This window comes from Shewanella sp. HL-SH4, assembly GCF_051164845.1.
GTDB classification, from domain to species: Bacteria; Pseudomonadota; Gammaproteobacteria; order Enterobacterales; family Shewanellaceae; genus Shewanella; species Shewanella glacialimarina.
Map to the genome: position 1 here is coordinate 3,707,375 of NZ_CP195037.1, position 115,343 is coordinate 3,822,717.

The 115,343-nt window shown below is 39.9% G+C and carries 83 protein-coding genes and 6 pseudogenes (2 of these 89 running past the window's edge); 58 read left to right on the top strand and 31 right to left on the bottom strand.

The features are described from left to right. The 4 genes from ACRWQL_RS17285 to ACRWQL_RS17300 all read left to right on the top strand — a co-directional run. Positions 1 to 3,310: the 3' portion of a hybrid sensor histidine kinase/response regulator gene (locus ACRWQL_RS17285; protein WP_434951297.1), read on the top strand. 122 nt of this gene lie to the left of the window's left edge; 3,310 of the gene's 3,432 nt are visible here — the last part of the coding sequence; the start codon falls outside the window, past its left edge; the stop codon is at positions 3,308 to 3,310. A gap of 32 nt (positions 3,311 to 3,342) precedes the next feature. Beyond that, positions 3,343 to 3,945, top strand: a complete 603-nt coding sequence (locus tag ACRWQL_RS17290) for a glutathione S-transferase family protein (protein ID WP_434951299.1) — start codon at positions 3,343 to 3,345, stop codon at positions 3,943 to 3,945. 241 nt (positions 3,946 to 4,186) lie between these two features. Then, a complete protein-coding gene (locus ACRWQL_RS17295) occupies positions 4,187 to 6,265 on the top strand; it encodes an amidohydrolase family protein (protein WP_434951301.1) in 2,079 nt (692 codons plus the stop codon). A gap of 77 nt (positions 6,266 to 6,342) precedes the next feature. Continuing rightward, on the top strand, positions 6,343 to 7,299 hold the full coding sequence (locus ACRWQL_RS17300) for a 4'-phosphopantetheinyl transferase family protein (RefSeq protein ID WP_434951303.1): 957 nt from the start codon (positions 6,343 to 6,345) through the stop codon (positions 7,297 to 7,299). A 43-nt stretch (positions 7,300 to 7,342) separates the two neighbouring features. On the opposite strand, the gene ACRWQL_RS17305 is transcribed toward ACRWQL_RS17300, so the two are convergent. Next, complete coding sequence (locus ACRWQL_RS17305) at positions 7,343 to 8,926, bottom strand: S10 family peptidase (RefSeq protein ID WP_434951305.1); 1,584 nt, start codon at positions 8,924 to 8,926, stop codon at positions 7,343 to 7,345. A gap of 334 nt (positions 8,927 to 9,260) precedes the next feature. After that, the gene (gene queF, locus ACRWQL_RS17310) at positions 9,261 to 10,118 is read right to left on the bottom strand and encodes an NADPH-dependent 7-cyano-7-deazaguanine reductase QueF (protein ID WP_434926516.1); all 858 of its coding nucleotides are present in this window, start codon (positions 10,116 to 10,118) and stop codon (positions 9,261 to 9,263) included. A gap of 54 nt (positions 10,119 to 10,172) precedes the next feature. Here queF and syd point away from each other — a divergent pair. After that, positions 10,173 to 10,822: pseudogene (gene syd, locus ACRWQL_RS17315) on the top strand (SecY-interacting protein). Positions 10,823 to 10,827: 5 nt separating this feature from the next. On the opposite strand, the gene ACRWQL_RS17320 reads toward syd, so the two are convergent. Both ACRWQL_RS17320 and ACRWQL_RS17325 read right to left on the bottom strand, forming a co-directional pair. Next, on the bottom strand, positions 10,828 to 11,601 hold the full coding sequence (locus ACRWQL_RS17320) for a Zn-ribbon-containing protein (RefSeq protein WP_434951307.1): 774 nt from the start codon (positions 11,599 to 11,601) through the stop codon (positions 10,828 to 10,830). Further along, positions 11,601 to 11,963 carry a hypothetical protein gene (locus tag ACRWQL_RS17325; protein ID WP_434951309.1) on the bottom strand — a complete coding sequence of 121 codons (363 nt, stop codon included), beginning with the start codon at positions 11,961 to 11,963 and terminating at the stop codon, positions 11,601 to 11,603. The genes ACRWQL_RS17320 and ACRWQL_RS17325 overlap by 1 nt, the downstream gene beginning before the upstream one ends. A gap of 178 nt (positions 11,964 to 12,141) precedes the next feature. Between ACRWQL_RS17325 and ACRWQL_RS17330 the strand changes: the two genes are divergently transcribed. Continuing rightward, positions 12,142 to 12,516: a DUF3192 domain-containing protein gene (locus tag ACRWQL_RS17330; protein WP_434938250.1), complete on the top strand. Its 375-nt coding sequence runs from the start codon at positions 12,142 to 12,144 to the stop codon at positions 12,514 to 12,516. A gap of 26 nt (positions 12,517 to 12,542) precedes the next feature. Here the strand turns inward: ACRWQL_RS17330 and ACRWQL_RS17335 are convergent, their stop codons facing one another. Then, a complete protein-coding gene (locus ACRWQL_RS17335; protein WP_434938248.1) occupies positions 12,543 to 12,785 on the bottom strand; it encodes a DUF2789 domain-containing protein in 243 nt (80 codons plus the stop codon). A gap of 154 nt (positions 12,786 to 12,939) precedes the next feature. Between ACRWQL_RS17335 and ACRWQL_RS17340 the strand changes: the two genes are divergently transcribed. Together ACRWQL_RS17340 and ACRWQL_RS17345 are read left to right on the top strand one after the other, a co-directional pair. Continuing rightward, the gene (locus ACRWQL_RS17340) at positions 12,940 to 13,566 is read left to right on the top strand and encodes a GNAT family N-acetyltransferase (protein ID WP_434938247.1); all 627 of its coding nucleotides are present in this window, start codon (positions 12,940 to 12,942) and stop codon (positions 13,564 to 13,566) included. A gap of 13 nt (positions 13,567 to 13,579) precedes the next feature. Next, complete coding sequence (locus tag ACRWQL_RS17345) at positions 13,580 to 13,900, top strand: Mpo1-like protein (RefSeq protein WP_434951311.1); 321 nt, start codon at positions 13,580 to 13,582, stop codon at positions 13,898 to 13,900. A 1,304-nt stretch (positions 13,901 to 15,204) separates the two neighbouring features. Here ACRWQL_RS17345 and ACRWQL_RS17350 read toward each other — a convergent pair. Continuing rightward, positions 15,205 to 15,480 carry an HU family DNA-binding protein gene (locus ACRWQL_RS17350; RefSeq protein ID WP_434926510.1) on the bottom strand — a complete coding sequence of 92 codons (276 nt, stop codon included), beginning with the start codon at positions 15,478 to 15,480 and terminating at the stop codon, positions 15,205 to 15,207. 388 nt (positions 15,481 to 15,868) lie between these two features. Here ACRWQL_RS17350 and rplY point away from each other — a divergent pair, with 388 nt between their 5' ends. Continuing rightward, complete coding sequence (rplY, locus tag ACRWQL_RS17355; protein WP_434926509.1) at positions 15,869 to 16,153, top strand: 50S ribosomal protein L25; 285 nt, start codon at positions 15,869 to 15,871, stop codon at positions 16,151 to 16,153. A 145-nt stretch (positions 16,154 to 16,298) separates the two neighbouring features. Here rplY and tamB read toward each other — a convergent pair whose 3' ends face one another. Beyond that, positions 16,299 to 20,252, bottom strand: coding sequence for an autotransporter assembly complex protein TamB (tamB, locus tag ACRWQL_RS17360; RefSeq protein ID WP_434951313.1), 3,954 nt, complete (start codon positions 20,250 to 20,252; stop codon positions 16,299 to 16,301). Next, positions 20,252 to 22,027, bottom strand: a complete 1,776-nt coding sequence (locus ACRWQL_RS17365; RefSeq protein WP_434951315.1) for an autotransporter assembly complex protein TamA — start codon at positions 22,025 to 22,027, stop codon at positions 20,252 to 20,254. Before ACRWQL_RS17365 ends, tamB begins: the two co-directional genes overlap by 1 nt. Before the next feature lie 217 nt (positions 22,028 to 22,244). On the opposite strand from ACRWQL_RS17365, the gene ACRWQL_RS17370 reads away from it, so the two are divergent. The 3 genes from ACRWQL_RS17370 (at position 22,245) to hrpA (ending at position 27,909) form a co-directional block, all read left to right on the top strand. Next, complete coding sequence (locus ACRWQL_RS17370; RefSeq protein ID WP_434929079.1) at positions 22,245 to 23,261, top strand: isoaspartyl peptidase/L-asparaginase family protein; 1,017 nt, start codon at positions 22,245 to 22,247, stop codon at positions 23,259 to 23,261. 217 nt (positions 23,262 to 23,478) lie between these two features. Beyond that, positions 23,479 to 23,895 carry a CBS domain-containing protein gene (locus ACRWQL_RS17375; RefSeq protein ID WP_434951317.1) on the top strand — a complete coding sequence of 139 codons (417 nt, stop codon included), beginning with the start codon at positions 23,479 to 23,481 and terminating at the stop codon, positions 23,893 to 23,895. Between the two features lie 102 nt (positions 23,896 to 23,997). Beyond that, positions 23,998 to 27,909 (top strand): ATP-dependent RNA helicase HrpA, encoded by a 3,912-nt coding sequence (gene hrpA, locus ACRWQL_RS17380; protein WP_434951318.1) that lies wholly within the window; start codon positions 23,998 to 24,000, stop codon positions 27,907 to 27,909. A gap of 103 nt (positions 27,910 to 28,012) precedes the next feature. On the opposite strand, the gene ACRWQL_RS17385 is transcribed toward hrpA, so the two are convergent. The 4 genes from ACRWQL_RS17385 to ackA form a co-directional block, all read right to left on the bottom strand. After that, entirely contained in the window at positions 28,013 to 28,237 is a 225-nt protein-coding gene (locus ACRWQL_RS17385; RefSeq protein ID WP_434951320.1) for a hypothetical protein, read from the bottom strand. A gap of 685 nt (positions 28,238 to 28,922) precedes the next feature. Further along, on the bottom strand, positions 28,923 to 29,360 hold the full coding sequence (locus tag ACRWQL_RS17390; RefSeq protein ID WP_434926504.1) for a hypothetical protein: 438 nt from the start codon (positions 29,358 to 29,360) through the stop codon (positions 28,923 to 28,925). A 460-nt stretch (positions 29,361 to 29,820) separates the two neighbouring features. Then, the gene (pta, locus tag ACRWQL_RS17395) at positions 29,821 to 31,977 is read right to left on the bottom strand and encodes a phosphate acetyltransferase (RefSeq protein WP_434951322.1); all 2,157 of its coding nucleotides are present in this window, start codon (positions 31,975 to 31,977) and stop codon (positions 29,821 to 29,823) included. Positions 31,978 to 32,068: 91 nt separating this feature from the next. After that, entirely contained in the window at positions 32,069 to 33,271 is a 1,203-nt protein-coding gene (gene ackA, locus ACRWQL_RS17400; protein ID WP_434953414.1) for an acetate kinase, read from the bottom strand. Positions 33,272 to 33,458: 187 nt separating this feature from the next. Here ackA and yfbV point away from each other — a divergent pair, with 187 nt between their 5' ends. Next, the gene (gene yfbV, locus ACRWQL_RS17405) at positions 33,459 to 33,902 is read left to right on the top strand and encodes a terminus macrodomain insulation protein YfbV (protein ID WP_434951324.1); all 444 of its coding nucleotides are present in this window, start codon (positions 33,459 to 33,461) and stop codon (positions 33,900 to 33,902) included. 39 nt (positions 33,903 to 33,941) lie between these two features. Here yfbV and pflA read toward each other — a convergent pair whose 3' ends face one another. The 3 genes from pflA to ACRWQL_RS17420 form a co-directional block, all read right to left on the bottom strand. Continuing rightward, entirely contained in the window at positions 33,942 to 34,679 is a 738-nt protein-coding gene (gene pflA / locus ACRWQL_RS17410) for a pyruvate formate lyase 1-activating protein (RefSeq protein WP_434951325.1), read from the bottom strand. A gap of 87 nt (positions 34,680 to 34,766) precedes the next feature. Further along, complete coding sequence (pflB, locus tag ACRWQL_RS17415; protein ID WP_434938231.1) at positions 34,767 to 37,049, bottom strand: formate C-acetyltransferase; 2,283 nt, start codon at positions 37,047 to 37,049, stop codon at positions 34,767 to 34,769. Positions 37,050 to 37,595: 546 nt separating this feature from the next. Continuing rightward, the gene (locus ACRWQL_RS17420) at positions 37,596 to 39,128 is read right to left on the bottom strand and encodes a DUF3360 family protein (RefSeq protein ID WP_434951327.1); all 1,533 of its coding nucleotides are present in this window, start codon (positions 39,126 to 39,128) and stop codon (positions 37,596 to 37,598) included. 706 nt (positions 39,129 to 39,834) lie between these two features. On the opposite strand from ACRWQL_RS17420, the pseudogene focA reads away from it, so the two are divergent. After that, positions 39,835 to 41,369, top strand: a pseudogene (gene focA / locus ACRWQL_RS17425) (formate transporter FocA). Positions 41,370 to 41,486: 117 nt separating this feature from the next. On the opposite strand, the gene ACRWQL_RS17430 reads toward focA, so the two are convergent. Together ACRWQL_RS17430 and cysK are read right to left on the bottom strand one after the other, a co-directional pair. Beyond that, the gene (locus ACRWQL_RS17430; RefSeq protein ID WP_434951329.1) at positions 41,487 to 42,401 is read right to left on the bottom strand and encodes a LysR substrate-binding domain-containing protein; all 915 of its coding nucleotides are present in this window, start codon (positions 42,399 to 42,401) and stop codon (positions 41,487 to 41,489) included. A 321-nt stretch (positions 42,402 to 42,722) separates the two neighbouring features. Further along, the gene (gene cysK / locus ACRWQL_RS17435; protein ID WP_434926496.1) at positions 42,723 to 43,688 is read right to left on the bottom strand and encodes a cysteine synthase A; all 966 of its coding nucleotides are present in this window, start codon (positions 43,686 to 43,688) and stop codon (positions 42,723 to 42,725) included. A 378-nt stretch (positions 43,689 to 44,066) separates the two neighbouring features. On the opposite strand from cysK, the gene ACRWQL_RS17440 reads away from it, so the two are divergent. Next, a complete protein-coding gene (locus ACRWQL_RS17440; protein ID WP_434938224.1) occupies positions 44,067 to 45,188 on the top strand; it encodes a beta-ketoacyl-ACP synthase III in 1,122 nt (373 codons plus the stop codon). Between the two features lie 186 nt (positions 45,189 to 45,374). On the opposite strand, the gene ACRWQL_RS17445 is transcribed toward ACRWQL_RS17440, so the two are convergent. Together ACRWQL_RS17445 and cysZ are read right to left on the bottom strand one after the other, a co-directional pair. Beyond that, on the bottom strand, positions 45,375 to 47,711 hold the full coding sequence (locus tag ACRWQL_RS17445; protein ID WP_434951331.1) for a DUF5916 domain-containing protein: 2,337 nt from the start codon (positions 47,709 to 47,711) through the stop codon (positions 45,375 to 45,377). 269 nt (positions 47,712 to 47,980) lie between these two features. Continuing rightward, positions 47,981 to 48,754, bottom strand: coding sequence for a sulfate transporter CysZ (cysZ, locus tag ACRWQL_RS17450; protein ID WP_434951334.1), 774 nt, complete (start codon positions 48,752 to 48,754; stop codon positions 47,981 to 47,983). A 170-nt stretch (positions 48,755 to 48,924) separates the two neighbouring features. Between cysZ and smc the strand changes: the two genes are divergently transcribed. The 4 genes and pseudogenes from smc (at position 48,925) to ACRWQL_RS17470 (ending at position 56,645) form a co-directional block, all read left to right on the top strand. Beyond that, positions 48,925 to 52,359, top strand: a complete 3,435-nt coding sequence (smc, locus tag ACRWQL_RS17455; protein ID WP_434953415.1) for a chromosome segregation protein SMC — start codon at positions 48,925 to 48,927, stop codon at positions 52,357 to 52,359. Positions 52,360 to 52,377: 18 nt separating this feature from the next. After that, positions 52,378 to 53,400: a cell division protein ZipA gene (gene zipA, locus ACRWQL_RS17460; RefSeq protein WP_434951336.1), complete on the top strand. Its 1,023-nt coding sequence runs from the start codon at positions 52,378 to 52,380 to the stop codon at positions 53,398 to 53,400. 75 nt (positions 53,401 to 53,475) lie between these two features. Further along, positions 53,476 to 54,687: pseudogene (ligA, locus tag ACRWQL_RS17465) on the top strand (NAD-dependent DNA ligase LigA); the annotation flags it as partial. A gap of 21 nt (positions 54,688 to 54,708) precedes the next feature. Then, positions 54,709 to 56,645: pseudogene (locus ACRWQL_RS17470) on the top strand (BRCT domain-containing protein). A 204-nt stretch (positions 56,646 to 56,849) separates the two neighbouring features. Here ACRWQL_RS17470 and ACRWQL_RS17475 read toward each other — a convergent pair. Both ACRWQL_RS17475 and ACRWQL_RS17480 read right to left on the bottom strand, forming a co-directional pair. Further along, entirely contained in the window at positions 56,850 to 57,083 is a 234-nt protein-coding gene (locus ACRWQL_RS17475; RefSeq protein ID WP_434951338.1) for an MbcA/ParS/Xre antitoxin family protein, read from the bottom strand. 74 nt (positions 57,084 to 57,157) lie between these two features. Then, positions 57,158 to 57,394 (bottom strand): helix-turn-helix domain-containing protein, encoded by a 237-nt coding sequence (locus ACRWQL_RS17480; protein ID WP_123882985.1) that lies wholly within the window; start codon positions 57,392 to 57,394, stop codon positions 57,158 to 57,160. Between the two features lie 101 nt (positions 57,395 to 57,495). Here ACRWQL_RS17480 and ACRWQL_RS17485 point away from each other — a divergent pair, with 101 nt between their 5' ends. Both ACRWQL_RS17485 and ACRWQL_RS17490 read left to right on the top strand, forming a co-directional pair. Next, positions 57,496 to 58,002 (top strand): hypothetical protein, encoded by a 507-nt coding sequence (locus ACRWQL_RS17485; RefSeq protein WP_102037347.1) that lies wholly within the window; start codon positions 57,496 to 57,498, stop codon positions 58,000 to 58,002. Continuing rightward, a complete protein-coding gene (locus tag ACRWQL_RS17490) occupies positions 57,999 to 59,459 on the top strand; it encodes a DEAD/DEAH box helicase (RefSeq protein ID WP_434951340.1) in 1,461 nt (486 codons plus the stop codon). The genes ACRWQL_RS17485 and ACRWQL_RS17490 overlap by 4 nt, the downstream gene beginning before the upstream one ends. Before the next feature lie 365 nt (positions 59,460 to 59,824). On the opposite strand, the gene ACRWQL_RS17495 is transcribed toward ACRWQL_RS17490, so the two are convergent. From ACRWQL_RS17495 to ACRWQL_RS17510, 4 genes are all read right to left on the bottom strand, one after another. Further along, entirely contained in the window at positions 59,825 to 60,358 is a 534-nt protein-coding gene (locus tag ACRWQL_RS17495; RefSeq protein WP_434953416.1) for an SAVED domain-containing protein, read from the bottom strand. Further along, positions 60,349 to 61,419, bottom strand: coding sequence for an HNH endonuclease (locus tag ACRWQL_RS17500; protein ID WP_434951342.1), 1,071 nt, complete (start codon positions 61,417 to 61,419; stop codon positions 60,349 to 60,351). The genes ACRWQL_RS17495 and ACRWQL_RS17500 overlap by 10 nt, the downstream gene beginning before the upstream one ends. A 125-nt stretch (positions 61,420 to 61,544) precedes the next feature. Continuing rightward, positions 61,545 to 63,749 (bottom strand): ThiF family adenylyltransferase, encoded by a 2,205-nt coding sequence (locus tag ACRWQL_RS17505; RefSeq protein WP_434951344.1) that lies wholly within the window; start codon positions 63,747 to 63,749, stop codon positions 61,545 to 61,547. Between the two features lies 1 nt (position 63,750). Beyond that, positions 63,751 to 64,857: a nucleotidyltransferase domain-containing protein gene (locus ACRWQL_RS17510; protein ID WP_434951346.1), complete on the bottom strand. Its 1,107-nt coding sequence runs from the start codon at positions 64,855 to 64,857 to the stop codon at positions 63,751 to 63,753. A 369-nt stretch (positions 64,858 to 65,226) separates the two neighbouring features. On the opposite strand from ACRWQL_RS17510, the gene ACRWQL_RS17515 reads away from it, so the two are divergent. Continuing rightward, entirely contained in the window at positions 65,227 to 65,502 is a 276-nt protein-coding gene (locus ACRWQL_RS17515; protein WP_123884656.1) for a transcriptional regulator, read from the top strand. A 412-nt stretch (positions 65,503 to 65,914) separates the two neighbouring features. Here the strand turns inward: ACRWQL_RS17515 and ACRWQL_RS17520 are convergent, their stop codons facing one another. Continuing rightward, complete coding sequence (locus ACRWQL_RS17520) at positions 65,915 to 66,952, bottom strand: DUF4382 domain-containing protein (protein ID WP_434951349.1); 1,038 nt, start codon at positions 66,950 to 66,952, stop codon at positions 65,915 to 65,917. Positions 66,953 to 67,447: 495 nt separating this feature from the next. Between ACRWQL_RS17520 and ACRWQL_RS17525 the strand changes: the two genes are divergently transcribed. The 17 genes and pseudogenes from ACRWQL_RS17525 (at position 67,448) to ACRWQL_RS17605 (ending at position 84,766) form a co-directional block, all read left to right on the top strand. Continuing rightward, positions 67,448 to 67,789, top strand: coding sequence for a hypothetical protein (locus ACRWQL_RS17525; protein WP_434951351.1), 342 nt, complete (start codon positions 67,448 to 67,450; stop codon positions 67,787 to 67,789). 91 nt (positions 67,790 to 67,880) lie between these two features. Beyond that, the gene (locus tag ACRWQL_RS17530) at positions 67,881 to 68,315 is read left to right on the top strand and encodes a DUF2057 family protein (protein WP_434951354.1); all 435 of its coding nucleotides are present in this window, start codon (positions 67,881 to 67,883) and stop codon (positions 68,313 to 68,315) included. A 120-nt stretch (positions 68,316 to 68,435) separates the two neighbouring features. Further along, complete coding sequence (locus ACRWQL_RS17535) at positions 68,436 to 68,906, top strand: MerR family transcriptional regulator (protein WP_037425976.1); 471 nt, start codon at positions 68,436 to 68,438, stop codon at positions 68,904 to 68,906. Then, positions 68,906 to 71,152: a heavy metal translocating P-type ATPase gene (locus tag ACRWQL_RS17540; RefSeq protein WP_434951356.1), complete on the top strand. Its 2,247-nt coding sequence runs from the start codon at positions 68,906 to 68,908 to the stop codon at positions 71,150 to 71,152. The genes ACRWQL_RS17535 and ACRWQL_RS17540 overlap by 1 nt, the downstream gene beginning before the upstream one ends. 10 nt (positions 71,153 to 71,162) lie before the next feature. Further along, on the top strand, positions 71,163 to 71,513 hold the full coding sequence (locus tag ACRWQL_RS17545) for a cupredoxin domain-containing protein (RefSeq protein ID WP_037425971.1): 351 nt from the start codon (positions 71,163 to 71,165) through the stop codon (positions 71,511 to 71,513). 212 nt (positions 71,514 to 71,725) lie between these two features. After that, complete coding sequence (locus tag ACRWQL_RS17550) at positions 71,726 to 72,091, top strand: cation transporter (protein WP_123884662.1); 366 nt, start codon at positions 71,726 to 71,728, stop codon at positions 72,089 to 72,091. Positions 72,092 to 72,271: 180 nt separating this feature from the next. Continuing rightward, positions 72,272 to 72,649: a hypothetical protein gene (locus tag ACRWQL_RS17555; RefSeq protein WP_434951359.1), complete on the top strand. Its 378-nt coding sequence runs from the start codon at positions 72,272 to 72,274 to the stop codon at positions 72,647 to 72,649. Positions 72,650 to 72,772: 123 nt separating this feature from the next. Continuing rightward, positions 72,773 to 74,206 (top strand): TolC family protein, encoded by a 1,434-nt coding sequence (locus ACRWQL_RS17560; protein ID WP_434951361.1) that lies wholly within the window; start codon positions 72,773 to 72,775, stop codon positions 74,204 to 74,206. Next, a complete protein-coding gene (locus ACRWQL_RS17565) occupies positions 74,203 to 75,741 on the top strand; it encodes an efflux RND transporter periplasmic adaptor subunit (protein WP_182698292.1) in 1,539 nt (512 codons plus the stop codon). Before ACRWQL_RS17560 ends, ACRWQL_RS17565 begins: the two co-directional genes overlap by 4 nt. A 2-nt stretch (positions 75,742 to 75,743) precedes the next feature. Further along, positions 75,744 to 78,875, top strand: coding sequence for an efflux RND transporter permease subunit (locus ACRWQL_RS17570; protein ID WP_434951364.1), 3,132 nt, complete (start codon positions 75,744 to 75,746; stop codon positions 78,873 to 78,875). 161 nt (positions 78,876 to 79,036) lie between these two features. Next, positions 79,037 to 79,405 carry a hypothetical protein gene (locus tag ACRWQL_RS17575; protein WP_235781911.1) on the top strand — a complete coding sequence of 123 codons (369 nt, stop codon included), beginning with the start codon at positions 79,037 to 79,039 and terminating at the stop codon, positions 79,403 to 79,405. 399 nt (positions 79,406 to 79,804) lie between these two features. Further along, positions 79,805 to 80,058, top strand: a pseudogene (locus ACRWQL_RS17580) (DUF411 domain-containing protein). Further along, entirely contained in the window at positions 80,055 to 82,073 is a 2,019-nt protein-coding gene (locus ACRWQL_RS17585) for a copper resistance system multicopper oxidase (RefSeq protein WP_182698293.1), read from the top strand. The pseudogene ACRWQL_RS17580 and the gene ACRWQL_RS17585 overlap by 4 nt, the downstream one beginning before the upstream one ends. An 11-nt stretch (positions 82,074 to 82,084) precedes the next feature. Continuing rightward, on the top strand, positions 82,085 to 82,798 hold the full coding sequence (locus ACRWQL_RS17590; protein ID WP_182680749.1) for a copper resistance protein B: 714 nt from the start codon (positions 82,085 to 82,087) through the stop codon (positions 82,796 to 82,798). Positions 82,799 to 82,913: 115 nt separating this feature from the next. Continuing rightward, a complete protein-coding gene (locus ACRWQL_RS17595; RefSeq protein WP_182680750.1) occupies positions 82,914 to 83,336 on the top strand; it encodes a copper resistance CopC family protein in 423 nt (140 codons plus the stop codon). A gap of 14 nt (positions 83,337 to 83,350) precedes the next feature. Continuing rightward, positions 83,351 to 84,247 (top strand): copper resistance D family protein, encoded by an 897-nt coding sequence (locus ACRWQL_RS17600; RefSeq protein ID WP_182680751.1) that lies wholly within the window; start codon positions 83,351 to 83,353, stop codon positions 84,245 to 84,247. A gap of 75 nt (positions 84,248 to 84,322) precedes the next feature. Then, positions 84,323 to 84,766 carry a YybH family protein gene (locus ACRWQL_RS17605; RefSeq protein ID WP_182698305.1) on the top strand — a complete coding sequence of 148 codons (444 nt, stop codon included), beginning with the start codon at positions 84,323 to 84,325 and terminating at the stop codon, positions 84,764 to 84,766. Between the two features lie 180 nt (positions 84,767 to 84,946). Here the strand turns inward: ACRWQL_RS17605 and ACRWQL_RS17610 are convergent, their stop codons facing one another. After that, positions 84,947 to 85,498: a CueP family metal-binding protein gene (locus tag ACRWQL_RS17610; RefSeq protein WP_182698294.1), complete on the bottom strand. Its 552-nt coding sequence runs from the start codon at positions 85,496 to 85,498 to the stop codon at positions 84,947 to 84,949. Positions 85,499 to 85,925: 427 nt separating this feature from the next. Here ACRWQL_RS17610 and ACRWQL_RS17615 point away from each other — a divergent pair, with 427 nt between their 5' ends. The 3 genes from ACRWQL_RS17615 to ACRWQL_RS17625 all read left to right on the top strand — a co-directional run bounded on the left by ACRWQL_RS17615 (position 85,926) and on the right by ACRWQL_RS17625 (position 89,656). Continuing rightward, positions 85,926 to 87,107 carry an OprD family porin gene (locus ACRWQL_RS17615; RefSeq protein WP_259395711.1) on the top strand — a complete coding sequence of 394 codons (1,182 nt, stop codon included), beginning with the start codon at positions 85,926 to 85,928 and terminating at the stop codon, positions 87,105 to 87,107. 604 nt (positions 87,108 to 87,711) lie between these two features. Then, the gene (locus tag ACRWQL_RS17620; protein ID WP_434951370.1) at positions 87,712 to 88,476 is read left to right on the top strand and encodes a hypothetical protein; all 765 of its coding nucleotides are present in this window, start codon (positions 87,712 to 87,714) and stop codon (positions 88,474 to 88,476) included. A gap of 199 nt (positions 88,477 to 88,675) precedes the next feature. Then, a complete protein-coding gene (locus tag ACRWQL_RS17625; RefSeq protein WP_434951373.1) occupies positions 88,676 to 89,656 on the top strand; it encodes a restriction endonuclease in 981 nt (326 codons plus the stop codon). 229 nt (positions 89,657 to 89,885) lie between these two features. Here the strand turns inward: ACRWQL_RS17625 and ACRWQL_RS17630 are convergent, their stop codons facing one another. Beyond that, positions 89,886 to 90,893, bottom strand: a complete 1,008-nt coding sequence (locus tag ACRWQL_RS17630) for a DUF4238 domain-containing protein (RefSeq protein WP_434951375.1) — start codon at positions 90,891 to 90,893, stop codon at positions 89,886 to 89,888. Between the two features lie 550 nt (positions 90,894 to 91,443). Here ACRWQL_RS17630 and ACRWQL_RS17635 point away from each other — a divergent pair. Next, a complete protein-coding gene (locus ACRWQL_RS17635) occupies positions 91,444 to 94,770 on the top strand; it encodes a P-loop NTPase fold protein (protein ID WP_434951377.1) in 3,327 nt (1,108 codons plus the stop codon). A 301-nt stretch (positions 94,771 to 95,071) separates the two neighbouring features. On the opposite strand, the gene ACRWQL_RS17640 is transcribed toward ACRWQL_RS17635, so the two are convergent. Then, entirely contained in the window at positions 95,072 to 95,425 is a 354-nt protein-coding gene (locus ACRWQL_RS17640; protein ID WP_182680802.1) for a DUF3147 family protein, read from the bottom strand. A gap of 91 nt (positions 95,426 to 95,516) precedes the next feature. Here ACRWQL_RS17640 and ACRWQL_RS17645 point away from each other — a divergent pair, with 91 nt between their 5' ends. The 14 genes from ACRWQL_RS17645 (at position 95,517) to tnpA (ending at position 112,893) form a co-directional block, all read left to right on the top strand. After that, a complete protein-coding gene (locus tag ACRWQL_RS17645) occupies positions 95,517 to 95,900 on the top strand; it encodes a BlaI/MecI/CopY family transcriptional regulator (protein ID WP_123884050.1) in 384 nt (127 codons plus the stop codon). A gap of 1 nt (position 95,901) precedes the next feature. After that, a complete protein-coding gene (locus tag ACRWQL_RS17650; protein ID WP_123884041.1) occupies positions 95,902 to 96,882 on the top strand; it encodes a M56 family metallopeptidase in 981 nt (326 codons plus the stop codon). Positions 96,883 to 96,895: 13 nt separating this feature from the next. Beyond that, positions 96,896 to 98,182 (top strand): TolC family protein, encoded by a 1,287-nt coding sequence (locus ACRWQL_RS17655; protein WP_182680803.1) that lies wholly within the window; start codon positions 96,896 to 96,898, stop codon positions 98,180 to 98,182. Between the two features lie 7 nt (positions 98,183 to 98,189). Beyond that, a complete protein-coding gene (locus ACRWQL_RS17660) occupies positions 98,190 to 99,428 on the top strand; it encodes an efflux RND transporter periplasmic adaptor subunit (RefSeq protein ID WP_123884039.1) in 1,239 nt (412 codons plus the stop codon). Positions 99,429 to 99,437: 9 nt separating this feature from the next. Then, positions 99,438 to 102,581, top strand: coding sequence for an efflux RND transporter permease subunit (locus ACRWQL_RS17665; RefSeq protein WP_182699033.1), 3,144 nt, complete (start codon positions 99,438 to 99,440; stop codon positions 102,579 to 102,581). Beyond that, positions 102,571 to 103,266 carry a HupE/UreJ family protein gene (locus ACRWQL_RS17670; RefSeq protein WP_182699032.1) on the top strand — a complete coding sequence of 232 codons (696 nt, stop codon included), beginning with the start codon at positions 102,571 to 102,573 and terminating at the stop codon, positions 103,264 to 103,266. The genes ACRWQL_RS17665 and ACRWQL_RS17670 overlap by 11 nt, the downstream gene beginning before the upstream one ends. Positions 103,267 to 103,282: 16 nt before the next feature. After that, on the top strand, positions 103,283 to 103,807 hold the full coding sequence (locus ACRWQL_RS17675) for a hypothetical protein (protein WP_182699031.1): 525 nt from the start codon (positions 103,283 to 103,285) through the stop codon (positions 103,805 to 103,807). A 10-nt stretch (positions 103,808 to 103,817) separates the two neighbouring features. Further along, the gene (locus ACRWQL_RS17680; protein ID WP_434951381.1) at positions 103,818 to 104,180 is read left to right on the top strand and encodes a DUF6488 family protein; all 363 of its coding nucleotides are present in this window, start codon (positions 103,818 to 103,820) and stop codon (positions 104,178 to 104,180) included. Between the two features lie 1,280 nt (positions 104,181 to 105,460). After that, positions 105,461 to 105,808 (top strand): DUF2946 domain-containing protein, encoded by a 348-nt coding sequence (locus ACRWQL_RS17685; RefSeq protein WP_188741094.1) that lies wholly within the window; start codon positions 105,461 to 105,463, stop codon positions 105,806 to 105,808. A gap of 104 nt (positions 105,809 to 105,912) precedes the next feature. Continuing rightward, positions 105,913 to 107,157, top strand: coding sequence for a TolC family protein (locus ACRWQL_RS17690; protein ID WP_160056811.1), 1,245 nt, complete (start codon positions 105,913 to 105,915; stop codon positions 107,155 to 107,157). A gap of 56 nt (positions 107,158 to 107,213) precedes the next feature. After that, positions 107,214 to 108,383 (top strand): efflux RND transporter periplasmic adaptor subunit, encoded by a 1,170-nt coding sequence (locus ACRWQL_RS17695; RefSeq protein ID WP_160056810.1) that lies wholly within the window; start codon positions 107,214 to 107,216, stop codon positions 108,381 to 108,383. A gap of 26 nt (positions 108,384 to 108,409) precedes the next feature. Next, positions 108,410 to 111,604, top strand: a complete 3,195-nt coding sequence (locus ACRWQL_RS17700; RefSeq protein WP_182699030.1) for an efflux RND transporter permease subunit — start codon at positions 108,410 to 108,412, stop codon at positions 111,602 to 111,604. Between the two features lie 89 nt (positions 111,605 to 111,693). Further along, entirely contained in the window at positions 111,694 to 112,614 is a 921-nt protein-coding gene (locus ACRWQL_RS17705; protein WP_223419168.1) for a cation diffusion facilitator family transporter, read from the top strand. 102 nt (positions 112,615 to 112,716) lie between these two features. Continuing rightward, entirely contained in the window at positions 112,717 to 112,893 is a 177-nt protein-coding gene (gene tnpA / locus ACRWQL_RS17710; protein ID WP_182680760.1) for an IS66 family insertion sequence element accessory protein TnpA, read from the top strand. A gap of 143 nt (positions 112,894 to 113,036) precedes the next feature. On the opposite strand, the gene ACRWQL_RS17715 is transcribed toward tnpA, so the two are convergent. Next, entirely contained in the window at positions 113,037 to 113,789 is a 753-nt protein-coding gene (locus ACRWQL_RS17715; protein ID WP_182680761.1) for a hypothetical protein, read from the bottom strand. 334 nt (positions 113,790 to 114,123) lie between these two features. Between ACRWQL_RS17715 and ACRWQL_RS17720 the strand changes: the two genes are divergently transcribed. After that, on the top strand, positions 114,124 to 114,390 hold the full coding sequence (locus tag ACRWQL_RS17720) for a hypothetical protein (RefSeq protein ID WP_182699029.1): 267 nt from the start codon (positions 114,124 to 114,126) through the stop codon (positions 114,388 to 114,390). Positions 114,391 to 114,457: 67 nt separating this feature from the next. Here the strand turns inward: ACRWQL_RS17720 and ACRWQL_RS17725 are convergent. Further along, positions 114,458 to 115,343, bottom strand: a pseudogene (locus tag ACRWQL_RS17725) (IS982 family transposase); it runs 4 nt beyond the window's last position.

The window sequence follows — 115,343 nt, forward strand, 5'->3', positions numbered from 1 at the left end:
TGGCTTAAGTCTGGCGGTATATTGTTCGTCGTGGAGTTTTTTGGGCACGGTAGGGCAGTCGGCTAATGACCTTTGGTCGTTCTTGCCTATTTTTGTTGGCCCGATCATCATTTTTACTTTTGGCTTTGGTTTACTGCGCAAAATGGTGGTGGTGTCTAAAGCGCAAAATATCACCTCAGTAGCTGACTTTATTGCCGCCCGCTATGGTAAGTCACAGCTATTAGCCGCGTTAGTCACACTGATTGCCTTATTTGGCATCATGCCTTATATCGCGCTGCAGCTTAAGGCTATGGTGTTTTCGCTTAACTTATTTCAACCTGAAAATTCGCCGCTTAATCCCCAGGGCGTACCATTACTGATCACCTTTATTCTGGCGGTGTTTGCCATTCTTTTTGGTACCCGAAAACTGGATGCTACTGAACATAACCCCGGCATGATGGTGGCCATTGCGTTTGAATCTCTGGTCAAGTTAACGGCTTTTATGCTGGTGGGCGTTGTGATTAGCTTTGGCTATTTTGATGGTTTTGGTGATATTTGGCGCCAAGCTAGTGAACGCGATTTGATTGAGTTTGGTGAGTTACGAGTTGGGGCGTTATTGCCGGAATTGATTGTTGGTATGGCGGCATTTTTATGTATGCCGCGACAATTCCATGTGATGGTAGTGGAGTGTGGTGGCGAGTCGGTGCTTAAAAAAGCCCGTTGGATTTTTCCGGTTTATTTAGCCTTGTTTGGTATTTTTGTTGCACCGTTAGCGCTGGCGGGTAAATTACTCTTGGGCGACAGCGTGGCTGCTGATACCTATGTGATAAATCTACCGTTAGCATTAGAACAGCCCATTATTGCTGTTATTGCATTATTAGGCACTTTATCAGCCGCCACAGGGATGGTGATTGTAGCTGTAGTGACCATTAGCGTGATGATCAGTAACGAATGGTTAGTGCCCATCATGCTGCGAACCGGTCAGATTAGAAAAAAGAACTTTAGTCAGTTTTCACAGTTGTTATTGAATGCCAGACGTTTGGCGATTGTGCTCATTTTAGGTTTTGGTTATATCAGCTATTTAACCTTAGTGGATAGTGATTCGCTGTCGCATTTAGGCATGCTGTCTTTTGGCGCTTTTGCACAACTTGCCCCGGCATTAATTGGTGGATTATATTGGAAATACGGTAACCGTAGTGGGGTATTTTTAGGTCTGGGTGTGGGCTTTAGTTTATGGTGTTACATTTTGTTTTTTAGCACCAATGATGTGAGTGCGTTATCGCACTTTGGCGCTAATCAAGGTGTTTTAGAGTCAATAAAACCCAATGTTAGCGATACCCTGATTGCACTTTTAGCCAATATTATTTGCTATGTATTGGGCTCGTTATGGTTTAGAACTGGGGTGGCGGAGCGTATTCAAGCCAGTAGTTTTGTTAAACCCTGGAATTTAAAACAAAATGACAATAAGCGCCAGAGCCCTATTGCACAACAAGACTTATTAATTCTTGCTAGCCGCTTTGTTAGCCCCACACGGGCATATGAAAGTTTTAGCCGATTTTCCCCCGATGCCGTTAAAAGTGATAGCTGGCATAAAGCTGCACCCGATGAGCTTATTGCCCACACAGAACATATGTTAGCGGGCATATTGGGGGCATCTAGTGCTAAGTTAGTGATGGACTCTGTTATGCAAGGGCGAGACTTGGCCTTAGATGAAGTATTCAGTTTAGTGGATGAAGCATCCTCTAAAATTATGCTTAGCCAGGATATGCTACGTGGCGCGATTGAGCATGCCTATGAGGGCATGAGTGTGGTAGATAAAGACCTTAACTTAATGGCATGGAATTATAAATATTCTGAGCTTTATCAGTATCCTGAAGGTTTTTTAAAACAAGGCATGCCAATCAGTGAAGTGGTGCGATTTAATGCCGCCAGAGGCTTTTGTGGTACGGGTGATATTGAAGACCAAGTGAATGTGCGGGTACAGCATATGCGTAACGGTACACAGCATATTTCTGAGCGCGAAAGAAGGGACGGTAAAGTCATCAAAATTCAAGGTAACCCTATGCCTGACGGTGGTTTTGTGATGACGTTTACCGATATTACCCAATATCGTTTACAGGAAAAAGCCTTAAAAGAAGCCAATGAAACCTTGGAGGAACGGGTTAAATCTCGTACCTATGAGTTGGCTATGCTTAATAGCGAATTATTGGAAGCTAAAGCCCAGGAAGAGTTAGCAAACGCCTCTAAAACGCGATTTTTAGCCGCCGTGGGGCATGATCTTATGCAGCCTTTGAATGCTGCCAGATTATTTACTGCGTCATTAGCGCAATACCCTAATTTAGATTTAGAGGCACAAACTACGCTTACCCATGTCAACAGCTCATTGAAAACTGCCGGTGAGTTATTGACTGATTTATTAGATATTTCAAAGCTGGATTCTGGCAATGTTGAGGTTAATCGCCGTGACTTTGCTATTGGAGAATTGCTTAATGCCTTAGCGATAGAGTTTGATGCGATGGCGCAAGACAGTCAGATTAATTTTAATATGGTGCGTTCAACATTAACGGTTAACTCAGACCCTGCGCTGTTAAGACGTATATTGCAAAACTTTTTAACTAACGCTTATCGCTACGCCCGTGGCGGTAGAGTGTTAATGGGTTGTCGTCGACAAGGTCAATATATCGAGATTCAAGTATTTGATACTGGCTGCGGCATTGCTGAAGACGATATACAAGAAATTTTCCGCGAGTTTAAACGCCTTAACCATCCAAGTAGTCGCAATATTAGTGGATTAGGCTTGGGATTGGCGATTGCCGATAGAATAAGCAAGGTGCTGGGACATGAAATCAATGTAACTTCACAGCTGGGTGAAGGTTCTATGTTTTCCATCAAAGTGCCGCTAGGACAAACCGTGCACCAGGTTGAAAGCAAACCAACCGCAAGTTTATTACAACCTCTGGCTGGGGTGAAAGTATTGTGTATTGATAATGAAGAAGCCATTTTAGCGGGCTTAGAATCATTATTAACCCGATGGCAGTGTGAAGTGGTGTGCGCCAAAGATTTAGCTGATGCGCGGATTAAGTTAGGCCTAAAAGGCATAGCGCCAGATATTGTGTTAGCTGATTATCACCTTGATGATGATCAAAATGGTGTGGATGCGATGGACGGTATTCGTGCCCGATATGGGGAACATTTACCGGGTATTTTGATTACGGCCAACACCAACAAACAGTTAGTAGAAGACGTTGAGAGGCGCGGCTATCATTATATGGCGAAAATGATTAAACCTGCGGCGTTAAGGGCACTTATTTCAAGTTTAGTTAAGCAATGATTTAGTTAAGGAATGCTTTTTTAAGGAAAACTATGTTAACTGTGTATGGCGACATTAAATCTGGCAATTGTTACAAAGTTAAATTAGTGATGTCAATATTAGCCATTGAGCATCGCTGGCATGAGATGGATATTTTACAAGGTGATACCCAGGATGATTGGTATCTTGCAAAACACCCATTTGGCAAAATTCCATTAATTGAAACCGATGATGGTAAACTATTATCAGAATCGAATGCCATTATAGGATATTTAGCCGAGGGTTCAGGGTTGATCCCTGACGATCCATTTGCCAAAGCGCAAATGTACCAATGGATGTTTTTTGAGCAATACAGCCATGAACCTTATATTGCAGTAGCCCGTTTTATTCAGTTTTATTTAGGTATGCCAGATGACAGACTTGATGAATATAAAGCGATGCATAAAAAAGGCTATAAAGCGCTAGATTTAATGGAACACACTCTCAAAAATTCATCGTTTTTAGTGGGTGATCAATTTACCTTAGCCGATATCGCCCTGTTTGCTTATACCCATGTCGCCCATCAAGGCGGATTTGATTTAAGCCATTACCCTGCTATTAAGCAATGGCTTGCGAATGTTGAGCAACAAAGTAGATTTGTGGGAATGATGGATTAGTTTGAACCATCCAATCATTTCATCATCTGGCCAGCTCGTCAGCTCGCCAGCTCGTCATCTCCTCATCACCTCATCACCTCATCTAGTCATCTCGCCAGCTCACCATCACGTCATCCCCGAGATCTTTAATCGGGGATCTAGCTTAAAAACATTGCCAGAATTCAATACCAATACGTTGCATTACGCATTGATGCTGTCTACTCTTCGTACTTTAAAAATAATAATAGCAAAAGGTATCTCTATGCAGATTAAAATACCGTCAAAAATCTTCCAATCAATGATGTATAGCGTGCTGCTAATCACTTTGGCCGGCTGTTCTCAGCAGTATGCTTCAGTTGAAAAAGCCGCTGTTGTTCAGCCAGCGCAAGAAAAGTTTAAAGTTATATTTGGTGGCACTGATGTTGGTGGCATGACAGTTAATCGTGATGGTCAAAACATCGACGTTGATTTTTCATTCAGTAATAACGGTCGCGGTGCCAGTTCACTAGAGGTGTTAAAGCTTTCTGATAGAGGTTTACTTATTGATTGGCAAATCAGCGGTAAAACGGTTTTCGGCAACGAGGTGAATGAGCAGTTTAGCCTTAAAGGGAATAGGGTGAACTGGCAGAGTTCATCTGAAAGTGGCAGTGCTGAGTTTAACCCTGATGCGTTATTCATTGCGCAAAACGCTAGTCCTTATGCGCTTTACATTTACGCCAAAGCCTTGCTTGGGCAACCGACATTGTCATTATCGGCATTGCCTGCTGGCGAGCTGACGATTAGTCAGGTGAGTAAAGTTGTGCTTAACGATGCGAATAACACTAAGGTGAATGCGACGATTTATGCCGTTAAAGGAATTAATCTTGACCCAAGTTATATTGCCCTTGATGACAACCAGTTAATGCTTGGATATTTGTCGCCACGTGTGGTGATTATTCGTGAGGGATTAGAAGCACAAAGTAAGGTGCTAAGTGATTTAGCGGCTAACTTGAATGCCAGCCGATTTGAAATAATTGCCCAGAAAGCGATTCATCAATATGACAAGCCGATACGGATTAACAACGTTAGAATATTTGACCCAGTAAGCCTGCAGCTGACAGCGGCTAAATCCGTGTTGCTTGAAAACGATAAAATTAAGGCTATTGAAGCCATGGTTGATTCGGCAAAAGAGGGCGAAGTACTCATTGAGGGTAACGGTGGTACATTAATTCCTGGGTTGTATGAAATGCACGGCCACATGAGTGATAACGATGCCTTACTGAATGTATTGGCAGGCGTCACCTCTGTTAGAGATATGGGCAATGAAATTGACATTCTCGACCCATTAATCGACAAAATCGAAACTAATCAAATTATTGGCCCACGCATTACCAAAAGTGGTTTTATTGAGGGTAAAAGCGAGTTTTCTGCGGCGACCGGTGAGATAGCATCTACTGAGCAAGAAGCGGTTGACCTGGTGAATATGTACGGTGAAAAAGGCGGTTATTTTCAAATAAAAGTATACAGCTCGATTAATGGTGAGTGGGTACCTGCTATGGCTAAAGCCGCTAAAAAGCATGGTATGCGCATAACTGGGCATATTCCTGCTTTCTCAAACGCTGATGAAATGATTGCCGCTGGGTATGATGAAATTACCCATATCAACCAAGCAATGCTGAGTTGGGTGCTTGATAAAGATGAAGATACGCGCACGCTTTATCGCATCACTGGCATGAAACGTTTTGTCGATTTAGACCTTAACAGCGACAAAGTACAACATACCTTAAATACTATGGTGGCAAAAAATATCGCGGTTGATCCCACCATCGTTATTCATGAATTAGGTTTAACGGCTAGAAACGGTGAAACCCGTATTGGCGTTAAAGACTATATCGACCATATGCCGATTGGCGAGCAAAGAAGCGCGAAAGTGGCCTTATTAAATGTAGCCGATGAACAAGAGGATAAAGAATATCGCCTAGCGTTTGATAAAGTGATTGAAACACTGGCATTGATGCATAAAAAAGGCATTTTACTGGTTCCGGGTACCGACTTAGGTGGCGCCTTTGAACTGCATCGCGAGTTAGAGTTATTCAAAAAAATAGGTATGTCTAATGCTGAAGTATTGCGCCGGGCTTCTTATGATATGGCGAATTATTTAGGCTATGGCGAGCAGCTTGGCAGTATTGAAGTGGGTAAGTATGCTGACTTTTTCTTAGTGCCTGGTGATCCTATTGCAGATCTTCGCGCCATTAAGACTGTGGCTATGGTGTCAAAAGGCGGGGTGATTTATTTTCCAAGTGAAGTTTACCCTGAATTTGGCATAAAGCCTTTTACCGCAATTCCGACCGTTGTTGAATAATTAACTTGAGTGTGTTCGCTAAATAATGTGAACACCCTTTAACGATAAAAAGCCTGTCGGCTCACATAGAGTTTTTAATGATCATTCAACCACATGTTTATTTTATACCGTTAAATAATCAGCTTAGTCGAATTCAGTTTGAACAGGGATTGGCATTAAGCTGGTTAACTGAGGATGAAATAAACAAGGTGCATCGTTATAAAGCTGAGCAGGCTCAACATAATGAATTACAGGTTCGGTTGGCATTGCGGGCGGTTTTATCCATGCACAGTGATGTGCTGCCACATCAATGGTTATTTGAATATGGTGATAAAGGTAAGCCGAGTTTATCTGCTGAGCTATTTGAGCAAACGGGGTTACATTTTAACTTAAGCCACAGTGGTGACTGGTTAATGATTGGAGTGTTGCCCTGTGCTGAAGCTAGCTCTGGTATTAGCTCTGGTGCTAGTGAACGTCGCCATTATGGTGCGTTCAAGGCGATATTATTTGGTCTTGATATTGAACGTGTGCGTGCCAGTACAAATATTCAGCCTATTTTAAATCATTACTTTACTGACAATGAAGTGGCTGATTTAGTCGCTTTACCTGAAGTATTACAGCGGCAACGTTTTTTTGATTTATGGACCTTAAAAGAAGCCTTTATTAAAGCGACGGGTAAGGGGTTAGCACAATCATTAAGCTCATTTTCGTTTTCATTTACTGATAACAAGGTGTTTCAAGCAGACTGTTTTTCTGTATCTAAAAATGCGCCTGCTGTTGCGTTTGAATCTGCTGTTGTCAAGGCCGCTGAGCGCGCGCCATCACCGATATTATGCCGCCATGATGACGTGCATTTTACTGCTCCGGTTACCGATAACTCACAATGGACTTGCCGCTTTGGGCGCTTGACTGACAGCTATCGATTCAGTTTTTGTATCGGGACGGATGCTGTATTGAGTGGCAGTAATGAAAATGGTAGTGATGATTTAGCGGGTGGTGTAAAAATCACTGAGCCAATAATGGTATTAACATCATTGGCTCAGTTGTTGTCTTAATTATTGTGATCAAATACTGTTGTGATCAACTGTTGTCAACAGCTTAGTACTTAGCCGCTTGGTCTGGTTTTGGTAAACTAGAGAGAATAAATTCGCGTAAATCTTGATTAGATTGCTTTAAATCCTCATAACGTAAATACATCATATGGCCACTTCGATATCCTTTAAACGACAGTCTGTTTTTCATCAAGCCGCTGCGGTCTAACTGCCACATGGTGTACTTGGCATCAAAATAATTGGTGGCGCCATCATAATAACCTGATTGGATCATGACATTTAGGTAGGGGTTTTGTGCCATCGCTAAACGCAAGTCCTCACCAGAATGATCATTACTTCTATCCCACGGATGAACCGGGCCAAACATGTTGTATTTTATATCCGTTTTGTAATTTAATTCAGTGCGAAGATAATCATTAATTGCTGGGGTAAAGCTGTGCAACCATGAAGTAAGCTCTGCGTTGTAATCTGGGCGTGCGCCGACTGTTTTTTCATCAATACCTAAGTAGCGCGAGTCTAATCGTCCAACCGTTTGTTGACGTTCACGCAGTAAGGTTTTCCAAAAGTAGTCGGTGTCGACATCTAGATTACTTTGCAATACTTCAGTCACACTTAAGCCTGAATAATGCGCCACTTGCTTAGCAATACGTTGTTTTTCTTCATCATCAATAAAGCTTCCCTTGGCTAATGCTGGCAAGTACTGGTTAATGGTAAAGTTTTCAACCTCGGCTAATAATGGGGTTAAATCCAGTTGCTGTAGATCCTCTGCTAGCGCTTTATGATACCAGGCGGTTGCGGCAAAATAGGGTAGACGATTAGCGGCTTTTACCGGCCCATTACGTTCAATACCTATGTCGGTAGGTGACACTAGGATAACGCCATTTGGGTACATCCATTGGTTTTTTTGTAACTCTAGTGCTAATCCCGATACTCTTGTGGTGCCATAGCTTTCACCGATTAAATACTTAGGTGAGCGCCAACGCTCGTTTCGTGACACAAAGGTAGTGATCCATTCTGCTAAATAACTCACATCAGCATTGACACCGAAAAACATTTTCTGTTGCTCATCTTTAGAAGGCATTTTGCCTTCTGCATCTGGCAGGACGCGTGAGTAACCGGTATTAACCGGGTTAACGAATACAATATCGGCCACATCTAAAATAGAGTAATCATTACTTTTTACCCCATATGGCTGTAATGGGTAGCCTTCATTATCAACATTGAGTACGCGCGGCCCTGTATAGGCAACATGCATCCACACCGATGCTGAACCTGGACCGCCGTTAAAAGAGATAACCAGAGGGCGGCGACTATTATCTTTAATATCAGTGCGTTGGTAATAAGTATAAAATAGAGTGGCGGTAGGGTTACCTTGTTCGTCCCAAACTGGTTGCGTGCCGGTAGTCGCGCTATAGGCTATTTTTTTATCTAATATAGTCGTTTTGTGCTCAGTGATAACTGTCTGATCGATTGGTATTTGACGTTTTACCCTGTCAGCTGTGTTACTGCTGTTACTCGGATTGTTATTCGCGCCGCTATTTTTGTTGTCGGCAGCATAACTGGTTGAAGTCGATAAACTTAATTGCATGCAAAATAGTACAGTGCAGGATGTGACCAGAAGTTTGCGCATTATAAAGTCTCATTGTTATTAATTTTTGAGGGTTAATGAGCAGATTAACATGTAAGTCGACAAACAGAGTTCAGTCTGTATCACCATTTTGTAACACTTTGTATAAAAAAAAGCCGCCATCAATATAATTTGATGGCGGCTTTTTATTCGCTGCAGAGCTTGTTAACTTAACAACTATAAAGACAAAGCCAGTTAGTGGTTATGGGAGTTAATCAGCGTGGGTATGGCGTAATCAATGGGTTAATGGCTTATATCGCCACTAACCAATTATTGTCTATATTAAACGGCTACAAACTGCTGAAAATTCATCTCTACAGGTTAACAAGCGCCTAGCTTATTGTCTTGCTAAACGGTTTGATTCCGGTGGATTTTCAAAGTCGCTGCGATACGGGTTTATGTCTAAACCGCCTCGGCGTGTATAGCGAGCATAAACCGTTAGTTTAGTGCAGCGACAATAATGTTTTAGATCAACAAAAATCCGCTCAATACATTGCTCATGGAACTCATTATGTTGACGGAAAGATATCAAATAACGTAACAACTTTTCACGGTCTATTTTTGGCCCTTGATAACGGATCATCACGCTACCCCAATCTGGCTGAGACGTAATTAAGCAATTAGACTTCAGCAGGTTAGAGTTTAGGGTTTCAGCAACGTTTTTTTCTTCAGAGCCACTGCCCAATAACAAGTCAGAGTTAAAGTCATAATTGTCGACTTCAATGTCCAGATCATCAATACAGGTACCTGGCAGTTCAACGATTCGTTCTAGATTAAAGTGTTTAGGCTCAATCACTTTAACAACCACATCACCCTGGGCGCAGTTTGCTAAGTCTTTTTGTAATATTTGCTCTACAGCGGTAACACTGTCGAATTTTGTTTGATTAAAGCTGTTTAAGTACAACTTGAATGACTTAGATTCGATTAAATTAACACTGTTTATATCTAGGCTGACTTCAGCGATGGCAACCATTGGCTTACCTTTGCTGTTTAGCCAAGATAATTCATAAGCTGTCCAGATATCTGTGCCATGAAAAGGTAATTCATTAGTTAATTCAATAGCGTTTCGGTTCAGTTTACGCGGGACCCCTTGCAGCAGTGATACATCATACTCAGCTTGATACTCGGTTGTTTGGCCTAACGTTAAGCCTTTGAGTGCTTCTGCATCACTATAAGGATCGTGATTGTGTGTCATCTAATCGGTTTCCATGTCAAAATATCGCTTTATTATAAACTACGAGAAGCACCAGTGTCTTGTTCAACCGCACTTGAAAATTTTATAAATAAGTATCTGCTCGCATATCAAGATGCACTGTCGGAATTGCCGCGATATTACCCTATGGGTGAAGACTCTGCTTGTATTCAAGGTCAGTTCGAGCAAAACAGTGATCATGCAGTATATTTTAAACCTTTTAAACGTAAAACATCAGCAGACTTTAGTAATGTCGAGCATGCGTTGGAACTCTCACTGCATGATGATATTAATCAATATTATGGTCAATTCTATAGCGCACCATTAATGTTTACCTCTACCTGGGGTGAAGGCGAGTTACTGCAGGCGTGGAATCAACAAGATTTTGAATATCTGCAGCAAAACATGATTGGCCATTTAATAATGAAAAAAAGCTTAAACAAGAGCCGACCTGGTTTATTGGGGTGTTAGGCGATGGCGATCAAATGCTGACGGTTGATAATGAAACGGGTGGTGTTTGGATTGAAATACCCGGTGATAGGCCAAAACAGAAGTTGGCTGATTCATTGAGTGCTTTTATTGATCAACTTTCGCCAAGAATTACGCCGCCAATTAAACCCGATACCCCGGAAGATACCGAGTGGCAGCATCCGGGTATTTGGCAACGTATTAAATTGATGTGGCAATATCTGTTACGTAAAAAATAAACAGTTTATTGATGATCCCATGACAGGTTTGAGATGATGCGGCAGTCTTCACAGCGGAAGTGAAACATATCTAATAACGGCTCATCTAGTTTCCACTCAGCACTGTTGCACTTAGGGCAAGTTCGGCTTTGCTCTGCGAGTAAACTTTCACCCCCGACACGATACAAGTAGTAGTAGGTTGGAATTTGGGTGAGGTATTCTATTCTGCCGCATAAATCACGGCCTCGTCTGAACATGTCGCTAGTGACTGTGCTTATTTCTTCAAGTGCAGCAAATTCTGCTTTGGTTGCGGCAGCCATTTGTAACTCATCACATGCTTGCCATTCACTTTGCCATTTGATGATGCGCTTATGATCACCATTAAAGGTAGCGGGGATCTGATAAAGCGGAATTGGCAGTAAGTTATCTCCGTTTCTTAATGGCGAACACATATGTACATAACTGGTGTAAAGCAGCTGCCAACTAGCCGGTTCAGTGTTACTGACCTCTGAATTAATGTCTTGACCAATAAACTTTTCCCTTGGGGCAAGCAATTTAGCTTCAGTTAATCCATTTATCGCTGATTTGACCCAGGGGCTGTTATGGCGTTTTGCTAAGCTGGTTTTTTCTGGCAGCATCAAACGCGCTTTAAATTCGCCATCGTTAAACGCCACTGCAAATTCTCTGCCCAGAATTTGGCCGTTGGCACGTAGAGCTTCTAAATAGTGATTAATGGCTTTTTCGGCGCTAGAGATAGTGGTATCAGCAAAAGGTTCAAAGCGTAATTCAATAACAAACATTATGGTGCCTTTTGTGCTGAAGGTTGTTCAGCCTGTTGTTCAGCTTGCTGCTCGAGTTGTTGTTCAAGTTGTGTGATACGCGCCATTAGTTGATTAATTTGTTGCTGCATCTTGTGTTGCTGTTCTGCCACTTCGGTCAAGCTGATGTTGTTTTGCGGTTTATTTTCTAATTCTTCCGTCGGCACAAAATCAGCAATACCTTGCCATTCAGATTTAGGTATTGCTTTAAATTGCTGAAGCCCTTGAACAATTAATGGCATAGGCACTTTGCCTACACGGCCTTTAATTAAGGCAACGCTGGGTGTATGTCCATTGATGGCGATGGCTTTAGCTGCCGCGATAACGTGTTCAATTGGACTCATAAGTGGTGAAAATCCTTGTTTTTTAGTAGTGAAAAATACTACTTTATTATTATTTGATATTAATCTATATAAAATCAATAGCATACGTTTTGGCATGAAAATAGCATTAAGGAATGTTAATTGAACTGTAAGTGTTAACTTACTCAATAGCTATTTATTCTAACAAAAAGGAAATAACATGAAATCAAAATTAATGGGCGCAGCGCTAATTACCGCAATATCTTTAGGCTTAAGTGGCTGTGTATTAAATGTGGGTGATCATGAGTCTGGAAAAAGTCACGACTATTGGGAAGTACAACAAGAAAAAAACCGCGATAGTCTAACAAAACTGTCGTTAGGAATGAGCTTAGATCAAGTGCAAGTGATTATGGGCACCTCAGACTTTAGTGAGGCATTTGTGAACCAGGCAGATAAAGAACAGGTTAAAGTATTATTTTATCGTACCCAGTGGGCGAAAGGCGATGGTAAAACAACCAAAGATGAATGCACACCTATTGTATTCAAAAATAGCGAGTTAGTAGGCTGGGGCGATACAGCCTACAAACAAATTTAAGTTTGCTCTAGGCTGACCACTAATGTCTAGCTAGTATGAGTCGATCTTAGCATAACGTCCAATTGGTCTATCACCTCTGACCATTGGGCGTCTTGATTTAGTGCTTCTTTGAAGAAGGTTTTTTGGGCCAAATTCCAAAAGGGCGCATCTATCAATAGTGTATGGTCATCTATTTGGTGACTAGCAATAAATGCCGCCACTTCCTTTTCCCCATAAGCTAAGCCTAGTTGCATAAATAAATGGTTTAGATCTGTTTTAGTGGTATCCATTTTAGCTCCTTTGATTTTAACCAGTATTACTGCCGTAGCCGCTAATTGCAAACCCACTGTGGTTATAATTTATTATCCAGCTTTAATTGGTGATTGTTTCAAACTTGTTAACTTGCTAAGTTAATGTTGAACGTAAAATAGTCAAGGAACAATAATGGATAACAAAACCTTGGAACAATTTAAAGCAGTGTATCTAACGGCTGAAGACTTACGTGTAGCAGCCTCTATTATTTATAACGCGTATCACGATGACCCATTCTTTTTAAAGGTATTTGGCAACCAAGATAATAGTATGTATGAACAAAAGTTACGTGCAGCTATTCGTGAAGAACTAAATGAGCTTTGGCAGCAAGAACAACCTTTAATTGGCTGGTTTGATGGTGAGCGACTCATTGGGGTGGCTTGTGTTATTACTCAGCAAATTCCGATTGGTCAATCACGCTATTGGCATTGGCGTTTGAAAATGGTGTTAGGCACGGGTTGGAAGTCTACCCAGGGATTAATGGAAAAAGAAACCTGTTTACTAACACACTTACCCTCTGATAAATGCGGAATATTGCAGTTTATTGCGCTAACACCGAATGAGCAGCGCAAGGGTAATGGGGCTAAATTAATTCAAGCTGTGTTGAGTTGGTGTGATGAACAGCCTCAACTTGATGGCATTGGCGTATTTGTTAACAACCCATTTCATAATAAGGCGTTTAGTCACCAGGGATTTAAAAGCATAGCCAGTGTAACGATTGGTGAGGTTGAAGGCGAAATCTTATTTTATGCAAAATGAATGGTAAGCGATGATGAGTAAACAATATAAAACGTTTAAAGAGTTTTACCCATTCTATTTATCTCAGCACCAAGACTTAGTATGTAGGCGACTGCATTACCTTGGCAGCACCATTATTGTTGTTTTGCTAATCAATACTTTTATTAACCAGCAATGGTGGCAATTAGGTTGGTTGCCGGTGATTGGTTATGGTTTTGCTTGGATTGGACACTTTATGTTTGAGAAGAATCGTCCAGCTACTTTCACTTACCCTCTATATAGCTTACTTGGAGATTGGGTAATGTACGGGCAAATGTTAAAAAGAGTGTTATCAAAGTTGATTGCTAAGCTTTAAGTGCCCAGTGTTTTGTAAGCCTTATCCTACAGTTGTGTAGGTGTTATTAGGTTTTGATGTAGTACAAAATCAATCATTAATATTTATTTATATATATATCAACGCTTTACGATTTACCTTTGTTTTTTGTTGGGGATATCTTTCTAGTTGTGTTGGTGCGATGTGTTTCAATGCAGGCCGTTCGAGATACAATAGTTACATCAAGTGAATGAGGTCACTAGGTTTGCTCAGGAAGAGCAATAATATGGTCTCACCACTTTGAATTTCAGGGATGAAACAAGGACACGCTCAAGGATTATGGGCATGAGCTCGGTAAATGGATAGCCGAAACAAGGATGAGTGGAAGCGTAAGCTAACACAAGGAATCAAGGATAGGATTGCAGGATGCACAGGGACGATTCAACGGATTTGAATTTTCAGCCATGGATGACTGAACAATGGATTGAACTCAACTTACATTAGTAAAGGAATGTTGAGATAAAAGGAACAGGGAGCCGCTAGGATAGCGAATCGCAAGGATGGAGCAGGGAGCACAAATTTAGCAGGATGGCTAACGACAGTGTTAAATGGGCACAACCTCTTTAGGTTGTGCCTTTTTATTGGCTGTAAATTATTTCCCTAAGTTATTGTTGATGGCTTAACTCTACAGTCCTTGTGAGATATATCTCACAAAGCATGTAAGCCTAATAGGTTTTAATAATAATAGACTGCTTACATTTTTAATTTTTACCCTTGATATTTAAAGGTTTTTTTATTTTATGCGTTTTGTGGTCTTGTTTGTTTTTTGTTGCGGATATGTTTAAGCCTATTACGGTTAAAGGATTTCCACTATTATTACTGCAGCTAAGGAAAGCGCGACATTGGAAATGTGATTAGGCAGGATGCTTATAAAATGGATGTGTTGTTATGGAAGACAACGAAGCTGTAATAAAGGATAAAAAACTCGTTTTATGGATAAGGCGAGATAAGTGTCTAGGATTGACACTTAAGATAGTAAAACCCATCAGGATGATGTGGATAAATAAAATGGATTTCAAGGATGATTCAAGGACACGCTCAGGATGGAGCAGGCTCGGTCAAAGGATAATCGAGTAAGAAGGACAGTACGTAAGTACAAGGATTTTCAAGGATAGAACACGGATAGGTGCAGGAGCAGCATATACGCATGGATGGTGCAGGGAGCAACCAAAATAGCGGGATAGCTTAACAAGAGATCAGAAGGCCGTGACTTTATGTCGCGGCCTTTCTTTTTGTGCAGATAAAAGCCTGCTACTAATGTAATGAGCATAGCCTACTAAAGATGTCTAGGTGTTGACCTGTGCTTTTAAGTGATTTGATACTTTAAAGCTCGGCTGATTAAAGCCTGCAATTTCTATCTTTTCACCGGTTTGAGGATTACGCCCATTTTTAGGTAGATAAAACCGTAATTCAAATGTCCCAAACTGCGGAATATACACCTTTTCCCCTTCACAGAGTGCCTGGTGAATTGTTGCGAGAATTTGTTCTAACTGAGTTTTGCACTGTGTTTGTGGAATATCGAGTTGTTGCGACATTTTACAAATTAACTGTTTTTTATTCATAGAAAAAGCGTATTTAATTGAGTGATTGGCATCGTTAGGGCTTTATAGCAATTATATAGCTTGAGTCCCAATTAACTCTTGTTTATTTAACTTATGCGGTTAATTTTAAAACGTTTTTTAACAAGCTGTTATCTTGCCTGTTATAATTGTTAACTAACAGTCTATTGAATAATAAACTGCATTACACTGCTTTAGGGTAGTGAGCTTGATTGCTGTTTTGCATTACATTTAAAGCAAACAAGGCTACACATTGAAGCATACAAGATTTAAATTTAATTAACCTTGTTGGTTTGTCTGTGTGTGTGTTAACATTCGCGCGCTTTATTTTGAGTCGTCGTTGGTCGAGAACGGTGACGTCCTTTATTTTAATTATTAAGTGAGTATTAACATGTCTTACACTATTAACGCCCAAATCCGCACTGAAGTCGGGAAAGGTTCGAGCCGCCGCCTACGTCACGCTGATATGGTACCTGCTGTAATTTATGGTCCTGGTAAAGAGCCTATTTCAATTAAGTTCTTACACAAAGACATCATCAACATTCAAGAAAACAAAGATTTTTATGATGGTTTAACTATCGCCGTTGACGGTAAAGAAATCAAAGTTGTTCCAAAAGCAATGCAACGTCATGCTTTTAGACACCTAATTGAACATGTTGACTTCATATTTGCTTAATCGCATCTATGTGAAAAAAGCGCCTTAAGGCGCTTTTTTTGTACTTGTAATTTACTTTTTATCCCGCAAGGCAAGCTGTTCTTATGCCAATATCACTTCAAAGGGTCAATATCACTTCAAAGTATATTAATGTAGAGATAGTTTACTAATCAAAGTCGTAGTTATAATAAATATCTAATGACTGGCTAATCGTCCCTGATACGGTTTCAAGGTAAAGTTGTGATAATAGGTAATATCTTACCGTCATTTCATAGCCTGGATTAAATACGCCAATGCCATATTTAATCATTAAGTCTTCACCAATGAATCCACTGATAGCCATTCTGCCATCATCATTTGCATCTAACTGAACGTTCGAAAACCCAAACTTTTCTATAACACCTCTGGCTGTTGATCCAATGTTATTTATCGCACCACCATCAACCTGTGAGCCTAGGCTTAACGCCGCGCCCATCATTAATGAGTTGCTTTGTTGATCGTTAGTACTGCTAAATCCTTTGCCCGTTAAGATGTAGGAAAGAACCTCTGCTTGCTCTTTTGCTGGATTGGAGAATACCGTAACTGTTGGACGCATAGGCGTGCCAGTTACTCGCACTCCTGCGGTTAAGTCCTCTTCTTTGATTTCTTTAATCGCTTCAATATTTAAGTTGGGCACTTCTATTGGCCCAACAAACTGCACTTCACCGGCATTAATTTTAAGGGTTTGGCCCATAAATTTGTAGTTACCATTGGTGACTCTAATATCACCAAATAATAGTGGTGGCTTAAATGCTTGTTGTTGAAGCCTTAGACTACCGGCTAATTTTCCGGTTAATCCCATACCATCAATGGATAATTCATTGCCAACATTGATATTGATGTCAGCTAAAATGGCATAAGGGCTGGTCTTAACTTCTAATTCAGATATTGAGTCATTAAATATCACATCATTTGATACGGCGACTCCGCCCTCAGAAAGCTGCATTATTTTAATTTGACCAGAAGGAATATCTAATGCGCCTTTTACTGAAACTTGCTGCATATCAAATTGAATATTAAGGTCTGGCGATACATTTAAAATAGCAATTGGCGGCTGAATAACCGCAAGATTATCCCCTTTAAAGCTTATGTCTCCGGACACTTGTCCATCAGGCCAATAGAGCGAGCCATTAACTAAGGCTTGTCCATCACCAATATGAAGTTGACCATCCAATGCTGCCTGTTGACCATTAAGTTGCAAGCCAAGGTATATTTTTTCCAGCAAGGTTGGGTTAGATGAAAGCGCAAAAGCACCTTCTGCTAGTTTTATGTTGCCTGTTAATTCAGGGGTGCCTAAATTTCCTGCTAATGTAATTCTGCTGGATAAGTCACCTTGAAGTGTTTGGATTCTTGGGAAAAACTCTCCAAAGGGTTCAAGGTTGAGCGAATTTATATGAATAAATCCATCTAAGGTTTTATCTGGGGTTACATTTATATTGATTTCAGTTTGTAAGCTGGCGATGCCCTCTGAATCAGCACTGATTGTGGTACGCAATTGCTTCTCATCTAAATTAGCTGTAAGCAATAGCTGTTGATAATCAATACTGACGATGTTGTTAGTATTACGAATTAACTTAATATTACCCGGTAAAAGGGTGAAATTGACCGATGCTGTCGGCTTATTTTTAGGTTGCCAATTTATTTGACTGGTTAATGCTGCATTACCGTTCCAATCAATATTTTTTGACATTATTGGAGCAAAAAGTTGACCTGGGTTACCACTGAAATTTATCTCAGCCTGGCCTGTAGGCCCGAGGGTGACATTGTTGGTGAGGCAAAATTTATTACTGGGGTGGCTGATACAAAAAGCGTTTATGTTGCCTCGATTTTTAAGTTGATCCCATGCTACTGAAAGAGGCGCATCTAATTGCCAGCTCCCGAGTATATTGTCAATATTCAACTGGTTAAGTTGTGCGCTTATCGTTTGCTTTATAAGATCAGTCTGGCTGATTAATTCACTTTTAATGCTGGTATCACCGCTGGCATTAATTGAACTTATTTGTTGGCTTTCATCGCCCTTGCTGTCGAGTTGTAAACTAGTGAGTTTATAACCCTTATAATAAATATTCTGACTGCTTAGTAATAACGAATACTCATGCTTGTCAAATGGCAGGTAATGCGCTTTTAAGCTCAGATTATCTAATTTTGCACCCATGTAGCTTGTGTTTTGCATTTCGGCGCTGAGATCGACATTAGGATGGCTATTTTCACCTGTGACATCCACTTTGGCTTGTAAATTACCTCTGGCACCTGCTAGCCATTGGCTTAGATCGGGTACGTTCAGCTCTAGGTCGATATCCCACATGTCATCAACTTGACCATTAACGAATAAGTCAGCACCTAAAGCGGTAGCATGCAGGTTGTTAGCATTAACTGCAAAATCTTGATCAAGGATAACTTGTCCCTCGAGCGTCAAAGGGTAGCCATTCATACGTCCTTGTAGGTTCGCGTCATCAATTCCTATGTTCCATTTTTTATTAGCAATGTTGCCATGGGTGGTGAACTGACCGCTAATTTTACTGCGCATTGGCAAATGTTGATTTAACCATTGAATTTGTTGTAGCCGAAGATCTTGCATGCTGACATTCACTTGCCACGAAATGTTGTCCGCTAAGTTTATGTCGCCAGCAATATTAAAATTACCTGCCTCGGATGCTATATCAAGGTTGTTGAATGTTAGGGTGTGTTGCTGGTAAGCGAATGTGGAATCTAAGTTTAGCTCTGGTTGATAAGGGCTGATAAAGGTCCCTGATAATTGGCCTTTAATGGTGTCGATTGACCCTTTAGCATTTAGGTTTTTGATATCAGCAATGTATAACTCATTTTCTAATGGCCAGATAAGTTTGCTGTCGGTTAATTTCACATCAAATGGCACCGTGGGGCGAGTTAAATCGATCACACCTTGCAAATTGACTCGGGTATTGCCAGCGACTTTTAACTCAAGACCTAAGTTACTTAGGTTATCTGTCATTTCAAGGTTTATCGTTTGATTATGTAAATGCGGTATTTCAGTAATATTATCTATTTGTACTTTGACCTTGATATCCATCGGATAATGGTCAACTAAATGAATATCACCGATTAAATCAATATTGCCATAGGTATGATTGACAAGTAGCTGGCTGATACTGACGTTGTAGCCAATATAATTACCCGAAAGGTTAATGAGCTCGAATACGTCTTTTCTATCACCTAGCTGTAGCATGTTATCAACTGAGGTTAATTGTTTTACAAATAATCGAAACGGAAGATAAACCGCAGGTAATTGAGCTAATGGCCATTGTTTGTTGGCATCAGTTACTACTTGAACATCATTGATTCCATCACTTTGCGGAATAATCACTTCTAGTCCAACGCTGCTTAGGTGCTCGACCTTTAAGCCTGTTTCATTCCAAATTGCCTGGGCCTTGAGTCGCGCGGCATTATAATGCATGTCGTTTACAGTGATATTCACGTTGGTTAATTCAGCGTGATTGAGGCTAATGTCAAATGGCAGTTGCAATAACGCATGTTCATCTAATGAAGCATCATCAACACTGACATTTTCATTTACTTTTGCGGTATTACTAAACTGGTCAGTTTGAATGTTGACCTTAACAGTAGATGCTTCTAGGTTATTGACGCAAAGCTGCTTGTTGATAAAACAGCGTGGTAACCAGTCCAGAGTCAGGCCTTCAATTTCAACACTCATTCCGTCCATCGACCAAGATGCATAGTGTAACTTTAGATCACTATTAATGGCGCCTGATTGATAATCTAAGGTTAAATTAGGCACTAACTGGCTGGCGACAATAATGCCTATTTTACTGCCAAAGGAGGTGCCAAGCACTAATGCAGCAACAACAAGTAGAACAAGTGGAATATAAATTAATAATCGGGTGTAGAACTTAAAGGTTCGCCATAGCTGTTTAAGCAGACCTATGGCTACAGAGTCTTTGGGCTTTAAGTTTTCAGCTTTGTTTTGTTCTACACCATGTTGAGATTGTTGAGATGTGGCACTGTCTGAAACGGCATTCTCGCCTTGTTGCTTAGCCGTTAGTGGGGTAGCAGTCGTTGAACTCTTGTTATTAGGCGTGTTCATTATAACTCAGTCCCCATGGTTAAATGGAAACGGAACGAGCGATCAACGGTTTCAGTTTCTTTTAAGCCAAAACCAAGATCGAACTTAATTGGGCCGATAGGGGAAATCCAATGAACACCACCACCGACCGAGACCACAGATTCAAATTGGTCGGTGTCAAATGCATTACCGCCATCAATAAATGTCGCTAGTCGCCACGTAGGGGTTAAATAATACTGATACTCTAGACTGCCGACGAGTAGGTAACGACCACCCACAACTTGCCGTGAGATACCACCTTCGGTATTAGTATAATCAATATATGGGCCTAACTCTTGATATCGATAGCCACGTATCGATTGATCACCACCGGCAAAATATCTCAGTGAAGGTGAAATAAAGGGAATATCTTCTTTATCCGCGATATTAGCGCCAATGTCTAACCGGGCGACAAATCGATGTTTGTCAAAAAATGTATCTATCCATTTCAGTTTTGCTTGCAAACGCGCTAATTGAATGGCCGAGCCTAAATTGGGATCGGCATACTCAACACTGTAGGTTTGGCGAAAACCCGATTTAGGATCGAGGGTGTTATCGCCGCGAACAGTATTTGACATGGTTAAACCAAATAAATAAAAATTGGGCATATAGTCAGTATCTAGCTGATTATAAAACTCCTTAACGGCTTCAAAAGAGTAACCCAATAACCAGTTGCTTTCGGTGCGACGCTGTCTAATAAAGCCTATTTGGTATTTTTCGGATTCTAATTGGCCAGTATTGACGAACTTTCTATCATCGGCACTGTATTCCTGGGTGACGCCATATTTGTCGCGTAATAATCCAACTCTTATTTTTAGCTGGTCATCTAATGGATGTGTCAGGGGAATGGTATAGGTCGTTAACAGCTTAGGCCTGTCTGGTGCCCATTCAGCAGTGGTTTCTTGTTTATGACCAAAACGGTTAACCTGCGGTGTACGCAAGGTGAGCCGAATACGAGGCTCAACCCCGTTATCACTACTATTACCAATATCTACACCTGCGCCTATTTCTAGCGAATGACTTGCCCGTGGGGTCAGTTCAACAAGTACGGGGACATTACCGTCTTTTATTTGGTCAATTTGTGGCAACACTTTAATATTGCTGAAGTAACCTGTGTCGATTAGGTTTCGGTTTAAGGTACCTAAGTCAGACGTGGCGTAAGGGGTATCAAGTTTAAACGGCACTAGTGCTTGTACTATGTTGTCGTTAAGAGTATGACCTTCAAAGGTTACGTCGCCTAAATGGTAACGTTGTCCAGATTGGAAATGAAGATTGATTTGGGCGGTATTTTTATCTCGATTGATGACAATCTCAGAACGGGTAATTTTACCATCGAAATAACCGCGTGCTAACGCTAAAGTGACCAGTTGTGATTTTATGTCTTCGTAAACACCGTGATGTAATGAATCTCCAGGTTTAATGGTTAGCCCATCAAGCCAGCGCATAAAAGTACGATCCTCTAACATTTCATCATCAAAGCCGATATCAATCCACTGAAGGATTACAGGTTCTCCTGGCTCAACTTTAATGTTGAGTTGCCAAGGGCCGGTTTCAGTTTCAACCACATTGACTTCAATTTGAGCACGATAAAAGCCCATGGATTCTAAGGCCTCGGTGGTATTGTCTTCCACACCAAATAAATATGCCCGACGCTGTATTTCATTTTGAGGGTTTTGCCCCAAGTGGGAGATAATATTTTTCTTGAGTGAGCTTTTAACGCCCGAAATCGACACAGTTAACCAATCATCTGCCGCCATGATGCTGTTGCTGTAAAATACAGCAAGTGTAATGATGAGAAAAAGGCTTAATTTTAGATATTTAATTAACAATATTAAGGTACTTACCGATTTAGGCGCATATTGTGTATATTGTCGCTAGAAAGCGCTAAAGTCGCAAGGCAAACTATGGGTAGAATTAATCCTAAAGGAACTAAATATAATGAAAAATAAACTTTTTAACCGTTTAAGTGTGGGGATGAGCTTAATGCCATTACTAATTGGCTTAAGTTTTAATCTACAGGCGGATGATAATAAACCTTTTGCAATAGCCATTCATGGCGGCGCAGGCACCATTAATGAAGCCGATTTAAGCGAAGTACAACAGCAAGCCTATCGCGATAAATTACAACAGGCTATTGATGCTGGGCATCAAATTTTGACTCAAGGTGGCGACAGTCTTGATGCTGTGCAAGCAGCAATAAACGTATTAGAAGACAGCCCATTATTTAACGCTGGTGTTGGCGCGGTATATACCTTTGATGGCAAACACGAGTTAGATGCGTCTGTTATGGATGGGCGGAATATGGCAGCCGGTGCAGTTGCTGGAGTGAGTCACATTAAAAACCCGATTAACTTAGCGCGTGCTGTGATGGAGAAATCTCCCCATGTGATGTTATATGGTCAAGGTGCAGAAGAGTTTGCCATATCACAGGGAATGGACTTTGTCCCAAACCAACATTTTGATACCCCGCATAGATATAATCAATTACTTGATGCAAAAAAGAAAATCATAGAATCAGAATTGCAGGACAATGATTATCAAGCGTCGGTTAATAAATTAGACGACAACTATAAGTTTGGTACCGTTGGTGCAGTTGCCTTAGATAAACAGGGTAATTTATCCGCAGGCACCTCAACGGGTGGTATGACGGCAAAAAGGTTTGGCCGCATAGGTGATGCGCCTGTTATTGGCGCAGGGAATTATGCTGAAAATGGTACTTGTGCTATTTCTGCGACAGGACATGGTGAGTTTTTTATTCGTTATAATGTGGCTGCCGATATTTGCGCGCGGGTTAAATATCAGCAAAAATCAATTATACAAGCAGCGGATGAGGTGATTAACCAAAGGCTAGTAGAAGCCGGCGGGACTGGTGGTGTGATTGCCATTGATGGCAAAGGTAATATCGCTACACCGTTTAATACTTCGGGTATGTATCGTGCCACTAAGGTGGGTAATGAGCCTGCTAATATTATGATTTGGAGAGATAAATAAGCATAGGTTCTGAGAGGTTTTCATCTGTGAATGAGTTTTTACTTTGAAAACCAATCAATCGATTATATCGATTAAAATGATTAGATTTATTTTAATGCTCTTTAATAATTTTTGACTAAACTTAATTATGAAGTTGAGCCTTATTTGCCAAGCTTATTTATTGTTAGCTTAGGTTGGAATATTAACAGGCAGTCAAATATCATTATGGGGATATTAAATGGATTCAATTAAAATTATCGATTATATGGACAAGCGTCCAGTGTTGCTTAAGGCGAATATGTCAATTGCGGTAGCGGTTGAAAAGTTAATTACCAGTAATAAACCCGGAGCGCCAGTCGTGGGTGAATCTGGCGAGTTAGTCGGTTTTTTATCTCAACAAGATTGCTTGGCGGTTATGCTAAAAAGCAGTTATCACTGTGATTTAACCAGTATGGTAACAGATTGCATGAAAACCGATGTACTGAGTGTTGGTCCACAGGACAGTATGCTGCATTTAGCTGAGCAAATGACAGGCGCAAAACCTAAAATTTATCCTGTGGTAGAACACGGCAAAGTGATAGGCGCGATAACCCGTCAAGACGTGTTAAAAGCGATGAACACTTACATGCAACAATGTTATTTGTCTCCTGCATAGGAGCGATATCTGCTTTAAAGTCATAGATGCTTAAAAAGGCACCAATCTAACGCGCTAAAACATACCAATGTGTCAGCTTCCTTGCTAGGATCGATATTTTCGATGCTAGCTAAGGAAACAAATTTGAACGCGGATCTTAAGCCACTCTCCAAAGCATTTTTACAGCGTTGTGTGCAAACTGACGCGGCCTACATTCGTCGTCGTTTGTTTCGGCTCAATAAACAAATATCGTCAGATCCTAAAAGTGCAGCCGCCAGAGAAAAAGCGATTGCAGAATTAGAAGCAAGAGCCATTGCATCCGTAGAAAAAGTACAGCTACGTCTGCAAAATCGGCCCAAAATAAATTATCCTGACGATTTACCCATTTCGCAAAAACGTGACGAAATTGCCAGTGCAATAGCCACCAATCAAGTAGTGATTGTTGCAGGTGAAACGGGTTCAGGTAAAACTACTCAGTTACCTAAAATTTGTCTCGATCTTGGTTTGGGCTGTCGTGGCATTATTGGTCATACCCAACCACGTCGGTTAGCTGCGCGCAGCGTTGCCAGCCGCATTGCTGATGAGTTAAATAGTCCGCTTGGCGAGGTTGTGGGTTTTAAGGTACGTTTTGCTGATGCTATCAGCGAGAATAGCTATGTAAAGTTAATGACCGACGGTATTTTATTAGCAGAATTAACCTCAGATAAATACCTCAATCAATATGACGCGATTATTATTGATGAAGCGCATGAGCGCAGTTTGAATATCGATTTTATTTTAGGTTATTTGAAGCAAGTACTTAAAAAACGCCCTGAACTAAAAGTGATTATCACTTCAGCAACCATTGATGTTGAACGTTTTTCTCAGCACTTTGATAATGCGCCCGTTATTCAAGTGTCAGGCCGTACTTATCCCGTTGATACTCGCTACCGCCCTTTGGTGCAAGATGATGACGCAGACCGGGATGTCACCGATGGTATTTTTGCCGCGGTAGATGAGCTGATTGCCGAAGGTCCTGGCGACATTCTGATATTTATGAATGGCGAGCGGGAAATTCGCGACACCACAGATATGCTGCGTAAACAAAATTATCGTGATACTGAAATTTTGCCTTTGTATGCGCGTCTTTCCTATGGCGAGCAGTCTAAAATATTTAAAAGTCACATTGGTCGGCGCATTGTATTAGCGACTAACGTGGCAGAAACCTCGTTAACTGTGCCCGGTATTCGTTATGTTATCGACCCCGGTACGGCGCGAATGAGTCGTTATAGTTATCGCACCAAAGTGCAGCGCTTACCTATTGAGCCTATTTCACAAGCCAGTGCCAATCAACGTCAAGGGCGTTGTGGTCGTGTTGGCCCAGGTATTTGTATTCGTCTGTATGATGAAACGGACTTTATTCAACGTCCTGAATTTACCGACCCTGAGATTCTGCGCACCAATTTAGCCTCGGTTATTTTACAAATGCTGGCCATAGGTTTAGGTGATATAGCTGGGTTCCCGTTTATTCAGCCACCAGAGCAAAAGCATATTCGCGATGGTTTTTTACTACTTGAGGAACTGCAAGCGGTTAAAAAGCAAAAAGGCGATTTAGTATTAACCCCGCTTGGTCGAAACTTAGCGAAAATTCCGCTTGATCCACGATTAGCCCGCATGGTGTTTGAAGCTAATCAACAGGGCTGCTTACATGAAACATTAGTGATCACCGCAGGATTATCGATTCAAGATCCCCGTGAGCGTCCCATTGATAAAAAGCAAGCCGCTAACGAGTACCATAATCGCTTTGCCGATAAAGACTCTGACTTTAGTAGCTGGATTAAATTATGGGATCACATCAAGGATCAGAAACGCGAGCTATCCGCTAGCCAATTTAGAAAACAGTGCCGTGATGAATACTTAGCCTATTTGCGAGTGCGCGAGTGGCAAGACTTATACACTCAGCTCAAACAAGCGGTTCACGAATTAAAATGGCGCTTAAATGACACCCCCGCCAGCTATGATAATTTGCATAAAGCTTTGCTAGCAGGGTTGTTAAGTCATATTGGTTTTAAAGATGTGAATAATGAATATTTAGGTGCCCGCAACCGTAAGTTTTTTGTGTTTCCTGGTTCACCTTTAGCTAAAAAAGGTCCTAAATGGATTATGGCTGCCGAGTTAACCGAGACATCACGTTTATTTGCCCGTTGCTGCGCCAAAATACAGCCTGAATGGTTAGAGCCACTTGCGGCTCATTTGATTAAAATCAACCATGTTGAGCCACATTTTGAAGCAAAAGCCGGCAGTGTTGTCGCACTAGAGAATCAGGTGCTTTATGGATTAACTATCGTCACTCGACGTCGAGTGCAATATGGCCCGATAGATGCAATCGAAGCGCGTGAGATATTTATTCGCAGTGCGCTAGCAGAAGGGCAATTGCAAACCAAAGAAGCCTTCTTTATCAATAACCAAAAGCTGCTAGAGGACATCGAAAGCCTCGAACATAAATCTCGGCGCCGGGATATTTTGGTCGATGAAGATGTGCTGGTGGACTTTTATGAGCCACGAATACCTGAAGGTATTTATAATGCGCCGCTATTTTTTAAGTGGTGGAAGCAAGCACGCATTAAGCAGCCGCAATTATTAGACTTTAACGCTGATTTATTAATGCAGCGCAGCGTTGAGCATATTTCGGCGTTAGATTTTCCTGAGGTTTGGCACAAAGGCAATTTAGCCCTTAAGGTCAGTTATCATTTTGAACCCGCTAACGTCGATGATGGCGTATCAGTTCACATACCTGTGGCGTTATTAAATCAAATAGATGAGCAAGATTTTGATTGGTTAGTGGCAGGACTGCGTGAAGAAAAAGTTATTGGCTTAATTCGGTCTCTGCCTAAAACATTACGCCGTAATTTTGTGCCCGCACCTGATTATGCTAGAGCATGCGTGCAAGCCATGACACCCTTTGAGCTACCGTTAATTGATAGCTTATGTAAGCAATTACTGCGCATGAGCGGTACACGCATTACGGCAGATGACTTTGACTTTAGTCAATTAACCGCCCATTTATTAATTAACTTCAAAATTGAAGATGATAAAGGCGAGTTAATTGCCCAAGGTAGACAAATCGAGCCGTTAAAAGAGCAACTACAAGGCGTGGTGTCTAAAGCTATTCGTCAGGTGGCTGATAAAGGTATTGAACAAGATAGCTTAACTAGCTGGTCATTTGGCAATTTGCCGGGGCAATATCAGCAGCGTAAGGGCAATTATGAGGTTAAAGCATACCCTGCGTTAATTGATAACAAAACTGACGTGTCGATTAAGCTTTTTGATGATGAATTAGAAGCGGCCAAGCAGCACAGATTAGGCATTAGACGGTTATTGTTGATCAATATTCCTTCACCGGTAAAGCATTTGCAAAAATCCTTGCCTAACAAAGCTAAGCTAGCCATGTACTTTAATCCATTTGGCCAAGTGCAATTACTGATAGACGATATTATTCAAGCATCTGTTCAGCAATTACTGGATGAAAAGAATCTAGATGTGCGTAACGAACAACAATTTGAGCAAGCTAAAGATTGGGTTAGACAAGAATTAAACGGCACCGCTGAAAAAATCGCCTTAAAAGTTGAAAAAGTACTGACCATTTACCAGCAAATTAAAAAACGTTTAAAAGGTAAAATTAGCTTAGACATTGCCTTTGCCATGAGTGATATTCAAACCCAGCTTGATAAATTGGTCTATAGAGGATTTGTGCAAGAATGTGGTTGGGATAAACTGACTGATGTGGCTCGTTACTTATCCGCTATTGAAACTCGATTAGATAAGTTACCTGTTGACCCTAGTAGAGACCGAATACACATGCACAGTATCAGTAAGGTTGAAGGATTGCTGGCAGCGCAATTAGCGAAAGTCCCGCGACTGCAAGCAGTGCCAGAGGCATTACATGAAGCACGTTGGATGATTGAAGAATACCGGGTGTCGTGTTTTGCTCAAATACTTGGCACAGCGTATCCAATTTCTGAAAAACGAATTTTAAATCACATCAGCCAGGTTTAAAGCGTGTTTTAATTCAATAGGATCTACACAGATAAAAACCTCAATTTATTGTATAAGTTGAGGTTTTTTTATGGGTATAACCGTAAACGATAGAAGCTAACATTTACCGCAGTAAACGTTCTGACATCAAGCTTTGACCATAGTGTTCAATAACTTCACCAACAGAATGTTGATCGAGTTGGCGCAGGGTTGAAATTTCATTAATCAGCAGATCTTGGACATCAACAGGGATACTCATATGTTCCATAAACATATGCATACCCAGATTATCACTTTGCCTAAAGAGAGCCATTAACTGGCTTGCTTCATATTCAACAAGTGCATTCATATATATTCCCTACAAACAGGTTGGGGTAATTCAAATATAGTGTAAAAGTACGCGGTTTGTTATAACCATTAATTGTAATACTTTCTTAATATCAGCTTTTAGGATATAAAAAGTGACTGTCAATCTGAAAGTGTTTCATTATTTTGGCCGTTATATGGATTGTGCTGCAATAAAAACATTCTATTCTGAAAGTTTTTGGTAAGTTTTTGGGTGTTGGACTAGTAATCATTAGCCCTAGGTTGATATACTCACCGACAGAAGAACGTGATTGGTACTCTTCTCTGTTACTAGGTAAATGTTACTGACAAAATAGTCAAAAAATAAACATGCCTAGACCCTAAACGACCTAAGAAATGATTGGAGTTATTATGGAAGTTCATGAATACGAAAACGCTTACTATCAAGTAAAAGACGACGTGTTAGAGTCTCTGCCTTCTGATGAAGAGTAGGGTTTGAACGAGGAATAATGGCCTATAGATTTAGGTTTACACTCCAAGCGACAATGCAAAAACAAAAAAATAGCAGCCTAGACTGCTATTTTTTTGTTTTATTTTTGGAGAGTTATCCAAAGGTTGACTGACTTTTATCTGGTGAGTTTTTTGTAGGTCGTGAGCAGTATGTTGTCGTTCATAATGATTGAACACCGATTAAGTGTACTTCGAGCAACAATAATAAACTCAGGTTATTAACCACTAATACGGCCTTTCTCTGGTAATACTTCTACAATAATCCACTTTTTACCTTTCTTCTTTAGATGCAGTGTTCTGTCATCGATCCAAGGTCTACCGCCTTTAAGTCCTTCCATTTTGACAATAATGGTCACTTCATCAGTAAACTTACGAAAAAAATCGATATCGATTTCATCAATGCTCATATTAACTTCGGTCATTGATAATCCCATCACATGACGCTGTACTGATGAGGCAATGTGATAGTGTTCTAATACTTCACGTAATTCAGGTGTCACGTAAGGTAACGCTTTACTTACGTCCCTTTCGTTATAGATAGCTTCTAAAAAACTTAATGTGACGCTTTCAGGTGTTTGCGGGGGTTCGCCTTTTTCAATGACTTTTTCACAGCCTAATAAGGCTATCAAGCTAAAAATAAATACAAATCTAAACATAAGAATATGTTGTTCCTATAAAGATACTCATTAAGGTATGACCCCGTTAGAGTATTAAAATACCGCTAAAGCCTGCAGTTTGTGCAAAACCTAGCCAAATGAATGGGTAATAGTATCTATAATTAAATTATCACTGGCAAGGTAAGTCTATAAATTGCTATGGTGAATTGGTGTAAACAATGTATTCACCTTTAATTTCAGTATTTATAACTGCGAGTAAACTTTTACATCTTAAAGGTTATCCACAGAATCTGTGGACAAGTGTGTGAATGGATTAATGGTTGTCATTTAAGTGATTGTTTTTGTTTGACTATGTTTCGTGGTTAAAAAGTACCTTCTACGTATTATTAAAAGATATTAAAAAGCACTGCTTATTAGCACTGCTTATTAGCACTGCTTATTAGCAGTGCTTTTTTGTTAGCTTTGATAATAGCTTTGAAGCGATAAAATTGAATGTTTGCTAAGATTTAGCTTTAGCTTCATTTTGTGCAGCTTGAATAGCCGTCAATGCGATAGTGTAAACAATATCATCGACTAATGCGCCGCGAGATAAGTCATTTACAGGTTTACGCATGCCTTGCAACATTGGTCCAATACTGACTAGATCGGCACTACGCTGAACCGCTTTATAGGTTGTATTGCCCGTATTCAAATCCGGGAAAATAAATACTGTAGCTTTACCTGCAACAGGGCTATTAGGTGCTTTAGACAAGGCGACATTCGGCATTACCGCGGCATCATATTGTAATGGACCGTCGATAATGAGGTCGGGACGTTTTTCTTTGGCAATACGTGTTGCTTCACGTACTTTATCAACATCTGAGCCAGTACCTGAAGTTCCGGTTGAATAACTTATCATAGCGACACGAGGTTCAATACCAAATGCAGCAGCAGATTCTGCAGATTGAATGGCAATGTCTGCCAACTGTTCAGGATTAGGATCTGGATTAATAGCACAGTCGCCGTACACTAGCACTTGGTCTGGCATCAACATAAAGAATATCGAAGAGACTAAGCTTGAACCTGGTGCTGTTTTGATCAACTGCAATGGCGGACGAATTGTATTGGCTGTGGTATTAATTGCACCAGATACAATGCCGTCAACTTCATTTTCAGCCAACATCATAGTACCGAGTACCATGTTATCTTCTAGTTGCTCTCTGGCTACCACTTCCGTTAAGCCTTTATGGCGACGAATATTGAGCATAGGTTCGACGTATTTCTCACGTGCGGTCTCAGGGTCGATAATTTCAACCCCTTCACCTAGCACCACATCTTGAACCGAAGCAATACGAAGAATCTCTTCTCTGTTGCCTAACAATACACAACGGGCAATACCACGTTCAGCGCAAATTGCCGCAGCTTTAATGGTGCGTGGCTCTTCGCCTTCAGGTAGCACAATTTTCTTGCGCGCAGCACGAGCTAATTCGGTTAGTTTGTAACGGAAAGCGGGTGGTGATAAGCGATGTTCGCGAGTTGAATCCTGAGTGACACTTTCAATCCAGCTTTGATCGATATGGCTGGCGACATATTCTTGTACTTTCTCAACTCGAACCGCATCGTCTACAGGTACTTCATGATCAAAACGTTGAATATTGAGTGAGGTTTGCCAGGTGTTGCTGTCAATTAAGAATACCGGTAAACCTGTTTCGAATGCCTGTTCGCACAACTTCATGATTTCTGGTTCAGGCTCATAGCCACCGGTCAGCAGTAATGCGCCAATTTTGACACCATTCATTGCCGCTAAACAGGCCGATACGATAACATCAGATCGATCACCAGAGGTGACCAATAATGAGTTAGTCTTAATATGGGTTACCATATTAGGTATTGAACGGGCACAGAAGGTCACTCGGCGCATACGTCTAATATGCATTTCACCCGCATTGATTATTCTGGCATTTAAGTGTTTTGCTAAATCCGATGCACGAGGGGAAATCAAATCTAAATTAAAGGGTACGCTGCCCAGAATACGCAGTGGACTTTTTCCTGGTAGCTGAAACATACCAGCGGTATCAGCCACTTTAACGTTGTTATGATCAAATACTTCAGACAAGTCTGGGCGCGTGCGACCTTCGTTATCGGTAGGAGCGCCAATTTTGTTAATAATAGAACCAATTACGCGTTTGTTTTTAGCACCACCCCATGAGTTATAGGCGATTTCTAAGCGGTTCATTAAGCCATTAGGGGTGTCATTACCCGGCGTTGCAATGAAAATCACATCAGCATCAAGTGCTTTGGCTATTTCATAGTTAATATCATCGGCAAATGGGTGGCTGCGGGTAGGTACTAATCCTTCAACTACAATAATTTCAGTATTGGTGGCACACTCTGATGCCCGTGCAATAATTTGCTCCATTAGCACATCGGTTTGTTCTGAGCGGATTAACGCTTCAGCGTGCTCCATACCAAATGGCTCTAACGGATTAACCGTGGGTGATTTGCTTAAAATGGTGGTCGATCGCTCAGGGCCTTTATCGCCAGAGCGTATTTGTGCAATAGGTTTAAAAAATTGTACTTTTAAGCCCTTACGTTCAAGCGCGCGCACCATACCTAAACTGAGTGATGTTAAGCCCACGCCGATACCGATCGGAACGAGCATAATATTTCGAGACATATAAACCTCAATAAATTCTTAATGACTAAAGCTAAACCTTTAAAGCCGAGTTTGCTTAGTGTTATGTTAGCTGTGTTTATTTTAACCGAGTCTATCTAGCTGATATTAATTTAACCGCATCTTCAGCAATAACCCACTCTTCATTAGTTGGAATAACCATCGCCACAGGGCTGTTATCAGCAGTAATAATCCCCTCGTTGCCGAAACGAGCAGCTTTGTTTTTAGTATCATCGACTTTAAAGTTGAATATAGCTAATAAATCCAATACTTTGGCACGAATTAAGTCAGAGTTTTCACCAATGCCACCGGTAAAAATTATCGCGTCTAATCGTCCTAGTGGCACGGTGTATGATGCAATATACTTGGCTAAACGATAGCAGAAAATCTCTAATGCCAATGTCGCGCCTTTGTGACCATCTTGATAACCTTCTTCAATGCCACGACAATCATTTGTCAGTTCTGAAATCCCCAGTAATCCACTTTGCTTATTTAACAGGTTGTTGACTTCAGTTAGGGTGTATCCGAGTTGATTGACTAAATGAAAAATAATCGATGGGTCTAGGTCGCCACAACGTGTGCCCATCACTAGACCTTCAAGTGGGGTTAACCCCATTGAGGTATCAACACTTTTACCGCCTTTAATCGCAGTAACCGATGCGCCATTGCCTAAATGCGCAACGATAACATTGGTGTCGGCAATGTCTTTACTTAATACTTTTGCCGCTTCACGACTGACATAAAAATGACTGGTACCGTGCATGCCATAGCGACGAATGCCATGCTCACGATACAATTTATATGGAAGAGCATAAATATAGGCTTTTTCAGGCATAGACTGGTGAAATGCGGTATCGAACACCGCCACTTGAGGCAGGGTTGGAAATGATGCCATTGCAGCACGAATACCAATTAAGTGCGCTGGGTTATGAAGCGGAGCAAGTGAGGCGCAGTTTTCAATACCCTGAATGACATCAGGAGTGATAATCACTGAACGAGTGAATTTTTCCCCACCATGAACAATACGATGACCAATGGCTTTAATCTGTGCGGCTAATTCTGGATGGCCCGCTAGAATAGTTTTAACAATATATTCAACGGCTTCACGATGTGCGGTAAATGCGCCTAACTTTGCTTCGTTTTTGCCGCCTTGAGCTTTCCATTTAATGCGCGAGTCCTCAAGGCCAAAGCATTCCGCTAAACCTGAAATGTGCTCTTCACCCGACTGTGCGCCAATAACGGCAAATTTTAGCGATGAACTGCCGCAGTTTAAAACTAATACTAAATTATCTGACACTAGGTTATCTGACATAATTAGACCTTACTAAGCTTAATCAAAAATTTTAAAGAGTGCGCCGCATAATCGATGTTAGGCAGTGCATTGGTATCGTGTGTTAGCCAACATCATTTTGGCTGTTTATTTGGGACAAACTTACTCAATATGCTATTGTTTAAGCATGTTCCACCATGTTAGGTAATTTTCTTTGGTACTCAATGTTGTCACGCTCATTCGCGACGGTAAAAAATACATGTCCACTTGGCCCATGGTGCGCCAGTTAGGCTTTTATTTTCCCGAATACCGTGTCGTTAAAGCGACTCAAACCGCTTTTAGGGCAATGCCAGTTATTGCCTTATTTGTTGCATTTAGCCAAATTTATGTTTTAGGTTGGGATCATTTACCCCAAACTTTGGCAATGACCCTGTTTATTATTAGTTTACCTATTCAAGGCTTGCTCTGGCTTGGTTGGCGTTCGCGTCATCCATTGCCATTAAGTTTGTTTGATTGGAGCAATCAGCTTAGCCAAAAACTCAACCAAATGGGCGTTAATTGCCAACCACTAGGTGCCAAAGCGTGTTACTTAGATTTTGCTAGCTTACTTAATATTGCCTTTAACCGATTGGATAAGCATTATTGGGATGAGCTATAAGTTACATGAGCTAACATTACTAACACTGCAAGCATCGAATTAAAAAATAGCTTCAATACCACGGTCAGTGAATACTTGTTTAATGGATAACATGGTTTGTTCACTTGGCGGTGATAAATTAGCAAGAGGCGATGCTTCGCCATAGGCTTGCCATTTATGTTCACCTAGCTGGTGAAACGGCAACAACTCTACTTTTTCCACATTGGTCATGGGCTTGATAAATTCAGCCAACTTAATTGCCGATTCAATATCATCGGTAAAACCATTGACCACCACATAGCGTATCCAGGTTTTTTGCCCTCGAGTTGCCAGGTACTGAGCAAATTGCAATGTGCGTTGATTGCTGACTTTAGTCAGTAAAATATGAGTTGGGTCGTCCATTTGTTTAATATCGAGTAACACTAAATCAGTGCTATCAAGTAACTCATCGATAGCAGGATCGTATTTTCGGACAAAGCCATTGGTATCAAGACAAGTGTGAATTGCTTGGTCTTTACAGGCTTTGAAAAGCTCAGCAACAAATTCGGCCTGCAAAATGGCTTCACCACCACTTGCAGTAACTCCACCGCCACTGGCTTCTAAAAAGGGGCGGTAGGTGATAATTTGCGACATAAGCTCATTTACAGTGACTTCCTTACCCGCCTCTAGGTCCCAGGTATCACGGTTGTGGCAGTATTGGCAGCGCATTAGGCAGCCTTGCATAAAAGCAATATAGCGAATACCTGGACCGTCAACTGTGCCAAATGATTCGATGGAGTGGATGCGTCCCGTTGCCATTTAACACCCTTTATAAATGAGAGTAATAAACCAATGTTCAATAAAAAAGCTGCATCGAATATTCGATACAGCTAATTTTAGCAGAGTTTATAAACCTTTAGTGAAGGTTCTGGTGATAACGTCTTGCTGCTGCTCTGTGGTAAGGGCATTAAAACGCACTGCGTAACCAGACACTCGAATGGTGAGCTGTGGATACTTGTCTGGATTGATAATCGCATCTTCAAGCATTTCACGGTTCATCACGTTAACGTTCAAATGTTGCCCACCTTGTTGATGATCATTGTGCATGAAGTAGCCATCCATCAATGCTGCAAGGTTATTGCGACGCGTACTATCTTCTTTACCTAGCGCATTGGGCACAATAGAGAAGGTATAAGAAATACCGTCTTGTGCGTGCTCAAAGGGTAGCTTGCCCACAGAGGTTAATGATGCAATAGCGCCATTTTCATCACGACCATGCATGGGGTTGGCACCTGGCGCAAAAGGCGCACCAGAGCGGCGACCATCTGGCGTGTTACCGGTTTTCTTACCATAAACCACGTTAGAGGTAATGGTTAAGATTGATTGAGTAGGTATCGCATTGCGATACATTTTTTTATCGCGAATTTTCGCCATAAAACGCTCAACTAAGTCACAGGCAATATCATCTACGCGTGAGTCATTGTTACCAAATTTTGGATAATCACCTTCGATATCAAAATCGACGGCAATACCACTTTCATCACGAATAGGTTTTACTTTGGCATATTTAATCGCTGAAAGTGAATCAGCTGCAATCGATAAACCGGCAATACCACAGGCCATAGTACGACGAACATCACGGTCGTGTAATGCCATTAACGCAGCTTCATAAGAATACTTATCGTGCATAAAGTGAATGCTATTAAGTGCGGTGACATATTGGGTCGCTAACCAATCCATTTGCGAATCTAAACGCGTCATTACATCATCAAAATCTAGCACTGTGTCAGTAATTGCTGCGGTTTTTGGGGCAATTTGTTTTTTAAGCTTTTCGTCAACGCCGCCATTAATAGCATAAAGCATGGTTTTGGCTAAGTTAGCGCGAGCACCGAAAAACTGCATGTGTTTACCGACAATCATAGGGCTAACACAACAGGCAATAGCATAATCGTCCGATTGGAAATCTGGGCGCATTAAGTCATCATTTTCATACTGGATTGAGCTGGTATCGATAGTGACTTTTGCGCAATAACTTTTAAAGCCCTGTGGCAATTTTGTTGACCACAATACGGTGATATTTGGCTCAGGGCTTGGGCCCATATTGTATAGAGTATGTAAGAAACGGAAACTTGATTTAGTCACTAAAGTACGGCCGTCTACACCCATACCTGCGATAGATTCTGTTGCCCAAATAGGGTCGCCAGAGAATAGTTCATCGTATTCAGGGGTACGTAAAAAACGAACCATACGCAGTTTCATCACAAAATGGTCAACCATTTCCTGAGCTTGTTGTTCAGTAATGATGCCATTTTTGATATCACGTTCAATAAAGATATCTAGAAATGATGAGGTACGCCCTAAAGACATTGCCGCGCCATTTTGGCTCTTAACTGCGGCTAAATAACCAAAATAGGTCCACTGAATAGCTTCTTTCGCTGACGAGGCGGGTACTGAAATATCACAGCCATACTTAGCGGCCATCACTTTCATTTGCGTTAATGCACGATATTGTTCAGATATTTCTTCGCGAAGCTGGATAACGTTATTGAGATCGTCACCCGCTTCCATTTGTGCTTGTAGAGACGTGAACTGGGCAAGCTTGTCTTGCATTAAATAGTCGATACCGTATAAGGCAATACGACGGTAATCACCAATGATGCGGCCTCGGCCATAAGCATCAGGTAATCCAGTTAATATGCCAGATTTACGACAAGCCATAATTTCAGGGGTGTAAACATCAAATACACCTTGATTGTGGGTTTTACGTAGCTCTGAATAAATGTAGTTAATATCACTGTCTAATTCGCGGTCATAAGCTTTACATGAGCCTTCAACCATACGAATGCCGCCATTAGGTAACATGGCACGTTTAAGTGGGGCATCTGTCTGTAAGCCAACTATGGTTTCAAGTTCTTGATTGATATAACCGGCATCGTGAGAGGTGATAGTCGACACCATTTTGGTGTCAAAATCTATCGGGGCATGGGTTGTGTTTTCTTGCTTGATGCCTTCCATCACTTTATCCCATAAAGATAAAGTTGCGTCGGTGGCATCGGCTAGAAAAGATTCGTCACCTTCATAAGGAGTATAGTTACGCTGAATAAAATCTCGAACGTTGACTTGTGTTTTCCAGTCACCGGCGACAAAGTTATTCCACGCATTTGCAAAAACCGTTGTTTTATCAGTCATGTCATTTTACCTTTAAACTTAATGAATCGGTATGTCACTCTGTTATGCTATTTAGCTTTTTTAATGAGTTAAATAGCTAGGCTAACAGGCTCAGAAATTCTTTTAGGCTGCATAGTTGAATGGTCAATTCACAAACAACCACAATAGCCACATGGATTAATTGACGTCAAATGAACGTGCCGATTATAACTTTGAGGACGTCAAATAAATCATTTATAAAAATCTACTTCAATATTGGTAAGACCAATTTACCTAATGATATTATCATACCTATATAGCAACCGCATTAAAATCAGTTGACCTATATTTAAAACTGTTAACTAGCTATCATTTTTTGCTTGTTTGACTTTCTGCAGCAGGTCTTAAAATTAGTTAGTTTGCCAATTTTAACTCGTATTAATAATAGATATTGTAATGAAGTTATGCCGCCTATGATTAACAATGTTTGAGTATATTAAGGCTAGCCAACGGTTGGAGAAATAAAAAAGAGAGCATCTGCTCTCTTTTGGTAGATTGCACCACTAAGCTGCTTAGTGAATAGATAGCTTATAACAAAGCGGGAATACCTTGAATCATGCCTACTGCTAACATAGCTGCTAAGCAGATGATAAAAGCAAGTCCAGGTATAATTAGACGATCAGTAACCGATAAACTCTTAGCTCTTTCTTTATCACCAATAAGCCCATTATTATCCAGAAACATGGTTAAAGCCCACGCTAATACGGGGTTGGCAACAAAAGCCGCAAAAATACAGATGCCTGCGGCCTGACTGTTTTGTGTGTCTTTAACCATTTGCATACCAGCCTCTAATAGAGGTAAAAATACCCCCACCAATAAAGCAATGGACATGACGGGGCGCCAAACGGTGACATCCATTGGATAACCGATTATCGCCACAATAATGCATAGAATACCTAATAGAATTGCGCCAGCAGGGATAGGGCGTTTAGCAATGGCAGCAGGGATCATATAAGTACCCCAAGAGGAGGTAATATTACCGCCACCGACAGCAGTGCCGACGATTTGACGAAGTGAACAAGTCGTCATGGTGTCATCCACATCCATTAGCACTTTTTCAGAACCTTTTGGATAATTCAGTTCTTGGAAAATACGATGGCCAAGGAAATCAGGTGACCACATTGCAACGGCTAAAATGGCAAAAGGTAATGAAGCGATAAAGTGTGCCGTATTGGGTAAGCCTAACTGCCAGCCATGTTCGGTTGACCCCCACCAATAAACAGGATTAAGATTTGGAATGCCAGGTTCTGTCACAAACTGTAAATCTAATCCTGCTCCTAGACCAAATGCAAGTGCAATGGCAGAGATGGAACATAACGGAATGGCTAGCCAACGTTTACCCACTTTTGCTAGGTAAGCATATAAAATAACATTGGCTAATAGAATAAAGAAAGCAACATAACCTAAACTGTAATCGAGTTGATGCTTTGTTTGTAATTCGCCAGCCCATTCAAATAAAGAGCTGATTTGGCTTTTTGCGCCCATAAACCCCAGAAATACCAGCAAGCCACCCGCGACGCCGCTTGAGGTGAGGTTAACTAATTTAGAACCGCCTTTAAAGTAACTCAGCAGCAGACCAAATATCCCCAGTAAAATAGCTAAAGCAAGTGGGTGAGCTCCAGCTAAGGCAATTACCCCAATTAAAGGGATCATCGGCCCATGATTACCAGCCAAATTAGCACGAGGGTTAATAAATCCAGAACTGATAATACAAAAGAGTAACGCAGGAATGAGCATTTCTACTCGAACAACTTGAATGGCGAATTCTGCGCCTAAGTTAATATGGTCCCAACGTTCTGTTAAGCCTGATGCCCAAGCCGCCATGACGGCTGAATACATTACTGTTATACCAATAGTGCCTGCGATAGCTGGTACTAAATCCTCCCATTCAAAACGAAAATCTCTACCGGGTAAATTGAGCCCCCAGCGCTTAGGTTTCATAATCTTTAATTCATGATCTAAATACTCTTCACGGCTATTAAACTCTGACGCGGGACGGTGAAGCTCTTTATAAGTTAACTCAGAGGCTTCCATATCATTGCTTTTGACTGTTTCTGACATAATTTTTTTCTCTGAAAAGGGTAAAGTGTTTACCTATTAATGATCACTTCAACAAAATACATAGAATCGACCCAATCACTTGGCTGAAATGTCGTCATTTAAATGTGAAAACTTGCCCATCATCGTAAATTTATAACCGTCATGATGAGCGGGTAGTAAGCCTTAAATCGAATTTTATTGGTAAGACCAATTTACCTATTGGATTTTAACATAGCAAAGTTGCGCAAGCATTATGTATCAATAAACTTGACGCTACTGATTTATTGATTTGAGACACAGCTAACAGTTTGTCGTGAACTGGTGCAGTGAATGTTAAATCAGACGTGCATGTTGCAGTTAAATCACAGTGAATTCGAACGACTTACCTTACAAGCAATTTAGTGAATGACAGAATATCTTGAGCTTAGTCAATTAATGATGCCATTAATGTATGGATAGGCCGGTTTAATATAATAATCTTTATAAAACAATGGCTAACACTTATATTGGCTGTGGTTGTTGATAATGTGATCATCAATATTATTGATACATACATTCATTATTATCAGATTTTATTTTGCTCTCAATCGAGATACGGTAAGTGTCATCAAAGTTAGTTACACCGTCTAAGCATTGGAGGGCAAATGTCTAATAATCCAGCTCAATTATTTTTAAGGCAACAAGGAGTCAATTTATGAACTCCTTTTGGTCTAGCTCAGCTGCATTGATGGGGCAGGCCCCAAATCATAATCAGCCTATTGAGTATATAAATACCAATAATGCGCAAACTACGTCGAGTTATATTGAAGCAAATATGTATCAGCAAGCAGAAGACTATGGAATGGAGAAAGTCAGCAAATCAGCATGGCAGTCTTTAGGCTTATCGACTTTTGCAGGAATCTTTATCGCAGTAGCCTTTGTGTTTTATATCACTGTCACCACTGGAACAACTGGCTCATGGGGTGAAACTCGATTAGTTGGTGGCTTGGTTTTCAGTTTAGGGCTAATTCTAGTCGTTATTTGCGGTGGTGAATTATTTACCAGCTCGGTATTAGTTAGTCTAGCCTGGGCCCAAAAGTTAGTTAGCACTAAGGAGCTAATGGTGTGTTGGGCAAGGGTTTATTTTGGCAACTTAATAGGAGCACTACTGATGGTTGCTTTAATTATGATTGCAAAAATGTATGAGCTAGACGGTGGGGACTGGGGAGTTAATGCACTAAATATTGCTCAGCATAAATTACACCATAGTTGGGGGCAAGCTTTTGTGCTGGGCGTATTGTGCAACCTACTCGTGTGCTTAGGAATTTGGATGACCTTTGTGACGAAAGATGCACTAACCAAGGCATTATTATTGATTCTACCCGTGGCGATGTTTGTTAGTAGCGGCTTTGAACACAGTATTGCTAATTTGTTTATGGTGCCTCTGGGTATTGCGATTACTCACTTTGCTTCAGCTGAGTATTTTGCTGTTGCCGGCTTAACAGCTGCCCAGTTTAGTGATTTAACCTTGAGTCATTTTATTGTCAATAATTTAATTCCGGTGACGCTGGGTAATATTGTCGGGGGAGGAGTCATAGTTGGTCTAGGTTATTGGCTTATCGAAGGGGCAGCTCCCCATAAAAAAACGCATCATACCGCAACACCAGCGTTAGCTGATTGTGTTTTGCCATTATCTCACTCATTAAATTTACACAACTCTTTGTTATCAACATTAACTGAACCGCAAATTTTATCCGCAACGTCTTCTGGAGAAATATCTATGCCAAAATTGATTAAACAACTACTTGTTAGTCAAGTCATGAATACTGCCCCTTTTACCTTAACGGCAGAATTATCAGTATATGAAGGGCTTAAGCTTTTGTCTGAGAAAGGTGAGCGCGGGGCCGCCGTTATTGACAGTCAGCGGCGGCTTCTTGGCTTTGTGTCGCAGCAGGATCTATTACGCAGTTTATGGTCGCAAGAGTATATGCGCGATATATCATATAAAGTGGCGGACTTAATGCAAAAAAAGTGCTAACGGTCGCACCAAATGACACCATTACAGATTTAATTGAATTAATGGTCGTGGATAGAAATAAACTATTTCCTGTTAATGATATGGGGATATTTACTGGTAGTACTTTTGCCTGCTATGAGGAGCGTTTACGCCATGCCTATGCCAGTAAACCAAGCAGCTTCCCCGTAGTGGCTCAAGGTAAGTTAATTGGTATCATTTCAAGAGAGGCCATCGCTGCGAAAATCTCGACTGTTTATTCTTGTTAATCTTATATTGTGAACTTTACATTGTTAACCTGGGCTTTGGGTGGGCCCTATGAGATGCGCGATGGTTAATATAATAAATGGGGCTAAGGTCTCATTTATTATTTGTACAAACTCACATTATTTATAAAGTTTATGGTTCTGACGATGTTTACTCATTTTTCGAGCTTGGGTAATCACACAGTCCCTTAATGGGTTCTCTCCCGCATCACAGCGCCACACAAATGACAGGTGACGATGCATATTAAGTTGTGGTGTCGATAGAATGACAAGATCACCATTAGAGACCTCTTTTTCGACATCTAAGAATGGCAAACTACTTAAATAGGGACCATTTTTAACCAGCGCCTTTAGTAAGGATACATGTTCATACTCTTTCCATACGTTGAGTGTTTCAATTACCCCATGAATTGCACCTTCAAAAATCCGTCGTGTGCCAGCTCCTTGCTCACGAAGTACCCACTTAGCCTGCTCTAGCTGAGAAACGCTGGTGGTTTCATTACGCGCATAAGGATGATGGGGCGAGGCAACCACGACTAAATGGTCATTTAACCACTGCTCTTGGTGGAGTCGACTGTCATCATAGCGGCCTTCAATAATGCCAAAGTCATATTGATAATTAAGTAAGCCTTCTACTACATGTTCAGTATTTTCCACAGTGAGAGCAATTCTAAGCTCTGGGAAGTCAGTATCAATTTTACTGATAAGTTCTGGAAGTAGGTGTTCAGCTGCTGTTTGGCTTGAACATAACCGGAATATTCCGCTGATAAGATGCTGTTCGTAGAGCCCTAACTCTATTTGTTGGGCGTCTTGAAGCAGCTTTCTTGCTTTGGGGCGTAACCAATTTCCCCAATGGCTCAGGATGAGGCGATTACCTTGGCGGATAAATAAGGGGCGGTCCAATAGGTTTTCTAATTGTCCAAGTGACATACTAACCGCTGATTGAGTCATCGACAGTTTTCGGGCTGCGGCGCTAACACTCTCTAAACTAGCTACTGCGTCAAACACCATTATTTGTTTTAGTGAGTATTTCATTAAAGAATAAGCCCCTAATAGTCTTTGTAAAATAAAAAGATCAATATCATTGATAGATTAATATATGTGGTTTAATGACTTGTTAATACGGTGAGCAGCTTTAGAAGGCTGATGTTTTTCAGAATACCAATTAGACATCGGTACTGTTATTTAAAGCAGCCAATTAAATGACTAGTATAATAACAAGGCAATTTAAGTAAGATTTTGATCCAGTTCTAGTTTTTGATTTTTAAAACATTTGAAACAAGAAAAAGCCTAGCATGAGCTAGGCTTTTGGATTAAATAACAAGCCACTGATTAAAGTGGTCTGAAAATAACAAATTACTGTACGTTTTCGCTTTCGCCAAACTCACCAGCAAATAACACTGATGATAAATAACGCTCAGCGGCTGATGGTAAAATAACTACGATTGTTTTGTCTGCAAATTCTGGCAGTGCAGCAATACGATTAGCCGCTACAACCGCTGCACCAGAAGATATACCGACTAAAATGCCTTCTTCTTTCATCAAGCGTAATGACATTTCAATAGCATCTTCATTGCTAACAGCTTCAACGCGGTCAACTAATGAAAGGTCTAGGTTTCCAGGGATGAAACCCGCACCGATACCTTGTATTTTATGTGGTCCAGGTTGGATAGGTTGACCCGCTTTAGCTTGAGCGATAACGGGTGAATCTACTGGCTCTACAGCAACAGAAATAACTTCTTTACCCTGTGCTTTTAAGAAACGGCTAGTACCTGTAATCGTGCCACCAGTACCTACACCGGCAACAAACACATCTACCTGGCCATCAGTATCATTCCAAATTTCAGGACCTGTGGTTTTCTCATGAATTTCAGGATTAGCAGGGTTGCTGAATTGACCTAAAACTAAATATTTAGACGGATCTGATAAACGAATTTCTTCTGCTTTATCAATTGCGCCTTTCATGCCTTTAGCGCCTTCTGTTAATACCACTTTAGCACCGAGTGCTTTTAACAGTTTACGACGCTCTAGGCTCATTGTGTTTGGCATAGTTAGGGTTAACTTATAACCACGAGCTGCGGCAACATAAGCAAGTGCAATACCTGTATTACCTGATGTTGGTTCTACTAGCTCTACATCTTTAGTTAGGGTGCCTTTCTTTTCCGCATCCCAAATCATGTTAGCGCCAATACGACACTTAACACTAAAGCTTGGGTTACGGGCTTCAATTTTGGCTAATACGTTACCGTTACTGACGCGATTTAAGCGAACGAGTGGAGTATTACCTAAAGTATATGAATTATCTTCGAAAATTTTGCTCATGAATGTTTACTCCTATTTTTGCATTGTCTAATCATAAACTTCACTGGAGAATTTAGAAGTGAATATTTGTTATTCTTTATTCCTTTTGGTTATAAAAGGGTTCACTGTTATGCTAAATGTATGGTTTTGGCGGTCGTTTTGTATACAAAGAGATATCCTCTAGCCCCTGTATGGTCTGACCATCGAGTTATTTTGGACATATTAGTGAGACTATTTTTCTAGTTAGGACTAAAATGGCGCCAAGCGGCTAAATATATGAATTCTTTTTCACAGATACAATTTTTGTGGTGACTGTATAGCCTCATTTGGGATTTTAATGGTTTTTGTTATTCCAAATAATAGGCATTTAGCTCAATTAAATTAATAATGGTAATCATCATGATAAAAGTAGTTATTTCAGGTAGTGGTCTTTTTGTTCCTCCTTATGCGGTTTCTAATGATGAGTTAGTTGCTAGCTACAACAGCTATGTCGATTTGCATAATCAACAACACTCTCAGCAAATAGAAAGTAATGAACTTGAGCCCTTGGCATATTCATCTAGTGAATTTATCGAGAAAGCATCAGGGATAAAAAATCGATACGTAATGGTGAAAGAGGGGATCTTAAACCCTGAGATAATGATGCCATTGATTGCTGATCAAGCGTCTGATGAGCTGTCGCTGCAGGCCAGCATGGGTATTGCAGCTGCAAAGCAAGCGCTGGCCCAGGCAAAAGTGAATGCTGAGGATATCGATTTAGTGATTGTAGCCTGTGCATATACTCAGCGGGCGTATCCTGCAATTGCAATTGAAATTCAACAAGCTATTGGCACTAAAGGTTTTGCCTATGACATGCTAGTCGCTTGCTCTTCAGCGACCTTTGCCATAGTGAATGCGGTTAATGCGATTAAAGGCGGTACTGCAAATCGCGTATTAGTCATAAACCCTGAACTGACTTCGCCGCAAAGTAATTTCAAAGACCGAGACAGTCATTTTATTTTTGGTGATGTGGCAACTGCGGTTGTGGTCGAAAGGCAAGATTTAGCTCAAACAGAACATGCTTTCAATATTTTATCGACAAGTTGTATGACAGATTACTCTAACAATATTCGCAGCAATTTTGGTTTTGTGAATCGTTGTGATCCTGACAATGCGAGCACTGCCGATAAGTTATTTCATCAACAAGGACGTAAAGTATTTAAAGAGCTTTTGCCAATGATTTATCAGCATTTAGATAAGCAATTTGCAGATGAGCAAATCAAACCTGAAGAATTTAAACGTTTATGGTTACATCAAGCTAATATCAACATGAATATGTTTGTAGTTAAAAAATTATTAGGTGATGACGTTGACGAAACAACGGCACCAATAGTACTTGATGAGTTTGCTAATACCGCTTCTGCTGGTTCGGTTATTGCTTTTAACAAGTTTAATAGCGATTTTAAAACCGGCGATCTCGGTCTACTATGTTCATTTGGGGCTGGCTATTCTATTGGCAGTATCGTGCTCGAGAAGTGTTAAAGATTAAATGTTCAATACGGTGAAGCTGTATCAAAAGCACTTAAATATCTGATTGTTTCACCACTCTGTATTACATTAATAACCAATAAAAGCCGTCAGTGAATACTCACGGCTTTTATTGGTTTTGTGTCTTGTCCTAGCAGCTGCTTATCATAAAAAATACACGCTCAATGCCTGTTTACCGCGTTACAATAACCAAGCGTAGCTTACCTTCATAAAGTAGGTTCTGTCATTTTGGGTTAACGAATCAATCTCGTCATCGGCTTTAAATGCATCTGAGTAACCGATATAGAACACACTTTGTGGGTTGAGTTTGTAGCCATAGAGCAACTCGTTACCTAGGTCTTTATATTTGGTATTAGGTTGTTGATAAATATACAGGCTTGGGTCTCTTTCTATATTTGTATACACACTAGACAGGCGGATAAAGCTATTAAGGGTAATTTGCCAGTTTACTCGGATGTCGGTTAGGTTTGCGGTAAACAGTCTACCGCCATCAACATCAAGCGTTTGATATCTGTGGGATAAATCTAACACAATCGAGTCGGTCATTTTCCATTCAATTTCGGGGTTGAACATGGTTAATGTGCCTAAGCGATCGTTGGCAAAGTCGATGCTATCACCGTAATTGATGTCCAACTCTAGCTTGATTGATTGCAGCGGTACAAAGTTGGTATAAAACCAGCCGATAGTTTCATCAAACATTTGGGTGTTGTTGTCAATGTCGATATTGGATGGATTATGGCGTCTGCCTACACGTTCACGTTGGGTGATGCCTGAAGCAATATAGCTTTGATAGCCACCTTCAAGTTCAACAAACATTTCAGCTTCTTGTTCGAGCAGCTCCCCTTTTTGGGTATGTGTAATATCCCAATCGCCACCTAATTGTATCTTATTAAAAAAGTTCTCAGATGGGTACCAGCGATAGCCACCACCGGCAACAAACTTGGCCGCATCGACTTTTTCAATAAAGCCTAAATCGGCTCTAAAGTCATCACCCACAGATTCATACTGTGTTGAGGCGTACCATTCGCGACGATTATGCTGGTAGGTTAGTTTGAACATATTGTCGCTAAATTGGTCCTGTTTATTCGTTCGCAGGACTCGTTCGTTATAGTCACAGTTACTTAAATCGCATTCTATTGGAGCAATAGTACAGTCATCCCCTTTACAGAATTGATTAAAAAAGTTATCAGGATATTCTGTTTGTGAAAATGCATACTGGGCGGTAAAGGTGTCTTGTTCTGTCGGCTGATATTTCATATCAGTACTATAAACATAGTTGTGATAATTATCAGACTGCTTGAGTGTCATGACCCCGCCAATAGATAATTGTTTGCTGGGGTCGTAACGATATCGCGCTGCTACGTTATAACTTTCTTGATCAAGGGTGGCGATATCTGAGCTTAAATTACCAGGCACTAAAAATTGAGTCTGGATATCATTTGCAGCTAATACCCCAATAGTATGATCATCGGTTTTACTGGTCAGTTTTACACCGTAGTCAGGAGAACTGATATTACGGGTATGAAGCAATTCCATTTGGCTGTCAAAGTAGTCTTTGTTATCTAAAAAGAATGCACGTTTTTCGGGGAAAAACAGCGCAAATGTATTGTTAACATCTAATTGACCTGCATCTGATTCCACCTGGGAGAAGTCGGGGTTAATTGTTGCATTTAATAGTGTTGTTGGCGTTATGCCCCAACGTAAATCCAGTCCTGCTTCAACGTCTGACTCCGCTTCCCAGGGCGTACTAGGGGTTAAGTTGCGCTGGTTATTTTGGTTGGCAACAAGTGACGGCGTTATTTGAATGTCTTTACCCTGTTTAGCACCTTCTAACCCTTGTAAAATCCCCAGCTGACATAATTTACATGACACATTGCGGTCTATTTTATGCGTTGAAAAACGCTGATTTTCATGTCGAGGGTAAAAGCGGATAAATTCCACGCCCCAGTTTTGAACGGCATTTGAATCATCAAAATTGAATAATCTGAGCGGAAGTTGAACTTCTACTTGATAGCCTGTCTCAGTGATTTTACCTTTGCTGTACCAAATACCATCCCAAGCATCACTTTCTTGTCCTGTGAGCTCGTTTTCAATTGAATCACTTTGAACACCGTAGGCGTTGATAAAAAATTGATAGGCCAACCGGGCATTATTGAATGTATCTAGTTTAATACCCACCATGTCATCACCCCAAGACTTGTCTCGGTCACGCAAATTGGCACGAATGGCTTGTGGATTAGGATCATGCGCAGTAAATGCCACATATAAACTGGTTTGCGAAGCAAATATTCTGGCGGTTGTAACCACTGGTGCAGCAACGTTTTCAGCTGGTGATGTTTCAAACTTCAATTCAACTGCTTCAGCCTGCTGCCATTGAGGCTCATCGAAATCACCATCAATAATAATGTCATCGCTTAGTGTAGGCAGCGTGGCATGAAATTGATCGCTACTGCCAGCAAAGGTGCTAAAGCTGATTAGGCCACTGAGTATTAATAGAGTTTTTGAGTAGTTATTCACTGGTTATCTTGAATATTGTTAGTTGTTTTATGCATTGTCGCAAACAAACGCAATAATTCCGACCTTTAATGCTATAAAAAGATTGTCAAAATGTTACAAAATTTGTGCTGGTGAAATTGTACGATGTGAATGTAGATATCATTACAAAAAAGCGCCAAGAGTCGATCTTAGCGCTTTAGTTGGGGGCGATTTAAGTTCGCTACTGTTTAGCCTGCAACTGTTTAATGAAATCGCTGCATAAAGGGTTTACTGTTTGTAAGCAAGTATGGTTAATCTGCTGCAACTGACGGGTTTTTATAGGCATCACGGTAACGGTCAACCCACATTGATGTTGCCCCGCAGATAGCCACTGGCATAACAATAAAGTTCACAATTGGGATCATTGAAAATAGTGTTACCGATGCCCCGAAGCTAAAACTGGTTCCCTTAGTATTTCGTAATGCAAATTTCATATCATCAAAGGGCACTTTATGGTTATCAAATGGGTAATCACAATATTGTATTGCCATCATCCATGCGGTAAATAAAAACCAAAAAATAGGCGCAGCGGTTTGGCCTATAACAGGTACCCAAAATAAGATTAAAAAAATCAGTGCCCGGGGTAAATAGTATTTCAGCTTAATCCATTCGCGGCCCATTATCCGCGGCAAGTCTTTAATTAAATCTACCGCGCCACCGGTATTAAGATTTTTACCGGTTAAATGCTGTTCAACTTTTTCAGCTAGCAAACCATTGAAAGGTGCCGCTAGCCAGTTCATCACAGAGCTGAAAATAAACGACATCACCACTAGCATGGTTAATACGGCTAACGGCCACAGGAAGAAATTTAACCATGAAAGATAGTCCGGTATTTCACCGTTCATCCAGGTAAATAAATCGCCTAATTTTCCCACTGCAAAATACATGACCGCAGCAAATAGCAGTAGATTTATCATTAAAGGGATAAACACGAATGCACGTAATCCGGGTTGCTTAATAAGCGCAAAGCCTTCCAAAAAGTAGTTAATGCCACTTTTACGGTTTGAAGGAGATGTTACTGCCATTGATGGCTCCTCGACGGGGTGATAAGTATTTCTTAGGGGGAGTGTGACAATCGATGTGACAGAAAACAAGCGATAAACTGTATCTAAAAGCAAAAAATCGTTACAAAATGCGCCTCAATTGCTACAGTGAGCAGCCTAGAAGCAACGTTAACCAAACTATACCGGCATTAATGCGATTAAAACAAATAAAACTTGCTGGATTTAAGTCGTTTGTAGACCCAACAAAAATCCCCTTTGATCACCCCTTGACCGCCATTATAGGTCCAAACGGCTGCGGAAAATCTAACGTAATTGATGCTGTGCGTTGGGTGCTGGGCGAAAGTAGCGCTAAAAACCTACGCGGCGACTCGATGACAGACGTCATTTTCAATGGTTCCACCTCCAGAAAGCCTATTTCTGTAGCGGGTGTTGAACTGATATTTGAAAATATTCAAGGTCGACTAGCAGGGCAATATGCTAGCTATCAAGAAATTTCTGTTAAGCGGCAGGTTAACCGTGACAGTGAGTCATTTTACTTTTTAAATGGCCAAAAGTGTCGTCGCAAAGATATTACTGATTTATTTATGGGTACAGGTCTTGGGCCGCGCAGCTATGCCATTATTGAACAAGGCACCATTTCGCGCCTAATAGAGTCTAAGCCACAAGAGTTACGGGTATTTATTGAAGAAGCCGCGGGGATTTCTCGTTATAAAGAGCGCCGCCGTGAAACCGAAAACCGCATTCGCCATACCCGTGAAAATCTTGAACGGTTAAACGATATTCGTCAAGAGTTGGGCAATCAAATTGAACGCTTAGCCCAGCAAGCCCAAGAAGCAAAACAATATCGAGCGTTAAAGTCACAAGAACGTGAGCTGCATACAAATTTATTAGCCGGACGCTACCAAGATTTGTCGAAGCAGTCGGCAGAAATGCACAGCCAGTTAAATGAGCTTGAACGCCAACAAAGTGAATTTGCCGCGAGTCAGCAATCATCTGAAAATTTAGTGCTGCAATTACAACAACAAATTAACGGCTTAACAGATACTGAACAAAAACTGGTTGAACAATATTATCAAGCCGGCAATGAAGTTGCTAAGTTTGAGCAGCAATTGAAACATCAACAACTTCAAGATTCGCAGCGCGAACAAGAACTGTTAGTGATTCAGCAGCGTCTTGATGATGCCGTACTCAAGCAACAACAATATGAGTTAGCGTTAGCTGCAGGATTAAATAAACAGTCAGCGTTAATGCCTGAGTTTGAAGAAGCTAAAATTCAATTCGAGATGATAGATGAACAAGTTCATCAGGTTGATGAATCTAGCGATGATTTAAGGCATCAGTTTAATGATGCTGCAAATGCGTTAAACCAGGTTAAAACTGAGCTTGCCGTGTATCAATCACGAAATGAGCACCAGCAACAATTGCTTAATAAGCATGAGCAAACAATTCCTTTATTACAGCAAAAATTGCAACAGCTAGCCCGTGCCGATATCGAGCAAGATATTTTAGAGCAGCAAGCTAAATTAAGCAGTCTAAATGAGCAAGCACTGGCGGAGCAATCGGCTAAGCAACAACTTGATTTAAATTTAGTTGAGGCTGAACAAAATCTATTACAGGCACAAAATGGCTATCATCATATAAAAGATTCACTCGCCAGCACCAAGGCGCGGCTGCAATTAATTAATGAGTGGTTAGATAACCAAGTTGGCGACGTCGATGTTCAGCAGTTATGGCAAGTGATCAAGGTTACCCCTGGTTATGAAAAAGCCGTAGATGTATTGCTACAATCTATCAGTAAGGCCACAGTGCTGACTGCAGCGAATATGGCGACCGATACAAGTAATAATAACAATGGGTTTATGCTATTAGGCGATACTTTTTCACATATGGCTTTAACCAGCCCAGTTAATCTTGCACCTTGGTTAGAGCAGGTTGTGTTTGCTGAGACACTTGTAGAAGCAAAAGAAAAAATAGCCAGTTTATCAGCCTCATCGGTTGTGGTATCAAAAGAAGGTTATTTAGTTGGTCACGGTTTTGTACTCGCGCAGTCTAGTCATCAATCAGTGATCAGCTTAGTCACCGAGCAACAATGCTTAATTGAAAGCGTGGTAGAGCTTGAAGCTCAAAGTGCTACTGCATTACAGTTACAAACGACTCAAGTTACTCAGTTAGCCCAAGTAAATGCCCTATTAGGGCAATCTCAGCAAATGTTACAACAGCTGTTGGTGGCACAAACCCAAGCACAATCTAAGTATGAGGGATTAGTTGAACAACAACATAATCGTCAAATTACCCAGCAGCAATTGGTTCAAGAATTACACTTGGCCGAGGGGCTTCAGCAACAACAATTGATTGAAGCTGAAGCTTTATCAATGCAAGTTGAAACTTTAGAGACACAAACTCATCAGTGCCAATTGAGGCTAGAACAAGCACAGCAAAAGTTTGAGCATACCAACGTACAGTTACGCGACTTGAAAACCCAGCGTGCAGAGCTTGAAAGAAACAAGGCCAATATCAACCAGACCTTGCAACAAATTAATACCCAGGTGGCCGTCAGTCGTCAGCAGTTAACCCAGCAGGGTGAAAAAATAACTGATCTATCAGAGCGTTATGTAAATATTGAACAGCATAGTCAGGTAAAGCAAGCGTCACTTGAACAGGTTGAGCGGGATAATATTAAGCTACAGCTAGAGCAACAGCTTGATATTCAGCACCGCAATCAGATTAAGCTTAATGATAACCGTCAACAACAAGCTGATTTGCAACAAAGCCTAGATGCATCACTAATGATGCAAAAACAACAGCTTGTCACGCTACAAAGCTTGACTCAAAAAATAAGCGCGTTAAAGTTACGTCGTGAGGGTATAAAAGGCCAAGCGGATGTGCAATTGCAGGTTTTGCAGGAAGAGCATATTAACCTTCAAAACGCGTTAGCCAATATTGATGATGATTTTGATATAAAGGCATGTTCAAAAGCATTAGAAACAGTCCGTGACGAGATTAATGGCTTGGGTGCCATCAATCTCGCGGCTATTGAGGAATATGATACCCAAAGTGAACGTAAACAATATTTAGATAGTCAGGATAGTGATTTAAATCAAGGTCTGATGACATTGGAAGATGCGATTCGTAAAATTGATAAAGAAACGCGAACACGATTTAAAGCTACTTTTGACTCAGTAAACAATGGCTTAATGCAGTTGTTCCCTAAGGTTTTTGGTGGTGGAAAAGCATACCTTGCATTGACCGATGATGACTTACTCGAAACCGGTGTGACCATCATGGCGCAGCCTCCGGGTAAAAAGAATAGTACCATCCACTTACTTAGTGGTGGAGAAAAAGCGTTAACCGCTTTATCATTGGTATTTGCCATATTTAGATTAAACCCAGCACCCTTTTGTATGCTGGATGAAGTAGATGCACCTTTGGACGACGCTAACGTAGAACGATTTTGTCGTTTGCTACAAGAGATGTCGCAAAGTGTGCAATTTGTCTATATCAGCCACAATAAAATAACCATGGAAATGGCTGACCAACTCATTGGTGTCACTATGCATGAACCGGGTGTTTCACGTATAGTCGCGGTAGATATAGAAGCCGCTGTAGCGCTTGCTGACGCAATATAAATAGGAATTAAGTATACAATGGAAGATTTACAGCTAGTGTTGTTAGTTTTAGGTGCAATCGCAATTATTGCGGTTCTTGTGCACGGTTTTTGGTCGATTAGAAAACAGCAACCCAAGTCGATGAAAGAAAGCCCTATGGCAAGCTTCTATAAAGAACAAGCCGATCGACGCGATTCAAATGGTTTCGATAATGATGGTATTGGCCCTATAAGGGTGCGTAAATCAACTGAAGTTGAACCTCCTGTGCTTAAATCTGCCTTTAATAAAACCAGCACTATATTTAAAACCGCGCAGGACAAAGATAAACCTGTCGAGATGGGGTTATATAAAGCGGCTGAGAAAGCACAACAACAAACATTAATCAGCCAGCAGTCATCAACTGATAAAAAGCAAGCGCCATTAAATGCGGCTAATGAAGATGTTGAAAGTCGCGATGTTAAAAATAGAAATCTTGAAGAAATAAAGCTGCCGACTTATGCAGAATCTAAAGAACAGTTGTTACAAACTAAACCAGATAAACAACAAGTGTCATTTTCTGAACAGCAAAATATACAAGATAGTCAACCAGTGCAGTCAGCGGTTGCAAAAGTGGCTACTGATGTTGCCGTCTCGAAACCAGAGCAGCCACTAGGCGATCCAACAGATGTATTAGTATTGCATGTTGTGTCTAAAGCTGGTGAATTATTGCAAGGTGCTGAGTTATTGCCCGCATTGTTGTCGTTAAATTTCAAGTTTGGTGATATGGAAATTTTTCACCGTCATATTGATAATGCCGGAACAGGCAAGGTGCTGTTTTCGTTAGCTAACATGGTAAAACCCGGGGTGTTTGATCCTGATAATATGGAACAATTTGTTACCGAAGGTGTGGTGTTGTTTATGACATTACCTTGCTATGGCGACCCTAAAATGAACTTCACCATTATGCTTAATTCCGCCATGCAATTGGCCGAAGACTTAGACGCTGAACTGTTAGATGGTAAGCGTCAGCCTTGGAATGATGCTGCCAAAGAAGATTATAAGCGCCGGATCGCAACCGCTTAATATCGAATATTTTTTGTTTATTAGTATTATAAGGCCGCTAATGCGGCCTTATTTATTGTATTACGGATTAATATCATGCAAGAAATTCAAACTGAAATCGCTCAATTATCTCAAGCCTTAAATCAACATAATATCAATTACTATGTAGATGACGCACCTACTATTCCTGATGCTGAATACGACCGCTTAATGCAGCGTTTAATTCAACTTGAGCGAGACTTCCCACAGTTTAAATCTTCTGAATCACCCAGCCAGCGAGTGGGTGGTTTAGCGTTAGCAAAGTTTGATCAGATCACCCATTTAAAACCTATGCTAAGTTTAGATAATGCGTTTGAACAAGCCGACTTTGAAGCATTTAACAAGCGTATTACAGATAAGGTCGGGCAGCTAGAGTATGTGTGTGAGCCCAAATTAGATGGTTTAGCGGTATCAATTACCTATCGTTATGGCGTACTTGAACGCGCAGCAACCCGCGGTGATGGCGCTGTTGGTGAAGATATTACTGACAACGTGCGCACCATTAAGTCAATCCCATTAAAACTGCGGGGTGAAGGTTACCCTGAATTAGTTGAGGTGCGCGGTGAAGTGTTTATGCCCAAAGCCGCCTTTGATGCTTTAAATCAACGTCAAATGGCGAAAGATGAAAAAGTTTTTGTTAATCCCCGCAATGCCGCCGCCGGCAGTTTACGCCAGCTTGATAGTAAAATTACTGCTTCACGGGCGCTTGGGTTTTATGCTTACGCTTTGGGTGTGGTTGAGGGTGAATCACTGCCTATGGCACAAAGCCATTTTGGTCAGTTAATGCAACTTAAAGTTTGGGGCTTGCCTGTTAGTGCTGAAGTAAAAGTGTGTGATGATTTAGATAAAGTTTATGCCTATTACCAGGATATTTTAACCCGCAGAAGCGCACTTGCCTATGAAATCGATGGGGTGGTGATTAAAGTTAATGCTATTCAGCAACAGCTTGGTTTAGGTTTTGTGGCTAAAGCGCCACGTTGGGCAATCGCCTATAAATTTCCTGCTCAGGAAGAAATGACAGTATTAGAGGCAGTTGATTTTCAGGTGGGCCGTACTGGTGCAATTACTCCTGTTGCTCGATTACAGCCTGTTTTTGTTGGTGGTGTTACCGTGTCTAATGCCACATTACATAATGCCGATGAAATCGCCCGTCTTGGGGTGAAAATTGGCGATACTGTGATTATTAGACGTGCCGGAGACGTAAGTGTCACTCCCACACATATCCTGAATTATTTATCAAATAGAGAAATGACACATAGCTCTATAGTGGCTCATTAAGTAGAGGTTGGAATGTCAGAAATTAATTTTACAAATGAGCAAGTAGACGTTCTTAAAAAACTAGATAAAGAAATTAACTCAAATGAGTTGATTAGTCTTTTTAGTAAATCTAACTTAGATTCAGATGAATTAGTACAAGTCTTAAAAGCATCAAACGCTCTTTATAGAGCAGGTTCTCAAGTCATAACAGATGAACAATATGATTTATATATTTCTATGCTAAGAAGTATAAATCACCTTCACCCATACCTTAATCAAGTTGAACCTGAAGTTCTGGCAGAAGCCAAAACAGTAGAATTACCAAAAAGGATGCTTTCAACAGAAAAAGCTTATTCAAAAGAAGAAATAGAAAAGTGGTTGAAAAGGATCTTGAAAGCAGCTCAAGAAATTAATGTTTCAGAAAAAGATATTGAGTTAAGAGTAACACCGAAACTTGACGGTTACGCAGCCTTTGATGATGGTGAGAAGCTATATACAAGAGGCGATGGTTATAGAGGCCAAGATATCACAAGGGCATTTGATAGAGGGCTGAAAGTTGCTGAAAATGGCATTCGGGGTTTAGGCCCTGGCGAAATAGTTATTAAGAAGAGTTATTTTGATAGCGAATTGAGTGATATTTTTGAAAACTCAAGAAATATACAAGCAGCTATAATCGCAGAAAAAAAGTAGATGAAAACGTTCAGAAAGCAGTAAAAGATGGTGCATGCGTTTTTTATCCATTTGCTTTAATCAAAAACAAAACAGCTCACTTTTCTGAAATCATTGAAAATTTTGATTCAATAGTTGAAGAAATGTGGAAAGCTGTAGATTTTGATATCGATGGTGTCATTCTTGAAACAACTCATGAAGCTTTAAAAGAGTATATGGGCGCAACAAGAAAGAGCCATAGATGGCAAATTGCTTTTAAAGTTAATGAAGATTCTGCTGAGGTAAAAGTGATAAGCGTAACGCCTCAAACTTCAAGAACCGGTCGTATATCTCCTGTTGCTGAGTTAGTTCCTACAAAATTAAGTGGTGCAACAATTAGCAGGGTGACCGTTCATCATTATAATATGGTTAAAACCAAAAAAATTGGCTCAGGCGCTATAGTTCAAATAGTCAGAAGTGGTCTTGTAATCCCAAAAATTGAAAAAGTTATTGAGGAGTCTGAGGTTCAACTCCCAGATAATTGCCCTAGTTGCGGCTCGAAGCTGTTATGGGAGTCAGATCATTTAATTTGTCCAAATAAAAGTGATTGCCCCGCCCAAACCGAAAATACTTTAATTCACTTTTTCAAAACGTTAGGCAATAATGATGGTTTTGGGCCTAAAGTTATAGAAAAAATTACTAACTTTGGAATTAAACACATACATGAAATTTATCAAATCCCTAAGCATAAATTTTTAGCGTTCGGCTTTGGTGATAAAACGTCACAAAACTTAGTAGATCAACTGAAAGCCAGTCGAGAGATTGAAATAGAAGATTGGCGCTTTCTCTCAGCTTTTGGGGTAAGTCGATTAGGCGGCGGGAACTGTGAGAAATTGCTTCAGCATCATTCTATAGTTGAGCTTTTCGAAGTATCAGTCGAGAATATGGTTAAAATAGATGGATTTGCACAACTAAGCGCTGAAGCTATCGTCGAAGGCCTAGCAAACGTTAAAGAAGAGTTTTTCAAGGTTTATAACCTTGGCTTTAACTTAAGTGTTAGACCTAAGGAGTCCGATAGAGAAAGTTTAAATTCTCCTATCGCTGGAACAGTTGTGGTCTTTACTGGCTCTATGCAGCAAGGTTCTCGTGGTGACATGGAAAAACATGCAAAATCACTTGGAGCCAAAGTAGCTAAGTCGGTAACAGGCAATACTACCTATTTGGTAACTGGTGAAAAGGTTAGTGAAACAAAGATTAATGCCGCAAAAGACAAGGGCGTAAAAGTGTTAACAGAGCAAGAATATCTTAGTTTAATTGGATAGCACATATTAGTGTATATGCGAATGAACTTGGTGGGGCCTGAACAAGTTTTAACTAGATTTGTCAGATTTGAGTAACAGGACTTTATCAAATCTGACAATCATATATGTGCTAGGAGCGGACATTTAACTTCAGGTTGATCAAATAATGAATGCAATATCCCTTGATATTTTGCATTACTTTTTATAAAGAGACATTCGATTATTTTATGCAAAACCACCGCTTTCGATTTGTATCAGGTAAGTCAGAATATGCTCAGATAAACCTTTTTCACATGCTTCTATAGCCGTCATGTGCCCAAAAGCAGGAATCGGTTCGTTTAACCAGCTCAATGCCTCTTCAGAACTACTCCAGGATATCAAAAGTGAAGAGACATATATGACTTCTTCTTTTGAATAATAAAGACTCAGCAGTCTTTGAAGCTCTAACCCATCGCACATTCGATTTCATCCTCGTAGCGAAGTCATATGACCTACATCATGAAGATGAAGCAATATCGCTGACACCTTCCGCTCTAACTTACTTCCACCTTGTAACTGCACTTAGGTGGCATAATTTCATCAAATTCGCAATCGAGTGCGATTGCCAGTTTATATAGCGTTTCTAATTTGACATTGACAAGCCCACGTTCCATTTTCCCGTAATTTCCTCTTTCAATACCAGCCAATGTAGCAAAGTCTTCTTGAGAATAACCTGCATTTTTACGTTTTAATCTTAGCATTTTGCCAAAATCAGTCACTAAATCATTCACCCTATTTTCCCTTCAGGTAAATTGTTTAGATTTTCATGTTGAGGTGTAAAGCACCACGCCCTATAATACCCATTATTGAGTTTATTTTAGGTCATGTCGCAATGTTAGATCCCGTTGTCGCTCAAGTTATTGAAGCTGGAAATTTTGACAATTTCACTACGAGTGATGTTAGGTCTGCATTTCTAGCATTAAAAAAAGATCCCAAACTTGATCCAAGCAACGTGAGGCGAATGATCTATTCCGAGCTCTTAAAGCTTGTTAGAAAAGGGTGGTTGAAGAAGAGTATCTCTAAAGTTAAAGGCCAAACTCGCTTTAGTAAAACCAATCTTTTCGATGCTAATAATCTTCAAGTAAAAACCATAAGTTTCGAGTCAATAGCGGCGACTAAAACAGATGGTCATCATCAAAAATTATTAGAGAAGTTGGTTTGCTATAAAGCCGAGTTACTGCAAAGCATCGGAGAGTCAGAGGCCTATAAAGATATTTACTTAGATATGCCTGAACTAGTTGACGAGATCCAACCCAAATATCATATGGCAAGAGATAACAACACGAAGCTGCTAGGCAAGATTAAAGCTATTGAAGACATTATTAGGCAGAGAACATGAACCTTAGACCTTGGCAAGAGCACTGTATTAACCAAGCATTGAGCAACTATTCTAATGGATACAATCATTTTTTAACGCTTGCTACACCAGGTGCAGGGAAGACTCTAATGGCTTCAGCGTTAGCGAGTTACCTTTTAAAAAATAAGCTCATAGATTTAATCATATGCTTTTCTCCTTCATCAATTGTTGCTCAAGATTTCGCTGAAAGCTTAGAAACACAAACAGGAGAACGATTTGATGGTCTTATGGGAGCAAAAGGTCGGTCGTTAACATACCAGAGTCTTCAGTTTCTTGATGGCCAATTTTGGCAGCTATTCGAATCAAACCGCATATTCGTTATTTTCGATGAAATTCATCACTGTGCTGGCTCAAACCTTGGAAATGCTAATTCCTGGGGTGAGCAGATTTTGCTCAATATCCATGATAAAGCTAAATTTACTTTAGCTCTAACAGGCACTCCTTGGCGCTCTGACACCGCACCTATTGTTCTTTCAAAATATATTCAATCTGACAGCCAAATCGCATGTGATTATGTCTATGGTCTAGCTGAGGCTGTTCGTGACAAAGTTTGTCGAGTGCCTCAAATTGTTGCTGTAGATAATGTTAAAATTTCGGTTGTCGATACTAATACCACACAGGTATTTACTAGCTTTAGCGATTTATTGTCAAACTCAAATGTTTCGTATCAACAGATCATTGAAAATGAGGCAGTGCTCAAGTTTATAATCACTGCATCACATAAAAAACTATCGAAGATTAGGCTTGTAAATCCAGATGGTGCAGGGCTAATCGTTGCATCGTCTGTTAGCCATGCAAACATGATATCTTCTTTGATGAAATCTTGGTTTAAAGAAAATGCTGTTGTCGTTACGTACAAAGAAAGTAATTCTAGCACCATCATTCAACGTTTTAGGCACTCCCAAACGAGGTGGATTATTTCAGTTGGAATGATAAGCGAAGGGACTAATATTCCACGTCTACAGATTTGTTGCCACCTGACCAACATTAAAACCGAAATGCATTTCAGACAAATATTGGGCCGAATTCTAAGGCTGACGGAATCGGCAAATCAGCAAGCGATATTATATATGCCCGCAGAACCCAAATTATTGGAATATGCATACAGGGTGAAAGAGGATATTCCGTTCGAAGCCGATGTCGTCAAATTTGAAAACATGAAAGAGAACGAAGAATATGATAAAAATTTGAATGATTTACCCATTTCTTTTGACACGCCGGTTACACAAGCATCAAATAAAGGGCTAGACCTTGAGCTTTCAAGCTTAGAAAAGGATACATCTGCTAGTAGTTCCAGTTATGAACATGACACTAAAACCAAAAACTCTGCATCCGAGATAAAAGAGCATGATCTATCATCCTCATATAAAAACCTTATTAATAACTTTGGTCGGTTTAAGCAAGAGACAATAGCTTTGGGACTTTTAGATTTTAATTAACTCAATAAGATTGTTATTTCTATATGATTACGTAACACAATCAAGTTATGGTTTTGAACACGTTAGTTAGAGAATTTTTTTTCCACACAAATTTTGGCATTAAAACTCATTATATGAGAGCGTTACATATAACGCTTAAACGTCATTACTGTGCATTTATATTATTTTTGAATTTTTTGCGGAGCAACGGTTAGGGTTAACACATTTCTGCCCCATTATCATTTAGAGCATATGCTCAGCTGCATTCTGCCTAGCTAGGTTAAGCCTTACCTCACTAATGTTAATTGCCATATTTAGAGACAACTTTATTCACATCTATAATCAGCCCAAAACTTAGATGTGACTACTCCCATGTACAACATTTACTATTGAGCAGTTGATACTTGGCATTTATGGTTCTCATTCTTCAATTGCAGTCTTGGTACCATCGTACTGCTATCAAAATCATAAATGATAACTTCTGGATGATGATTGTCATAAGCCTGACCAATGAAAACAGCGGCTGCGTTTGATACGCAAGTAAATAAGTGTACTGTTTGAACACAACACTCTGATTTTAGTTTGTGAAAAATAGACTGGAGTTCGACAGTCAAAGCTTTTCCATCTTCAGGGTGTGAAATTGCACCGTTACCCATATATGCTTTTTTGGCTCTTATAGTAATGACCTGAGCATTTTTTTTAGCACCGATAGCTTTTGAAGCTTCAATGAGACTTTTGGGCTCGGCAGTTAAGGCGATGTTTATGATGACATGAGCATTTTCTTTTAAATCGTCTAGGCCTTCAATATCATAAAAACTCCCTACGGCAACATCATTAGGCCAAGACCAATTCCCACTTTCCCTAAAACGTAGCATAGGAGTAACATCATTTTTATTACCAAGCTTAGCTCCTAACCCAATAAGTGCAGATGTTGGACCGAAGCCAAATAAAGCAGCATTGAAATCAAACCCTTTGTTTGTTGAATGATCTTGTCCGCTGCACTTTGAATTACATTAGGCATCAATTGCCAAAGTACATCTGGAGAGTTAATTAGTAAGTCTTCGTTGTCGCTCAAAATGTTTATCTGTTCGTGCATTCTGCGTTTAATTCTGGATAAGCTACCGGCTATCTGAAGATAGGATGGTGATGAAATCGTTTGGGAGTTTACTGGCCACAGCACTGCGTAAACAGGAATTGGCTGGTATTTAAGGCCATCAAGTAAGCTATTAGCAACAATACTAAATTCTTTTTTCATTACAGATAGCATTGGCGCGGTATAGTCACTCGCTGCTACTTTATCTATAAGTCGGTGATGTTTGTCACAAAGAAGTAAAATATTGTTAGGATCGTTTGAAAGTTTATTGGATAGTTCTGTAATTCCTCTGGCACCTTGTTCAGAAGACGCTACGTTATGGGCTAAATAAGCATAGTTACCAGTCGTACCGGAAACTGAATCGTAGTCTATTTTTTCACCACACCCGGTGAACATACAACGACCATAGCTTTCTCTCCAAACAATATTTTTAGTAGCTTCAGTAAAGTCTTTCCCTCTGCCTTTTATTTTCCGTTCATCTTCGAACCGTGAGAATAAATTTCCAAGTTCATTAATTTGAAACTCTGCTCCTTGCTTGGCGGCTTGAACCCATATTCTACTTATTGTGCAAAGCGTCAACAGATCATCACTATTTATTTGATAACCTTGAATATTTCTGTAAGTAACATGTTCTTTGCTATCAGGTAGTAACACCATCAAACTCTTTACGCTTTCATGAGGCTCCAAACACAATCTTAATGTAGCAATTACTTCTCCATTAAAGCTGAGTAAAATGATGGTATTTTTATCATCGTTATCAGTAAGAATTCCCACATCATCCCAATTTACTAGCTTTTTTAGGTTTGTGATAAAATGATTAAAATTATCCAGCGAATCAATTGGAGAGCTAGATGCCTGATTACAAAACTGATCGACTTTATTACCCATTCACTTTCCTTGATATTTTTCTAATTAATTATTATTGATGGTTAACATCACATCCACTGTCAAAGTTGATGTTCATCATACGATATAGAACAGTAATTTAATGCGTTTCCACATAGTTAACTGTGCTATTTAGGAACGATCGATAGTTCGATGACATTCCCTTTTTCTAAGGTGTAGACTGACGTTGTCTTAATGCCTACTACAATAAAAAATAGTGGACGATCGTGGTTGTCCTCTTCATGAGTTCGCCAGTCAGTTTTATCAGGGTTTGAAGGGTGCGGTATATTTTCGGGGTGAGTGTGCCAGGTTCCTACATAGCCCAGTAACTGATCTGATATGGTATAGGCTTTTTCAATTTCAGCCTGATGAGAATGTGACTCCAACTTGAATGTAGTCCGGGTTCTGTGGTCCGATGCTTTTGGAGTAGTAAAGGTATCTATCAAAACTTCATCTTTCTGGTTGTAGTACCCGATTAGAAGTCCAGCTGACTCCACAGATTCTGGTTCTTGCTGTCGGTAGGTACACAATTTTTGGTGAAGAGTCTGAGGCAGATAAAGGCGCTTTCCACATTTGCTTTGATAAGTGATGAACTCCTTTGGCTGGCATACATCGCACAAAGGATGCCGTAAAGGATGCTTCTTTAGAGAGGATGTGAAAATTTGATATCTTGGAGTCAGATTAAGTCCTTCGTGCTTTGCATCTACGCTATCGCCTTTCCAGCTAACTTTCGTTGACTCAGTCAACTTCCCTTCCAGATATCCGACAGCCAGATCTACTGCGATAAGCGCTGTTTGTGTGGAGCTGATTGCGCCATACGGTATAAACATCTCACCACAGCCAGCGTAGTTTTTAACTACATTCTGGTTGGGTTCTATGAAATTGAGGTTGGATGCTAGGCCGCGAATTCCAGTATTCGGCTCAACATACGCACATCGCAAACACCCCGGTTGACCCGGAATATCTAGAACTGCATGTCCTCCGATTCCGTAGCCTTCAAGCCAATTATAAATTACAGGGACTTTAACACCTGACTTCACGAGATAATCGTGGAATAGGCGTTCATGAGTTGGTGCGCCTATGGCTATGACGACGAGATCATAAGCACTTAAAATATCGCTTTTTCTGTAATCGAGTAAAGAATTGTAGTAACTATTAACTTTCAGCCATGGAAACTTTTCTTGCAACTGAAAGGCTACAGCAAGAGCCTTCGGCCAGTCTGTCATGTTACCGTTGAGGGTATGTCGATACAAGTTGGACGTACTAAATTTGTCCGGATCAACAATATCTATACGGCCAATTCCTGCTGATCCCAGCTTATGTGCTATTTCACTTCCTACCGAACCACAGCCAATCAGCAATACTTTCTTGTTTTCAAGAGATGGGTTGGCACCACTACGTGGCAACATTAGCTCTTTGTTGAAGACCTCAACGAAGATCGGCTCGATCTTCCATGACCTAATTTTTTCAAAGGTAAGGGGAAATGCCCGCTTCTTATCCAAACTGAGCTTTACCCCAACCCAAGTTTTGCCTGATGGTGTTGCCATGTTCAACACTAGCCAGAACTCTTTGGCTCTGATAGGAAACAATTCCTTGTCTACCCTGATTTTTATTTCATGAGGGAGCCTTTGGAGGGCGTCAAGTAGCCATGTCTTCAATCCGTCAGCATTGTGAGGAATTACTGGGTCTATGGATTGCAGCGGAAGAATACAGCCAGTGGCATCTTTTTGCTGCTGCCGTGAACCTATCTTGAAAAAGCACGCCACATTTTGATCATTCCCTTCAATTGGCATGGCAGTGAAAGATGCGGGAATGCTCATAACGCTATCTGGTGAAATAGGTTTGTAAATATCCAGTTGAGTAAAATTGGCTGCGCATGACGTGCAGTAAAGTTTCTTTGGCGATTTACTCATCATGCTCTTAGTGTTCGAGTACCAATTTGTGCTGAATTCCCTAAGCAACTCACTCTGGTTAAATTCGGAGTCTGTAATGAGTGAGCGTAGCAATTCAACATGCCGCCTTATGGATTCCTCAAAGGCCAGTTCCGGCCTTTCAAAGTTGACTGATACTGAGTCCAAGTTATTCACACAAATTGAACCAAGTCCTCCAAAATTTTGAGTTATCAGAACGTGTGCCAAGACCCCGAAAGATGCAGGGTCCTTAAGAAAAAAGTGCGGTAACTGCTGTAATTCATTAACACAGAAATGCACCAAACTGACAAGGAGGCCATCAATTTCTACGCTGACTGAAAGAGTATCTAGATCCAAGTAGCTAGAGGGCTCAACTTCGTAATCACTATCGAGGAAATATTCTAGAACCGATGCGTAGTCCACATTATGCTCCTTGTGACGTACCGGAAGCTCCTGCCGTGCTGAGGGAGGCGACTCCCGCTGACATGAATGATGAAGCAACTTTGGATGATGATTGCTTTTCTTGCTTGGGTACCTCGAAATCGTCACCAAAAAGCTTATTCAATATTTCACACGGTTTTACTTCGTCCGTCTCGTCCAATGCTTTTTGAAGTTCCTCCTGAAGCTTGAGTAGCTTGTTTCGCAATTGGGTACCAACATTTAAGTCACTACCATCGGCTTGTCCACCTTCCACTTTGTGTTGGAAAATATCTCGATTAGGCTTTTTGGGTAACCTGACATAAACGCGGTAATCGTTTGTTCCCCATGGAGATGAAATGTAGTCAGCATCGAGAATTGCATCAACCGCGCTTTTTAACGCTTGAAGATCGTCATCCACCTCGGCTGACAGTGGGTTAGGGCGATATTGCTCTTTTAGCATGACGGTTAGGCCAATGGAGAAGATCTTCTTTCTTACCCCTTCGGAATTAAAGTTAACATCTCTCCAGCGTTTTATGTATCTGATCAAACGTTTAAGCTGCTTGCGTTTTACAGTAGCCCCAAAAACAAAGTCATCAACACTATCGATCCACTCAATAAGTCCTTTTTGATCAGACTCTGACCATTCCTTATGATCATCACATGAACCATTTTTACCTACAGCTAAGTAGTAGTTATCATCACCAAAGAAGGAGGTCTCTTTTTTGTATACTGTATAGTCGATATGCAGGTTGATCGATGTGTAATCAGCTGTGACGCAGGGATTTTTAATTCTCGAATTCTTGAAGTTACGCTTATCTAGAACTTCTTTGATTACTTTCTTCGGAGCAACTGGATCTTCAGGTGCTTTCTGTGCATCAATGACGATTCCGCGATCTATGTCAAAATCACCATCCAGACTGTTGATGGCAGTGTTTACCGCAAATGACCCTTGCATGAATGAGTCGATTACAGGATAGCCAGCTTCTTTGAAAGCGGTTTTGATGTCCTCGAAAATGCTATTATCCTTTTCCTTTGCCTTCTTATATCCTTCTGAGTAGCTGGTTAGGTAGATTTTCTTATTGAATTTGTCGAAATGGCTTTGAATAGTCATTGATCACTGGTCCCTTGATGATGTAATGAATCAAAGACAATATGGAGATATATACATCAAAACTCAAGTAATTGAATAAAAAAAAGGGCAGTTTGTAAAATAATGAAAAGTAGAACCAAACTGACAAAAAGCCATAGAAATTGGATGATCTTCAGCATTAATACCGTACACGCAGTCAACTGACTTTAACATATCTGTAATAATTCATAGATTGTTTATTTAGCGAAATTACTGACACATTTCTGTCCAGAAATGAGCCTAGGGGGGATTATTTATGCCCCAAAGTGTGTCAGGATAGATTAGACCCAATTTTAGTCATACTACAGAGTGGCTACTGTAACGGTGATGATTGAAAGATAAGAATTGATAATGAAGAATACTAAACTCAATATATTGCTCTCAAAATGTGACTCAACGGCACCAATAGCTGATGATTTAGCTGCATGGCTTGATTCTCCTTCTGGCGGAAATGAGATTATTACTTATTGCGAAGAGATGCCTCTGAGTTCTGATGATGAGTATCGTGCAGCTTTAAAGAAAATTGAAGGATTGTTTGATGCAATACCTAATACTGCTGAAGGTTCTGAGCTTGAAAAATGGATTTCATTAGTTGAATCATATGAAAATGAACACTTCCCAATGTAACTCACAGTTGTCCAGAAATGAGCCTAGACACATAAATTATTTACGCTCTATTACGTTTAGATTTTGATAATGAATGTGATGGCACATACTTCCTTCAACTGACTATGAATTTAATACTAGGTTTTATTTACGCTATTGAAGAAGTCAGTATTGGTCCGGAAAGTAAGATATATAAGAGAAGACTAAGAGCTATTTCCCAGTAAGAAAAGTAACAAAATCATAAAGACTCTTTAGTTGTGGCTGATGATTGACCTCTTTTGGTTTTTGTCACGTTATATGCAAGGCTGCCAATTAACCATAATGGATCAGGGTATCTGCTCATATTTTGATTTAATGATAATCATCATTAACATGGCTTACTATCTTTTTGGTCGTAGAGGCTCCCAAGTAAATGGGAGCCTGACTCATTTAGCTAGCCGCCATGGTGTCCGTGATGACCACCATTGCCGTTACCGCACTCATGTACTGTCTGCTGGCCTCCCTGTGTTCCTGCTTCTATAGTGATTGAACCAGAATCTTTAAACATAACAAATTGGCCACTAGTCATATCATCGGTGACGGGGTCATCTAAATGACCTAAGCAGCTGTAGCCGACCCGATAGTTTCCAACTGGCAAATAACCCATGGCAAAGTGCCAGTTGCCGTCAATATCCTGCATCATAGGACTTACCGCAGTCGGTAGAGTTACCGCCTCAGGAGGATTGGTTCTCATATCTGTCATTTGATCAATATTAGTTACCTCTTCAGGATACAGATAGGCCATGTGACTAAATTGTCCCCCGATCGGAGTCCGGTCTGAATAAGTTGTCTCGCAATCGGCAATCCATTGAGGATCTACTTCACCCAGCAAGTGGCCCATATAGCGATTATCAACGGACCACATCGCTTGATGACCTAAATGGTATTCACCTTGTTGATATGACAGGCCACGATACAAGTCAATTTCCATAGTGATGGAAATATGCTGGCCAGCTACTATTTCAAAATCTGAAACTGGAAGTTGTCCATCGGCTACATACAAACCGTGTCGACCCTGGCCATCTTCAACATAGCAGCCGTCATTGCCATCGCCCTGTTGGATGGTGACATAGGCATCATGGTACTGACCCAGAGGTAAGTCTATATTATCGACTACAAGATGGCTGTCCATCCCCTGAAAGTCGAGTAGATTAAACGTCATATCCTGTAAATCATGTCTATGGATTACGCCCTCAGCATCAGTCATGACCAGTTCCCCCATGACCATACCAACATGAGAAACTCCAACCATAGGTGAATCAGAAATAGCTAAAGAGAATTGCCCCTGAGGTAATACTTGTTCTGCTACCGTCACAGTAGTATTTGAATCACTCCCGCATGCGCTAAGTAAAAAAATCGAGGATAACAACATTGTTCTACAAATCGTCATAAAGCCGCCCTGAGTATATGAAATTAATCTAATAATACCCATTAAGAGGTATTCCTGGTGGTTTGTTGGAGATAAATGTGACTCAGAACAATGTATAAAATTAAGCCAGTGCTGTTAATGAATGAAAAACGTAATATTTTCATTCAACTACAAATTGTCTATGTTTTAAAAGTTCAAAATGTAATATTAATAGTAAAAATTTTCAATTTAAGTATTTGCTAATCAAATACATCAAGTTATTATTGGTTGTTGCATACAACGTGTTCTATTGTTTAAAAAATCTTGACTGTGAGTTTTTTAGAATGCTTTTCGTATTTTGGGGTATGTACGGTTTTAGACAAAATACAGTATTCAAAGACGTGGGGTTAGGGGGGTAACCATGTTATGAAATTAAATCATTCAGAGAACGCATAATTTATTACTGGAAATAGATAGTAAGTTGACTCTTTTAATAGACCTAGGATTGTGACTTATGTCATGGAATTAGATTCTAAAATTTGCTAAGGTTAATAACATAATTCAACTGGATACAATTGCATGACTAAGATTTTGTTAAATTTAGCAGTTATATTGGCATTAATAACACAGTTATTAATGCCAAATAATGCTATGTCTAGCGAAATGTCCGAATCAAGTATGCAAACTAGCTCTATGTCACATTCAGTTATGATGGACAATGATTGTGATGATACCGATAACTGTTGTCCCGAAGATTCAAGCCACTGTATTAGCCATTGCCATGCAGTCGCTAATGCATTTGTTTTGTTATCAGATTCAAATTTAGTTAATGCTCTATTCACAAGTTCTAAAGTTAACTCAACTTTATGGATATCAACTCCGGCTTCGCTTGGAAGTCAAAATCCCCCTCCAATTGCTTAATTCTTTATTTTAATTAATCACTTACTATTAATTTATAAAGATTTTCGTTGCTCGTTTACTTATGAGCATCATAAAGCATCTGGAGTTTATCATGAAAAAATTTATCGCAATTACACTTTTATCTTTAGCTAGTACAGCTTCAATGGCTGCTACTATTACATTACCTGATTATCTTATTTTTACTTCAGTTGATGGTCAGTCTGTGACTAATAAGGGGCAGATTGAAATTGAGCCAGGTCAACATTTACTTGAACTTCAGTTTTTTGACGTTTTTTCAACGGGAGCAGATGATACTAATTTTGTAAAATCTGATGCATTATATTGGAGTTTGAATTTAACTAAAAACGAAGATATTCAGGTTAGAGCTAAGGATATTTTTACTACAAAATCTGCTCGTAAATTTATCGACGCCCCTCAGATCACAATAGATTCTGTTAGCTTAAAAGGTGAATCAGTGAAGCTGGTTAACCATGAAGAATTAATGTCTATCATTATGAAACAACACAGCAAAATGATGAAACATTAATTGGATAAATAGGGCGCTATCATAGCGCCCTATTTATATCTAATATACTTCTTGAGCTGTGTGTAACACACAGAGTTATAGTAGAACTATCGTAGTTACTTACGTTGGTTTGGAGGTCGTATGAAAGTGACTCAACTCGCTAATAAATTGGGTGTATCCGCTGATACTGTGCGTTTTTATACTCGAATTGGATTACTCAATCCAAGCAAATCTCCCAATAATGGTTATAAAACATTCAACCATAAAGATATGGTGAGGATGCAATTTATTTTGAGTGCTCGAAATTTAGGCTTTTCTGTCGAAGATATTAAAGTTATTTTTTCTAAGACTGATCTTGGGGATAGTGCATGTCAACTTGTACGCGAATTAATTAAAGTAAAGCTGCTTGAAACAGAGCAACAGTTCAACGAAATGGTGAAATTAAGAAGTAAGCTTTCTAAGGCGATACAAGATTGGTCTCAAATGCCTGACAACATACCTACAGGAAACATGATTTGCCATTTAATAGAAAATACAAATCAAGAGGATATAGTTTCAGAGGAATTAGATGTTCCCCATTGTGTTAATGAAACTTCAACGGAGGTTAAGTAATGGATCACACTACACACTCACCCATACAACTCAATATTCTCGGCGCAGGCTGCGCGAGTTGTGTTGGCAAAATTGAAAAAGCGATTAACAACGTAGAAGGCGTTGATTCGGCCGAGATGAATTTTGCGGACAGAACGGTATTAGTTAACGGTAAAGCATCTGCCGAGTTGATTATAAAAGCGGTCGAAAGCGCTGGTTACAATGCCTCTCAAATAAAGGCGGAGTCGGCAGAAGATGTCATGAACGAGAAAGAACAGGCTGATTTGCAACATTATAAAAGTTTATTACGCCATACCATTATCGCTCTGTCCGTCGGTATTCCGTTGATGATTTATGGACTGTTTATTGGCGAAATGACGGTATCAACCCTATTAGAACAAGTGGTGTGGGGACTGGTTGGTGTGGTGACTCTTGCGATTATGCTGATATCAGGTAGGCATTTTTATATCGGTGCATGGAAATCATTTTTAAACCATAACGCCAATATGGATACCCTCATTGCCTTAGGTACCGGTACTGCTTGGGTTTACTCTATGTTGATAGTTGCATTTCCACAATTATTTCCCGAGATGGCAAGGCATGTTTACTTTGAAGCGACCGCAATGATTATTGGTTTAATTAATCTTGGTTTAGCACTAGAAGTTAAAGCGCGCGGTAAAACCTCTGAAGCGATTAAGCGTCTCATTGGTTTGCAAGCTAAAACTGCTCGGGTTATCCGTGATGGAAAAGACCTCGACATCGATATTGCTCATGTATTACTTAATGATCACGTTAAAGTTCGCCCTGGCGAAAAAATCCCAGTTGATGGGGTGGTTATTGAAGGTAACAGCACCATTGATGAATCAATGTTGACTGGTGAGCCAATGCCTGTTGAAAAAGTGATCGGTGACGATGTGGTCACTGGCACCTTGAATAAATCAGGCTCGATCATATTTAAAGCCACTCGTGTAGGTAAAGATACTGCACTGGCGCGCATTATTAGTATGGTCAAACGGGCGCAAAACTCTAAGCCGCCGATTGGACGTTTAGCTGATGTTATAGCCGCTTACTTTGTGCCCGCCATTATGATCATCGCTATAGTCAGTGCCATGGTGTGGTTTAACTTTGGCCCTGAGCCGTCGAGTGTATTTGCCATCGTGTCTGCAACAACAGTATTAATTATTGCTTGTCCTTGTGCGTTAGGACTCGCAACGCCAATGTCAGTGATGGTCGGCGTTGGTAAGGCGGCTGAATCGGGAGTGCTTATTCGGAACGGTGAAGCATTGCAAACCGCGTCTAAAATAACCGCCATGGTATTAGATAAAACCGGCACCATTACCGAAGGTAAACCGCAAGTTACCGATATTATTTTGGTTAATGCAGACAGTGAAGAGCAGGTACTTGCCTTGTCTGCTGGAATTGAAAGTCACTCCGAACATCCACTCGCGCAAGCGATTGTTGAAAGTGCGAATGATAGAGGTATTGAAGCCATTAACACTGAGCACTTCAATGCCATTTCAGGTAAAGGTGTAGAAGCTGAAGTGGATGGCCAGATATTATTATTTGGTAATCTAAAATTAATGCAAGACAAAAATATTGATATTGGATTCAATGAAGCTAAGGCCCAAGTGTTAGCTGAAAATGCTAAAACACCAATGTATTTAGCGCTTGCAGGGCAATTACTGGCCATTATTGCGGTATCAGATCCGATAAAGCCTGATTCAATCGAAGCGATTGCGAGACTGAAACGCAGTGGCATCAAAGTGATAATGTTAACCGGGGACAATAAAGCGACCGCCGCCGCAGTGGCTAAAAAAGTCGGTATTGATGATTTTTTCGCAGAAGTCATGCCAGAAGATAAAGCCAATAAAGTGGCTGAACTTCAGCAACAAAATGAAGTGGTTGGTATGACCGGCGATGGGATTAATGACGCCCCCGCATTAGCGTTAGCCGATGTTGGCTTTGCTATTGGAACAGGCACTGATGTGGCGATAGAAAGCGCTGATATTACCTTAATGCGCGGATCACTTCATGGCTTAGCCGATGCGATAGCCATTAGTAAAGCAACGCTGCGCAACATTAAACAAAACTTGTTTGGCGCGTTTATTTACAACGTCGCGGGTATTCCCTTAGCAGCAGGTGTGCTTTTCCCTGTTTTTGGTATTTTGCTAAATCCAGTGATTGCCGGGGCTGCGATGGCCTTTTCATCACTTACCGTAGTGAGTAACGCTAACCGTTTACGTTTGTTTAAAGCCAAAGAACACTAGGAGCTTCAATATGTTAATTAATTTACTGTGTATCGCATTAATCGGTTTTATCATTTGGTGGTTTTGGCTATATAAACCGACAAAGGATTCTAGTGTTGACGCTAGTACATTGATACTGGTTAAAGACGGTGTGTATACGCCTGCACGAATTAAAATTTCGGCTAATACACCAACAGAGATAACTTTTTTACGCCAAGATAAATCCGGATGTTCAGCCACAGTCCTGCTACCCGACTTGGAGATTAGCCAGGATTTAGCGCTGGATAAGCCCACGACGATATCATTACCGGCTCTGGAAAAGGGTGAGTATCCATTTCATTGTCAGATGCAAATGTATAAAGGTGTATTGATTGTTGAGTAAACACTAGATATCCATGCGTATTTTTCAATATGTTGGTATCAATGATGAAGATAATAGCAGTATTAAAATGAGCCTTTTTGAACTTTGCAATCAATATCTTGATTCTAACCTAAGCTGTTTACGGTCTAGGTTAGAAAATTGGCCATTTTTTGTTAATTACTTTTTACCTAAATCATCAGAAAAATGATGAGTTAATGATTAAGAGAGACATTATGAGTGATTTTGAACATAGACCGGGCGTTAAAGAAGCCACTTTAGTTGTCAGAAACCTAAGATTAACTGGAGTAGATAATCAAAATTTAGAAGCATTAAAGACTGAGATAGACAAACTGTTTGGCATAGAAGAAGTGATTTATAATGACAAATCGGGATCTATTTATCTAACCTATGATGCCAGCCATATCAATTTAGAAGGTATTGAAGCGGTTATCAGAAAGCATGGTGCTAATATTCATAACGATTGGTGGACTCATGTGAAGGAAAGTTACTACCAATTTGTGGATCAAAACATCAAAGATAATGCAAATCATCAACCACATAGTTGCCACAAACCCCCACCAGGATCCAAGATAAGTTAAGACAATTAGATGTTAATTTTTATCGATACTGACTATCTTTTAGTAAGAGCTTTCGAAGTGTGATCTATGTCAAGTATCAGTAGTTTAAAGTAAAAAAACACTACAGTTAACTAGGATGATTTAGTCAAGTTGAGTTAACATTAATAGCAGTAATTATATTGGAGTTTTATCTTGAGTCGTATGCGAATTATCACAGTGATGCTTATCTTGATGACATTTGTCAGTCAAGCTTTTGCGTCTGTGATTTTGCCATGCCCCTCTGATATGAATTCAATGTTAAGTAAATCAAATCCAGTGAATACCGCTGCGACTAACGCTTGCCATCACCAATTAACATCAGATGCTGATGCCGTTAAAACATCTACCGCTGACATTCCTGATTGTTGTGATAATCAATGTGATTGTCCGATAGGTACTTGTTTTTCAATTGCCCTTGAAATGAAAATTGTCCAATCAGTAACCATCTCAAGTTTGAGTAGTTTTATATCTGGTTTGACTCAAAATACGACTCCGCAATATAACTCTTCTTTATATCGTCCTCCAATATTGTCTTGTTAGATAGGAAAGGCTTGATCAATTTTTGATCGTCTTCCTGTTCATTTATCTTTTTTAAAATAAATTAACAAGATATTACCTTTGTTCGAATTCAATTCGAGAATTGGTGATTAATTTGGAGGCTTTATGTCTTTAATTTACAAGAGATTGGGTGAAATTTACACTCAATATATTCTAATAGTAGTGATGTCCTTTATTGGTATTAGCGCTGCGGTATATGCGGCAGAACCAGTACAGACATTATCACTGGAAGAAGCAGTTTATCTCTCTCAATCAAACGATCCCTGGTTAGTCAGTAATCAATTTCAACAAGATGCTATTAAATCTGAGAGTATCGCGGCAGGAACTTTACCAGATCCAAAAATCAGTGTTGGTTTAGCTAATTTGTCCATAAACACTTTTGATTTTGGACAAGAAGCAATGACTCAAATGAAAATTGGTGTCACTCAAATGTTTCCCCGTGGGGATAGCTTAAGTTTACGCCAACAACAACTTGAGTTAACGGCTGAGCAATATCCTTTCTTAAGACAAGATAGACGAGCAAAGTTAAGTGTCACCACAGCTCAAATTTGGTTTGATGTATATAAAGCGCAAGAGAGCATTGCACTGATTGAGCGCAATCGGAACTTATTTGAACAACTATCAGATGTTGTTAAAGCAGGGTATTCATCTGCTTTAGTTAAATCTAATCAGCAGGATATTATTCGTGCTCAGTTAGAGGTGACCCGTCTTGAAGATAAGCTGACCGTTTTGGCCCAGCAAGAAGATATGTTTAAACAGAAATTATCTGAATGGGTTGGTAAGGCATTTGTTGATGAATATCGAATAGGTCATGAACAAGATTATGAGCTGTTATTTTCGACGTTCACCGTCCCTAATATACTTCCTCAAATTAAACTAACGAATCCTAATCTTTATTTCGATGAGGAAAAAAGCCAACATTACCAACAGTCTCTGTATGAAGCGTTCTCTGTTCATCCACTCATTTCAGCATTGGAGCAAAGAATTGAGTCAAGCCGAAAAGGTGTCGAGTTGAAAAAGCAATTGTATAAGCCAGAATGGGGTGTAAATGCTGGATACAGTTATCGAGGCAATGATCCTATGGGTAATTCTCGCGATGATTTGCTATCAATTGGTGTGAGTTTTGATTTACCAATATTTACTTCGTCAAAACAAGACAAGCAAGTTCAAGCCGCTATTTATCAATCGGAATCAATTAAAACGGAAAAGTGGTTACTGCTTCGAAACATGATGGCGTCATACGGTACTGCGAAAGCGCAACTTCTTAAATTGGAACAACGTCAGACACTCTATAACGATTTTTTATTACCTCAAATGCAAGATCAAGCTGATGCGTCGCTAACGGCTTACACAAATGATAAGGGTGATTTCGCTGAAGTCGTACGTTCCCTCATTGCTCAATTAAATACTCAATTAGATGCTTTGGCCATTAACGTTGATTTACAGAAAGTTAAAGTTCAATTGAACTATTTTTTTACCCCTAAAGTGGGCCCAGTTAGCATCTCACATAAATCTTATGTTGATGGAGAAGTAAAATGAACAGCAATTTGAAAATGATCAGCATATTAGTTATCGGTATTCTTACTGGTATTAGTGCATCAACCCTATATACACCGCAGAATCAGATAACTTCAGAGGACAGTGCAAAAGCTAAGCCTTCATATTGGGTCGCACCTATGAATCCTAATTATCGTAGTGATAAACCTGGGAAATCACCAATGGGTATGGATCTTATACCTGTATACGAAGATGGCACCGATTCGACAGATTTTGGACCTGGTGCCATTAAAATATCACCTGCTGTGATTAATAAACTTGGTATGCGCACATCCGTAGCAACGCTTGGAGCACTGGAAACTAGCATTAAAACAGTAGGATACGTTCAATACGATCAAGATCAACTTATTCATATTAATCCTAGAGTAGAAGGATGGATTGAAGAACTTTATGTAAAAGCCTCTGGTGATCCGGTTATTAAAGGGCAACCTATATATTCGATTTATTCTCCTGCTTTAGTTAATGCACAAGAAGAAATGTTATTAGCATTAAATCGAAAAGATCAACGTTTGATTACAGCATCTGAAGCTCGGTTAAAAGCATTATTAATACCAAGCGAGGAGATTAAAGCGCTACGAAAAAATAGAACAGTCAAACAAAATATTACATTTTATGCTGACCAAAGTGGTGTTATTGATAATTTGAATATAAGGGAGGGATCGTTTGTTAAACCGGGTATGACAATGTTTTCAGTTGGCTCATTATCACAAGTATGGGTTGAAGCTGAAGTTTTTGAACGTCAAGCAAACATGGTTAAAGTTGGGCAAGCTGTTGAAATGAAATTAGATTACCTGCCAGGCCAATTTTGGCAAGGAAAAGTCGATTATGTCTACCCGACATTAGACAGTAAAACAAGAACGCTAAAAGTGAGATTGCGTTTCGATAATACCAATGCGGCATTAAAGCCAAATATGTTTGCTCAAGTGTCGATAAAAACACGAAGTGAAGAGGACGTATTACTGTTACCAAGGGAGGCTGTTATTAGAACAGGAAACTCTGATCGAGTTGTACTTGCCCTCGGTGAAGGTAAATATAAATCTGTAGCGGTAACGTTAGGGCGATTAGATGATGACAGCATTCAAATAGAGTCAGGACTGTACGAGGGAGATATTGTAGTCTCGTCTGCACAATTTTTATTGGATTCTGAATCAAATAAAACTTCTGATCTTAAACGTATGACAGCACCAGAAGATGAGCAAGAAAATATTCAAGCCATCACATCTGAAACCGCCTGGGTAGAGGCAAAAGTAAATGGTTTAATGGCTGCACATCGAATGATTAATGTGGACCATCAAGCTGTCAATGAATGGGAATGGCCACAAATGACCATGGACTTTACTGTTGATGACAGTGTGGATTTCTCTGTATTTACCGTTGGTGCTGTGCTTCATATTGAATTAGAAAAAACATCAGACGGCTTGGTCAAAGTGGTAAATATACACTATCCCAAAGATACTGATGATGTATCTAATACAACACATCAAACAGATCATTCAGGAATGGAGATGGGAGAATAACCATGATTGAATCAATAATACGATGGTCTGTAGCAAACAGATTTTTTGTTTTGCTCGCCAGTGCAATTCTCGTCGGCGCGGGTTTATTTTCACTTAAAAATACCCCTATTGATGCTTTGCCTGATTTATCTGATGTTCAGGTAATTATTAAAACAAGTTATCCAGGTCAAGCCCCACAAGTAGTTGAAGATCAAGTCACTTACCCTTTAACTACGGCTATGCTGTCTGTACCTGGTGCAGTAACGGTAAGGGGATTCTCTTTTTTTGGTGATTCATATGTCTATGTCATCTTTGATGAAGAAACCGATTTATATTGGGCTCGTAGTCGTGTGTTGGAATATCTTAGCCAAGTTGTTTCAACGTTACCTGATAATGCAAAGCCTCAATTAGGACCTGACGCAACTGGTGTGGGCTGGGTATATTTATATGCACTAGTTGATAGAACCGGTAAACACGATATTAGTGAGTTACGCAGCTTACAGGACTGGTTTTTAAAGTATGAATTACAAACAGTCCCTGGTGTTTCTGAAGTGAGTGCTCTAGGTGGGATGGTCAAACAGTATCAGATTAAGGTTGACCCAGATAAGTTGCGTGCATTTGGTATACCTTTAGCCGCTATTCAAATGGCGATTAACCGTGGTAATCAAGAAATTGGTGCCTCTGTAGTCGAAATCGCTGAAGCTGAATATATGGTTCGTGCCACAGGATATCTTGAGAATAAAGAGGACATCGGCAATATTCCTTTAGGCGTGAACAATAATGGCACACCATTACTGCTAAAAGATGTTGCGGATATAGGGACCGGACCGCAAATGCGACGAGGCGTCGTTGATCTAAATGGTGAAGGTGAGACTGTCGGTGGCATTATTGTGATGCGATTTGGTGAAAATGCCCAAAAGACTATTGATGGTGTGAAAGCTAAATTAGAGACACTGAAAAAAGGCCTTCCAGAGGGGGTGGAAGTTATGACCGTTTACGATCGCAGCGGTTTAATTGAGAGAGCCGTATCAAACTTAGGGTTTAAACTACTAGAGGAGTTTTTAGTCGTAGCTTTAGTCTGTATGGTATTTTTGGCGCATGTAAGATCATCACTTGTTGCGATTGTTAGCTTACCAGTTGGTATTTTAACAGCATTTATTATTATGCACTTGCAGGGGTTAAATGCCAATATCATGTCTTTAGGTGGTATTGCTATTGCAATTGGTGCTATGGTCGATGGCGCCATTGTAATGATTGAAAATATGCATAAACATATGGAACGAACGCCATTGACGGCAGAAAACCGTTGGCAGGTTGTAGCGCGGTCTGCCAGCGAAGTTGGCCCGGCATTGTTTTTTAGTTTACTTATTATTACTGTTAGTTTTTTACCGGTATTTACCCTCGAAGCACAGGAGGGAAGGATGTTTTCACCGCTTGCGTTTACTAAAACTTACGCAATGGCTGCATCGGCAGCGTTAGCTATTACCTTAGTGCCAGTGCTAATGGGATACTTTATTCGGGGAAAAGTGCTTCCTGAACACAAAAACCCCGTTAATCGATTGTTAACTGCTGTATATATGCCAGTGTTGAAAAAAGTATTGGCTTTCCCGAAAATAACCCTCCTATTTGCGTTATTTGTGTTGGCAATTGGTGTGTGGCCGTTAAATAAAATTGGTAGTGAGTTTATGCCTCCACTAGATGAAGGCGATCTAATGTATATGCCGACCACTTACCCTGGTATTTCTATTGGTAAAGCTCGCCAATTAGTGCAACAAATGGATAAGTTAATTTACACAGTACCCGAGGTTAAAACCGTATTTGGCAAGGTTGGCCGAGCAGACTCTGCAACGGATCCTGCACCTCTAACAATGGTGGAAACGTTTATTCAGCTTAAGCCCAAAAGTGAGTGGAGAGAAGGACTGACGACTGAGAGTTTAAAACAAGAATTAGACTCATTAGTAAAGTTACCCGGTGTGACGAACGCATGGGTAATGCCAATTAAAACCCGAATTGACATGTTGGCGACAGGGATTAAAACGCCTGTAGGGATTAAAATTGCAGGTCCTAGCCTCAAGGAAATTGAGAAAATTGGTAAACAATTAGAGGAAATCCTTAAAGATGTTAAAGGGACTGCGTCAGTATACGCTGAGAGGGTTGCAGGTGGACGTTATATTAAAGTTGATATCCAGAGGGAGAATGCTGCTCGGTATGGTTTAAATATAGCGGATGTTCAACAAGTTGTGGCTACAGCGATCGGTGGTATGAATATTTCACAAACAGTTGAAGGCTTAGAACGATATCCAATTAATTTACGCTATCCTCAGGATTATCGAAATTCTCCTGAAGCATTAGCTTTATTGCCTATCGTCACTCCGCAAGGTTTGAGGATTTCTTTAGGGGATGTAGCGGATATTGTTATCGAAAATGGACCACCAGGTATTAAAAGTGAAAATGCTCGTCTTAATGGTTGGGCTTATATCGATATTGAAGATGTCGATATCGGTAGTTATGTTGAAATAGCCCAAAAAGTTGTTAGTGATAAATTGGTATTACCTGCCGGTTACTCTATTACCTGGGCAGGTCAATATGAGTATATGGAAAGAGCAAAAGCGAAGCTTACTTACGTAGTACCATTGACTTTGTTTATTATCGTTATTTTATTGTTCATGAATTTCCGCAATGCTGTTGAAGTAGGAATTATTGTGGGAACATTGCCTTTTGCAATGGTGGGCAGTATTTGGTTAATGTATATACAAGGTTTTAATTTTTCAGTTGCTGTAGGGGTAGGTTTTATAGCATTGGCGGGTGTGGCTGTCGAAATTGGCGTCATTATGCTTGTCTATTTAAACCAAGCCTATAGAGAAGCGATTGATCATAGTTCACAGCAGCTAGAAAAATTTGATGAACTAAAGTTGATTCAATCCGTTATTCAAGGTGCAGGTATGCGTGTACGTCCTGTAATGATGACCGCAGCAGCAATCATTGCTGGATTATTACCTATACTTTATGGTACTGGAACAGGTTCCGAGGTGATGAGTCGAATTGCTGCGCCAATGGTCGGCGGAATGGTCAGTGCAATCATACTGACACTATTAATTGTTCCTGTTGTGTTCTTTTTATGGCGTCGTGCTCAATTGAGACATGAGGAACGATAGTGTTGAGTTGATTAAAAAATGATGCAGATAAAAGTATCTGCATCGTTATTTTTATATTAGATTGATTTTTATTTTCATTTAATTATGTTTTTCAAATGAATTTTCATTGCTAAATGCAGTATTTTTCACTAATATTATTCTATAATCATTGGAGATATATTTTGCGTAGAGTCCATTTAATCATGATGTTTGTTTTACTGACGTTTGTCGGTCAAACTTTTGCGTCTGTGATTATGCCTGGTACTATGCCAATGAGTTCAATGACGACTTCAAATATGCCTGCTGAAAATGGCAAAGCATGTCATGACGCTAGTATGCAAATGAACATGGATATGAACGATGGTGCGGATGATAATTGCTGCGCCCAAGCGTGCCATTGTCCTGTCGGTTCATGTTTATCCATCGCTTTAACGATGGCCATGCCAACGCTTAAATCAGAAGTCAGCTTAGTTAATTCTGCAACAATGTTTACCTCAGCACTAATGCCCCAGTATTTTTCATCTTTATACCGTCCTCCAATATTTGCCTAACATAGGCACAGTTACGCCTTTTTTTTGCTAACTGTCCTAGCCAATCATGTAGTTTCAATTTTTTAACTTTTTTCGGTTAATAAACTGACATTAAACCGCGTTGTTTAATGTGACGAAATTTGATTTGGAGGCAATATTATGTCTGCTCTATATCGCAATTCTATTCGTTTTTTTCGTGTCATAGGTACTATTTTTATTCTGCAAATTATGGGAGGGATGTTACCTGCCCATGCAGCGGAGCCCGGCACTACGGCGCCATTACTCACTGTTTATAAAGATGCCAATTGTGGCTGTTGTGAGAAATGGCTTACGCATATTAGTGAGCGTGGATTTAATGTTGATGCCCACAATATTAACAACCTTTATGAGTTTAAACAGTCAAAGGGTATTCCTGCTTCAATGCAATCTTGCCATACCGCAGTGTCATCTCAAGGTTATGTGTTTGAAGGGCATATCCCTGCAAAATTCATTAGTCGTTTTTTAGCCACCCCCCTAAAGATGCTATCGGCCTAACCGTACCCGCTATGCCTGTGGGCAGCCCTGGTATGGAGTACCAAGATAAATTTATGCCATACCAAGTCTTACTGTTGAAAAATGATGGCAGTAGCCAGGTATACGCCCAAGTGAACTCGCTTGAGGAGTCTGTGCAATGAAATCTCAATACATGATAAAACCCATGATTCAAACGACAAACAGTGAACTCAACAACAGCCGACGCCGGTTTGTGTTTGGTGCATCCGCCATGTTGGCATTGATGTCGATCCCTTTCCCTAAAAATGCCTTTGCCAATGCGTTAAGCCAATCGTTGAGCCAGCTCTCTGGCAAAGTGTTTGACTTATCAATTGACTATAAAATGGTTAATTTTACCGGGAAATCTGCTCGAGCGACTGTTGTAAACCAATTACTGCCCGCGCCGTTATTACGTTGGAAAGAAGGTGAAACAGTCACCTTAAGAGTAAAAAATAATCTCGACCATGATAGCTCTATTCACTGGCACGGTATTATTTTACCCACCGAAATGGACGGTGTGCCTGGCTTTAGCTTTGATGGCATTAAACCCGGTGAAACATTTGAGTATCAATTTACCGTCCAGCAAAGTGGCACATATTGGTATCACAGTCATTCAGGCTATCAAGAACAAACCGGTTTATTCGGTGCTATTGTGATTGATCCGGCTACCCCCGATCCGGTTGTATATGACCGTGACTATGTGATCATGCTGTCTGATTGGTCTGACGAAGCCCCTGAAAACATTTATGCCAAATTAAAGAAACAAGCCGATTACTATAATTACCGTGAGCGTACGGTAATGGATTTTTTCTCTGACGTGAATAAAAATGGCTTAGCCAATACGTGGAACGCTCGTTCGATGTGGAATAACGCGCGCATGAGTGACAGAGACATATCTGATGTTACGGGTTCAACTTACACCTATTTAATGAATGGCAATCCTCCGCAACAGGGCTGGCAAGGATTGTTTGAACAAGGTGAAAAAGTGCGCTTACGCTTTATAAATAGTTCTGCGATGACCATATTTGATGTACGTATACCGGGTCTCAAAATGAGTGTTGTTGCCAGTGATGGTCAGAACATTCAACCGGTTTCTGTGGATGAATTTCGAATCGGTGTTGCTGAAACCTATGATGTGGTTATTGAGCCAGAGGTTGATAATGCCTATTGTATTTTCGCTCAAAGTATTGACCGCACCGGCTTTACGGTAGGTAACCTTACCTCAGATGCCAGTTTACATGCTCCTATTCCCCCAATGGATCCAAGGCCAGTCCTTGGCCACAGTGATATGGGCATGGATATGAGTGATATGGATATGAGCGGTATGGATCATAGCAAAATGGACATGGGCGCTGGTGATATGTCAGGCATGGATCACAGCAAGATGGCTATGGGTGGAGGTGATATGTCAGGCATGGATCACAGCAAGATGGCTATGGACGGCGGTGATATGCCTGGCATGGATCATAGCAAGATGGCTATGGGCAGCGGTGATATGTCAGGCATGGATCACAGCAAGATGGCTATGGGTGGCGGTGATATGTCAGGCATGGATCACAGCAAAATGGCCATGGACGCTGCGAAAGCGACAGTCTCAGGACTAGGGCTTGCAGGCTTTGGCAGTAACAATGAAATTAAACACATTGACACCGAGTTCGGCCCACAAGTGGATATGCGTGCAGATGCGCCAAAAAGTGGTTTACACGATCCCGGGATTGGATTGCGTGACCATCAACAACAATTTAATCGCAAAGTATTAACTTATGGCGATATTAAAGGCTTACATCCTACCTACGACACGCGCCAACCTAGCCGCGAAATTCAACTGCATTTAACCGGCAATATGAACCGATATATGTGGTCTGTGAATGGGGTGAAATTTATGGACGCCGCGCCATTAGAGTTTGAATACGGAGAAAGACTGCGGATCACCTTAGTGAACGACACGATGATGACTCACCCTATGCATTTGCATGGTATGTGGAGTGAGTTAGAGACAGGCGACCCTGATTTTATTCCCCGTAAGCACACGGTATTAGTTCAGCCGGGTTCTAAAATCAGTTACTTAGTCACCGCCGATGCAAAAGGGCAATGGGCATATCATTGCCACTTGTTATTCCACATGCCAGGCATGTTCAGAAAAGTCGTGGTGAAATAAGGGGAATACAGATGAATAAAACGAATTTAGTGGCATTGGGACTGTTGAGTCTGAGCGCCTCATTGGCTAGCTCAGCTGTGTTTGCCGGCGGTAATGATGATCCTCTATTAACAAAAGTCATGCTGGATCAATTTGAAAAAGGCGTGGATCCGCAAGATCCTACCCAGTTTAGTGCACAAGCCTGGTTAGGTTACGATTTGAATAAGTTGTGGCTTAAAACAGAAGGTGAATATTCAAATAGTGATAAGCAAGACCTTGAAATTCAGGCTCTTTACAGTAAGCCCATCGCACCATACTGGGATGTACAATTCGGTATTAAAACCGATATCAAACCGACGCCGAACCGTAATTGGGCTGTGATTGGGGTTCAAGGGTTAGCGCCATATTTCTTTGATATTGATGCGGCCTTATTCATCGGTGATCAAGGCCGTACGGCTATGCGTGTGAGTGCGGAATATGAACTGTTAATCACTCAAAAGTTGATACTCACACCTGAAGTAGAAGTTAATTTATTTGGTAAGGACGATGCTGAACTTGGAATAGGCTCAGGCTTATCTGACGTCAGTGCAGGGCTGCGATTGAGATACGAGATTGTTCGAGAGTTCGCACCCTATATCGGTGTGGATTGGCGTCAGAAGCTCGGTAATACCGCCGATTACGCCCGAAATGAAGGGGAAGAAACACAAGAAACCCAGTTTGTTATTGGTTTTAGAGCTTGGTTCTAAGACCTCGTTCGTACACTGAGTTATAAGCTTGGCGCCAAGATGTTAGCTAAGCCAATATTTAATCATTTATGTAAACCGTTTTTCGATCGTTAAAAACAATATAAAAGGAAATATCATGAAATTATTTAACAACGTTTTAGTCGTAACAAGTCTATTCCTGAGTGCTTCAGCATTTGCTCATGTCGGACTGGGCAGTTCTATGCCCGCTAACGGTGCGATGCTAAGTCAAGCCCCAACAACGCTTGAACTGACCTTTACGGCTCCGGTACGTTTGGTCAAATTAACAATGCAAGATGAGAAGCAGCAAAGCGTACCGCTAACATTACCTTCAAGTGCGACCAGCCAAGCAGCATTTTCATTCGCTCTACCAGCATTAAACGCAGCTAATTACACAGTTAACTGGATGATCATGGGTGACGACGGTCATAAGATGAAAGGCAACATGAGCTTTATGCTTCACGACTCTGGCATGAACACTCGCAGTGCACCGCCTATGACAATGGAGCATGAGACTAGCGAGCACACTGCACATCAATAAGTGGATGAGTAAACATGATATTAACCGTATTTGAAATATCGGTGTTGATATCTAAATGGGTTATCTATCTGAGTGTTGCCGCCGTTATTGGCGGCACATTGATGCAATATCTCATTAAGGGTCAACCGAACCTTGGTATTAACGTTGCAAAATATACCTTCGTAGGTGCCGTTTTGGGGTTGATTGCCGTCAGTATCAACTATTTTGCTCAAGTAGGGGCTTTTGCTGAAAGTGGCTTGATGGGAATATTTGATGCGCAGATGCATGCTTTTCTTTGGCCAACCCAGGTAGGGCAAACGGTGCTTTGGCGCTTAATCGGTTTTGGGATAATGCTAGTGGTTAGTGGTTTACTGTTACATAAGAACCGTTATATCAAAACGTTTTCTGCGGTATTAGCGATTCTCAGCTGTCTGTTAATTGCTGTCACGTTTACTTTTATTGGCCATAGCACTGAGCTGGGATTGCTTGCTCAAGGCTTAATATTGATACACGTGTTGATCATTGGCAGCTGGATAGGCGCTTTTTATCCATTATGGAAATTATGCAGCACCGATGACAACATCGTCATAAAAAATGTCATGGATACATTTGGTCGTTTAGGCATAGTGATTGTCATTCTTGTGTTGCTCTCAGGCATGGGAATGGTGTGGATGTTGTTTGATAGTCCCACTGAATTATTCAGCTCCGATTATGGTATTGCGGTCACCATCAAGCTCTGTTTGGTGGCTATCATTTTGCTTATAGCAGCATGGCATAAATTGGTTTTAGTACCGAAATTAACGATTGCGAACCCATTACTCGCAAAGCAAAAACTACAAAAATCGATTGGATTAGAAGCATTAATAGCAGTACTGATATTAGCGACAACAGCGGTACTTTCGAGCGTGCTAGGTCCTATGAGCCTTGGATAATCACTATAAATTAACAGAGAGATAAAAATGAAGAATAGCCCTTTAACAATACTCATAACGACCGGGATATTACTGATGTCAGCAGGACAAAGCACATTGAGCTTCGCCCATGGTGATGAAACTCACCCTATAGAACAAAAAACGTTTATCGGTGTTGATTCCGCCGCGGGTAATGTTGTCAAACAATTTCATGTTGCATTACAAACGGGCAATGAGGCTATTGTCAGGCAGTCATTAGCTGTCAATGTGCAAATTTATGAAGGTGGAAAAGTAGAACGTTCACTTACGGATTATGCCAATCATCACATGCTTGCAGATATGGCCTACTTAAAAGGGTTAACCATAACGCCAAAAGAACACCAAGTAACGATTACAGATGACATTGCTATTTCAACGTCAATAAGTCACGCCCAAGGTGAATATAAAGGTAAAAGTATTGACTCAATGACCATGGAAACGCTTGTGTTAATTAAACAAGCGGATGGTAATTGGAAAATAACCCACGTGCACTGGTCGTAACTAATAAAAGTTTCATCAACCAGATAAGGGATTATCTTGAGCTTCTTTGTAGGTGCTCCCAAGAAAACCACAAAGACTCGGATCATGTTAGTGCATGATATTTTATGGAAAAGGATTTCCATTTTTTATATAAAAAAAGACCGGAATAACTCCAGTCTTTTTTGATTTTGCATTCAAATATTAACTTTCAATAAGTTGCATAGTAGTAATGCAAGTTCTATCATTATTGAAAGTAGACAGTACCTCTCTTGCCACTCTTTCGCTTCCGTCTTTTGCTTTATGATAAATATTGAATGCTAAGTTTTTATCTTTTGGAACCCAAAAGTCTATAAATCCATCACGTTGTGTCGTGACTTGTTTGTCTATTAATGTTTCACCTGTATCAGTATCAATCATGACAACTTTCATTACTTGATTTTTTATCTCACCGGTACAACCTGTTAAAACATGATTAGTACATGGATGAGAGCTATTAATGTACGGAGCTATTGATAGAAAAAATTGATCTTTTGGTATTGCTACAGAACTACTTTTACCATCTGAAAAAGTTGCAACTATTCTATTGGGTAGAACTTTTATCATTATCCCTTCATTATTTTTATATAGTGTATGTGCTGTTGTTACAGCACTCTTATAATCTAAATCTTTAAACGTTTCTGAATTTATTGTGGCGGCATATGATTGACTTGAAAAAGCAATTATAAGTCCTAGTAAAATATTTTTTTTAATCATGATATGAATCTTCCTATGTTGTTTTTGTGAGATAATATATTTTGTTTAAATGTGTTTATCTATTTTTATTGTAATGTTTGTAGTTTATTTTATATTGATCGAATTAACATTTTTGATATTAATTTAATATTTTTTGTTATTTTAAATATTTCCTTCAAGTGCTTTTTTTAATATTTCCTTCACCTAAGTTTTTAACTTTGGTTTTAAACCTATGTCTTATTTTAATTTGTTATTTTTGTGAGTTTAATATTTTTTGTTGTGAAATGGATTACTGTTAAAAATGTTTTTATTTGTATTATTGGTTGGTTTGTAATTTATTTGTTTATCTTCGGTTTTTATTTTTCTCAATATAGTTTCTTGTTTGTAACTTAACGTTAATAAGGTTTATATGTTTAAATATAATAAATTTTTTTTGGTGATATTAGCAATGAGTAATAATGCATTCTCTAATGGTGATATTGAAAGTTTTTCTGAATGGATACACAATGGTAATGTTGGAGGTACAGCGAAATCGTACTATTTCGAACAAGATTTTGACGATTCAAATGCAGAGAATAGCTCGATTTGGGTGAATGGTGGTAATGTTACTTTTAATACATCAGAGTTTAATGGGTTTAAATTGGGAGGAGAAGTACAGGGATCATACGTTAGTAACATCAATGATGATGATGATAGAACTGCGGGCAGTATAAACGCACAAGGACTTGTATTATCAGAAGCTTTTTTGAAATATCAGTTTGGTGGTACGGTGTTTTCTGGAGGTAGACAACACTTTTCATCACCCTTGATCGCTAACTCAGGTTCAAGATTGATAAAAGAGTCTTTTGAAATGTATCAGGTATCTTCAAGTCATTTTGAGGATACTGATATTTCGATTGGTTATGTGACTAAATATCAGACTCGAACAGATAAATCATTTTATGTTGATAATGAATTTGTTGATTTTGATTATAATGGTTCTGGTTCCCCTGGCGACTTTTATAAAATAGGCAATGATGGCGTCTTTTTCGCACAAGTTAATAAACGGATAGCTAAAAAAGTTAAAATTAACTCACAGTACGCAAATGTAGTAAATGAAGTCCAAGCACTCTATGCTGATGTAGAATATACATTGCCAACTAACTTTAATAGTTATGTTGCGGTGCAGTACTACAAAACGAAGTGGGATAAAAATGAACTAGTTGATAATGATCTTTTGGGCTTTAAAGTAGGTTTCAGCCAAGGGGGAGTAGATTTTTTCGCTGGTTATACATTAGCTGGAGGGAATGAAGGAGAAAATAGAGTTTTTAGAGGCATAGGTCAAGGAGCTTATTATCAGTTTACTGCAACTACTAAAACTGCGGGTGTTGCTGCATTTGAAGCGGGCACAAATTCGTATCAACTGGGGTTAGGTTCTACTATCTCTAATATTAAAGGTAAATTATTTTATACATCTTTTGACAATCCCATAGTTGGAAAAGATTTAAATGAATGGACGGTTAATCTTGCATATCAATTTGATGGTAAACTAGCTAATTGCGGTATATCAGTTGATTTTTCAATATTGGATTATGAAAATAATCAAAAAGATGCTACTGATTTAAGGACAAAATTCTCTTATAGCTTTTAGCGGTTATAACTTATTAAAAATTTTATTTTTGATAAAGGTTGATTCCCTGTCAATGTTATTTTAATTGTAAATTCAGGCCGTATTAATCTGCTTGGATTTACAATTTTACATGATAAATTACCTCTAGATGATTAAAAGTGATCAAAAACTTGTCTGTTGATAATTGTCTCAATGTCCACTTTTACAAACGACCTCCACTGGAGTGTATTTTAGAACTAAGTAAATTAAATCACAAACCGACGGATATTTTATAACTATTTTACATCACTAGCAGTAGTGGCTAAGAAATATCGGCTGCTACTTTATAAGACTACTGTAGAGGTTAAATTACGTTTGTAACTCAAACTTGTTTTTGCCCCAAAGCAAGCTAGTGTAAATACTCATTCACATTTTTTGTAATGAGTTTGCATTAACAAAATTTATCCGAATGCAGTTCATTTATTTATATACTTCACAATGTGGCCTAACCAATCAATATGTTCACTAACCGATTGATTATATATTGAAGTACTCGAAGAAAGGCTGCATTCTATATTCGTGAAATACGGCGCAGAGTCTTACAGAAAGCGTTATGCGCCAGAGCGATTTAGGAGTCATGTCTCAGATGAGTATTCAGTTAAAATTGGTTCAACTTCGAAAGAAAATCAGAGCAAATAAGAAGAAAGTTACTGGTGCAATTATAGCCGAACACTCAGCAGAGATGTGCATAATTTGTGGTTCTCAAGATCAACTGACTAGAGAGCACGTGATACCTCAATGGGTCTATAATCGCTGTACTAAACGAACTTTCGAAACAACAACTAACGGTATTTATCAGACTTACAATAAAACTACACTACCTGCATGCAAAGATTGCAACTCGAATCTCCTTGGTTATTTGGAGAGACATTTGAAGCATGAATTTGAAAGAGTCGATGTTAGTAACCAAGAGTTCTCACAAGAGACCTTAGAGTTAATCATCCTATGGTTAGAAACTCTAGAGTACAAATTTCAAGTACTCGACCTTCGCAGAAACTTAAATAAGGTAAAAGGTGTAAAGTACATTCCTTTTATTGGCAAAATGCCTATTGCAATGTTTCAAGGCTCTATGGACACGAGTCCTGCAAAGGTGTTTTCAAATTTTCGCTCGGCATTGCAAGTATTGAGTGTGAAATCAAAGGCTGATAGGCTTAATTCCCTTTGTATTATCCATACTAAAAATAAAGACTTTCATTTTTTTCACTCTACGAATAATTTTATATTCATAGAGTTAGCTGAGTTCGGAGTCGCATTTTTCTATTTCTATAAACAATCTTTTGATGACCATAGTGCCGCCAAAGAGTCTGCTATGGAAGTCGTCCAAGATCACTATGCAGGAACTGACACATAATAAATTGTTCAATTTATCTGTAGTTCTGTATATGAAGATAAAAACTGGTACAAGAGGTAAAAGGGCTTGAGCGAATTACTGCTTTTATAATCAATGTCAGGTTCATTAGAGTGGTTTAACTAACCCATTACTGCCCCATTCGGCGTCAAAAATACCTTACGACCTTGTGTAAAATGACTTTTTATACGGAGAATTTGATTTGGAAACTACTAGAATAAAAGATCTGTTAGAACCACCAAAATCAGCTAATAACCTATGGTATCAGCAACGGGGTAGACACTTTGAACGTATCCTTAATGATATGTTGTCAAAAGAAGAAATGGCACCTCGTACGAGTATGCGGCCATCAGGAGAAGAAATTGATGGGTCGTTCTCAATTGACCATAGTTTTTACTTACTAGAAGCTAAATGGCATGCTAAAACTATTCCCGCCTCTGCACTATATTCGTTTAAAGGGAAAGTTGATGGAAAACTGATAGGTACAATCGGTGTTTTCTTTTCAATGTCGGATTATAGTACGGATGCTGTAGATGCATTGCTAAGTGGAAAAGAATTAAATCTTATTCTTTTCGGACGTCAAGATCTTTTGCTTATTGAGTCAGGGGAAATTACGATGCGTGACGCGATCTATGTGAAATTGCGTTATGCAGCTGACTATGGCCAACCTTTTTACCCCTTAGAAGTTTATTTTTCTAAGGAAAAACAAACTAATCACAATATACAAACTCAGAATAAACCTTGGAGTATTCTGGTTGAAAGTGAAGCAGATGCCAGAATTATCGAAACATTATTTAAACGTTTTCACACTAATACCAATTTTGATGTTTTTCCGGCTGGAGGTCAGCTTGCTGTTGCACAACTTGCTGAGCATCTTGTAAAGACTTACGCAGCAAACATAGGAGTATTTATCACACCAATATCAGATCCTGATGTTCAACAAAAGGTGATAAATAAACTTGAGGATCTTGGCTTAGATCTAGTTGTCTTAAATTGTGACCTTGAGTCATGGCTTGGAAAATACGTTTCAGTGGAGGTTTACAACGCAATGATGATACTTTCTGATTATAATGGGAAGATGGCTCGAAGGTATGCAAGGAGTGTTGATTTAGATAAACTTATTTCTGATAATCCATCTTTTTCTGCATTGTTAACAAAGATAGGTGCGCAATCTAAAGCGTAATTAGTTTCATAGTGACTGAACCTTAGCAGTTCATTAAGGATATGTGGGGCAGTGTAAACTTTAATTGAACCCCATACATTTACTAATCCCACTACCCATTTTTAGACCCTTTGCACTAACCCATTAATGTCCAGGTAAGGCTTAGAGTGACCGCTCTAAATCGTTATTGCCCCAAAGCTGGTTAGCCTTTGAGATCGCCGAATTTCCTGTTTCATTATTTGACTTACTTTTACTCATGCAAGTACGGTGTTGTATGGACTGTTTTAACAGCCTTGAGATTTGAACCAACAAACTTCTTATAAGGCTTAAGCGACTCCTCACTGTTGCCAATGATATGAAAATTCGCACGTTTGGCTATCTCGATATTCATTTCTTCTACAATATCAACTGACACTTGAACCTTGCCGCGTTGAAAACGATTTGATTTGTTTATCATGTAAGCAACATTTGGTGATATCGGATAGTAGAAATCACATTCATGATCTTTTGGTGGTTTAATCTCGTTGGTTAACGCTTGATGAACATTAACAATGGGTTGGTCAGAAGTAATGAACGGTGTATCTGTGTCATTGAGCAGCAGGCAATGAATGTCGTCTTTTCTGTCTAAGTAAAGTGATCGACCTAAATTCATACCGAACATGTAACTAATGAACCACCAACACTCTAGCGTTAAAGTCTTAATATGATTGGCTGCTGTGTTGCTTATCGTATCTTTGAAGTTTTTAGTTCTCGCAATTTGTTGACCATAGAATTGCATGAACTTAATCATATTATCGTCTTTATCAAGTACCGATAAATTTCGATTTGCAAGCGCCTCTAGAGTTTCTTGAACTTCATTTTCGTGAGCTGTGTGATAGTTTTCAACACCGTTGCACTTCCAAGCTTCAATCATCTTATCAGCGATTTCATCTTTTTTACCGCCTTGTTTATACAGCGATTCCAAGCATTGCATTGCTAGGTAATCACTTAGATAAGACATGTGCAGCTCGTGTAGGTCTTTATGGCTTTTTGACGACCATCTTTTGATTATTTGCACATGTTCAGGCGTAAGTGGTTTTACTTGATAAAAATCACGTTCAACAGCAATGTTTTTGACACTATCGAAGCGAATATCGTTATTCTTCTTAGTCGTGTAGTAAACCTGTTTGTTATCAGGCGACCATCGTTTCATATAGTTAGCCCATACATGATGATGGTTTTTCTTTGCTTCTAAACATTTTTTGTCGGTTTCAGCCATACGCCCTCCGTTGCACTAGTGTAACAAAAATCATTATAGATACAGAAAAGCCCCGACTTAGTAGAGATGAGGTTTTGATAAATGCGGAGCATTATAACGTTTTGGTTGATTTCGAGGTATTTGAAATCACAAGTATTTATCTGACATGAATTGTTGGAAGAAATCCACTTATTTAACTATCACTAAAAGTCACCCAAATACACTCTATAGCCAATTAACATGAAAGTTTAAGCGCTTGGGCTTTCCATAGAACACTAGACACTTCTGCGTTTTATCGCACTTCAACTAATTTATATCGTCCTAAATTAGTAAAATTTATAACACAGGAGTGTCCAGAAATAGGTTAGGAAGCAAACAAATTTTTGCCCCATTATGTTTCAGCGGGACAAATCGCTGGCAAATGCCGTAAGCTACATTGACTTACTTTATCTAGTGCATTTTATACTTTCTATGAAAGCAAGAGGACTTCAGCATTCAGTCACTATAACTTCGTGGAATATCTGGTATGCTGTTGATTACAAGGAATTTGACTTAGAGAGTCATTGTATCTATGAGTACAATAAGAAAGTATCAGAATGAAAAGCCTGTTGAAACGGATCTGTTCGGTGGTCAAGGGCACAGTCAAGTCGCAGGTGCTATTGCTAACGTTCTCCTTAATGATAGCACTCAACATATTATTGGGATTGAAGGTAATCTTGGTGCGGGTAAGAGCACAGTCATAAATATCTTAAAGCAGCAGGTGCAGGATAAAGGCTTTCAGATAGTTACATTTGATGCAGACCAATATCACACCACATTAAAACCTGCTTTGATACTAACTATCGAAGCGGAACTAAAGATACTTCTGGGTAAGAAAAATCATTCACAACTCATTGAGCTGAATAAAGCGGTAGAAATCGCGATGGGTAGAAGGCTAGAGTATACAAAAGCTACCACTAGCCATATTTCATTTTCGGCAATCGTCTTTGCATTTTCCCTTGGTATATCAGCGCTACAGATTAAACCCTCAATTAAGTTTCTATTCGAATTGACTCAGAAAGATCCAAACTTAGACAAACTTAGTGGTGTGCTCTCGGTAGGTTTATTTTTATTGCCAGCACTAGTGTACGGTATAATGAAATTATTTGGGATCAAGACTAGATTAGGTGACTTGGTGAAGCGTAATAGTACCGACACTATTAGTGAAACCATTGACATAAATAGAGAAGTGGGCGCTATTGAACTTAGAGAAACATTCAATACTTTTGCCAAACTCATTCCACAAGATAAAACGCTTCTACTCGTCATCGACAACATTGATCGCGTATCGCCTGATATCGCTCGTGAATTGTGGAGTGATATTGAAATTCTCACTTCACTTGGCAGTGAGAGGTTTAGAATATTGCTTCCCTACTCTGAAGAACATTTGGCTAAAGCGCTTGAGAAAAGTGCCGTTGATGAAAGCCAATCTGGTAAAGAGTTTATATCTAAACGTATCCCTATTCCTTTTTCTGCGCCACCAATTGTAGCAACAGGATGGCGTGAACAGTTCGATAAATATTGGGAGCAAACGCTTCCCGATATAGAAGGAATGGAGGGAGTAAAAACCCTAATAGACATTTGGGGGAAAAGAATTTCTCCGCGATACTTAAAGAGTCTCGTTAACCGAGTCGGTTCTAAAATAGACAGTTGCCCAGAAGATAATAACGCTCTAAATGGTGCATGTTGTGCTGCCTATATTATGGCAGTTCGTGACAATAATATATTGGTTACCGAGTTACTTAGTGAGCTTAATCAACTTACTTCGTCGCATGATATCGAAAAAAGAAAAGAGCTAGATCGAAAGCTCAAGGCAACCCACAAGGTACTTCGTAAGTACGGTGGAGCAAAGGAAGATTGGTCAAGGCAGATAGCAGCATTACATTTTCAAACCTCATTTGAAATTGCACAGAGTGAACTAATTGCTGAACCAATACGCACAGCATTTTCGATATCTGATACGCAAGCCCTGATGAAACTAAAACCATTGCTTGGTTTTGATGTGTTCTTTAAGCAACAGATTGAGTCTACCAACTCTAAAGACTTGATTAAAATAGCTGCATCTATAGCGGAAGAAAAATCGGGACATGAATTACTTAACACCTACCTTAAGGATATCAATCACGAGGTAAAGGAAACAGAATCTGAAGACTATGAGTATGACGATGAGCTAGTCAGTAGCTATAAAATCCTTGCTCAAAATAATATAAAGATTGACTTAACATTAGCAAAGAAGTTGCAAAACAACACAGCAAGTTCCATCTCGACAATGTGGCAATTGTTGAGTTCGCTTAAGTCACCTAATGAAAATAATACCGCAGAAGATTTAGAAAAAGCTTTAAGAGAATGTTATGCATATTCATCCATAACAGACGTAATCCCACGTTTTATTACAAAACCTGATGCTTCTTTTGTGGTAAATGCTCTATATCCAATTGAGAACCAACTTAAGCGTTGGAATATTAAAAAAATAATTGAATCTCTCCCTATGGATCTTCTAGTCGTTGCAGCATGTAAAAGACAAGAAGCGTTTAATGAAGTAGACACAATATTTCCTGTTCTTCTAGAAAACATGAGGATTGGTGAGCTAGATAACATAGAAACCGATAAATTATTAAGTAATTCTGAAGTGTCCACTACAGATATGAGCACTTTGCTTCAAGTGTTGCCTTTCAGTAAAGAGTGGAACAACAGCAGCAGGAGCACGCTTTCACTTAGCTTAGCTCAACACTTAGAAAACCTTAGCGCTAATGGTAGTTTGGATGACAATAAACTTGCAGCTTACACTGCATTAATTACAGCTGCGTTCATGAGTGGTTTTGAGCCAACAGCTAATTTCAATCTACAAAATGCTCAACGTAGGGGTCAAAGCCATCAAACAACTGATTGGTTGATAAGTAAACTCAAAATCACACCAGAATATAGTGAGTATTTAACAAATTATTTGAGTACTTGTAAGTTTAAAGACATCCTTAAGTGGTGTAAACATGAACCGATTACTGAATACTTAAGTAAGAATTTAGCTGACCTAATCAAAGAGCGTCGTGTCCATGTTATGGATATTTCTGATTTACTTAAAACCGATTATTCATTTTTAAAGAGTAACCTTGATGAAACGAGCCCTGAGGACATTTTGAATTGGATGTCTGGTTGGTCGAAACATGCTAAAGACCCACTATCATGGGGCGATGTTGTAGTCGATGATATTCTGAGATATCAACCAAAACAACTCCTACAGGTACTAATCGGCTATTTTGATAATGATCACCTTACAAAAGAAGCATGGTCAAAGTTAATCAAGGAACATCACTCGTCTTTTAAGAAAGTTGTTCGCTATCTTACCACTTTAGATAAACCATTAGAGCATCAGAGACATTTACAAGAAGCATTGAAAGTCATACCTGAAGAAACCCATAACTATGATGTAGAACTAGTTACTGGCCTGCTAGATCTTATAGACAATCCTAAGAAAAATGGGATTAGTACTACGTTGAGGTCGAATTTTTTCAAGACTACAACACCAAATGAGCAAAGGTGCAGGAGTATTCAATACTTTGGAGCTTTGTTCAAAATGCCAAATATCAAGGATGAGGACGCAGCACAAGAAGCTACCGTTCTACTGAGCTATGTTATTGCTAATCGCAAAACTAAAGAACTAGAGTGGCTACTATCTCAGTCAATTCAGGGGTCGGGATGGAATATTGATTCATTATCGCAGGAAAGCTTAATTGGGCTTCATGATGCACTTAAAGAGGATGATACGGCTGTGGAGCACTCTTTAGCAAAAGAAATTAAAAGTTTTCTAAATGAGTCTGAAGATAACAACGAAGCATATAGCACTGGCGTTCCAGCAACATAAAACTAGTTGTTAGTAGAATACAGATTACTCAACTGGTTAAATGGTACATTTTACTTTAAGTGTATCGATAACCAAAACGTAAGGCTTCAACATACTTTTAGTAATCTGAAATAAACTAGTTAGATCTTTTACTCTAACTAGCTTTTGTCCATATACGTGCTAGAGGAATGAAGCTGACACGTTCGTGCCCCATTGTGAGTTAAGAGCCACCCGTAAGTTCATAAATTTAGCTAATAGTAAGCATTAGATATATAGATTACGAGCCTATGAGTTAATGATTTAATCATGTAACTATTAATTTTTATGGGATTAGATCGATATCAAAGTTTTTTAAAAACCACGTCAACCCAACAAAAAAAATGATTGATATCATTACGCCAATTAACAAAGAACTCCAGAAACTATACTTGTTTAAAAGCATTGGAAACAATAGAAACATCGGTAACGTAGGAATGACGTACCAAAATGTATACCAAGCATGATTAGCTATTTTTTCATTTGATTCATTTTCGACATACATCCAAATCATTGCCATGATAGTTACAATCGGGAGAGCAACTACTAGTGCGCCAAATTTATCGCTGCGTTTTGCTATTTCTGAAGCCGCAACAATGATTGCAGCTGTAATGAGATATTTTGTAATTATCCAGGTCATAATTTCTCTGTTTTCATAAAAATCAAAAAACCGATTGCCGATAGGTTTTTAGTTTGTCATACTATTGATAAATAGTTAAGAGAATAATTTGATGCAATTAGGTGACTTAGAAAAGTTAGTGCTTCAATTCCTATGGTCTGAGAAAGAAGCAGATGCAAAGCGTGTACATGCAGTAGTTGGGATTACTCGTGGAAATTCATTAAATACGATCCAAACTACGTTAGATCGACTGTTCAAAAAGGATTTGTTAAGTAGAACTAAGCAAGGGCATGCACATTTCTATACCGCCAAAGTTGATAGAGAATCACTTATCGCAACATTAATAACAGATGTTACAGCCGACTTTATTGAAGATGGTGAACATAGCCTGATTGCTGCATTTGCTTCATCTTCAGCTAATCTTGACGACGCTCAATTTGATGAATTGGAAAAGCTTATAGAAGAACAACGAAAATTACGTAGTAGGCAAGCATAAGATGCTCGAAGGTAACGTGGCGATTTTATTAAATTTGATTAGTGTTGCAATAACGGCTTTTGTTATCGTTACACTATTAATATCTGCTATTGTCCCGTTGATTAGAAGCAGCTTAGATGCATTTGATTTTATCGCTCGAAAACGAATTTTGTGGTTGATGGTTACTTCTCCTTGGTGGATTGCGCTATTTTGCGTAGGAATATTGTTCCCTCGTCAAGGGAATGGATACTTAATTCTTTGGATGGAAAAGGTTGCACATTGGCATCATATCGATCTATTTATAGTAACAAGCTGGCATGGATTAACTTTGGTCATTGCAGCAGTCGTATTGGCGGTGTTGATTAACATTTCCTTTATTCAAGTTCGCCGTCATTCCATCGCAATACACAATCTTTTTAAACTTTCAGATGTTCAGCCTATTGCGGGTCAAAATGAAGATACTGTTTTTTCAATCTCATTAAGCATGCCTGCGGCTTTTACCATCGGTTTATTCAAGCCAAAGGTTTACCTTACATCAGGATTACTACAACAGCTTGAACAATCTGCTGTTGATATTATTATCCAACACGAGTTAGCACATGTTAGAGCAAGAGATCCCTTATTCAAAAGTATTTACGCTTTTTTCTGCCTACTTTATCCGAAGCCTATCCGCCGCTCTTTACAACAAGATTTTACTTTATTAACAGAACAACAAGCAGACGATGCCGTCACGCTCTACCATGACAACCTTGATGTGGCACAAACTTTAGTTACAGTCGCTAAGAAACAACGTCTGTTACCTGTTAGCTGTGAAGGAGTTCAAGTCAGTCATTTTAGTAAAGACCAAATTACCCTACGGGTAGAAAACCTTCTTTCTCCAAGAGAGCAAGTATCTGGAGCTAAACTGGCATTTACAGGGTTATGCTTCCTCGTGACTACATTATTCACATTATCAACTGTTGATAGCCTCCATCATCTAATCGAAACCTATTTCAACCATTAAATAAGGGTTATGAATGAATAATATTGTTGAAACAACCATAGATAAAAAACCGATTGCCAATCGGTTTTTGTGTGGTTTTTTTATCTCGGCCTTAGCATTTTCTGTGACAGCAAAAGACAACACAGAAATAAAAGTGCCACTTTATTTAGAAGACGCTATTCGCATGACGTTAAGTCACCACCCTGAGTTAGCGGTATTTTTGCATAAGACAAATATGCAAAAAGGAGCAATACAACAAGCAGGTATTGGTGAGCCAGCACAAATTGGGCTTACTTTTGAAGATGGTTTAGGCGTCGGTGAACATAGTGGGCTGAGTAATATGCAAACCACACTGACGTATTCCTGGTTGTTGCAACAAGAGCAAATTAATAGCCGTGTTGGCAATGCACAAACAGAGATGGAGCAGGTAGATATTGATAAGCACATTGTCACAATGGATTTAGCGGCGAGTACAGCAAAACAATTTACTCAAATCTTAGTAAAGCAAGAGCGTCTGAAGTTGAATCAAATGGCAACGCTTCAAGCGAACGAAGTGCTTAAAGCCATATCTGAACGGGTCAGTGCCGGCAGAAGCTCAACGATTGAAATGCGTATGGCAGAAGTTGAAATCGTGCGGATGCAGCTAGCTGTTGAAGATACAGAGCACGATTTAAAAGCTAGCCAGTATCAATTGTCGTCGTTGTGGGGAAAGCCAGGCACCCAATTTAGAGTCAATGGTAATTTATTCGCTCTGCCTGTGTTATCAAGTTTAGATAAGGAACTCGATAAACTGAAAAAAAGCCCGTATATCACTCAATTTGCAACCGCTACCCGCATAGCACAATCACAATTGGAGCTGGCGCGGATAGAGGCTAAATCTCAATGGCAATTTTCTGCTGGTTTTCGCCGTTATGAAGCAACAGATGACTTTGGCCTTGTTGCTGGTGTATCGGTTCCTTTTGGCGCAAGCGACCGTAATGCAGGGACTATTTCGACCTTACAAGCCAAGCAAGACGTGCTTGCTGTCGAACAAGTAGCGTTAATGCAAAAGCTCGACTCACAGTTATATGTACAACTACAAGAAATAGCCCATGCACGGCATGTTATCGATGCTTTTGAAAAAACGATAATCCCAACATTAGAAGTGACATTAAAAGAGGCTGTTCGAGCCTTTGAACTTGGACAACTCAGCTACAGTCAATGGAGTGATATACGCCGTGATTTACTTAATGCCCAATCGGAGTTGTTAAATACATACGAGAGTTTGCATTTACAACATTTTGAAATTCAACGCCTAACGGGCGCATCTATATCATTGTGAGACGTTTATGAAAAATAATAATATTTTTACATCACTGACTTTTGCAATATTTCTTTGCTTAAGTGTGAGCCCTTCATTTTCAGTGTCTGCATCATCTGCCCCTGAAGCGGAAGAAGCTGAGCCAGAAAAAGGCCCCCACAGAGGCCGCATGTTGCGAGACGACAATATGGCTTTGGAGCTAGCTATTTTTGAAACGGGTGTACCGCCGGAGTTTAGGGTGTGGGTAACCGATGCAGGCAAGCCTGTTTCACCGGATAAAGTGGCTTTGAATGTTCAACTTACCCGTCTTGGTGATGTTGTAGACGATATTAACTTTCGTGTCGAAGGTGACTTTTTACGTGGAGATTTAGAAATTTACGAACCTCATTCATTTGTGGTCACCATTAGCGCTAAATATCAGGGCAAAAATTATCGCTGGCAATACGATAACCTTGAAGGCCGAACTCGTATTGAGCCAGCAGTGGCTGAAGCTATGGGAATTAGTACCGATGTTGTCGCGGCTAGAACACTTCATCAAACCATTCCTGCTTATGGGCGTTTATCGCTTCCAGCGAGTGCGACACATAATATATCAGCCAGATTTGACGGGGTAATCACCAAGTTGTTTGTTAAACAAGGCGACCTTGTAAAGCAAGGGCAGACACTGATGACAGTTGAAAGTAACGAAAGCCTTAAGCCTTATCAAATCACATCTCCTGCCGACGGCATTGTGACTGAACAGTATGCCAATAGTGGTGAACAAACAGCGTCAAAAACCTTATTGACCCTAACCAATACGTCGCAATATGTGGCCAAGCTAGCAGTATATCCCGCCGATTATAAAAATGTCGTTGTTGGCACTCCGGTAACCGTAAAGATTGAAGGTTATGACACTCCGCTTACAGGGAAGGTTGAGTTTATTGAGCAAAAAGTCCGCGATGACCAGGCTAAATTAGTATGGGTGAAGGTGCCGAATGTGAATAATGCTCTGGCCGACGGTGGGTTTGTTAACGCTGATATTGAGGTGGCGACGATTGATGTGCCTGTCGCAGTAAAAAAAGTCGGTTTGCAAGGGTTCAGGGACTTTACCGTAGTTTATGCAAAAGTAGGTGAACAATACGAGGTGAGAATGCTTGAGCTTGGTCAAGATGATGGTGAGTGGGTCGAAGTTCTTGGTGGAATTGCATTAGGGGCAACCTATGTGACTGAAAACAGTTACATCATTAAAGCTGACATTGAAAAGTCTGGCGCTTCGCACGATCACTAGGAGTAGTAAATGTTGGAATCTATTTTACGCTTTTCCATAAAGCGCAATGTACTCGTTTTAGTACTAGTGATGATTACGGCTTTTGTGGGCGCCTGGAATTTTACCAAGCTGCCTATTGATGCTGTCCCTGATATCACCAATGTACAAGTCATGATTAACACCAAAGCACTAGGGTATACACCATTAGAAATTGAACAACGGGTCACCTTTCCATTAGAAAATGCGCTTGCGGGATTGCCTGGGCTTACATATACCCGTTCTGTGTCACGTTATGGTTTATCGCAAGTTGTTGCCATTTTTGATGACAATACCGATGTATATTTTGCTCGGCAATTGGTGAGTGAACGCTTATCTGCCGCGCGTTCAGAATTACCGTCAGGACTTGAGCCTGAACTCGGACCGATTGCCACTGGGCTGGGTGAAATTTTCATGTTCACAGTGGATGCGTTACCCAATGCAACACATGCCGATGGCTCCGAGATTACACCCACCGACCTACGTACTGTTCACGATTGGACTATTCGTCCGCAACTAATGCGTGTGCCTGGCGTTGTTGAGGTGAATCCTATTGGTGGGTTTGAACGTGAAATTTTGGTTGCATTCAAACCCCAAAAACTGCTCGCGTTTGGTGTTACTCAAGCTGATGTGGTTGACGCAATTGCACAAAATAATCAAAACCAAGGCGCAGGATTTATTGAGCAAAATGGCGCGCAATGGCTTATGCGTATTCCTGGGCAAGCCGAAGACTTACAAGCCATTGGTAACATTCCGCTAAAAAGTATTGATGGTTCACCTGTTCGCATAAAAGATGTGGCAGATATTGGTGATGGAAAAGGGCTGCGCAATGGTGCTGCCACCCAAAATGGCCGTGAAGTGGTGATGAGCACGGTATTTATGCTTATCGGCCAGAATAGTCGCACAGTGGCTCACGCAGTAGGTGAGAAGCTAAAACAAATTAATGCAAGCTTACCTCAAGGGATTGTGGCTACCGCGGTATACGATCGTACTAAGTTAGTTGATCAAACACTTAGTACAGTACAAACAAACCTGACCGAAGGGGCTATTTTAGTTGTAGTTGTGTTGTTTATTTTACTTGGTAATTTCAGGGCCGCATTTTTAACCGCATTGGTGATCCCGTTTGCGATGTTAATGACTGTGACAGGCATGGTTCAAGTTGGTGTTAGTGCCAATCTAATGAGTTTAGGTGCGCTTGATTTTGGCTTGTTAGTGGACGGTGCAATTATCATTGTTGAAAACTGCCTGCGCCGTCTGAGTCAAGCTGGGCAACATTCTTTACCTTTGAAAGCACGCTTAGAACTAGTGTTTGATGCAACCCGTGAAGTGATCCGCCCAGCGTTATTCGGTGTGTTCATTATTACTGCCGTGTATTTACCCATTTTCGCCCTTGAAGGTGTAGAGGGGAAAATGTTCCACCCGATGGCCATTACCGTTGTTATCGCCCTATTAAGTGCCATGTTACTGTCGGTAACCTTTGTGCCTGCAATGATTGCATTGTTATTTAAAAAACCAATCAAAGAAAAGCACAGTCCAATTATTCGTGGAGCGGCTTATTTGTATCGTCCAGCGTTAAATATGGTGCTTAAAGGTCGTTGGATTGTGGTGTGTATGGCGGTGTTGTTAGTGGTCATTTTTGGCCACCAAGCTACCCGGCTAGGCAGTGAGTTTGTACCAAACCTTGATGAAGGTGATATTGCCATGCATGCACTGCGCATTCCTGGAACATCATTAAGTCAGGCAATTGCATTGCAAGAAGTGTTAGAAGAAAAAATTCAGCAAATGCCGGAGGTTGAAAGAGTATTTGCCAAAATAGGCACGGCCGATGTGGCAACTGATGCTGTACCGCCAAGTGTTGCAGACAACTTTATTATTCTAAAACCACGTGATCAATGGCCTAATCCTAATAAATCAAAAGAGCAGGTTGTGGAGGATTTAGCTGCGTTGGTAGAGCCAATACCTGGCAATCGTTATGAATTTTTGCAACCTATTCAAATGCGGTTTAATGAATTACTGGCGGGTGTGAGAGCCGAATTAGCAATTAAAGTGTTCGGCGATGATTTTGAAACCCTTGCCGCATTAGGTAATGAAATTGAGTCAGCCATTAGCCAGGTTGAAGGTATAGCCGATGTGCAAGTTGAACAAACTACGGGGTTACCGCTTTTATCCATAATCCCTAACGCTGACAAAATTATGCAATACGGGATCAGTAAAGCGCAATTGCAATCCCAATTAGCGACTGCGCTAGGTGGAACCGTTGCTGGCAAGTTTTATCAAGGTGATAGGCGTTCGGATATTGTCGTTCGATTAGATGAAGTACTGCGTAATGATGTCGACGCACTGTCATATTTGCCAATTCATCTGGGCAATGGTCGTTCTGTGCCATTACAAGAACTTGCTTCATTGGAATTGATTAATGGTGCAAACCAAATTAATCGAGAAAATGGCAAGCGTAGAGTCGTTGTGACAACAAATGTGAGAGGCCGTGATTTAGGTGGTTTTGTGAGTGATATTCAACAAGCCGTTGCTGCCAATGTTGATATTCCTGCTGGTTACTGGATTGAATACGGCGGCACTTATCAGAAGCTCCAGTCCGCTTCACAGCGTTTAAGTATTGTAGTACCAGTCACGTTGCTCATGATTATTGGTTTGTTAGTGTTAGCGCTGAATTCAATCAAAGATGCATTAATCATTTTTACAGGCGTGCCTTTAGCATTGACGGGCGGGGTTGCTGCATTAATGTTAAGTGGTATTCCATTCTCAATATCAGCAGCAGTTGGCTTTATTGCGTTGTCAGGTATTGCCATTTTGAATGGATTAGTCATGGTCTCGTTTATCCGAGAATTACGAAAAGAGGGCATGAATTTACACCAGGCTATTTTTGACGGTGCATTAACTCGACTTCGACCTGTAATGACCACTGCGTTTGTTGCATCGTTGGGCTTTCTTCCGATGGCGTTTAATAGTGGTATGGGTTCTGAAGTACAACGGCCTTTAGCTATGGTAGTTATCGGTGGGATTATTTCCTCAACGCTACTAACTTTATTTGTTATTCCCGCACTTTACCGAATTTTACATAAAGATAAGGATACGATTTTGATTAAAACAGAAACTTTGGAGTCATTTAATGCCAAGTAAATTATCAAGCTATTGCTTGTTCGCACTCCTCTTATGTTGCTCCTTTATTAGCATTGAGGTACTCGCTCATGGTGTTGATGACAATACTAGAGCTTTTTTAGAGCAAAATAGCGGCGTACAGTTTGTGCCATTTCTTTACATTGGCGCAAAACACATGATTACCGGATACGATCATTTACTATTTTTGGTTGGCGTTATTTTCTTTTTATATAGAAGCCGTGATGTTTTCATATATGTCACGATGTTCACCATCGGTCATAGCACTACGTTGCTGTTAGGTGTGTTAAGCGATATCCAAGTCAATGCTTACCTTATTGATGCCATTATAGGTTTGTCTGTGGTGTATAAGGGTTTTGATAATTTAGGTGGGTTTAAACGTTGCTTCAATTGGCAACCCAATACGCAGTGGGCTGTTCTCATTTTTGGGCTTTTTCATGGCCTAGGGCTAGCGACCAAATTACAAGAGTTTAACTTACCTAATGAAGGCCTCTTTACCAATTTAGTCGCATTTAACATTGGTGTAGAACTCGGTCAGTTTGCGGCTTTAGTGGTGATATTAATTGTGATCAATGTCTGGCGTAAATGGCCATCATTTCAGCAGTTTTCAACACTAACAAATACTCTACTTATGAGTGCTGGCGTCATGTTGATGGGTTATCAATTGACTGGTTACTTTATTAATTAATAACAAAGAGAAATATATGCAACATACAGTAAGTAGTAACACGCTAATTAAAGCTTCTTTAGCAGCAACGGTTTTAGCGGCTGTTGTGTTAGTCACCCTTATTTTGCCTGCAGAATACAATATCGATCCTACAGGTATTGGTCAAAAAATAGGTGTCACCGCATTGGCTCAAACGGCTGAACCGGCAACACCAGAAAGCGCAAAAGTAGAAGGTACAACTGAGTTTCAAAGCATCGAAGTTGTAGTGCCTGCAGGCAGAGGCGTCGAATATAAGTTTGAAATGCAGCAATACGAGAAAATGACCTATGAATGGCTAACTGATGGAGACGCATTGTTCTTCGATCTACACGGCGAACCAGAAGGAGATACAACTGGATATTACGAGAGTTATGTTATTGCCACGTCTGATGAGATGAAAGGGAGTTTTACCGCCCCCTTTGCAGGATCTCATGGCTGGTATTGGAAAAATAAGTCTACCACCCCTGTAACCATTAAATTACTGGTTAAAGGTCAATATAAAGTGATTGGTTTAAAATCATAAGGACAAGTAAATGAGATATTTAATTTTAATTTTAGTGATCTGTAGCGCTCTTGTCAGTAGTGATTCATTTGCACATGTAGATAGAATGAAAAGTATGGATCATTCAAGACATAGTCATATGAACGATGAAAAGGTCAAGGGTATTACAATAACAACAATACAGAAATTGACATTTAAAGACTTAGGATATGAAGTGGGCAAATTGCCTTCATCGTGGGAAAGCATAAGCACTGCCGATGTGAACATTGTAAGCACCCATGGGGGAAGCTATGTAGTGAGTGCGACTAATTCACAAACAAAAAAGACAATATTTTTTAAAATTGAAGAGGATGGCGAGGTTGTTGCTATATCAGAGAGTAATGGCTTTAAATAAGCGGTAAGTAATGTAATAGTGATTGCCAAACGACTACTTCTAATTGAAGTAGTCGCAACCATTGTTCTTACTAAGTCAGGATAAGAACAAGGCGTCTAAAGGCGGCACTATCTACTTAGAAGCCTGTTGGTCATAATGGCAATTGATAACACCATCATCCTAATTGTTTACTACTACACATTATGAGAGCTTGAGTTAGTTAACTTGAAATGGTCGCATAATCATGTGAATCGCTTGGGTAATGGTGTCCCAGTGTTCATTTATTATGGAAGTTAAATAATGTTCGAAACTAGTCATAAAGATCGCTACTAACTGAAAAGTTAGAAACTAATAAAAAGCGACCGACTCATTGAGTGGTCGCTTTTTTTGCCCAGCGAAGCTGGCAAACCCGCTAGGCTGAAAGATGCCCAGATCAACCCTACTGAGGGGAAGATAATCGCAAAGGCGTTGTTGGTCAACGACAGGGTCTGAAGGAAGCCATAGGAAGTTAACAGTACACAACGCAAGTGAACCTGCTTCGGCAGTTGAGGTGGGTAAGCGTGCAAAATAACGCAAAGTCCTATACTCAGCCAGACCTAAGCTGTGTTTGAGGGTGGCATTGTTAACAGGGAGTCAGTGCAGTAACTGGGGAAGCCTGGCACTGAATCCGGATATAGACCGGAGACATTGAGTCAAGGCGAAAGCCAAGATCAATTTTAGTGTGTGGTGGCAGATGACCCCGTAGTAGTAGTGAGTTAAGCTTGGCCTGTGAAAGCCTGTAATGGTGTGGAGGACAAAAACAAGCTGACCATCAACAATGCGTTTTATGGAACGTTAACGGTCAAAAGCAGTTAAACGTTGCGAAGGGGTGAAGTACATTTTAAGTCTGTGATGAGCAGATGTTTTTTTTAGTGGTACCCAAACCGACTTGCTATCGGGGTATTCCTGCTTGGTTGATTATGGAAATAATCAACTGAAATGAGAAACCGTACAAGGGAGTAGCTTTGACAAACTTTAGTAAATTACCTGAGCTTCGGATAAGAAATTAGCTCCCCAAAGGAACTAAATGCTCGTTCCTTGATCCGATCATTCGACCAAGAGTTATTAGAAAAAGAAACGAGCATGAATAAATTAGTGAAACCTACTGTGATTTCGAGCGAAACTGGCAGAAATCCAGATCAATACAAAGAAGCTGTTTAACGACTTAAGCGACAACAGTCTTTAAAAATACAGTTTAGTTTAATTGACGAAATCAATAAGAAATGTTCTACTTTAACTTTGTGCATCTGATGGTTATTTCTTTGAAAAATAAGTTTCTAAATTTAATATTAGCGATTGCGATTGTAATACAATCGTTTGTAGCTATTGCAAATTCACAAGAAACGCATACATTAGATGTACAACATATCCAAACCGAACATTCTCACGAATATGATAGCCAAATAGTTGATAACGAATTACCAATAGAAGGTGAACATAGTGTTGAGGACTGTCATCACTGTGGACATTGTCATGGGTTTCATTCTCAATGTTTGACTCAAACTAAACCTAGTATTGATCACAATATACTAGTAACTCATCAATACCTATATTCATATCAATATGCTAATGCATACTCTGATAACCCAATAATCCCTCCTATAAGTTAACTCTATTTGAATAGCTCATTTTAGCTGAGCATCTTTATATTCTTGTCTACTTACGATTTTACTGTCGTCAGTTAACACTACCAAAATAAATATGAGTTTAATTTATGAAAATATTTTTTAAAAAAAGTATTTGCGCCATGCTATGCGTCGGTATGTTTTTAGCTATGTTAATCAATATACAAAGAGCAAATGCACAACCAACATCGACGTCTTGGCTGTCAATGCAAATAAACAAACATCCAAATATTATTGCTGCCAAAGAAGAAATGAATGCTGTTTTTTCAAATGCGGAAGGGAACAAGCAACCGCTTTATAATCCTGAACTAGAGACTGGTTATGAGCGAGAAGGTGACGCTAATAATTATTCCATTGGCATTAATCAAACGATTGATTGGTGGGATAAACGAGAAACAAAAGAGCAACAAGCTAACTTTAGCTTAACTCAAGCAAGCAAACACTTTGATTTTCTTGTTCAAGAAAAGACAGCGCAAGCTTTACAAGCGTTAATTACTTGGCAAGCAGCTAAAAAGCAAGCTTTTATAGCTCAAGAACAAGAAAAGCAGTTGGAAACCATACTTGATTTAGTTAAGGATCGTCAAAAAGCAGGTGATCTTGGACAAGTAGATGCTGAACTTACTTTTTTAAGTTTATCTCAAATGTTGAATGTTACCGCAAAAGCACAAGTTCAATTAAAACAAGCTGAAGCTCAAGTCAAGGAGCTACTGCAGGATTGGACGCCGGATAAAGAGGTTTTACCTGCGCAAGGTTTGACTATCAGCAATTATCAATTATCACCTCAATGGCTTCAACAACATCCTTTAGTTCTAGAGGCAAAAGCGCAGTGGCAAATAGCTAAAAGTAATGCTCAACTGTCAATGTTGGAGGCTAAAGCGGACCCTACTATCGGTATAAATGCAGGTAAAAATGCAGGAGACAATGTGCTTGGAGTAACGCTTTCAATGCCTCTGAACATTCGCAACAATTTTTCAGCACAAGCAAGAGCTGCGAATCAACAAGCATTAGCTGCCGAAGCAAATTTTCTCTCCATTATGCGCAAACAACGGTTTTCTATTCAATCAAGTATCGACACCTTGCTCACTTATCAAAAAAACTATCAACGTTGGCAACAATTGATGGATGGAAGAGGTAAACGTAGTGGCGACTTGCTGCAAAAGCAATGGCAAAGCGGTGATGTGAGCACTACCGAGTATTTACTCGCTTTACAACAGCGTGCTGAAGGTCTTAAAGCGGGCATAGACTTACAAAGTCAATTTCAATTAAGCCAAATAGATTGGCTATTACAAGTGGGGCAAATTAAGACTGTGCTCCAACAATTATCTCAGCCTTGATCATTAAATGTAATTTGAATAATTAATAGTCAATGAACCAATTTTGGAAAAAACATATGAATAAGCAAATTAAATTAATAACGCTGGCCGTACTTTTTTGTGGAATAACAACCATAACTACTGCGACATTTGCAAATGTTCAATCATCTGAAAAAAACGAAAAGCATGTTGAAGAAAAAGATGATGGACATGGACATGAAGCTAAAAATGAGGAGGAAGAAGGTGCGGGAGTTAAACTTTCAAAGGGGCAATTAACTTTAGCTGAAATTAACATAACCGTACTAGAGCCTCAGACGATGGCTTACAGTATTTATGCTCAAGGGGAGATAAAGGCTAATGATTATACCAGTTATTTAGTCTCGCCAAGAGTAGATTCAGTGATACTAAAACGCCATGTTGCTTTAGGTGATCATGTTGAAATCAATCAACCGTTAGTCACCCTATTTAGTGAGTCAATGGCTGAAGCTCAAGCCAGCTATAGGCTCGCTGATTCAGAATGGAAAAGGGTTCAAAAACTTGGTCGAAAAGCGGTAGGTGAGAAACGCTTTATAGAAGCTCAGACCGATTTTGAGGCTGACTTAGGACGATTATATGCGTTTGGCTTATCTACTGACGCTATTATCTCTTTGACTACCAACACTAAAAAACTGGGGCAATACACTCTAAACGCTGAGACTTCTGGCGCGGTATTATCTGATAATTTTCGTCAAGGCCAACGCATAGAATCGGGCGGTACTTTATTTGAGTTGGCTGATGAAGATACGTTATGGGTTGAAGCACGTTTAGCTCCATCAATGGAATTGGACTTACCTGAAAATTCAAAGGCGCAAGTAAATGTAGGTAACAATACATACATAGCTACGATCACTCAAAAAGCTCATACCATAGACCCAGTAACTCGCACACGTATTATACGCTTACAGGTTCAAAATGTCGGTCATAAGCTTCATCCAGGCTTATTTGCGGATGTCTATTTTGCCTTTGAAACGGACAAAAAAGTTCTGACTGTGCCTGAAGAAGCATTAATGCGTGGTAGTGATGGTGATTGGATGGTGTTTGTTGAAGAAAATGGCGAATTTAAAGGTGTCGAAGTTGAATTGGGACGACAACTGGGAAAATCACGTGAAATTTTTGGTTTGCCATCAGGTACTAAAGTCGTTACAACTGGCGCTTTTTATGTTGCCGCGGAAATTGCCAAAGGCAGTTTTGATGCTCATAACCATTAATTAACTGATAATTGGAGAACTAACACATGTTAAATCGTTTGATTGACTGGTCTGTCGCTAACCGATTATTGGTGATTCTTGCCTTGATTGCGTTCACGGTTTCGGCCTTTTTTATTATTCCTCGTTTGAATTTGGATGCATTTCCAGATGTTACCAACGTACAAGTGGCAATTAATACTGAGGCGCCTGGTTTGGCTTCGGAAGAAGTAGAACAACTCATAACCTTTCCAATAGAAGCCGTAATGTATGCATTACCTGATGTTGAAGAAGTACGCTCTATTTCTAAAACAGGCTTGTCTGGTATTACGGTTGTTTTCAAAGAAGGCACCGATATTTATTTTGCTCGTCAATTGGTTTTTGAACGATTGCAATCAGCAAAAGAATTGATCCCTGAAGGGGTTGGTACACCTGAAATTGGCCCAAACACTTCTGGTTTGGGGCAAGTATATCAATATTTATTGCTCGCTGATGAAGACTCGGGGTATGACAGCATGTCACTTCGAAGCCTTAACGATTGGGTGGTTAAATTACTCTTAATGCCAGTAGATGGCGTTACAGATGTTTTAGCATTCGGCGGAAATGTTAAACAATACCAAGTAAATATTAATCCTTCTCGTTTGCTTGCTTACCAATTAACTCAACAAGATATCGCTAATGCATTAGAAGATAATAATGACAATGCGGGAGGCTGGTATATGGATAGAGGCCAAGAGCAACTTATTATTCGAGGTGTTGGTTGGTTAAGTAGTGATGAAAAAGGTATTGAAGAACTAAAACAAATCCCTGTTAAAACAATTGAAGGTACTGTTGTTTATCTTGCTGATGTGGCAACTGTTGAGTTTGGAAGCGAAATTAGACAAGGCGCGGTTACCATGAGTAAACGTGTTGGTACTAACGGTAGTAAATTTCTAGGTGAAGTTGTATCCGGCATTGTTTTAAAGCGTATGGGCGCAAATACCAAAGTTGCCATTGATGGCATAAAAGACAGAATACCACTTATTCAACAAGCCCTGCCAAAAGGTGTCACGTTTGAACCTATTTATGATCAAGCAGATTTGATTGAAAAAGCAGTTAGTACGGTCGCTGAAGCATTGATAATGGCTTTTATCTTTATTGTTATCGTGTTAGTACTTTTCTTACTGAATGTTCGAGCTGTTTTATTGGTACTTATTTCTATTCCACTTTCTGTTGGGATGGCATTAATGATCATGGCTTACAATGGCTTGTCTGCGAATTTAATGTCTCTGGGTGGTTTAGCGGTTGCTATTGGTATGATGGTCGATGGTGCGGTGGTGATGATGGAAAATATTTTCAAACATCTCAGTCAGCCAGACCGTCGTCACGAACATAGTCATAAAGGAATGCATGACAGTGAGAACCCTTTTGATGTCGAAAAAGATGTCGATGTTAGTTTACGTATACAAATTGCCGCTAGAGAAGTAGCTAAGCCAGTATTTTTTGCAGTAACAATTATTATGGTGGTTTTTGCGCCATTATTTAGCTTAGAAGGGGTTGAAGGCAAACTATTTCAGCCGATGGCTATTAGTATTATGATTGCTATGGTTGCGTCGTTAGCCGTGTCTCTCATTGTTGTACCCGCGTTAGCTAGTTACTTGTTTCAACGAGGTTTTAAAGCACGAACCAGCCCTTTCGTTAGTGTGCTAGAAAAATTTTACCGTCGTAGTTTAACAAAGGCAATGAATGCAAAGAAAGTGGTTCTTATAGGGGCTGGAGCCTTACTTGTTGGTACATTATTTTTAGTGCCAAATTTAGGTACTGAATTTGTACCAGAGCTTGAAGAAGGCACGATTAATTTACGTGTAACAATGGCTCCATCAACCAGTTTAGCGACAGCGCTTTCAGTTGCCCCTAAACTGGAAAAAATATTACTTGAATTTCCTGAAGTTACTTATGCTACCAGTCGTATTGGCCGAGCAGAAATTGGTGGTGATCCTGAGCCAGTGAGTAACATTGAAATCTATATTGGTCTCAAACCAGTTGTAGAGTGGACCAGCGCTAAAACACGCCATGAACTACAAGGTTTAATGGAAGTAAAACTTGAGAAATTCCCCGGTTTACTACTGAATTTTTCTCAACCTATCGCAACAAGAGTAGATGAATTACTTTCTGGTGTTAAAGCGCAGTTAGCCATAAAACTATTTGGTGCTGATCTCGATGTCCTGGCTCAGCAAGGTCAAGCTATTGTTAATGCTATTCAAGGTGTTGATGGTGCAAGAGATGTAGCGATGGAGCCAATAGCAGGAGAATCTCAGTTAGTCGTTAGACCAAACCGTCGTCAATTATCTCGATATGGTTTATCGATTGGTGATGTCATGAGGTTAGTGCGAAATGGTATCGGTGGTCACGAAGTAGGGCAAGTCATTAATGGTAATGAACGTTATGATATTTATCTGAGGATAGACAAAGCGTTTAGAAATCAACAACAAACTATTGCTGATTTACGACTACAAGCCCCAACAGGTGCATGGGTACGACTAGGTGATGTTGCAGATATTGCCATTGAATCAGGCCCTCCTCAGGTTCGCCGAGATGATGTTCAGCGACGCGTCGTTATTCAAGCCAATGTACAAGGGCGAGACATGGGTAGTGTCGTAAAAGATATTCGAGCAGCAATTGCAACTAAGGTTGATTTGCCTACGGGTTATTCTGTTGATATCGGTGGGCAATTTGAAAATCAACAAAGAGCACAGCAACGACTAGCTATTGTTGTGCCACTTTCTATTGGCATTATTGCGTTGTTATTATATTTTGCTTTTGCCAGTGTGGGTCAAGCCATGCTCATCCTCGTTAATTTACCTTTAGCTATGATTGGTGGCATAGTTGCCTTGTATATTTCTGGTCAATACCTATCTGTACCAAGTTCAATTGGTTTTATTACCTTATTTGGTGTTGCGGTTCTCAATGGTGTGGTTATGGTTGAAGCGATTAATCTACGCATTGAAACAGGTACGGAAAGTATTGCTCAAGCTGTTTACGAAGGTGCTATATCAAGACTTCGTCCCGTATTGATGACAGCGATTACTTCTGCCCTTGGTTTGATACCTATTATCATGTCAACTGGTGTTGGCTCTGAAATACAACGGCCATTAGCTACAGTCATTGTGGGTGGATTGGTCACTGCGACGTTCCTTACTTTATTTGTTCTTCCCGTACTTTATGCTTGGTTTTCTAAAGGTCGGATTGAAGAAATGAGAAGGTAGTGCTGCTTGGTTAAATAAATATAACTGTTTGCTTTAACTAGATATCCCGTAGGTATTCGCTGCGGGATATCAATTTATAGGAGAAAGTAATGTCCGACAATTCACATCAACACCCAGCTAGCCATGGACACAGTCATATTCCTAAAGATATGTCTTCAAGTCGTATTGGCTGGGCATTTATATTAAATGTTTGTTTTACTATTATCGAATTTATTGGCGGCTGGTTAACCAACAGTACCGCGATAATGGCAGATGCGGTTCACGATTTAGGAGATAGTTTATCCATTGGTCTCGCATGGGGATTAAACAAACTCAGCAAGAAAAGTCGCGATGAAACGTTTAGTTACGGCTACCACCGTTTTTCTTTACTTGGTGCGCTAATTAACGGTGTTGTCTTAATCGCGGGATCGATTTGGGTATTAACCATATCATTTCCTCGATTGATATCGCCAGAAATGCCTGATGCTCAAGGCATGTTGTGGTTAGCGATATTGGGGGTGATTGTTAACGGTTATGCTGCTTTCAAATTAAGTGAAGGGAAAACATTAAACGAACGTGTACTTAATTGGCATTTATTGGAAGATGTCTTAGGTTGGGTAGCCGTATTAATTGTTGCTATCGTCCTAATATATATCGAACTCCCAATACTTGATCCCATACTTTCAATAGGATTTACATTATTTGTTCTTTTTAATGTCTTAAAAAACCTCCGTACTGCAATACGTCTGTTTTTACAAGCAACACCTGAGAAAGCCATTCAAGAAAAAATAAAAATTGAATTATCAACATTGAAGTTTATTGAAGATATTCATCATTTCCATTTGTGGTCCCTTGACGGCGAAAGGCATGTTCTTACAGCTCATTTAGTAGTGAATCATTATTTTGATCAACAAGAATATATGGCAATAAAGCATGAAATATCAACACGACTTAGCCCTTTTTATCTTGAACATACAACACTGGAATTTGAGTTCGTAGACGAAATATGTAGAGATTCAAAAAGCGATTAGAAATACTTTCAAAGATGAAAAGTAAGCGATCAATTAATCCCACATACCAATAATTTTCAAATTTAGCATGATTATTTCCTAACTAAATCTAGGCGAACAATCATGTCAAAAAACGATAAAATACAATACTGGCAGCGTATTTTTCAGCAGCAAACTGAAAGTGAATTAACCAAAGCTGAATGTTGTAAAACCAGTGACTTAACCCTATCTACATTTTATGCGTGGGCTAAAAACTTAACCCGCATTCGTCACCCACTAAGCAAAAAGTGGTGCCGCTGAGCGCGTTGATCTAGGCAAGGCGTAGTTCGCCGGACGCAAATATCCCCGCTCATATTAAATCACTTTTCGCTTCAAACGAGTTTTGGGGCAAAAGTGATTTCAACAACGATGATTAGCAACGGTTTTCGATTGACTTTTTTGCTCTAAGGGTGCCCGAAAAAAGCCTTAAAGCAGGTTTGATATGGAATAAACGAGTAAATATTGCTGTTGTAATACACACTACCTGAATTCCATTTTTCTTTGACTGATGGACTCTCTAGTGCGTCAAGTACCTGGTAGGCTTGGGCTCGAGTGAATACTTCGGATTTTCCATTGGCCCTATTTTCTCTGATAAGTAGAAAATGCAGATCGTCTTCTGCCGTAGTGTGTTGCAGTTTAAATATTAACGAAGGGTAGTTATCAGTAACAGCGTCGAATCGCCTTTTAAACGAGGCATACTCGGTGTCAATAAAACACTCTGTCACCTTGGCAAACTCAAACGGAGAACGGTTGCTAAACACTTCAGGGTTAAAATAGGACAAAAATCTAGCGATAATCGTGCGATGTTTACCTGTGCTGATGAAGTACTTACTTCCAACCTTAATGAAGGATAGGTTTGGCAGTTCGACTTCCGATAAATAATACTGCGGGTTGTCTTCTAGTTCTATAAGTCTTTGTTTCAGGCGCTTAAGCCATCGTCCTTCTATGCATTGCCCCCAGGTTGAGTCATCACCATACATCTGTTCGATGCCTACTATTTGATCGAACGGAATAGGGGCAACGTAGTGTTCTCTATCGTCTTTAAGGTAAATATCATTGTTCCTCAAATAGGTGCTGTAGTTATAGATGATGTCATTTGAGAAAGGTGCAGGATTTTGTTTATTTAAAGCTTGGATGTTAGTCCTAATATTTTGCATGTCAGAGAGCCTGTTAATAGTGCTGTACATTTGAAAGCGTATTTCAAGGTTAATCAAAAATAAGCTCAAGATTTGTATTAAAAGTTCATTTATCTATCACATTTCAGCCCAATAATAAGATTGAAAAATATTCATATCGGGACGATTACTTATTAGCGCTGTTGAAGGTGCAATTCTAATCCAAGGATTACAGCCATGCATAAAAACTTGTCTCAATCTTCCTAACCTCACAGCATGTAAAGCTATCCGTCATCATTAAAAGTATCGAGGCTCTTGATTTTGTAACTTATTCAAGATAGCCTGATAATGTAACAAAATCAAACTTGGAGTTTACATGTCTGAAGAAAAAGCTGAATACAAGGTAACACATGGCGGATTTCGAACTGGTGCAGGTCGAAAAACTAAATACGAAAAAACCGTCGTGATGAGGGTTCCAGACAAATACAAAGATGCTATAAAAAGTTTAATCAAGCATTTAGATGACTGCGAAATGGTTGATAAAAACTACTCAAGCGTAAAATCCCAACCTGTTTTCATTCGTTCTCTTCAAGATAAGCCACAGAAAGTCACATTTATTATAGACCCTGCTTCAAAATTTTGATTAAGTTACAATATCAAGTTGAATAATGATAAATAATCTAGGTTGAAGTAAGTAACCTGAGATCGGTTTAAGCCATAACAACAATAGCGCCAAATTCAGCATTCGTAATATTGAGTTGTGGCTTAGTTTCTTTCAGTTGATAGGCAATCAATCCGCCTATCATATTCAACATAAAACCATGCACGCTTCGATGTCTTGTATGCTCTATTTGTGAAATGTTTTTTAGCTGGTCATTGATGGTTTCAATGATAAATCGACGTGAAAGCATCGCTCTATCCCATAGGGATAATGCTTTAGCTTTCATGTTTTTACGGACATTATTGACGATCGTAACACCTTGTTCGAGTAAGTCGTTCGCCAGTGCTTTGCTAATATAGCCTTTGTCGGCATAATGTTTATCCATTGAGTTAACCACCATCCCCGAAACAGGCTGAGTGTCATGCACATTCGCGGGCGTTATTTTGGCGGCTACAATGCCGCCTTTGCGATTAACAATTAGGTGAAGTTTAAACTAGTAGAACCATCCCATCGTGCCTTTTCCTCGGCTAGCGAAGCCCGATAAGCTTTTTTATGCCTTGGAATTCGTAAGTTGTGACAGACCTTGATACTCGTTGAATCAATAAACTCAATCCTTGTTGGCTGGCTTCTTATGGTACAAAAATAGCTGCACAATGGCACGACAGTCGTGGGCATTATTTCCAAAAAGCGACTGTAACTGAGCAAATGTGAAAAATCAGATTTAAAGAATCGAGCAAGATAACCAGAATAAAAGTTCTTGAAGTCACGGTGGTGGGATGTGTGGAATGGTATGATAATGTTCATTATTTCGCTCGTGTCCATTCTATTTGAGCGCTGACGTTTTCGTTTGCTGTCAGTCAGGCATTGTGTTTTCCATTGCGGAATGAATACAGCACAAAAATCATCGGCATCACAAAATATATCCACTAAATTAT

Bases quoted from the DNA above. Each gene is read 5' to 3' on its own strand.
- ACRWQL_RS17490 (WP_434951340.1), top strand. From the start codon at position 57,999: ATGAACCTTAGACCTTGGCAAGAGCACTGTATTAACCAAGCATTGAGC.
- ACRWQL_RS17540 (WP_434951356.1), top strand. From the start codon at position 68,906: ATGGATCACACTACACACTCACCCATACAACTCAATATTCTCGGCGCA.
- ACRWQL_RS17680 (WP_434951381.1), top strand. From the start codon at position 103,818: ATGAGATATTTAATTTTAATTTTAGTGATCTGTAGCGCTCTTGTCAGT.
- ACRWQL_RS17590 (WP_182680749.1), top strand. From the start codon at position 82,085: ATGAATAAAACGAATTTAGTGGCATTGGGACTGTTGAGTCTGAGCGCC.
- tnpA (WP_182680760.1), top strand. From the start codon at position 112,717: ATGTCAAAAAACGATAAAATACAATACTGGCAGCGTATTTTTCAGCAG.
- rplY (WP_434926509.1), top strand. From the start codon at position 15,869: ATGTCTTACACTATTAACGCCCAAATCCGCACTGAAGTCGGGAAAGGT.
- ACRWQL_RS17630 (WP_434951375.1), bottom strand. From the start codon at position 90,893: ATGGCTGAAACCGACAAAAAATGTTTAGAAGCAAAGAAAAACCATCAT.
- ACRWQL_RS17390 (WP_434926504.1), bottom strand. From the start codon at position 29,360: ATGTTTAGATTTGTATTTATTTTTAGCTTGATAGCCTTATTAGGCTGT.
- ACRWQL_RS17370 (WP_434929079.1), top strand. From the start codon at position 22,245: ATGAGCTTAATGCCATTACTAATTGGCTTAAGTTTTAATCTACAGGCG.
- ACRWQL_RS17500 (WP_434951342.1), bottom strand. From the start codon at position 61,419: ATGGGTAATAAAGTCGATCAGTTTTGTAATCAGGCATCTAGCTCTCCA.
- ACRWQL_RS17620 (WP_434951370.1), top strand. From the start codon at position 87,712: ATGAGTATTCAGTTAAAATTGGTTCAACTTCGAAAGAAAATCAGAGCA.
- ACRWQL_RS17645 (WP_123884050.1), top strand. From the start codon at position 95,517: ATGCAATTAGGTGACTTAGAAAAGTTAGTGCTTCAATTCCTATGGTCT.
- ACRWQL_RS17700 (WP_182699030.1), top strand. From the start codon at position 108,410: ATGTTAAATCGTTTGATTGACTGGTCTGTCGCTAACCGATTATTGGTG.
- ACRWQL_RS17650 (WP_123884041.1), top strand. From the start codon at position 95,902: ATGCTCGAAGGTAACGTGGCGATTTTATTAAATTTGATTAGTGTTGCA.
- ACRWQL_RS17335 (WP_434938248.1), bottom strand. From the start codon at position 12,785: ATGGATACCACTAAAACAGATCTAAACCATTTATTTATGCAACTAGGC.
- ACRWQL_RS17520 (WP_434951349.1), bottom strand. From the start codon at position 66,952: ATGGGTATTATTAGATTAATTTCATATACTCAGGGCGGCTTTATGACG.
- ACRWQL_RS17695 (WP_160056810.1), top strand. From the start codon at position 107,214: ATGAATAAGCAAATTAAATTAATAACGCTGGCCGTACTTTTTTGTGGA.
- ACRWQL_RS17365 (WP_434951315.1), bottom strand. From the start codon at position 22,027: ATGGCGGCAGATGATTGGTTAACTGTGTCGATTTCGGGCGTTAAAAGC.
- cysK (WP_434926496.1), bottom strand. From the start codon at position 43,688: ATGAGCAAAATTTTCGAAGATAATTCATATACTTTAGGTAATACTCCA.
- ACRWQL_RS17525 (WP_434951351.1), top strand. From the start codon at position 67,448: ATGACTAAGATTTTGTTAAATTTAGCAGTTATATTGGCATTAATAACA.
- ACRWQL_RS17615 (WP_259395711.1), top strand. From the start codon at position 85,926: ATGAGTAATAATGCATTCTCTAATGGTGATATTGAAAGTTTTTCTGAA.
- ACRWQL_RS17570 (WP_434951364.1), top strand. From the start codon at position 75,744: ATGATTGAATCAATAATACGATGGTCTGTAGCAAACAGATTTTTTGTT.
- tamB (WP_434951313.1), bottom strand. From the start codon at position 20,252: ATGAACACGCCTAATAACAAGAGTTCAACGACTGCTACCCCACTAACG.
- ACRWQL_RS17690 (WP_160056811.1), top strand. From the start codon at position 105,913: ATGAAAATATTTTTTAAAAAAAGTATTTGCGCCATGCTATGCGTCGGT.
- ACRWQL_RS17320 (WP_434951307.1), bottom strand. From the start codon at position 11,601: ATGTTTGTTATTGAATTACGCTTTGAACCTTTTGCTGATACCACTATC.
- ACRWQL_RS17715 (WP_182680761.1), bottom strand. From the start codon at position 113,789: ATGCAAAATATTAGGACTAACATCCAAGCTTTAAATAAACAAAATCCT.
- smc (WP_434953415.1), top strand. From the start codon at position 48,925: ATGCGATTAAAACAAATAAAACTTGCTGGATTTAAGTCGTTTGTAGAC.
- ACRWQL_RS17660 (WP_123884039.1), top strand. From the start codon at position 98,190: ATGAAAAATAATAATATTTTTACATCACTGACTTTTGCAATATTTCTT.
- pta (WP_434951322.1), bottom strand. From the start codon at position 31,977: ATGTCTCGAAATATTATGCTCGTTCCGATCGGTATCGGCGTGGGCTTA.
- ACRWQL_RS17545 (WP_037425971.1), top strand. From the start codon at position 71,163: ATGTTAATTAATTTACTGTGTATCGCATTAATCGGTTTTATCATTTGG.
- ACRWQL_RS17655 (WP_182680803.1), top strand. From the start codon at position 96,896: ATGAATAATATTGTTGAAACAACCATAGATAAAAAACCGATTGCCAAT.
- ACRWQL_RS17670 (WP_182699032.1), top strand. From the start codon at position 102,571: ATGCCAAGTAAATTATCAAGCTATTGCTTGTTCGCACTCCTCTTATGT.
- ACRWQL_RS17705 (WP_223419168.1), top strand. From the start codon at position 111,694: ATGTCCGACAATTCACATCAACACCCAGCTAGCCATGGACACAGTCAT.
- ACRWQL_RS17330 (WP_434938250.1), top strand. From the start codon at position 12,142: ATGAAATCAAAATTAATGGGCGCAGCGCTAATTACCGCAATATCTTTA.
- ACRWQL_RS17610 (WP_182698294.1), bottom strand. From the start codon at position 85,498: ATGATTAAAAAAAATATTTTACTAGGACTTATAATTGCTTTTTCAAGT.
- ACRWQL_RS17565 (WP_182698292.1), top strand. From the start codon at position 74,203: ATGAACAGCAATTTGAAAATGATCAGCATATTAGTTATCGGTATTCTT.
- ACRWQL_RS17640 (WP_182680802.1), bottom strand. From the start codon at position 95,425: ATGACCTGGATAATTACAAAATATCTCATTACAGCTGCAATCATTGTT.
- ACRWQL_RS17510 (WP_434951346.1), bottom strand. From the start codon at position 64,857: ATGACTATTCAAAGCCATTTCGACAAATTCAATAAGAAAATCTACCTA.
- ACRWQL_RS17635 (WP_434951377.1), top strand. From the start codon at position 91,444: ATGAGTACAATAAGAAAGTATCAGAATGAAAAGCCTGTTGAAACGGAT.
- ACRWQL_RS17555 (WP_434951359.1), top strand. From the start codon at position 72,272: ATGCGAATTATCACAGTGATGCTTATCTTGATGACATTTGTCAGTCAA.
- ACRWQL_RS17665 (WP_182699033.1), top strand. From the start codon at position 99,438: ATGTTGGAATCTATTTTACGCTTTTCCATAAAGCGCAATGTACTCGTT.
- ACRWQL_RS17420 (WP_434951327.1), bottom strand. From the start codon at position 39,128: ATGTCAGAAACAGTCAAAAGCAATGATATGGAAGCCTCTGAGTTAACT.
- ACRWQL_RS17600 (WP_182680751.1), top strand. From the start codon at position 83,351: ATGATATTAACCGTATTTGAAATATCGGTGTTGATATCTAAATGGGTT.
- cysZ (WP_434951334.1), bottom strand. From the start codon at position 48,754: ATGGCAGTAACATCTCCTTCAAACCGTAAAAGTGGCATTAACTACTTT.
- ACRWQL_RS17550 (WP_123884662.1), top strand. From the start codon at position 71,726: ATGAGTGATTTTGAACATAGACCGGGCGTTAAAGAAGCCACTTTAGTT.
- ACRWQL_RS17595 (WP_182680750.1), top strand. From the start codon at position 82,914: ATGAAATTATTTAACAACGTTTTAGTCGTAACAAGTCTATTCCTGAGT.
- ACRWQL_RS17515 (WP_123884656.1), top strand. From the start codon at position 65,227: ATGAAGAATACTAAACTCAATATATTGCTCTCAAAATGTGACTCAACG.
- queF (WP_434926516.1), bottom strand. From the start codon at position 10,118: ATGACACACAATCACGATCCTTATAGTGATGCAGAAGCACTCAAAGGC.
- ACRWQL_RS17385 (WP_434951320.1), bottom strand. From the start codon at position 28,237: ATGAATGCACTTGTTGAATATGAAGCAAGCCAGTTAATGGCTCTCTTT.
- ACRWQL_RS17350 (WP_434926510.1), bottom strand. From the start codon at position 15,480: ATGAATAAAAAACAGTTAATTTGTAAAATGTCGCAACAACTCGATATT.
- zipA (WP_434951336.1), top strand. From the start codon at position 52,378: ATGGAAGATTTACAGCTAGTGTTGTTAGTTTTAGGTGCAATCGCAATT.
- ACRWQL_RS17325 (WP_434951309.1), bottom strand. From the start codon at position 11,963: ATGAGTCCAATTGAACACGTTATCGCGGCAGCTAAAGCCATCGCCATC.
- ACRWQL_RS17430 (WP_434951329.1), bottom strand. From the start codon at position 42,401: ATGAAATACTCACTAAAACAAATAATGGTGTTTGACGCAGTAGCTAGT.
- ACRWQL_RS17605 (WP_182698305.1), top strand. From the start codon at position 84,323: ATGTCAGCAGGACAAAGCACATTGAGCTTCGCCCATGGTGATGAAACT.
- ACRWQL_RS17535 (WP_037425976.1), top strand. From the start codon at position 68,436: ATGAAAGTGACTCAACTCGCTAATAAATTGGGTGTATCCGCTGATACT.
- ACRWQL_RS17340 (WP_434938247.1), top strand. From the start codon at position 12,940: ATGGATAACAAAACCTTGGAACAATTTAAAGCAGTGTATCTAACGGCT.
- ACRWQL_RS17720 (WP_182699029.1), top strand. From the start codon at position 114,124: ATGTCTGAAGAAAAAGCTGAATACAAGGTAACACATGGCGGATTTCGA.
- ACRWQL_RS17290 (WP_434951299.1), top strand. From the start codon at position 3,343: ATGTTAACTGTGTATGGCGACATTAAATCTGGCAATTGTTACAAAGTT.
- ACRWQL_RS17585 (WP_182698293.1), top strand. From the start codon at position 80,055: ATGAAATCTCAATACATGATAAAACCCATGATTCAAACGACAAACAGT.
- ACRWQL_RS17675 (WP_182699031.1), top strand. From the start codon at position 103,283: ATGCAACATACAGTAAGTAGTAACACGCTAATTAAAGCTTCTTTAGCA.
- ACRWQL_RS17375 (WP_434951317.1), top strand. From the start codon at position 23,479: ATGGATTCAATTAAAATTATCGATTATATGGACAAGCGTCCAGTGTTG.
- ACRWQL_RS17530 (WP_434951354.1), top strand. From the start codon at position 67,881: ATGAAAAAATTTATCGCAATTACACTTTTATCTTTAGCTAGTACAGCT.
- pflA (WP_434951325.1), bottom strand. From the start codon at position 34,679: ATGGCAACGGGACGCATCCACTCCATCGAATCATTTGGCACAGTTGAC.
- pflB (WP_434938231.1), bottom strand. From the start codon at position 37,049: ATGACTGATAAAACAACGGTTTTTGCAAATGCGTGGAATAACTTTGTC.
- ACRWQL_RS17440 (WP_434938224.1), top strand. From the start codon at position 44,067: ATGATAAAAGTAGTTATTTCAGGTAGTGGTCTTTTTGTTCCTCCTTAT.
- ACRWQL_RS17345 (WP_434951311.1), top strand. From the start codon at position 13,580: ATGAGTAAACAATATAAAACGTTTAAAGAGTTTTACCCATTCTATTTA.
- ACRWQL_RS17300 (WP_434951303.1), top strand. From the start codon at position 6,343: ATGATCATTCAACCACATGTTTATTTTATACCGTTAAATAATCAGCTT.
- ACRWQL_RS17295 (WP_434951301.1), top strand. From the start codon at position 4,187: ATGCAGATTAAAATACCGTCAAAAATCTTCCAATCAATGATGTATAGC.
- ACRWQL_RS17485 (WP_102037347.1), top strand. From the start codon at position 57,496: ATGTTAGATCCCGTTGTCGCTCAAGTTATTGAAGCTGGAAATTTTGAC.
- ACRWQL_RS17475 (WP_434951338.1), bottom strand. From the start codon at position 57,083: ATGTGCGATGGGTTAGAGCTTCAAAGACTGCTGAGTCTTTATTATTCA.
- ACRWQL_RS17305 (WP_434951305.1), bottom strand. From the start codon at position 8,926: ATGCGCAAACTTCTGGTCACATCCTGCACTGTACTATTTTGCATGCAA.
- hrpA (WP_434951318.1), top strand. From the start codon at position 23,998: ATGCTAGCTAAGGAAACAAATTTGAACGCGGATCTTAAGCCACTCTCC.
- ACRWQL_RS17560 (WP_434951361.1), top strand. From the start codon at position 72,773: ATGTCTTTAATTTACAAGAGATTGGGTGAAATTTACACTCAATATATT.